The organism is Spirosoma jeollabukense, assembly GCF_054777855.1.
Window position 1 is genome coordinate 490,034 of record NZ_BAAHAD010000001.1, and the last position, 115,343, is coordinate 605,376.

General features: G+C 49.0%; 92 protein-coding genes (1 of these 92 cut by a window edge). 46 read left to right on the plus strand and 46 right to left on the minus strand.

Annotation, left to right across the window (positions count from 1 at the left end):
- On the plus strand, positions 1–2,168 hold a 2,168-nt coding region (locus tag ACYVEA_RS01970), incomplete at its 5' end, for an Ig-like domain-containing protein (RefSeq protein ID WP_461111633.1).
- Between the two features lie 26 nt (positions 2,169–2,194).
- Here ACYVEA_RS01970 and lpxB read toward each other — a convergent pair.
- Positions 2,195–3,319 carry a lipid-A-disaccharide synthase gene (gene lpxB / locus ACYVEA_RS01975; RefSeq protein ID WP_461111635.1) on the minus strand — a complete coding sequence of 375 codons (1,125 nt, stop codon included), beginning with the start codon at positions 3,317–3,319 and terminating at the stop codon, positions 2,195–2,197.
- Between the two features lie 82 nt (positions 3,320–3,401).
- Positions 3,402–3,818 (minus strand): 6-pyruvoyl trahydropterin synthase family protein, encoded by a 417-nt coding sequence (locus tag ACYVEA_RS01980; protein WP_461111636.1) that lies wholly within the window; start codon positions 3,816–3,818, stop codon positions 3,402–3,404.
- Positions 3,819–4,086: 268 nt separating this feature from the next.
- Between ACYVEA_RS01980 and rfaD the strand changes: the two genes are divergently transcribed.
- Entirely contained in the window at positions 4,087–5,052 is a 966-nt protein-coding gene (gene rfaD, locus ACYVEA_RS01985; RefSeq protein ID WP_461111637.1) for an ADP-glyceromanno-heptose 6-epimerase, read from the plus strand.
- A 6-nt stretch (positions 5,053–5,058) separates the two neighbouring features.
- On the opposite strand, the gene ACYVEA_RS01990 is transcribed toward rfaD, so the two are convergent.
- The 6 genes from ACYVEA_RS01990 to ACYVEA_RS02015 all read right to left on the minus strand — a co-directional run bounded on the left by ACYVEA_RS01990 (position 5,059) and on the right by ACYVEA_RS02015 (position 11,335).
- Positions 5,059–6,297, minus strand: a complete 1,239-nt coding sequence (locus ACYVEA_RS01990; protein WP_461111638.1) for an MFS transporter — start codon at positions 6,295–6,297, stop codon at positions 5,059–5,061.
- Positions 6,291–6,662 carry a DMT family protein gene (locus ACYVEA_RS01995; protein ID WP_461111639.1) on the minus strand — a complete coding sequence of 124 codons (372 nt, stop codon included), beginning with the start codon at positions 6,660–6,662 and terminating at the stop codon, positions 6,291–6,293. Before ACYVEA_RS01995 ends, ACYVEA_RS01990 begins: the two co-directional genes overlap by 7 nt.
- A 25-nt stretch (positions 6,663–6,687) precedes the next feature.
- Positions 6,688–8,004, minus strand: coding sequence for a sensor histidine kinase (locus ACYVEA_RS02000; protein ID WP_461111640.1), 1,317 nt, complete (start codon positions 8,002–8,004; stop codon positions 6,688–6,690).
- Complete coding sequence (locus tag ACYVEA_RS02005) at positions 8,001–8,672, minus strand: response regulator transcription factor (protein WP_461111641.1); 672 nt, start codon at positions 8,670–8,672, stop codon at positions 8,001–8,003. The genes ACYVEA_RS02000 and ACYVEA_RS02005 overlap by 4 nt, the downstream gene beginning before the upstream one ends.
- A 95-nt stretch (positions 8,673–8,767) precedes the next feature.
- The gene (locus ACYVEA_RS02010; protein ID WP_461111642.1) at positions 8,768–9,577 is read right to left on the minus strand and encodes a hypothetical protein; all 810 of its coding nucleotides are present in this window, start codon (positions 9,575–9,577) and stop codon (positions 8,768–8,770) included.
- A 174-nt stretch (positions 9,578–9,751) separates the two neighbouring features.
- Positions 9,752–11,335, minus strand: a complete 1,584-nt coding sequence (locus tag ACYVEA_RS02015) for a S8 family serine peptidase (protein ID WP_461111643.1) — start codon at positions 11,333–11,335, stop codon at positions 9,752–9,754.
- 141 nt (positions 11,336–11,476) lie between these two features.
- Between ACYVEA_RS02015 and ACYVEA_RS02020 the strand changes: the two genes are divergently transcribed.
- Complete coding sequence (locus tag ACYVEA_RS02020; RefSeq protein ID WP_461111644.1) at positions 11,477–12,772, plus strand: aminopeptidase P family protein; 1,296 nt, start codon at positions 11,477–11,479, stop codon at positions 12,770–12,772.
- A gap of 170 nt (positions 12,773–12,942) precedes the next feature.
- On the opposite strand, the gene ACYVEA_RS02025 is transcribed toward ACYVEA_RS02020, so the two are convergent.
- On the minus strand, positions 12,943–13,563 hold the full coding sequence (locus ACYVEA_RS02025) for a TetR/AcrR family transcriptional regulator (protein WP_461112935.1): 621 nt from the start codon (positions 13,561–13,563) through the stop codon (positions 12,943–12,945).
- A gap of 554 nt (positions 13,564–14,117) precedes the next feature.
- On the opposite strand from ACYVEA_RS02025, the gene purQ reads away from it, so the two are divergent.
- Positions 14,118–14,804 carry a phosphoribosylformylglycinamidine synthase subunit PurQ gene (gene purQ, locus ACYVEA_RS02030; RefSeq protein WP_461111645.1) on the plus strand — a complete coding sequence of 229 codons (687 nt, stop codon included), beginning with the start codon at positions 14,118–14,120 and terminating at the stop codon, positions 14,802–14,804.
- Between the two features lie 103 nt (positions 14,805–14,907).
- Here purQ and ACYVEA_RS02035 read toward each other — a convergent pair whose 3' ends face one another.
- From ACYVEA_RS02035 to ACYVEA_RS02055, 5 genes are all read right to left on the minus strand, one after another.
- Positions 14,908–16,095 (minus strand): phosphoglycerate kinase, encoded by a 1,188-nt coding sequence (locus tag ACYVEA_RS02035; protein ID WP_461111646.1) that lies wholly within the window; start codon positions 16,093–16,095, stop codon positions 14,908–14,910.
- Positions 16,096–16,162: 67 nt separating this feature from the next.
- A complete protein-coding gene (vapC, locus tag ACYVEA_RS02040) occupies positions 16,163–16,570 on the minus strand; it encodes a type II toxin-antitoxin system VapC family toxin (protein WP_461111647.1) in 408 nt (135 codons plus the stop codon).
- Positions 16,558–16,773, minus strand: a complete 216-nt coding sequence (locus tag ACYVEA_RS02045; RefSeq protein WP_461111648.1) for a type II toxin-antitoxin system VapB family antitoxin — start codon at positions 16,771–16,773, stop codon at positions 16,558–16,560. Before ACYVEA_RS02045 ends, vapC begins: the two co-directional genes overlap by 13 nt.
- Positions 16,774–16,815: 42 nt before the next feature.
- Positions 16,816–18,021, minus strand: a complete 1,206-nt coding sequence (locus tag ACYVEA_RS02050) for a hypothetical protein (protein ID WP_461111649.1) — start codon at positions 18,019–18,021, stop codon at positions 16,816–16,818.
- On the minus strand, positions 18,008–19,009 hold the full coding sequence (locus ACYVEA_RS02055; RefSeq protein WP_461111650.1) for a DUF2157 domain-containing protein: 1,002 nt from the start codon (positions 19,007–19,009) through the stop codon (positions 18,008–18,010). The genes ACYVEA_RS02050 and ACYVEA_RS02055 overlap by 14 nt, the downstream gene beginning before the upstream one ends.
- An 84-nt stretch (positions 19,010–19,093) precedes the next feature.
- Between ACYVEA_RS02055 and ACYVEA_RS02060 the strand changes: the two genes are divergently transcribed.
- Positions 19,094–20,782: a VRR-NUC domain-containing protein gene (locus tag ACYVEA_RS02060; RefSeq protein WP_461111651.1), complete on the plus strand. Its 1,689-nt coding sequence runs from the start codon at positions 19,094–19,096 to the stop codon at positions 20,780–20,782.
- 10 nt (positions 20,783–20,792) lie between these two features.
- Here ACYVEA_RS02060 and ACYVEA_RS02065 read toward each other — a convergent pair whose 3' ends face one another.
- Complete coding sequence (locus ACYVEA_RS02065; RefSeq protein WP_461112936.1) at positions 20,793–21,530, minus strand: class I SAM-dependent methyltransferase; 738 nt, start codon at positions 21,528–21,530, stop codon at positions 20,793–20,795.
- A gap of 172 nt (positions 21,531–21,702) precedes the next feature.
- Here ACYVEA_RS02065 and ACYVEA_RS02070 point away from each other — a divergent pair, with 172 nt between their 5' ends.
- The gene (locus ACYVEA_RS02070) at positions 21,703–22,104 is read left to right on the plus strand and encodes a c-type cytochrome (protein ID WP_093823941.1); all 402 of its coding nucleotides are present in this window, start codon (positions 21,703–21,705) and stop codon (positions 22,102–22,104) included.
- A gap of 82 nt (positions 22,105–22,186) precedes the next feature.
- Here ACYVEA_RS02070 and ACYVEA_RS02075 read toward each other — a convergent pair whose 3' ends face one another.
- Positions 22,187–22,651 carry a hypothetical protein gene (locus ACYVEA_RS02075; RefSeq protein WP_461111652.1) on the minus strand — a complete coding sequence of 155 codons (465 nt, stop codon included), beginning with the start codon at positions 22,649–22,651 and terminating at the stop codon, positions 22,187–22,189.
- 582 nt (positions 22,652–23,233) lie between these two features.
- On the opposite strand from ACYVEA_RS02075, the gene ACYVEA_RS02080 reads away from it, so the two are divergent.
- From ACYVEA_RS02080 to ACYVEA_RS02130, 11 genes are all read left to right on the plus strand, one after another.
- Positions 23,234–26,527 (plus strand): SusC/RagA family TonB-linked outer membrane protein, encoded by a 3,294-nt coding sequence (locus ACYVEA_RS02080; RefSeq protein ID WP_461111653.1) that lies wholly within the window; start codon positions 23,234–23,236, stop codon positions 26,525–26,527.
- 84 nt (positions 26,528–26,611) lie between these two features.
- Entirely contained in the window at positions 26,612–28,348 is a 1,737-nt protein-coding gene (locus ACYVEA_RS02085; protein WP_461111654.1) for a RagB/SusD family nutrient uptake outer membrane protein, read from the plus strand.
- Positions 28,349–28,433: 85 nt separating this feature from the next.
- Positions 28,434–29,753 (plus strand): Gfo/Idh/MocA family protein, encoded by a 1,320-nt coding sequence (locus ACYVEA_RS02090; RefSeq protein ID WP_461111655.1) that lies wholly within the window; start codon positions 28,434–28,436, stop codon positions 29,751–29,753.
- A 38-nt stretch (positions 29,754–29,791) separates the two neighbouring features.
- On the plus strand, positions 29,792–30,214 hold the full coding sequence (gene tsaE / locus ACYVEA_RS02095; RefSeq protein ID WP_461111656.1) for a tRNA (adenosine(37)-N6)-threonylcarbamoyltransferase complex ATPase subunit type 1 TsaE: 423 nt from the start codon (positions 29,792–29,794) through the stop codon (positions 30,212–30,214).
- 105 nt (positions 30,215–30,319) lie between these two features.
- On the plus strand, positions 30,320–31,531 hold the full coding sequence (locus ACYVEA_RS02100) for an alanine dehydrogenase (protein ID WP_461111657.1): 1,212 nt from the start codon (positions 30,320–30,322) through the stop codon (positions 31,529–31,531).
- Positions 31,532–31,590: 59 nt separating this feature from the next.
- Positions 31,591–31,995, plus strand: a complete 405-nt coding sequence (locus ACYVEA_RS02105; protein WP_461111658.1) for a hypothetical protein — start codon at positions 31,591–31,593, stop codon at positions 31,993–31,995.
- A gap of 469 nt (positions 31,996–32,464) precedes the next feature.
- Complete coding sequence (gene gyrB / locus ACYVEA_RS02110) at positions 32,465–34,465, plus strand: DNA topoisomerase (ATP-hydrolyzing) subunit B (RefSeq protein ID WP_461111659.1); 2,001 nt, start codon at positions 32,465–32,467, stop codon at positions 34,463–34,465.
- A gap of 67 nt (positions 34,466–34,532) precedes the next feature.
- Entirely contained in the window at positions 34,533–36,869 is a 2,337-nt protein-coding gene (gene ppk1, locus ACYVEA_RS02115) for a polyphosphate kinase 1 (protein WP_461111660.1), read from the plus strand.
- A 212-nt stretch (positions 36,870–37,081) separates the two neighbouring features.
- Entirely contained in the window at positions 37,082–38,323 is a 1,242-nt protein-coding gene (locus ACYVEA_RS02120; protein WP_461111661.1) for a NupC/NupG family nucleoside CNT transporter, read from the plus strand.
- 243 nt (positions 38,324–38,566) lie between these two features.
- Positions 38,567–40,267, plus strand: coding sequence for a fatty acid--CoA ligase (locus tag ACYVEA_RS02125; protein WP_461111662.1), 1,701 nt, complete (start codon positions 38,567–38,569; stop codon positions 40,265–40,267).
- Between the two features lie 36 nt (positions 40,268–40,303).
- Positions 40,304–40,795: a metallophosphoesterase family protein gene (locus ACYVEA_RS02130; protein ID WP_461111663.1), complete on the plus strand. Its 492-nt coding sequence runs from the start codon at positions 40,304–40,306 to the stop codon at positions 40,793–40,795.
- 60 nt (positions 40,796–40,855) lie between these two features.
- Here the strand turns inward: ACYVEA_RS02130 and ftsH are convergent, their stop codons facing one another.
- Positions 40,856–42,892: an ATP-dependent zinc metalloprotease FtsH gene (ftsH, locus tag ACYVEA_RS02135; protein ID WP_461111664.1), complete on the minus strand. Its 2,037-nt coding sequence runs from the start codon at positions 42,890–42,892 to the stop codon at positions 40,856–40,858.
- Positions 42,893–43,045: 153 nt separating this feature from the next.
- Entirely contained in the window at positions 43,046–43,441 is a 396-nt protein-coding gene (gene rsfS, locus ACYVEA_RS02140; RefSeq protein ID WP_461111665.1) for a ribosome silencing factor, read from the minus strand.
- 108 nt (positions 43,442–43,549) lie between these two features.
- Between rsfS and ACYVEA_RS02145 the strand changes: the two genes are divergently transcribed.
- A complete protein-coding gene (locus ACYVEA_RS02145; RefSeq protein ID WP_461111666.1) occupies positions 43,550–44,332 on the plus strand; it encodes a biotin--[acetyl-CoA-carboxylase] ligase in 783 nt (260 codons plus the stop codon).
- A 48-nt stretch (positions 44,333–44,380) separates the two neighbouring features.
- Here the strand turns inward: ACYVEA_RS02145 and pafA are convergent, their stop codons facing one another.
- On the minus strand, positions 44,381–46,051 hold the full coding sequence (gene pafA, locus ACYVEA_RS02150) for an alkaline phosphatase PafA (RefSeq protein ID WP_461111667.1): 1,671 nt from the start codon (positions 46,049–46,051) through the stop codon (positions 44,381–44,383).
- A gap of 94 nt (positions 46,052–46,145) precedes the next feature.
- Complete coding sequence (locus ACYVEA_RS02155) at positions 46,146–47,120, minus strand: polyprenyl synthetase family protein (RefSeq protein WP_461111668.1); 975 nt, start codon at positions 47,118–47,120, stop codon at positions 46,146–46,148.
- Between the two features lie 270 nt (positions 47,121–47,390).
- Between ACYVEA_RS02155 and ACYVEA_RS02160 the strand changes: the two genes are divergently transcribed.
- Entirely contained in the window at positions 47,391–48,380 is a 990-nt protein-coding gene (locus ACYVEA_RS02160; protein WP_461111670.1) for a patatin-like phospholipase family protein, read from the plus strand.
- A gap of 22 nt (positions 48,381–48,402) precedes the next feature.
- Here ACYVEA_RS02160 and ACYVEA_RS02165 read toward each other — a convergent pair whose 3' ends face one another.
- From ACYVEA_RS02165 to ACYVEA_RS02175, 3 genes are all read right to left on the minus strand, one after another.
- Positions 48,403–49,653, minus strand: coding sequence for a ComEC/Rec2 family competence protein (locus ACYVEA_RS02165; protein WP_461111671.1), 1,251 nt, complete (start codon positions 49,651–49,653; stop codon positions 48,403–48,405).
- Between the two features lie 16 nt (positions 49,654–49,669).
- Positions 49,670–50,536, minus strand: a complete 867-nt coding sequence (locus ACYVEA_RS02170) for a glycerophosphodiester phosphodiesterase family protein (protein WP_461111672.1) — start codon at positions 50,534–50,536, stop codon at positions 49,670–49,672.
- Positions 50,537–50,611: 75 nt separating this feature from the next.
- Positions 50,612–54,001: an outer membrane beta-barrel protein gene (locus ACYVEA_RS02175; RefSeq protein WP_461111673.1), complete on the minus strand. Its 3,390-nt coding sequence runs from the start codon at positions 53,999–54,001 to the stop codon at positions 50,612–50,614.
- Between the two features lie 328 nt (positions 54,002–54,329).
- Between ACYVEA_RS02175 and selD the strand changes: the two genes are divergently transcribed.
- From selD to ACYVEA_RS02210, 7 genes are all read left to right on the plus strand, one after another.
- Positions 54,330–55,382, plus strand: coding sequence for a selenide, water dikinase SelD (gene selD, locus ACYVEA_RS02180; RefSeq protein WP_461111674.1), 1,053 nt, complete (start codon positions 54,330–54,332; stop codon positions 55,380–55,382).
- A gap of 96 nt (positions 55,383–55,478) precedes the next feature.
- Positions 55,479–56,249: an alpha/beta fold hydrolase gene (locus ACYVEA_RS02185; protein WP_461111675.1), complete on the plus strand. Its 771-nt coding sequence runs from the start codon at positions 55,479–55,481 to the stop codon at positions 56,247–56,249.
- Positions 56,250–56,354: 105 nt separating this feature from the next.
- On the plus strand, positions 56,355–57,056 hold the full coding sequence (locus ACYVEA_RS02190; protein ID WP_461111676.1) for an SAM-dependent methyltransferase: 702 nt from the start codon (positions 56,355–56,357) through the stop codon (positions 57,054–57,056).
- A 62-nt stretch (positions 57,057–57,118) separates the two neighbouring features.
- Positions 57,119–57,772, plus strand: coding sequence for an MBL fold metallo-hydrolase (locus ACYVEA_RS02195; protein ID WP_461111677.1), 654 nt, complete (start codon positions 57,119–57,121; stop codon positions 57,770–57,772).
- A gap of 51 nt (positions 57,773–57,823) precedes the next feature.
- The gene (gene pssA / locus ACYVEA_RS02200) at positions 57,824–58,516 is read left to right on the plus strand and encodes a CDP-diacylglycerol--serine O-phosphatidyltransferase (RefSeq protein WP_461111678.1); all 693 of its coding nucleotides are present in this window, start codon (positions 57,824–57,826) and stop codon (positions 58,514–58,516) included.
- Between the two features lie 54 nt (positions 58,517–58,570).
- On the plus strand, positions 58,571–58,822 hold the full coding sequence (gene purS / locus ACYVEA_RS02205) for a phosphoribosylformylglycinamidine synthase subunit PurS (RefSeq protein WP_461111679.1): 252 nt from the start codon (positions 58,571–58,573) through the stop codon (positions 58,820–58,822).
- Between the two features lie 103 nt (positions 58,823–58,925).
- The gene (locus ACYVEA_RS02210) at positions 58,926–59,933 is read left to right on the plus strand and encodes a 3-oxoacyl-ACP synthase III family protein (RefSeq protein ID WP_461111680.1); all 1,008 of its coding nucleotides are present in this window, start codon (positions 58,926–58,928) and stop codon (positions 59,931–59,933) included.
- A gap of 95 nt (positions 59,934–60,028) precedes the next feature.
- Here ACYVEA_RS02210 and ACYVEA_RS02215 read toward each other — a convergent pair whose 3' ends face one another.
- Positions 60,029–60,400, minus strand: coding sequence for a CoA-binding protein (locus ACYVEA_RS02215; RefSeq protein ID WP_461111681.1), 372 nt, complete (start codon positions 60,398–60,400; stop codon positions 60,029–60,031).
- A gap of 349 nt (positions 60,401–60,749) precedes the next feature.
- On the opposite strand from ACYVEA_RS02215, the gene ACYVEA_RS02220 reads away from it, so the two are divergent.
- Positions 60,750–61,343: an HNH endonuclease gene (locus tag ACYVEA_RS02220; protein ID WP_461111682.1), complete on the plus strand. Its 594-nt coding sequence runs from the start codon at positions 60,750–60,752 to the stop codon at positions 61,341–61,343.
- A gap of 87 nt (positions 61,344–61,430) precedes the next feature.
- On the opposite strand, the gene ACYVEA_RS02225 is transcribed toward ACYVEA_RS02220, so the two are convergent.
- On the minus strand, positions 61,431–62,204 hold the full coding sequence (locus ACYVEA_RS02225) for an SDR family oxidoreductase (RefSeq protein ID WP_461111683.1): 774 nt from the start codon (positions 62,202–62,204) through the stop codon (positions 61,431–61,433).
- Between the two features lie 57 nt (positions 62,205–62,261).
- Entirely contained in the window at positions 62,262–63,146 is an 885-nt protein-coding gene (kduI, locus tag ACYVEA_RS02230; protein ID WP_461111684.1) for a 5-dehydro-4-deoxy-D-glucuronate isomerase, read from the minus strand.
- Between the two features lie 741 nt (positions 63,147–63,887).
- Here kduI and ACYVEA_RS02235 point away from each other — a divergent pair.
- On the plus strand, positions 63,888–65,255 hold the full coding sequence (locus ACYVEA_RS02235; RefSeq protein WP_461111685.1) for a DUF418 domain-containing protein: 1,368 nt from the start codon (positions 63,888–63,890) through the stop codon (positions 65,253–65,255).
- Positions 65,256–65,480: 225 nt separating this feature from the next.
- Positions 65,481–66,638, plus strand: coding sequence for a hypothetical protein (locus ACYVEA_RS02240; protein ID WP_461111686.1), 1,158 nt, complete (start codon positions 65,481–65,483; stop codon positions 66,636–66,638).
- Between the two features lie 111 nt (positions 66,639–66,749).
- Here the strand turns inward: ACYVEA_RS02240 and fucP are convergent, their stop codons facing one another.
- Positions 66,750–67,997, minus strand: coding sequence for an L-fucose:H+ symporter permease (fucP, locus tag ACYVEA_RS02245; RefSeq protein WP_461111687.1), 1,248 nt, complete (start codon positions 67,995–67,997; stop codon positions 66,750–66,752).
- A gap of 341 nt (positions 67,998–68,338) precedes the next feature.
- Between fucP and ACYVEA_RS02250 the strand changes: the two genes are divergently transcribed.
- Positions 68,339–69,301, plus strand: a complete 963-nt coding sequence (locus tag ACYVEA_RS02250) for an extracellular catalytic domain type 1 short-chain-length polyhydroxyalkanoate depolymerase (protein ID WP_461111688.1) — start codon at positions 68,339–68,341, stop codon at positions 69,299–69,301.
- Positions 69,302–69,376: 75 nt separating this feature from the next.
- On the opposite strand, the gene ACYVEA_RS02255 is transcribed toward ACYVEA_RS02250, so the two are convergent.
- Complete coding sequence (locus ACYVEA_RS02255; protein ID WP_461111689.1) at positions 69,377–70,903, minus strand: RtcB family protein; 1,527 nt, start codon at positions 70,901–70,903, stop codon at positions 69,377–69,379.
- A 59-nt stretch (positions 70,904–70,962) separates the two neighbouring features.
- Complete coding sequence (locus tag ACYVEA_RS02260) at positions 70,963–72,084, minus strand: slipin family protein (RefSeq protein WP_461111690.1); 1,122 nt, start codon at positions 72,082–72,084, stop codon at positions 70,963–70,965.
- Positions 72,085–72,867: 783 nt separating this feature from the next.
- On the opposite strand from ACYVEA_RS02260, the gene ACYVEA_RS02265 reads away from it, so the two are divergent.
- The 9 genes from ACYVEA_RS02265 (at position 72,868) to ACYVEA_RS02305 (ending at position 79,315) form a co-directional block, all read left to right on the plus strand.
- Positions 72,868–73,470, plus strand: coding sequence for a TetR/AcrR family transcriptional regulator (locus ACYVEA_RS02265; protein WP_461111691.1), 603 nt, complete (start codon positions 72,868–72,870; stop codon positions 73,468–73,470).
- 130 nt (positions 73,471–73,600) lie between these two features.
- Complete coding sequence (locus ACYVEA_RS02270; RefSeq protein ID WP_093823866.1) at positions 73,601–74,134, plus strand: YceI family protein; 534 nt, start codon at positions 73,601–73,603, stop codon at positions 74,132–74,134.
- 12 nt (positions 74,135–74,146) lie between these two features.
- Positions 74,147–74,851 (plus strand): DsbA family oxidoreductase, encoded by a 705-nt coding sequence (locus ACYVEA_RS02275; RefSeq protein ID WP_461111692.1) that lies wholly within the window; start codon positions 74,147–74,149, stop codon positions 74,849–74,851.
- 30 nt (positions 74,852–74,881) lie between these two features.
- Positions 74,882–75,514: an NAD(P)H-dependent oxidoreductase gene (locus tag ACYVEA_RS02280; protein WP_461111693.1), complete on the plus strand. Its 633-nt coding sequence runs from the start codon at positions 74,882–74,884 to the stop codon at positions 75,512–75,514.
- Positions 75,515–75,811: 297 nt separating this feature from the next.
- On the plus strand, positions 75,812–76,012 hold the full coding sequence (locus tag ACYVEA_RS02285) for a hypothetical protein (protein ID WP_461111694.1): 201 nt from the start codon (positions 75,812–75,814) through the stop codon (positions 76,010–76,012).
- A 33-nt stretch (positions 76,013–76,045) separates the two neighbouring features.
- On the plus strand, positions 76,046–76,237 hold the full coding sequence (locus tag ACYVEA_RS02290) for a hypothetical protein (RefSeq protein WP_461111695.1): 192 nt from the start codon (positions 76,046–76,048) through the stop codon (positions 76,235–76,237).
- Between the two features lie 113 nt (positions 76,238–76,350).
- A complete protein-coding gene (locus ACYVEA_RS02295) occupies positions 76,351–77,295 on the plus strand; it encodes an SGNH/GDSL hydrolase family protein (protein ID WP_461111696.1) in 945 nt (314 codons plus the stop codon).
- Between the two features lie 258 nt (positions 77,296–77,553).
- Positions 77,554–78,156 carry a TetR/AcrR family transcriptional regulator gene (locus ACYVEA_RS02300; RefSeq protein ID WP_461111697.1) on the plus strand — a complete coding sequence of 201 codons (603 nt, stop codon included), beginning with the start codon at positions 77,554–77,556 and terminating at the stop codon, positions 78,154–78,156.
- 16 nt (positions 78,157–78,172) lie between these two features.
- Positions 78,173–79,315 (plus strand): FAD-dependent oxidoreductase, encoded by a 1,143-nt coding sequence (locus tag ACYVEA_RS02305; RefSeq protein ID WP_461111698.1) that lies wholly within the window; start codon positions 78,173–78,175, stop codon positions 79,313–79,315.
- Between the two features lie 99 nt (positions 79,316–79,414).
- Here the strand turns inward: ACYVEA_RS02305 and ACYVEA_RS02310 are convergent, their stop codons facing one another.
- The 12 genes from ACYVEA_RS02310 to ACYVEA_RS02365 all read right to left on the minus strand — a co-directional run bounded on the left by ACYVEA_RS02310 (position 79,415) and on the right by ACYVEA_RS02365 (position 103,100).
- Positions 79,415–80,194, minus strand: a complete 780-nt coding sequence (locus ACYVEA_RS02310) for a hypothetical protein (protein WP_461111699.1) — start codon at positions 80,192–80,194, stop codon at positions 79,415–79,417.
- A 510-nt stretch (positions 80,195–80,704) separates the two neighbouring features.
- Positions 80,705–81,493 (minus strand): SGNH/GDSL hydrolase family protein, encoded by a 789-nt coding sequence (locus ACYVEA_RS02315; protein WP_461111700.1) that lies wholly within the window; start codon positions 81,491–81,493, stop codon positions 80,705–80,707.
- A gap of 66 nt (positions 81,494–81,559) precedes the next feature.
- Positions 81,560–84,007, minus strand: coding sequence for a glycoside hydrolase family 95 protein (locus ACYVEA_RS02320; RefSeq protein WP_461111701.1), 2,448 nt, complete (start codon positions 84,005–84,007; stop codon positions 81,560–81,562).
- A 74-nt stretch (positions 84,008–84,081) separates the two neighbouring features.
- Positions 84,082–85,266, minus strand: a complete 1,185-nt coding sequence (locus ACYVEA_RS02325) for a glycoside hydrolase family 88 protein (protein ID WP_461111702.1) — start codon at positions 85,264–85,266, stop codon at positions 84,082–84,084.
- Between the two features lie 75 nt (positions 85,267–85,341).
- On the minus strand, positions 85,342–87,246 hold the full coding sequence (locus ACYVEA_RS02330; RefSeq protein WP_461111703.1) for a glycoside hydrolase family 97 protein: 1,905 nt from the start codon (positions 87,244–87,246) through the stop codon (positions 85,342–85,344).
- 41 nt (positions 87,247–87,287) lie between these two features.
- A complete protein-coding gene (locus ACYVEA_RS02335) occupies positions 87,288–89,672 on the minus strand; it encodes a heparinase II/III domain-containing protein (protein ID WP_461111704.1) in 2,385 nt (794 codons plus the stop codon).
- 150 nt (positions 89,673–89,822) lie between these two features.
- Positions 89,823–91,487, minus strand: a complete 1,665-nt coding sequence (locus tag ACYVEA_RS02340; RefSeq protein WP_461111705.1) for a hypothetical protein — start codon at positions 91,485–91,487, stop codon at positions 89,823–89,825.
- 193 nt (positions 91,488–91,680) lie between these two features.
- A complete protein-coding gene (locus ACYVEA_RS02345; RefSeq protein ID WP_461111706.1) occupies positions 91,681–95,259 on the minus strand; it encodes an alginate lyase family protein in 3,579 nt (1,192 codons plus the stop codon).
- A 292-nt stretch (positions 95,260–95,551) separates the two neighbouring features.
- Positions 95,552–97,300, minus strand: coding sequence for a RagB/SusD family nutrient uptake outer membrane protein (locus ACYVEA_RS02350; RefSeq protein ID WP_461111707.1), 1,749 nt, complete (start codon positions 97,298–97,300; stop codon positions 95,552–95,554).
- A 138-nt stretch (positions 97,301–97,438) separates the two neighbouring features.
- Positions 97,439–101,029, minus strand: a complete 3,591-nt coding sequence (locus ACYVEA_RS02355; RefSeq protein WP_461111708.1) for a TonB-dependent receptor — start codon at positions 101,027–101,029, stop codon at positions 97,439–97,441.
- 224 nt (positions 101,030–101,253) lie between these two features.
- Complete coding sequence (locus ACYVEA_RS02360) at positions 101,254–102,366, minus strand: FecR family protein (protein WP_461111709.1); 1,113 nt, start codon at positions 102,364–102,366, stop codon at positions 101,254–101,256.
- A gap of 140 nt (positions 102,367–102,506) precedes the next feature.
- Complete coding sequence (locus tag ACYVEA_RS02365) at positions 102,507–103,100, minus strand: RNA polymerase sigma factor (protein WP_461111710.1); 594 nt, start codon at positions 103,098–103,100, stop codon at positions 102,507–102,509.
- 443 nt (positions 103,101–103,543) lie between these two features.
- Between ACYVEA_RS02365 and ACYVEA_RS02370 the strand changes: the two genes are divergently transcribed.
- Positions 103,544–104,572, plus strand: a complete 1,029-nt coding sequence (locus ACYVEA_RS02370; RefSeq protein ID WP_461111711.1) for a LacI family DNA-binding transcriptional regulator — start codon at positions 103,544–103,546, stop codon at positions 104,570–104,572.
- 8 nt (positions 104,573–104,580) lie between these two features.
- On the opposite strand, the gene ACYVEA_RS02375 is transcribed toward ACYVEA_RS02370, so the two are convergent.
- Complete coding sequence (locus ACYVEA_RS02375) at positions 104,581–104,877, minus strand: iron-sulfur cluster assembly accessory protein (RefSeq protein WP_093823827.1); 297 nt, start codon at positions 104,875–104,877, stop codon at positions 104,581–104,583.
- 61 nt (positions 104,878–104,938) lie between these two features.
- On the opposite strand from ACYVEA_RS02375, the gene ACYVEA_RS02380 reads away from it, so the two are divergent.
- The gene (locus tag ACYVEA_RS02380) at positions 104,939–105,463 is read left to right on the plus strand and encodes a DUF7935 family protein (RefSeq protein ID WP_093823825.1); all 525 of its coding nucleotides are present in this window, start codon (positions 104,939–104,941) and stop codon (positions 105,461–105,463) included.
- Between the two features lie 65 nt (positions 105,464–105,528).
- Here ACYVEA_RS02380 and ACYVEA_RS02385 read toward each other — a convergent pair whose 3' ends face one another.
- From ACYVEA_RS02385 to ACYVEA_RS02395, 3 genes are all read right to left on the minus strand, one after another.
- Positions 105,529–106,371, minus strand: coding sequence for a hydroxymethylglutaryl-CoA lyase (locus ACYVEA_RS02385; protein WP_461111712.1), 843 nt, complete (start codon positions 106,369–106,371; stop codon positions 105,529–105,531).
- Entirely contained in the window at positions 106,368–106,718 is a 351-nt protein-coding gene (locus ACYVEA_RS02390; RefSeq protein WP_461111713.1) for a transmembrane 220 family protein, read from the minus strand. The genes ACYVEA_RS02385 and ACYVEA_RS02390 overlap by 4 nt, the downstream gene beginning before the upstream one ends.
- Before the next feature lie 67 nt (positions 106,719–106,785).
- Complete coding sequence (locus ACYVEA_RS02395) at positions 106,786–107,472, minus strand: tetratricopeptide repeat protein (RefSeq protein ID WP_461111714.1); 687 nt, start codon at positions 107,470–107,472, stop codon at positions 106,786–106,788.
- Between the two features lie 294 nt (positions 107,473–107,766).
- Here ACYVEA_RS02395 and galK point away from each other — a divergent pair, with 294 nt between their 5' ends.
- The 4 genes from galK to ACYVEA_RS02415 all read left to right on the plus strand — a co-directional run bounded on the left by galK (position 107,767) and on the right by ACYVEA_RS02415 (position 112,249).
- The gene (gene galK, locus ACYVEA_RS02400; RefSeq protein WP_461111715.1) at positions 107,767–108,921 is read left to right on the plus strand and encodes a galactokinase; all 1,155 of its coding nucleotides are present in this window, start codon (positions 107,767–107,769) and stop codon (positions 108,919–108,921) included.
- A gap of 113 nt (positions 108,922–109,034) precedes the next feature.
- Positions 109,035–109,703 (plus strand): fructose-6-phosphate aldolase, encoded by a 669-nt coding sequence (fsa, locus tag ACYVEA_RS02405; RefSeq protein WP_461111716.1) that lies wholly within the window; start codon positions 109,035–109,037, stop codon positions 109,701–109,703.
- 106 nt (positions 109,704–109,809) lie between these two features.
- The gene (locus ACYVEA_RS02410; RefSeq protein ID WP_461111717.1) at positions 109,810–110,490 is read left to right on the plus strand and encodes a cell division ATP-binding protein FtsE; all 681 of its coding nucleotides are present in this window, start codon (positions 109,810–109,812) and stop codon (positions 110,488–110,490) included.
- Positions 110,491–111,016: 526 nt separating this feature from the next.
- On the plus strand, positions 111,017–112,249 hold the full coding sequence (locus ACYVEA_RS02415) for an ROK family transcriptional regulator (protein WP_461111718.1): 1,233 nt from the start codon (positions 111,017–111,019) through the stop codon (positions 112,247–112,249).
- Positions 112,250–112,346: 97 nt separating this feature from the next.
- On the opposite strand, the gene porX is transcribed toward ACYVEA_RS02415, so the two are convergent.
- The gene (gene porX / locus ACYVEA_RS02420; RefSeq protein ID WP_461111719.1) at positions 112,347–113,906 is read right to left on the minus strand and encodes a T9SS response regulator signal transducer PorX; all 1,560 of its coding nucleotides are present in this window, start codon (positions 113,904–113,906) and stop codon (positions 112,347–112,349) included.
- A 320-nt stretch (positions 113,907–114,226) separates the two neighbouring features.
- Between porX and ACYVEA_RS02425 the strand changes: the two genes are divergently transcribed.
- Positions 114,227–115,343: the 5' portion of a LysM peptidoglycan-binding domain-containing protein gene (locus ACYVEA_RS02425; protein WP_461111720.1), read on the plus strand. Its footprint extends 125 nt past the window's final position; the window shows 1,117 of its 1,242 coding nt (coding positions 1–1,117); the start codon lies at positions 114,227–114,229; the stop codon falls past the right edge of the window.

Consider the following 115,343-nt stretch of genomic DNA (forward strand, 5'->3'; position numbering starts at 1 on the left):
ACAATGGCAGTGGCGGTTTTGCCAGCACCGTCCAGGCCACCGCCCCAACCGCCAGCACCATCGCTACCTTCAGCAGTGGGCCCCTCAGCGGGGTGGGTTTCTCCCAGATTTCCACCACCACTCTGTTTGCCCTCGACTATGACAATGACGGCGATCAGGATTTGTTCGAGCCTGCCAACAACACCACGACTACCGGCACGGCCGTAGGACGGATTATCCGCAACAACGGCAATGGCAGCTTCACCGATCTGAATACCAGTCCCTTCACAGCCCTTCAGTTTGGGGCTCGGCGCATCTTCTTCGATGCGGATGGAGATGGGGATCTGGATATGCTCTTCCAGAACGGCAACGTAGCCGGGGCCGGGATCGCCTTCAGCACCAACAATGGCAGTGGCGGTTTTGCCAGCACCATCCAGGCTACCGCCCCAACCGCCAGCACCATCGCTAGCTTCAGCAGTGGGCCCCTCAGCGGGGTGGGCTTCTCCCAGATTTCCACCACCACTCTGTTTGCCCTCGACTATGACAATGACGGCGATCAGGATTTGTTCGAGCCTGCCAACAATACCACGACTACCGGCACGGCCGTAGGACGGATTATCCGGCAAAATGGGGCTCCTCCTAAACTTACATCGACAAGCCCGGCGGACAATGCAACGAACATAAATCCTGTTAGCAGCTTAACGCTGACATTTAACACCAATGTTGTAAAAGGCACCGGAAACCTATTCCTGGTACGCATTTCTGACAACACGGTTATTGAGACTATAGCCGTAACCAGTGGACAAGTCACGGGGTCTGGCACAACCTGGGTTATTGATCCTAATAGTACACTGGCCGATAATACTGGTTATGCCATACGAATGGCAAAAGCCGTGTTCAGAGATTCGGATAATCGCGCCTTTGCCGGTATCTCTCAAAATACTACGTTCAATTTTACGACTGGAGTCGCCAATAAAGTACCAACCAATATTACGCTGAGTGTTAATACAGTGGCCGAAAATGCATCCCCGAATACGGTAGTCGGTACGTTCAGCACCACCGATGCCGATGTTGGTCAAACCTTCAGTTATTCGCTGGTGGCGGGGGCTGGCTCAACCGATAATGCGTCCTTCAAACTTGTCGGCAATCAACTGCAAACCAACGCGACCTTCGATTATGAAACTAAAAACAGCTATTCGATACGTGTCAGCACAACCGACAATGGAGCCCCTGCTCTTTCGTTCGAGAAGTCATTTACGATCAGCATAACGAACGTAAACGAATTTCTAAGTTTCAATCCATCGACCTCCTTAACTGTTTGTGCGGGAGCGCCCGTGAGCCTGACCGTTACGCCAACCGGATTCACACCGACAAATTATGCATGGAGTAGTAGCCCGGCCGGTTTTTCGGGTTCGGGCGCCAGTTTGACCCAATTCAGTCAGAACGCACCATCCGTCAGTTCCAATACCAGCTTCACAATTCTTGTTACGGCCAGCAATGGACCTTCCAGCGTAACGGCCAGCACAACCGTTGTCGTCAATGCACGACCGATAGCTAGTCTGACCAATAATGGCCCCTTAATCAGTCTCCAGTCCAGTGTTACGCTCACCGCGGGTGGCGGTGGTACGTATGCCTTCGGCGATGGAGCCAGCCAGGTTGGCGGAGGCAATACGGCAACCGTTACCACGACCGGACTCTTCTCGGTGACCGTCACGGGCGTTACTGGATGCCAGGCTACAGCCACGACCAATGTTACAGCGGTTCCTGACCTAATACCTATTCTACACGTTCAGCCATCCACTCAATATGGTACAACTAATTTCATTGTGGTAGTCGACGTATTTGAACTCACTCCCGTAGCCACTTCTGGGCAGATTGTCGTCAATATTAGCAAAGATCCTATGGTTGTCCTGAGCTTCAACGGATCGGCGAGCAGTGTAGGCGGGCTAACAGTGCAGAATAGCAGTTGGAGTTTTGATGCTACCAGCAATCCTGATGCCTATATACTCACCACGAATACGGCAATTGGCGCCAGCAGCAAACTAGCTTTTGGCCTGAATGGTGTATCTACACCTGGTGCGACAAAAGGGACACTTACCGTAAGTTCTGTTGTTACGGGTAGTGGGGTGGGCGAGATAAGGATCAATAACAATTCGGATAGCGACAAAATCAACTATTTCAGCAAGTAGTTAACCAGGGAATTCTCCAGATAAACCTACTTATTTTTTATTGAAAGAAGGTCATCGACCAGTAAGCGTCCTGCCCGTTCTGAAGCACCGGGCTCGCCCATTTTTTGCTGCACCTCAGCGTAGTCCGCTAGCTGGACATCCCGGCGCGGACTACCTGGCAAAATAGCCTTCAGTTCAGTAGTTATATTGTCGGTCGTGAGGTCATTTTGAATCAACTCCCTGACTACCTCCCGCCCCGCAATCAGGTTTACAAGCGAGATAAACGGCACAGCAATAAGTCGTTTGGCAATGAAATAGGAAACTCCGGTGGTTTTGTAGCATACCACCTGCGGTACGTTCAGCAGGGCGGTTTCGAGTGTGGCCGTACCCGACGTAACAAGCGCAGCTGTAGAAACATGCAACAGGTCGTAGGCGGCATCACTGACACGTAACACATCGGGATAGTCAGCTAACAAACTGTTGTATAAAGCATCAGGCAGATTGCTAACCGTTCCAACAACAAACCGATAATGGGGAAACTTGTGGATAATACGCAGCATACTGGGCAGTATGGATATGATCTCCTGACGGCGGCTCCCTGGCAATAAAGCAATAATCGCTTGCTCACCCAGCCCCAGCTTTGACCGAAAAGCTGGATCTGGGCGAAAATCGGCGAGGGCATCGAGGAGGGGATTGCCGACGTAGTCGACTTCATAGTCGTACCTGGCAAAAAACTCCGTCTCGAAGGGTAGAATCGTAAACAGCCGATCTACGGTTGCTTTGATCTTCAACGCCCGGCGCTGGTTCCAGGCCCACACTTTGGGCGAGATGTAATAGACTACCCGAATGCCCTGTTGTTTGGCAAAACGCGCCATACGTAAGTTAAACCCCGCATAGTCGATCAGAATAAGCGCATCCGGGCGATGAGCCAGCAAATCGGCCTGACATTCGCGCATAATCCGGCGAATGGTGACAAGATTTTTCGCCACTTCCAGAAACCCCATGAATGCCATCTCCCGATAGTGACGTACTAGCGTAGCACCGGCCGCTTCCATCTGCTCCCCACCATAGGCCCGGCACTTTGCATCAGAATCATACTGACGGATCGCCCGAATCAGGTTAGCGCCATGAAGGTCGCCGGAACGTTCACCGGCAATGAGATAGTAAGTCATATATAGGATGTGTGATATAGGATGTATGATATAAGACTGTCAATTCTACATCATACATCCTATATCATACATAGTAAAACCCCTATTCCCCAAAAAAATCAACAAAATTCTTCGGGGTTTCGTACAGCCGGAGTCGGTGTAGATGGGCTTCGGTAATGGGTTCAAGTGCCCGTTCAAGAATCTTCCAGATTTCCATGATGAAGATTTCGCAACTGGCCATTTTGCCCTGCATGAAATCCACATCGAGATTCAGGTTTTTGTGATCTACTTTCTCGATCACTTCATTTTTTATGATATCACCCAGCACTTTGAGGTCAATCACGAATCCGGTGTCAGGATCGGGCTCTCCCTTGACCGTTACGATCAATTCGAAATTATGACCATGCCAGTTCGCATTGGCGCAGGGGCCAAAAACTTCCTTATTACGCTCCTCCGACCAGGCTGGATTATAGAGTCGGTGCGCTGCGTTAAAGTGTTCAATTCTGTTAATATAGACCATTTTTCTGGTTTAGATGGGGCGGTTGCCAGAAACGCCGATTGTTAAAAATTGGGTGCAAAGGTACGCACTCTTCAGACGGGATAAAAACAAGTATTACTGGCTAACTACCTGAAGCGGAGAAAAATATATATTGGAAAAACACAATTTAATCACCAAAAACGCTATTCATTTCTCCAATTTAAAACCTGTATCTTTACAGCTTATTTCGCTTCATTTACACTCCTTATTACTTGATTTATCCTATAAACACGTTTACCACCGCCATTTTATGATTATCGTTACGGGAGCTGCCGGTTTTATTGGAAGTTGTTTGATCAGTAAGCTGAATCAGGAAAATTTCAATTTTATCATTGCTGTAGATGATTTTTCATATCCTGAAAAAGAAGCCAATTTAGTCGGCAAGCGGATTCAGGAGCGGGTAGATCGCGAAGTGTTTTTTGAGTGGCTCGACCAGAATTATCAGGAAGTTGAGTTTATTTTTCATATTGGTGCCCGCACGGACACGACCGAGTTTGATCGGCAGATTTTTGAGCACTTGAACGTCGAGTATTCCAAGCAAATCTGGAAACGCTGTATCGAGTATCAAATACCACTCGTCTATGCCTCATCGGCTGCTACGTATGGATTAGGTGAGCTAGGCTACGACGATAACGAATCGCTGATTCCGAAATTGAAGCCCTTGAATCCGTACGGAGAATCCAAAAACGAGTTCGATATCTGGGCGCTGGAGCAGGAACACAAACCGTTTTTCTGGGCTGGGCTGAAATTTTTCAACGTCTATGGCCCTAATGAATACCACAAAGGCCGGATGGCATCGGTTGTTTTTCATACCTTTCAGCAGATTCGGAAGTCGGGCAAAATGAAACTGTTCCGGTCACATAACCCCGACTTTGCCGATGGTGAACAGATGCGTGATTTTATCTATGTAAAAGACGTAGTAGAGGTTTGTTCATTCCTGATGCACCACCGGCGTAATTCCGGTATTTATAACCTCGGCAGCGGCAAGGCCCGCACCTTCCGCGATCTGGCCACCAACACGTTTCATGCGCTTGGCCTTGAACCCGATATCGACTTCATCGACACGCCTGCCGATATCCGCGATAATTACCAGTATTTCACACAGGCGAATATGGCCAAACTTCGGTCTATTGGCTACGACCGGCCATTCTCATCCCTTGAAGATGGCATCGCTGATTATGTGAAGAATTACATGAACGAAAACAAGTATTTGTAAAGACGGCTACGCTACTTTCGTTTCTGGCACCATAAACCATAACACAGCCAGCGCACCCAAAGCAATACCCGATAAGGTCAGGAAAGCCGTATTATAACCAGCCCACTGAACAATACTTCCGGCAAAGGCATTGCTGAGAGAAGCACCCAGTCCAATCGCAGTAGCAATAGCCCCCTGCGTCGTATTGAAGAGGCCACTTCCTTTGGTCAGGTCAGATACGATTAGAATTGAGAGCACCCCGAACGTACCGGCCCCCACACCATCCAGAACCTGAATAGCCACCAATAATATAGGATCGTCGGTCATCGTGTAGAGCAGTCCCCGGATGGGCAATACGGCAAAGCCGATGAGCAATAAGTTCTTACGACCTTTGGGTGCCAGCCGCCCCGTAATGTTACTAACCGGAATCATGACCATCTGCGCTACGATGATACAAGCCGACATGTAAGCTGCCGATGCACCCGCGTTGATTCCTTTAGCTAATCGCTGCCCCAGCAAAGGCAGCATGGCCGCATTAGCAAAATGGAAGAGCACGCACGCTAACGCAAAGAATACAATAGCCCGGTTGCTCAAAATAGCCCGCCAGCCCGATGGCCGCTCATCTAACGCATTTTCGTCTTCCTGCTGGCCATCACCCCGCGCCAGATCGTGATCGATGTCGGCTTCGCGAATGCGCCAGACGGCCACGCTGCTAATGAGCGACATAATCGCGAGTAACACAAAAATGCCTTCATTATTAACGTAGTAGCCAATCAATCCGGCCATCAGAGCAGCAAACACATTACCGGCATGGTTGAAGGTTTCATTTCGGCCGATCCGTCCGTCGAGCACTTTATGACCGACCAGACCGAGCGTAATGGCGGCAATTGCGGGCGTAAACCAGGCCGCTGCCACGCCCATAATGGCCTGGCCACCCATCACAACGTTGTAAGTTGGCAACAGAATGGTCAACAGGGCCGCCGTTGCGATAAGCAGCGACGCGACGACGGAAAGCAGCCGTTTTTTACGCGTTCGGTCAACCAGTATACCAACGGGCGTTTGGGCAATTACAGTTGCAACACCCATCACCGACATAGCAAACCCGATGGTCTGTGCCGTCCAGTGTAGCGACGTGAGCAGATAGATAGCCAGATACGGCCCGAGGCCATCGCGAACATCTGCCAGAAAAAAGTTGGCCCAGTCGAGTGCTTTCAGGCTGGCACCCGACGGCTGGCGGGTAGCGGCCCTCTCTAGGGAGCCTACCATTTTTTGAAGATGAAGAACACAGCGATGACGATAAACACAAAGCCGACGAGGTGATTCCAGGCGAGTTTATCGGTCTTGAAAACGTATACCGTTATGAGCGTGAAAACCGTGAGGGAAACGGCTTCCTGAATGGTTTTAAGTTGAAAAAGGGAGAAGGGCCCACCCGTTTCATCTGAACCGATCCGGTTGGCAGGTACCTGAAAAATGTATTCAAAAAAAGCTAGTCCCCAACTCAGCATAATGACACCAAAGAGCGACAATTTAGCCAGCATAGGATACTGTTTTATCTGGAGATGGCCATACCAGGCCAGTGTCATAAAAATGTTGGATAGCGTCAGCAGCAGGACACAATAAAGTGCTTTCATTTGATAGGTATAGAGATTGAAAAAATTAATACACAGACGTTGTTGGGAACCGTAACGTACTGGTGAAGGTGAAATTCTGCCAGTTGAGACCTAACTCCCCACCAAGTAGCATTGTTAACCGGTGACTAATCCACAAGCCGAGGCCATGCCCCTCGTTGAGCGGGTCAGCCTGGAAATAGGGTTGCATCAAATCGAGCGTTGGGCCTGTTTCGCGAACCGTCTGATTTTGCACACGTACTGTCCAGCTGTCAAAATAGTGTAACTGCACGCTAACAACGCTCCCCGCAACAGCGTATTTGATCGCATTTTCGATCAGGTTCAGTACAATATGCTCCAGTTTGACGGCATCCGTCTGGAGTAGCTGACAGGGTGAAACAGCATCATCAAACACGGTCGTCACCTCATACTCGGCAGCTACTGTTACTAACTGATTTAAGCATTTTTTAATGAGTTCGGACGCATCAACGGCTGTTCTTTTGAGCGGTTGCGACGAATTTTCAGGGCGACTTAATGTTAAAAACTCATCGAGCAGGCGCGTCAGGCGGCTTACTTCATCGAGTTGTCCAATCAGAAAGGGCGTTGTTCGCTCATCCACCAGCCCACTACCCAGGGTTACCTCCAATCCCGTTTTCATGACGGCCAGGGGCGTTCGAAGTTCATGGGCGGCCGCCCCGAAAAAGTTACGTTGCTGGGCAGCACTTTCCCGAATACGAGTCAGCATCCGGTTCAGCGTATCGGTCAATTGATAGAGTTCATCGCGTGAGTCAGGCAGCGAAATTGGCTCGATTACGGATGCGCTATCAATTCGATTAGCCTGATTGACAATCCGTTGGATAGGCCTTAGTAGTAAACCAGCTACTACGTATCCACCCGCAAATGCCATCGCTAAACTTAGTAACCAGCCTAGTCCAAAGACCCAGCGTAACTGGCTGGCATCCTGCCGTAAGCTCCAGTCAGGCACGGCCAGTGTAAGGCTAACCTGCCCATTGGCCAGTTGGTCCCGCGTGGTCTGCACGGTAATAAACCGATACGAACGCTGGTGTTTATCGCTGGACTGTTCACTGTTGATCTTGTCGGGGAAACCAGGACTGCGGAATAGTTCGCGAATGCGTCCATAGCTGTTATAGGTTACCTGCATGCGCTCCGTTTCTGTAGGCAGGGGCAGTATCACAGGATCCATACTCACCAGCGATAACAACCATTCGGCCCGCGTCTGAACAGCCCGGTCGAAGGCAGTTTGCAGACTTTTTTCGGCACGGCCCAGCATTAGCCAGCCCGCCAGCAAACTGACCGTTGCAAACACAGCCGTAACGGCCAGCACAATCCGACTCCGCAGACTCATACCGTTTTGAGCCGGTAGCCCCGCCCGATAAGGGTTTCGATCAATCCCGCTGTCCCGACAGCGTCAATTTTTTTACGGATCTGGTAGATGTGGACTTCGATGACATTGCTACCCATATCGTAGTCAACTTCCCAGATTTTCTCCGCGATCTCGTTTTTGGTCACTACGTTCCCGGCTCGACGCATGAGCAATTCAAGCAACGCGAACTCCCGATTGGTCAGCTCCAGCGTAGTACCCGCTTTTACTACGTCATGGGAGACAAGCCGCATTTCCAGATCGGCGACACGCAAAACGATGTTATCGCTGGAATCAGTACGCCGTTGCAACACGCGAATCCGGGCCAGCAACTCACTGAAGTCAAACGGCTTGCGCAGATAATCGACCGCACCAAGATCCAGCCCCTGCACTACTTTTTCGGGATCACTAAGCGCCGACAGGATCATAACAGGCACCGACAGACCAAAGGCCCGAAGATTCTGAAGCACCTCAAAGCCCGTTTGTCCGGGCAGCATCAAATCGAGTAGCACAAGGTCGTAAAGCCCTCCGGCAACATGGTCGAGACCTTCTGATCCGGAGTGAGTCAGATCGGCAACGTGGCCATGCTGCTCCAGCCCCTGCTTGATAAACCGGGCCAGTTTACGCTCATCTTCAATAATCAGGATTTTCACGAGGATAAAAGAGTGAAAGGGCGAATGAGTGAATGAGCGAAAGAATGAAAATCTAAGTCAAACACTCATTCACTCTTTCATCATTCGCGCTTTGTTTATCGTACCAAATATTGCTGGCCGTTGATGGTCAACACCGACGCATTGAGGATGTTTGTTTTTTCCAGTTGTACCTGCCCATCGCGAAGATGTTTCGCATAGCCCTGCACCGTAATGGCACTTCCTTTAGTAGCCAGGTTGGTAAGCTGATACGCTACGTGCGGAGGAATACGCACGATCGTTTTGTCGTCCAGAACCAGTCCACTGACCCGACCGTCGCGGCCCAGCCGATAATCGCTGATCTTACCCGATACGGTTGTGAGTGTGGGAGTGGGTGGAGTGGTCGTAGGGGGCGCCGGGGGCGTATCGGCAATAACGGTTTTGCCAGCGGTTAAACTAACCATCCGAAATGTAGATTCACCGCGCGGGTTTGTGTCAGTGAAGCCCGTTACGCTAATGCTGCTCCCCGGTTTGATCGCTTTCTGAACCTGCTGGCCCAGATGCGGTGGAAATTTTACAGTTGTGGGTGCATTGGCCGTTCCGCTAAACGTGAAGCCGTCTAGAATCGCATCATCGTTACCAATCCACTGCCCTACCGTTCCGGAAACCGTCGTTAAGGAGGTTAGCCCATGGCCGGGACGACCTTCGTTTGGGCGATCTGGTCGACCCGGTTGATGTCTCTCTCTCTGACGTCCCCCTCGCCCGGGACCATCCGCATGGGGGCCACGAGGGCCATCCGGGCCAGGGGGCGTCAGGGCTACAGCGGGAGCGGATGCGTCAGCCGCAGGTTGATTCTGAGCCTTGACGAGGGGGGCGGCCAGAAGAGTCGCGACTAAAACGGCGGTGATTAATTTTGCTTGAAGTTCCATAGTCAATTGTTGTTTACTGTTGATTACGGAAGCAAACCTACAGCCGCCAGGTAAAGCCGGTATGAGGTCGACATTAATTTTTCTTCATCTCCAGGCCTTTGGCTTAGGGCCGTGCCACGGTTACCAGGAGTCTAAAAGATAACCGTGGCACGGCCCTAAGCCAAAGGCCAATTCCTACTCCCAAACGACCTCAATCACTTCTTTTTTCAGATCTACCGTTGTCTGTTTTTCATCGGTGGCCCGATGCAGGGTTAACTTGCCCCCTGTAACTTTGGTGGCTTCCTGCTGTAATACGTGTGTCGCGTCTTTTTTGTGAAAAACTGATACAGCTGGCTCGCTCGTCTCGACGACCAGCGTAAAGGTTTTGCCCGATGCTTTCACCAACCGGTTTGTCGCGGGTAGTTCCTGATTTCGAAGCAACGCAATGGCCCGCGACGCCTGCGGAACCCCGTAACCAATAAAATTATTGCCATACGGATACAGATGCGAGGATTTTTCGATAATCTGCATCACCTGTTTGTTGGTCAACTTCGGATTTGCCTGCATCACGCAGGCCGCAAAACCCGTAATGACCGGTGCCGACAACGATGTCCCATACAGCGAAAAGCATGATACGTTGGGTTTCAAATAGGGCAGACTTTCGGGGCCAATACTGCTGTACCCAATGCGGTTCCAGAGTTTGGCGTTCGTGGCACCAATAGCCAGTACTCCTTCTGCATCAGCGGGGGTACTGATGATGCGCCATGAACGGTCGTCGCCCTCGTTGCCTGCCGACACGATGATCAGAATACCTTTTTTATCAGCCGCAATCTGCGCGGCCCGGCTAATGAGACTCGTGTGCCCATCCATCTGGCTAGGCTCATAATTATCTTTGGGATTGCTCATGCCCCGGGCATATCCCAGCGACGTATTGATAAGCCGAACGCCCAGGCTGTCCATCCATTCCATAGCTGCCACCCAGTTATCTTCTTCGCCCCGGTATTCGCGGTTTCCCTGGTCAGATCGAGCGAGATAGAAACTCGCATCGGTAGCCAGGCCATATTGAATATGATCGGTAGGGTCATTACCGGCAATGGCCGCCAATACTTCTGTACCATGAAAATCCGACATGGTTTCCAGGGTCCGGAGCAGGTTATTGTGCGTCTTTTTTTCATTCACATAATCACGTATCTGCTTCACGCCATCGCGGGCAAATATATGTTTAAGCGCGTTGGCTGAGTCGGCCCCGAAAAATCCGGCATCGATCACACCGATGTTCACAAATCGACCCGTCAGACCCGCCTGCGCAAAATCGGACGCCTGAATCTGGGTCATCACCGGAGCTAACTGAGGGTTTACCGGCAAGTTGAGCGACGTGATGACAATAGCCGGATCAATGGGCCGAATCTCTTTCACAAAGGGCATGGCGGCAACCTGCGCATACTGCTGAGTTGTCAGTTTTGCCGATACCGCATTGAGCCAGCGCGACTGGCAAACGGGTTTAACACCAGCTTCATTTAGTCGCTTCAGGTACGTAGCAGAAACCGGCTGATCGGTATCATCCAGTGGAAGATTCTGCATTTTCCGCTGATTGATCGATTGCTGGGATAAAGCGGGCGACGACGCCTGATCTTTATCACGGAGTAAAACCCAATATTTAGTGCCCGACTGCGTGGGCCGGACTCCATTCGATACGTTCGGTTCAGGACGTACTACGTTGGGCTGGGCCTGGATGGATAGCGCCAGCAGGCAAAAAAATAGGGTCAGTCGAAACGTCATAATTCGTTCAGGAAGAAAACGGGTTGGGCCTTTGGCTGAAAGACCCCGTAGTGTATTAAACACAAAAACGCCCGGAAACTATTATAGCTTTTGGTTTTCTTTGCAAAATTAATTAGAAACTTAGCCCCAACGGCCCGTTATATGCGTTATTTACCGATAGAGAATCAGCTTTTTGTTAAAAACCGCCAGCGGCTCGTTAGTCTGCTGAAACCTAAGTCATTAGTTGTTCTGAACGCGAACGACATTATGCCTACCAATGCCGATGGAACGATGGGATTCCGGCAAAATAGCGACCTTTTCTACCTCACGGGCGTTGACCAGGAAGAAACACAACTGGTACTTTTTCCCGAGCATCCGGACCCTAAATTTCGCGAACTTCTTTTCTTACGCGAAACCAGTGAGCTTATCGAAATCTGGGAAGGTCATAAACTGACAAAAGCTGAAGCCGAGCAGGTAACGGGCATTCCCCAAAAGCAGATTTACTGGAACAGCCAGTTCGAGCAGATTTTTACGCAGGTGGTCTTCGAGGCTGAGCACGTGTATCTGAATACCAACGAGCATACGCGTGCTGGGATCGAGGTACAAACCCGCGATGCCCGCTATATCAATGAGTTCCGGCAGAAATATCCGCTGCACCGCCTGGAGCGGCTTGCCCCGCTGATGCACTACCTCCGGGCCATTAAACAACCGCAGGAGATTCCGCTTATCCAGACTGCTATTGACATCACCGACAAGATGTTCCGGCGGCTGCTTGGCTTCATCAAACCCGGCGTTTGGGAGTATGAAATTGAGGCCGAGATGATGCATGAATACCTCAGGAATCGGTCACGGGGAGCGGCTTATAGCCCAATCATCGCGTCGGGGGCCAATGCCTGCGTGCTCCACTACGTCGACAATAGCCAACAGTGTCAGGATGGCGACGTAATTCTGCTGGATATTGGGGCCGAGTATGCTAACTACAATGCCGATATGACTCGGTCGGTGCCGGTCAATGGTCGATTTACGGAACGTCAGCGGGCGGTGTACGAGGCTGTTCTACGGGTCATGAAGGAAGCCAAACAAATGCTACGTCCGGGCAATCTCTGGGATGATTACCACCGCGAAGTAGGCAAGGTCATGGAATCAGAACTGATTGGCTTAGGTCTGCTGGATAAAAACGACGTGGAAAAACAGGATCCGGATGCCCCTTTATACAAGAAATATTTCATGCATGGCACGTCGCACTTTTTAGGTCTCGACGTCCACGATGTGGGCAACAAATACCGTAAAATGGAGCCGGGTATGGTCTTTACCGTTGAGCCAGGAATTTATATACGGGAGGAGAAACTCGGTATCCGGCTGGAAAACAACGTACTGATTACTGAAGCGGGCAATGTAGACCTGATGGCGAACATTCCGCTCGAAGCCGCTGAAATCGAAGACTTAATGAATAACTAATCAGCCCCGATCCGGGGACTGGACAGTGAGTTAGTCAGCTTAGACAACAGTCTTGATTTTAGCTGACTAACTCACTCTTTTTAAGAAGTAAGTGATAAGCTCACTAACTAGTAAGTTGCTAGCTACCAGTGAGGTAAATACCCTTTCTACTTGATTACTTATGACTTATACTAAGCGACTTCAGCTTGCTTAGTCTGTTCGGTTTCAAGTGCCATATTCAGACTGGAGTATATCCGACGGATAGCCTTCTCCAGGCGCTCCCAGCCGGCATCGGAGCGAAGATCAATATCGCCAATGTGATCCCGTTGGGTACTGGTCAACACCAGATTTGTAACGGCAGCCGTCATTAGGCTGTTAATAGCGATTGGATCAAAATCAGTATTAGGTGCGAGTTTAGACACCATATTTTTGTAGGACTGGTCACGGAAATCGGCCAGCCGACGGGCCAACTCGGTTTCCCCGTTCGACATCTCCCAGCGAATCAATTCCTGCGAAGCTTTTCTGGCACGAAACTCATTCATGAATTGAATCGTGTAATCTGACAATGCTTTACTCCGGCCTTCGGGCGTCAAATTATCCGGTACAGAATCCAGATACTTTTCATTAAACATTGACAGGAAAAAACCACGTTGCACGTAAGCTTCGAGCAATCCGTTCCATCCACCAAAATAGCGATAAATAAGCACCTTGTTTACGCCAGCACGTTCGGCAACGGCATTGATACCTGCCTTTTCAGTACCTCGCTCGGCCATTACGTCGCCCATAGCACGCAAGATGCGTTCCATGGTCATCTGGCGGTTTCTCCGCTTAACAATTTTCATACATCTGGATCGTTTTTGTGTATTTAAAGAGGAATTAGTAAACTTCTGCCCTGGTCTTACTTACTTAAGAAGTAGCCTATACTTTTGCTGTAGATACAAATATGATTATAACAACTGATGTAATCAAGCAATAGATTCAATAAAAAAAATCATACTAATAGCGAAAGGAATGCATTTATCGCCTGTTAACACTAACCGTCATCTGCTCTCCCAGTACAGAAGGCCGTCAAAATCACTGCGTTATCAATTATATACGCAAAATAGTAAATGATGGATTCTAAGAGGTATAGTTTGGGAGGAGAATTGTTTACTATAATCAACCTGTACTCGACAACATCCTCTCTGAGCAAATGTCAGGTAGATTCTACCGAATTCTACTGGCAGGACTGTCATCAGACTGCTTCGCTACGGTAATTTCGGCTTATTAACGTCCATTTGTATCAGCAGAAGAAGGGAATAGACGCGTAGAAGTGCGTTCGAAATGTTACCTTTGTGCATCAATCTGATTTAGCTCTTCACTCGCTATGAAATTTGGCGTTGTTGTTTTCCCCGGCTCTAACTGCGATCAGGACGCAGTTGATACGCTGGAATTGATGGACCAGAAAGTCGTAAAACTCTGGCATAAAGACCACGACCTTCAAGGGTGTGACTTCATTATTTTACCCGGTGGCTTTTCCTACGGCGACTACCTCCGCACGGGGGCTGTCGCCCGATTCTCGCCCATCATGAATGAAGTTATCGCCCATGCGAATCGGGGTGGTTATCTGATGGGTATCTGCAATGGGTTCCAGGTGCTGGCCGAAGCACGGCTTGTACCGGGCGTGTTGCTACGTAATTCCAATCAGCAGTATATCTGCAAAAATATTTACCTGACTCCCCAATCGACCGACGCTCTGCTGACCGCCGGATTGGATCGCCCGGCCTATAAAATTCCGATGGCTCACGGCGAGGGTCGCTACTTCGCGGATAGCGATACGCTCAACGAAATGAACGATAACGGCCAGGTACTCTTCCGTTACTGCGACGAAACGGGTGCGATTACGGATGCCTCAAATCCGAATGGCAGCCTGGAGAACATTGCGGGCGTAACCAATTTAAGCAAAAATGTTTTTGGGATGATGCCACATCCTGAGCGCGCGGCTGATCCGGCTCTTGGCAATACCGACGGTCGCCTGATTCTGGATCAGATCCTGAAAGCCGTTTTGGTCTAAGTAAGCATAGTGAAAAAGTCAAGGGTTATGCGAGTGTGTCAGGCTGTTTATTACACTTGACACGCTCGCATAACCCTTGACTTTTTCCGGGCGTTTTCGGTCTTTATTCCAATGCCGCTACGCCTGGCAGCACTTTGCCTTCCATGTATTCCAGCAAAGCACCACCGCCTGTTGATACGTAGCTGACGCGGTCGCCGTAGCCAGCCTGGTTGATGGCCGAGGCCGAATCGCCCCCGCCAATGAGTGAGAACGCGCCATTTTCTTCGGTTGCTTTCACGACCGCTTCGGCAATGGCGTTGGTACCGTGGGCGAAATTTTCAAACTCGAAAACGCCCATTGGACCATTCCAGAGAATGGTTTTAGACTTGGCAACGACTTCGCTGAATAATTTGATGGTTTCAGGCCCAATGTCCAGCCCCTGCCAGCCATCCGGAATTTGACCGGTAGGCACAACCTTACGGTTCGCATCGTTGGAGAAATCGTCGGCACAGAGGTTATCAAGCGGCATATAGATTTTAACCCCTTTCTCTTCCGCTTTTTTCAGCAGTTCAAGCGCCAGTTCCTGCTTATCGGCTTCAAGCAGCGAATTACCGATTTGGCCACCCTTTGCTTTGGTAAACGTATAGGTCATCCCGCCCCCAATAATCAGGTTATCGACATTATCGAGGAGTTTTTCGATGATCAGAATTTTGTCCGAGATTTTGGCCCCGCCCATAATAGCCGTAAAAGGCCGCTGCGCTTCTTCCAGAATCTTTTTGGCGTTGTCTAACTCTGCCTGCATCACGTAGCCAGCCACCCGATCGGTCAGGAACTGCCCCATAACAGCCGTGCTGGCGTGAGCGCGGTGAGCAGTTCCGAAGGCATCGTTTACCCACACATCACCGAGTTTCGCTAATTTCTCGGCGAATGCTACGTCCCCTTTTTCTTCTTCTTTGTAGAAACGCAGGTTTTCGAGCAACAGAATTTCGCCCGGTTGCAGGCTGGCCGCCAGATCGGTCGCCGACTGACCAATAGAGTCGTCGGCAAATTTTACCTCACGACCAAACGCTTTTTCCAGCGCGGGCAAGAGGTGTTTGAGTGAATATTTCTCTTCGGGACCACCCTTCGGCCGGCCGAGGTGTGACATCAGAATAGCCGATCCACCGTCGTTCACGATTTTTAGGACGGTTGGAATAGTGGCTTTAATACGAGTGTCGTCAGTGATGTTGTACTCTTTGTCGAGCGGTACGTTGAAATCTACCCGAACGAGGGCTTTCTTACCAGCAAAATTGTATGAATCCAGGGTTTTCATGCGACTGCGTATGGTCGTTGGTTTGCGGGGCCAAACTTAGGGCTTTTTTGGCAGATCGACCATAGAACTAGTCATCAGTAATTAATTGTAGGGGTGTATGCTGAGCTATGTGTATAAAGTCTATATCATTTTGCAATACTGGAATGTTATGAAAAATAGCATAATAAGCGATCAGACAATCGTTAGGTTTACGAATGGTCACGCCTATTTTACGTAGAGTACGGTATAAATCAGCGGCTCCAATGGCTGCCTCAACAGGGTCGACTGTTAGTAGTATACAAGCCAGCAGGCTGGTACGTATGCGTGCGAACTGCGCGTTGTCTCTAATTCCCTGTAACACTTCCTGCAAGATGGTCGGCGTAATCGTGATTCGCTTCGTGTGTACTAATAAGTCAGCTACTTTTCTTGTCTGATCATTTTGAAGCCCCCGAAAACAATCTACCCAAACAGATGTGTCGACAATTATTGGTCCCATTCAGTTGGGGTTGTATTCGTGCGCATTTCACTCAAATTTCCATCCCATTCTACTTGGCCAAACATCGACAACAAATCTTTTCGACGCATCATGCTAATATATTCCTGCAACGCCAGTTCAATAGTCGCTTTCTTGGTTTTTGTATGACCTATTTCCATCGCAGCCTGTAATAGTTCATCATTAATATCAATGTTCGTTCTCATGATCAATATCTTTATACACAAATATATCAATTTCCATACACACTAATACTTGCCTTCGCTCCCGGCACCGCCAAACTCACCTCCGCCAAATCGAACATCGTCCCGTGGTGCAGGCGACGTAGCACCTGCTGCCTGAATCGCCACAACAGATGCCGCATTCGTAAAAAACTCATTGGGCGAATCGTCGTCAGGATCATCGGTAAAGCCGCCGAGTGAACGATCTGCCGTTGCCGTCCGCAAATACTGAATGCCTAGAATAGCAAGGCCAATCAGCACAAATCCGCCAATCGTTAGTGCTACGTTGAGCGGCACCAGCGCATGATATTTGTGTACCGTCATAAAAGCGGCAATCAACGCCAGCATACCGAGAATAATCAGCATCCGATTTCTCTTCACTACGCCTTGCCACAAATAGATAACTGGTATCAGGAAGGTGAGCAACCAAAACAACCCCGCCAGGGCAATTTCCGGTGCGACCGCAGCGGGGCTTCGAAGTAGGGATGTTTTCAGTAAGATGCCATTTAACTCCCTCACTACGTAGTAATTACCACTGGCAGCCAGAACGATCAGCGATATCCACTGCGCTAAGTTCAACGGATCAGCGTAGTAGAGCTGTTTCGGATTCCGATTAATGATTTGTTTCGTCGCGGTATAAATCAGCAGCGAAACGCCCATCATCACAAATGGAAGCATATTTTTACCTCCGCTCACCTTCAATACGCTGTCAAAAACATAAGTATACAGCGTAGCCAGTGTAAAGAAAGCAATCAACGTATCGCCATAATACCAGAGCACCAGTAGTAATAAGGGCAGTGTAATTAAACAATGCGTAGCCAGAGAAAGCCCATTCGGAAATAGCTGGTTCAATCCAAACGCCAGAAATCCGGTCAACGTAACGACAAAGGCATTATCGATACCATTCCGATACAATAAACGCCGGTTGATCAGGACATACCCTACAATGCCTACGCCAATACCAAACACTATGTTGAACAGGCCATAGGTGGTTTGGTCGTTCAGCAAGGCCGAAAAAATACTGGCTGGAAGCAGATAACAGGCCAGAATGGCAACCGCCGTAAACAGGAACAAGCCAATCTCAATAAAGCCGTTTGTTTGCCGGAACTCCACCGGATAGGCTTTCTGAATCGTAGCCAGTTGTTCATCCGTCAACAACCGTTGACGATGCCAGCGCGCAGCCTGCCCCAGAATTTCGCGGTTATAAATCCACTGCTCGTTATAGGCTTTCATTCGTTCTGTTTCCTTTAGGTAACTGACTCATCAGGTAATAAACCAGGGCGATACCGGTCAAAATGAAATACCAGTAATACGCATCGTCGCCTTTGGGACGTAGGTAATGGAAAAACAGGTACGTAACACCAATGTATCCATAGACCACACTCATCAGCAGAAACAGGAATGAACCATCAGCCGTCGACGGGTCTTTGCGCACACGGCGAGCGTATTGGTCGAACGTAAGGCATGCTCCTGCCAGTCCAAGTGCAAACCCGATTCGAAGTTCGTCGAAGTTGAACAGGCCGCCCAGCAGCGCAATCATCAGCAGATTTCCGGCAATGGTAAGGTAGGTGTAAGTGAAATGCGCTTTGATACGTTGCCGCTCCAGCACGAACGCCAGACCAATCAGCATCAATGCCAGAATAACGGCAGAAAAGACAGTTTCGCGCTCAAAAAAGTTAGTCTTAAAATACAGCTCAAGTGGCCGGACCGTTACGCCCACCCACGAAATAAGCGCGGTCAACGCCATACCCAACACGCCCCTATGGTCAAAACGATACGCCAATGGCAAAAACAGCACCGCTGGTAGCAGAGTTACCAACCCATAGCGATTTCCAAAAATGGTATACGCATATTGCGCATAGCCTTCCAGCGTCAGAAACAACAGACACGCCAGAATCAGGGCATAGTCGCCAAAGGTCGAGCGGCTTTTAGCCTGCCCCATGGTCCACTCCGGCCGGTAGCGCCAGGCAAACACAAAGCACCCTGCACAACCTGCAGCAATAGCCGCCAGTAGCGCTCCGTGGCCAATTCGATCGAAATTATCATAGACCAACAGACCTAGCCCGGCACTCAACAGCAAAATGCCAATATAAAGCATCGACCGAAGTTCCCAATGCAATGAAAAAGGCCTTTTTTGCTCAATTTCAGCGATTTTTGCGCGCTGATCAGTGAGCAAAACACCTTGTTTACCTAGTTCATTCAGTATGTCGTTTGGGGACATAAATGGCTATTTTTATGTTATAATTGTATCCACGGTCTTCAGGCCGTGAACAGCATAACACGGCCTGAAGACCGTGTGTAAACTATGGTTGGACGACAGAAAATTATCCTTACCCCCCGCTATTACCTCGACAATTTCCGCTACGTACTGGACTTTGTTAAACGGCTTTACGGTCAACTTCTGAATGAGGCCGAATGGGATTTCGTGCGTCGATTCGATGCTTTATCGCTCGATGCGCAGTGTCTGTATGTCCGCTTCAGTAACCGCAAAGGACTCTTTTTTCGTATCAACAAACTACAGTATGCCGAAATAAGTGACGTAACGGCTGCGGCCGATGAATTGATTACAGCGGGATTTATTGAGCGACTCTCAGCCCAACATGCTATAGTTGGTGAAGCCGCACTGAGCGTTTTTACCAAACCCGAACTACTCGACCTACTGCCCCTGGAACCCGAAGAAATCCGACCATTAAACAAAGAAAAAAAAGAGGGAGTAGTACGCTACGCATTAAATGAACTCGATTTCGGCGAGATAGTTACTAGCCTGACCACCCGTGAGACGGTCACTAAAATGAACTTCGAAGCCGAAGGTATGATGGTTAAATACCTGTTTTTCGGTAACCGGGGGGGTAGCATGACCGAGTTTGTGGTGCGCGATCTGGGCATGGTTAACTTTGAACGCTACGACGAGAGTAAGTTAACGGCCCGCTTCCGCACCCGGAAAGAAGTAGAGGATAAACTGCTGATTTCGCTCACGAGCGAAGAATTTTACGACCTCAAGGAATCTGAAACGCCCGCCGAAGACATATATAACTGGTTTTTAAACTGGAACGAAACCCGGCCCGAACTAACCGAGATTGCGATTCCAGCCTATCAGAAATTAGTGGTTCGGGTGGGCGCTTATCTGGAACGGCAGAAATTGCCCGAGCAGGCGCTGTCAGTTTATGAACTTTCTGATCGCGTGCCCGCCCGCGAACGGCGTGTTCGGTTACTGTTCAAAAACGGTTCTGTAGAGGAAGCCCTAGCTCTGTGCGATGAAATTGCGGTAAATCCCCTAAATGCGGAGGAGCGTTATTTCGCCACCGATTTCCGGGAGAAAATTCTGAGTGTAGGTGAAAAGAAACGGCCCCGAAAAGCAACCACGCGCTTTTTGCTGGATGCCGACAGTGTCAACATTCCGGCGGCATATCGGCATCACGTCGAAGCGGGGGTCATGAATTATTACCTGGAGAATGATTACGACGCAGCGTTTACGGAGAACTACCCGTGGCGCGGTCTGTTTGGGCTGGTGTTCTGGGATATAATCTACGACGCCAACGTATCAGCCATTCACCATCCGCTGCAACGTGCTCCGTCGGATTTTTACCTGCCCGATTTTTACGTCAAGCGCGAAGACCTGCTCAAAAAGAGATTGGCCGAACTCACCACGAAAGATGAGTGGCGACGGCATACGGGCCGGATGTTCAACGCTAAATACGGTATCACGAACGTACTGGTCGATTGGTCGGATGAACTATTGACACTTGTTCAGCGAATGATCGAACTACTGGATGTTGAACAGTTGCGGCTAATTCTGCTCGAAATGGCGCGTAACCTCCGCGAACACACGCGCGGTTTCCCTGACTTGCTGATCTGGAATGAACAAGGCCAGTACGATTTTGTCGAAGTTAAATCCCCCACCGATCACCTCGGCCCTCAGCAACTACATTGGCTGGAATTTTTCCAGACGATCGGCGTCCATGGCAAAGTGATACGTGTCATTTGGGAACTGTAGAGACAAGTCTTTACACGAATCCCACGCGTAAAAAAATCGGGAAACGTACGTCGCGCTCTCCATCTCCCCAGATTGGCACCAGCTCCTCCCCCAGCCCAACTACGGGGTCTTCTTCGTTTTCGTGGATGTATTGCCGAACGGCTGACCAGGTTCGGAGGTAATTCAGAAATCGCTCCAGCGACCATGTTCGGCGGGCGGTAAATTCAGCTCGTTGCGGATCGGCGAAAGGGAAAGGCAACGTAGCATAGGCGTCATCAATATAGGCACGCTGCGGGTCCCAGTACGGTCCGATCCGGTTGCGGTAGAAATCCAGCATAATCGGGTCAAGGTCTGGACCAAGCTGCACCAAACCGTAGCCCCATTCGGCAAGCACGGCGCCGGGTCTGGCAACGCGCCGAACCTCCTGGTGAAAGGCGGCCACATCAAACCAGTGCAATGCCTGCGCCACAGTGATAAGATCGAACGTATTATCAGCAAAGGGCGATTGCTCGGCGGGGCTAATCTGGTAGTTGATATTCGGCTTTTTTATGGCCAGAATGAGCTGAGTTTCGCTGATGTCGGTGGCCTCGACCTGGGCGAAGAAATCGGCCAACGCACCCGCCACCTGCCCGTTTCCCGTAGCACAATCCCAGGCTGCCTGTCGATTTTCAGTGAAAGACAAGACAAAATCATATAACTCTGCCGGGTAGTCAATTCGGTATTGAGCGTAGAGATTGGCGTGGCCGGAGAAGCGATCGAGCGGTTGCATATTATTTTGTTTTGCCAATTTTAAACGTTTTTAAGGAACAACTGTCTAATGTTTTGTTTAATAGGAAAAACTGAAGCCAAAATTGGGTTATCGTCCGAAACCATCTATTTTTGCGAGGTAGCCTATTAACCAATTATTAATCAGTCAGTCCATTTTTCCGCTTACCTAGCTCATGAAAAAAACTTTTGGCATTCTCATCGCTTCGGCTGCGCTGGCCGTAGCCTCCATTGATGCTAACGCTCAGGCACCAGCCGATATTCCAGAGGAAATGAATACGCTGATGACGAAATATACCTGTATTGCCTGCCACCGTCCGAATCAGCGATTAGTGGGCCCAGCTTATGCAGACGTAGCCAAGAAAAAGTACTCCACCGAAGAAATTGTAAATCTGATTTATAATCCTATTCCGGCGCACTGGCCTGGCTACCCCCCAATGGCTCCTATGAAACAGGTACCGAAGGAAGATGCTACCAAGTTAGCCGTGTGGATTAACTCATTGGATGGCGGTGGAGCAAAAAAGAGCTCTACCAAAAAGACCACGAAATCAGCTAAGACCACGAAAAAAAGCGCCTAGATTTTCCTCGACGTTTTCGATCATAAAAAAAGCACCAGATTTAGGTCTGGTGCTTTTTTTATACCACTTTCACTACGTTCTGCTATTGGCTGACAATCAGCTTTTTCTCCACGGTTGTTTCGGGGGTTTTGCGGACTGGCTGGCTGGTCATCGTAATATGGCTCGTTGTTGGTGGCTCGATCGAAAACGTTTGAGTGAAGAGATCGTTCTTTTTACTGAGTTCGATCGTGTAGGTTCCAGCAGGCATTAAAGCAAAATCGAACCGTCGGCGGTAAAGAGCTATCGACTCGAATTCTTCATACACAGGTTTCCCATTCTCACCCCGAATAACTACCCGAACAGCACCCTTCGTTCGGTTATTGAAGTTGATTCGGATCGTCGTAGGGCTGCTAATAACCGGATAAGCTACAGCCTCGAAGCTGGTGGGCGAGGCAGATAGATCTGCTTGGCCCGTAAACGTCTGCGCCTGAATGGATGAGGCCGATAAAAGGCAGGCTGTTGCTACAAAAAGCGTTTTGTAGTGGTCAAAAATGTGATTGATTTTCATTGTGTTTACTGGTTAAATGGATGTGGATAGACTCATCCGACTTCGTGCCGAATGAAGGACAATTGGTTGAACCGTGGAAGTACTGCCAATTTCAGGCGGGTGTAGTTGCCTCTTGATCATTACCTCTACAAACAGTTAGTCGTGCGAACGATACGAGCGGGAAACATTCTGTTTTAGATCAGTACGTCCTATCAGGCTCCAGGCGTCTGTAACCCAGCGATCAATACCTTATATTCATAGAAAAGGCACCGAACTATAGTTCGGTGCCTTTTCTATGAATATTCTACCTAACCCCAGCTTTCACTTTATACTTTGTCTCCCTCCTATTACTCATTGACGATACAAGACAGATTACTAGGGAAAATACGCATATAATACTGATTATCAACTACTAAAAAAAATAAGTTTAAATAAATTGAATCATTAAATTATCATATAAAATTTTTGACGAGCCTGGAGACACTTACTATTTTATCAATTTATTCATAATGTAAGTAAAAATACAGTTAGAACTCTTAAGGACTTTGCTTTAGGCATTAATACCTAGAAGTATACTTTTACTTAATTCTCCCCCCATCCATGATGAACAAAGCTTTACAACAAGCCTACCGTCGATTACCACTTCTCCTATTAAGCTGGCTGTTGTGTACGGTAGCATTCGCTCAGGACCGAAAAATAACCGGTCGAATTACAGACGGAAATGATAACAATGCCCTTCCCGGAGCCAATGTCGTGGTGAAGGGTACACAAACCGGTGTTGTTACCGATGCTAACGGCCAATTTTCGCTGAACGTCGCTGCCGGTCGTGACGTACTGACCATTTCGGCAATTGGCTACGCATCGCAGGAGATCACTATTGGGAATCGTACAACCCTTACCATTACGCTCGCTCCAGACATTAAGACGCTGAGCGAAGTAGTGGTGACGGGGTATGGTTCTCAGGCCAAGCGCGACATTACTGGAGCCGTCGCTACGGTAGACACCAAGCAACTGCTGTCGGTTCCGGCCACGAACGTCGGCCAAGCCCTACAGGGTCGTGTGGCAGGCGTAACGGTCGGCAATGAAAACGCACCGGGTGGTGGCGTTATGGTACGTATCCGTGGTTTCGGTACGATCAATGACAACTCCCCGCTTTATGTCATCGACGGTGTGCCAACCAAAGGCAACCTGAACACCCTTAACCTGGGCGACATCGAGAACCTGCAAGTATTAAAGGATGCGTCGTCAGCATCAATTTACGGCTCACGGGCGGGTAACGGCGTTGTCATCATCACGACAAAAAAAGGCAAAGCGGGCAAGCCCAAATTTACGTATGATACGTATTATGGCTCCCAGCGGCACGGCAAGTTACTGGACATGCTCAACACGCAGGAATACGCTAATCTCATCTGGGAATCCCGCAAAAACTCGGGTGTTGTAGGAGCCAACGGCAATCCGGTGCATTCGCAGTTTGGCAATGGCCCAACACCTGTAATTCCTGATTACGTTTTACCCAGTGGTGTATTAATCAGCAATCCAATCACTGGTGCACCTGTCAACGATCCACGCGTTGCCCAAAACCCGGACGGTACGTATGTCAACTACAACAATGACATTAACTCCCCAAACTTCCTTCTGATCACGAAAGCCAATAAAACAGGCACGGATTGGATGGAAGAAATTTTCCGGACGGCCCCGATTCAGAACCACCAGTTGGGGGTTTCGGGCGGCAGCGAAAACGGACGCTATGCCATGTCACTCAACTACTTCAACCAGGATGGTATTATGAAGTATACGGGCTACAAACGGTATTCGTTACGTGCCAACACAGAATTTAACGTCAATAAGCGCATTCGCGTGGGTCAGAATTTCCAGGTGGCTTATGGCGAACGGATCGGTCAGCCCAATGGAAACAATGCCGAGAGCAACCCAATTTCATTTGCGTACCGGATTCAGCCGATTATTCCGGTTTACGACGTAGCGGGAAACTTTGCCGGCACACGCGGTGGCGACCTCGACAACGCGTTCAACCCAATGGCCGATTTGTACCGCAACAAGGATAACAAAGAGATTGAGGTTCGCTTGTTTGGTAATGCTTTTGCCGAAGTAGACATTCTCCCCAATCTGACGGCCCGCACCAGCTTTGGGATTGACTACAACATCTATAACTACCGCAACTACTCGATTCGGAATATCGAAGCATCGGAAGCCCGTGGTTCTAACAGCCTGGCAACCACTAACAACTATGGCTGGACATGGACGTGGTATAACACCCTGACGTATAATCTGGCCCTCGGCGACCGGCACCGCTTTAATGTGATTGCGGGTACGGAGTCTATCAAAAACTACTTCGAGTTCTTTGATGCCTCGCGTACTAACTTCGCCGTAGATGATATTGAAAACCGTTACCTGAGCGCAGGTACGGGTGTTCAAACCAACAATGGTGGGGCATCGAACTGGCGACTGGCTTCTGAGTTTGCAAAACTTAATTATGGGCTGGACGACAAATACCTGCTTGATCTGACGGTCCGTCGGGACCGTTCATCACGCTTTGCACCTGAGTTCCGGTCAGCGGTATTTCCGGCAGCGAGCGCAGGCTGGCGTATCTCGAAAGAGAATTTCTTCAAACCCCTGACGATTGTCGACGATCTGAAGTTCCGGGTGGGTTACGGGCAAACCGGTAACCAGGAAATTGGTAACTATAACTCGTTTACCCAGTTCAGCACTAACCCCATTACGTCGTTCTACGACATCAATGGCACGCGCACATCCGCCGTACCGGGTTATGAACTGACTCAGTTTGGTAATGCCAAAGCGAAATGGGAAACAACAACCAGCCTCAACATCGGCTTCGATGCCAGCCTGCTCAAAAATCGCCTGACGGTTGGGTTCGACTGGTACACCCGTACTACGTCCGACATGCTCTTTCCTGTCCAACCAGCTCTGACGCAGGGCGTTGCAACGGCTCCCTTCCAGAATATCGGCTCGATGCGCAACCGGGGTGTTGACCTGATGATTAACTATGGCGATAAAATTGGTGGCGGTGGCCTGACCTATAATGTTGGCGTCAATTTCAGTACATACCGGAACGTAGTGACCAAAACAACCGGCGATCCCAGCACGCAGTATTTCGGTATCAATGATGAGCGGATTCAGAACTTCGTTGTCACGCAGCAGAATTATCCGCTGGCTTCGTTCTTCGGTTACACCATCGACGGAATTTTCCAGTCGAATGAAGAAGCTAAAGCATATGTCCCGCAGTTTGGCGATAAAGCCGCTGGTACGGCGAACAACCCGGAAAACGTAGCGGGCCGGTTTAAATTCCACGACACCAATGGCGACGGGGTTATCAACTCCCAGGACCTGAGTATCATTGGCAGCCCGCACCCAAAATTCAATTATGGCATAAACCTGAGTCTGAATTATAAAAACTTCGGGCTAACGCTATTTGGGCAAGGTGTTCAGGGAAACCAGATTTTCAACTATACCAAATACTGGACCGACTTCCCAACATTCGGTGGCAACCGCAGCACGCGTATGTTGTATCAGTCGTGGCGTCCCGGTGCAACCGATGCTATTCTTCCCCAGCTTCGGTCGGCCGATCAGGTTAGCATTCAGCCGTCAACCTATTACCTCGAAAGTGGTTCGTATTTCCGCATGAAGAACATTCAGTTGACATACCAATTGCCACAGGTCTTGCTATCGAAATTGAAGATGGGCGCTACGTCGGTTTACATTCAGGCCCAAAACCTGTTCACGATTACGAAGTATTCGGGTATGGACCCTGAAGTTAATCTACGGGCCTATTCGGCTGGTAACGACCGTCAGATCGGCGTAGATGGTGGCTCGTATCCAGTAGCTAAAACCATACTGGTAGGTCTGAATTTAAGCTTCTAATGTAAGATATATGGTGTATGATATTGGATGTATTCTTTCGTGAACATACATCATATATCCTACACCATACATAAAAACATCATCATGAAAAAAACAACCATTTTCATAACAACAGTTTGTCTGGCAGTGGCCACCTCCTGCTCCGACAAGTTCCTGGATGTGCAGCCTAAAGCCGCATTGGCCGTTACGGTATTGCAAAACAAAGCGGGCGTTAACTCGCTGCTCATTGGCGCTTATTCGCTGCTGGATGGCTGGGCAACCCCCGAAGGCGCTTACCGCTCCTATAATGTCGGTGCCGATAACTGGGTATATGGCAGCGTAGCCTCCGACGATGCCTACAAAGGCACGATTGCTGGCGACCAGCCGAATATCTCCCTAATCGAGCAAAACAATATTCAGTCCGACAATATCTATTTTCGGGGCAAATGGCGGGGTATGTACGATGGAATCGCTCGGTCTAACGACGTATTACAGGCAATGGCTGCCGCCAAAGACATGACTGATGCGGAGAAGGCACAGGTCAATGCCGAAGCGCGGTTTCTGCGGGGTCATTATCATTTTGAACTCAAGAAAATGTTCAATATGGTCCCCTATATCGACGAAAAAATATATAATCCGAACGATCTGGAAAGCACGAAATTGCCGAACAATGTCGACATCTGGCCTAATATTATGGCCGATCTGAAGGCGGCTTATGATGTTCTGCCAGCCAAACAGTCGCAGGTTGGCCGGCCTACCAAATGGGCGGCAGCCGCCGAAATGGGGAAAGCGTATCTTTTCCAGAAAAAATACGCCGAAGCCAAACCCCTGCTCGAAGCCGTCGTAGCCAGTGGTCAGTACAGACTGGTAGACAGGTATCACGACAACTTCAAGGCGGTAACCAATAACAATGCTGAATCCATTTTTGAGGTACAGTATTCGGTCAACGATGGGGCATCGGGTGGCGAAAACGGCAATATCGGCTCTACGCTAAACTATCCGTATGGTGGTGGTGGCGTTACGACTTGCTGCGGCTTTTTCCAGCCATCGCAGAACCTGGTGAACTCATTCAGAACAGACGCAACTGGTCTGCCATTAATGGATACGTTTAATGCCACGGACGTTACCAGCGATCAGGGCATTGAATCGACAGCGGCTTTTACCCCCTATGCCGGACCAGTCGATCCGCGTTTAGACTGGACGGTTGGCCGTCGCGGGATTCCGTATTTAGACTGGGGCGTTCACCCTGGCAAAAACTACGTTCGCGATCAGTCGTATGGCGGCCCATTTTCGCCGAAAAAGCACGTCATGTACAAGTCTGACGTTGGCACGAACACCTTCGCAGGCAACCCCCGCCTGAACGCTAACAACTACCGCATGATTCGGTATAGCCACGTATTGCTGTGGTTAGCTGAAATCGAAGTAGAAATTGGTGACCTGAATAAAGCCCGTGGGTATGTAAACCAGATTCGCAAACGGGCTGCGAATCCTGATGGTTTTGTCAAAACGGCGGATGGCAAAGCAGCTGCGAATTACGTTATCAGTGAGTATACAGCTTCCTGGACGGATAAAGATCTGGCACGCAAAGCAGTGCAGTTTGAAGAACGCCTGGAGTTTGGCATGGAAGGCCATCGCCGGTTCGACCTTGTCCGCTGGGGCATTGCAGATCAAGTACTTAATGCTTATTATGTAGGAGAATCCGTACCTACAAAACGGACTTATCTGAAAGGCGTTACGTTCACAAAAGGTAAACATGAGTATTTCCCGATTCCAATTCAGGAAATCTTTAATAGCAAAAAAGGAAGCACGGCAACACTAACCCAGAATCCGGGTTACAATTAACGGGTTTCGGTATTTGGTTTATGGTGGGCAATAGACAAGTAAAGCTTGTCTGTTGCCCACTTTTGTTCTTTAAATTACTACGCTCATGTCCGATCCATTTGCTCAGCCAAATCGCCGAACGTTCTTAAAACAGGCCGCCAGCCTATCCGCCTTTTACATTGTTCCGCGCCATGTATTGGGGCGTGGTTATCTGGCCCCCAGCGATCAGATTTCCATAGGCTTCATTGGTCTTGGCAAACAAAGTGGCGGCTTACGTAATCAGTTTCTAAAAAACGATGCCCGTATTGTGGCCGTCTGCGATGTGGACCAACCCAAAGTAACGGCGTTCTCCGAAGCGGTGAATAAATTTTATGCCGAAAAAGCCGAAAAGACGTCTTACAACGGTTGTTTGCTCTATGATGATTATCGAAAACTGCTCAACAATAAAGGGGTCGATGCCGTCGTGATTGCTACCCCCGACCATTGGCACAGCGCTATTGCCATCGCTGCGGCTAAAGCAGGAAAAGACATTTACTGCGAAAAACCGCTGTCACTCACCATTCAGGAGGGCCGCGATATGGTGAACGCTACCCGAACATATAAGCGCGTGTTTCAAACAGGCAGTATGCAACGCTCATGGAAAGAGTTTCGGCAGGCAGTCGAATTGGTACGTAACGGGTATATCGGACAGATAAAAACGGTGAATGTAAACGTGGGCGGTCCTCCGCACGACTTCGATCTGGCAGCCGAACCTATTCCTGCTGGCCTGAACTGGGACGCCTGGCTCGGCCCCAATGTAGTTGAACGACCCTATAATAATGTACTTGACCCTGTTCTTGGCGCTTCGTTCTGGGGAAAATGGCGCGACATCCGCGATTTTGGCGGAGGTGGTATGACCGACTGGGGCGCCCATATGTTCGATATTGCTCAATGGGGACTGGATATGGACAATTCCGGCCCGACAGAACTGACTCCGGGAAAAGATGGAGCAGGCTTAGTCTATCGCTATGCCAATGGGGTTGACATGCACCATACGCCTGTAGATGGGCCACAATTCTGCCAATTCATTGGTACCGAAGGAGAAGTAAAAGTAAGCCGTGGCAACCTGACGACCACACCTGATACGTTAAAAGACAAGGTCATCGGCGAAGGCGAAAAACATAGCAACCGGTCCGCCAGTGCGGACAAACGGGTCTATTTCAGTGACAATCACTACAAAGATTTTCTGGATGCTATCAAAAGCCGCAAGAATCCCATTTGCGATGTGGAAGTAGGGCACCGCACGGCGTCGGTCTGTTCGCTCGGCAATATTGCCTATCAACTGGGTCGCCCGCTCCGATGGAATCCAGTCGCAGAAAAATTTGATAACGACGCCGAAGCGAACCGATTACTCAGCCGCCCCATGCGAACGAAGTGGACCTCCTAAAAATATGTATCTTTGCGGGCTGTTAACGTAACACGCCCATGAAGCTGGTTATTCACGAACTCAATGACCTCGATTCCGTAGCGCACCGACTGCTGGCCGAAGGTCGTAATCAATCGGTATGGCTATTTGAGGGCGACATGGGAGCGGGCAAAACCACACTTATTAAAGCGCTCTGTAGAGCGTTGGGCGTGGTTAGTACGGTACAAAGCCCAACGTTTTCGATTGTCAACGAGTATACCACCCACGAAGGTCATTCGGTTTATCACTTCGACTGCTACCGGCTTCGGAATGAAATCGAAGCGCTGGATATTGGTATTGAAGAATACTTCGATTCAGGCGATTACTGTTTCATTGAATGGCCGGAGCGCATCACGTCGCTATGGCCAGCTACGTACTATCAGGTTCACCTATCCGCAGATTCAGCGGGTAGCCGGATCGTGGAAAGTAGATTGATTGACTAGTTTACGATATTCGGTATACGGTTTTTGGTATACGGTAGGCTGATACATACTTGTTCGCGTTCGCCAACTACATACCAAGAACCGTAAACCATAAACGTCAAAGCATTGACTGGATTTGAGGAATTGGCCAAACAAACGGCCCTGTACCCAAAAGAAGCTCCGCTGGCGGTGAAAACCAGCCGAAACAGCCTGTTAATCGGTTTACCCAAAGAAGTGTCACTTCAGGAAAACCGGATTGCACTCACGCCCGAAGCCGTATCGATTCTGGTACGTAATGGCCACAACGTAATCGTTGAGAAAGGCGCGGGCGAGAAAGCCAAATTTCCTGATAATGAATATAGCGAAGCTGGCGCTCAGATTGCCCCGTCGCCCCAGGAAGTGTATGACGCCAATCTTATTCTTAAAGTAGAGCCGCTGGTGGACGGGGAGTTCGAACACGTAAAATCGGGGAGTACAGTTATTTCGGCCCTGAATTTGCCCTCCCACGATCGGGCTTATTTCGAGAAAATCAACGAAAAGAACCTCACCTGTTTCGGGTATGAATACATTGAGGATCAGAGTGGTGGCCTGCCCATTATCCGATCGATGAGCGAGATTGCGGGCAGTACGGTCATGCTGATCGCTGGCGAATACCTGAGCAATGCCGATAACGGCCGGGGTATTATTCTGGGTGGTATCACGGGTGTTCCTCCCACAAAAGTGGTGATGCTCGGTGCGGGAACCGTAACCGAATACGCCATTCGTACCGCTCTTGGCATGGGGTCTGATGTCAAAGTATTTGACAGACATCTGTATAAACTTCAGCGGCTTAAATACGCGGTTGGTCAGCACGTTTACACGTCCATTATCGACTCCGATACGATGGCCGAAGCGATTCAGCGAGCCGACGTAGTGATTGGTGCCATGCGGGCCGATGATGGCCTAAGCCCGATTGTAGTAACGGAAGAAATGGTTGGCCGGATGAAACCCGATTCCGTAATCATCGACGTATCGATTGACCAGGGTGGCAACTTTGAAACGTCGCGCATGACAACCCACAAAGACCCTGCTTACAAGCATCTGGGCGTCATCCATTACTGCGTTCCCAATATAGCTGCTCGAGTAGCCTACACAGCCAGTATGGCCCTGAGTAATATATTTCTGCCCTTTCTGCTTGAAACGGGCACGACCGGTGGCATTGAACAGATGATGTATGCGAACCGTTGGTTTATGAAAGGTGTTTATAGTCATAAGGGAACGCTCACTAACGCCTATATCGCCCGGAAGTTCAACATGCGTTTCAAGGATTTAGACCTGCTGCTGGCCGCCCGCTTCTAAAACAAGTCGTAAGGGTAACACCCTTTTTACTTACGACTTATTGACTTACGACTGATTTTATGATTAACCATAGCAACGAAAATACGCTCCTCGACGACGCGAACTCATACGATGTCAACCGGGAATTGATGGGTGCGATTTCGTCGGATTTCATCAAAGTTGCCGATCAACTGAAAGAAGCCTCGTACCAAATTCGGAAACGTGGTTTTTCGGACTATCCGGTCTTTGTGGCGTCACGCCGTGAAATACCCGTCGGTCAGCTTCTGATTGCCGCCGATGAAATCGAGAACAAATGGAATTATAAGGCCTCATTCGTCGATGAATTTATCCAGCGCGAACTGATTGGAGCCAATTCCATCGACTTGTGGAAAGAGAATTACAAAGCGCCGGATGAATACTGCTGTTTGTTTGTGGTACATGGCGATTTCGCGGGCTTTGTCTACATTCCCTATCCCGAAGATTAACGACTTTTTACTACGTCTTACTAAGGCCGAATCCATGCGATTCGGCCTTATTTTTATGCCCATTCTTCGCTTACTACAGACTAAAATCTGGCAATTCCAGCCGAGATAAGTTCAATTTACAACGTAGCAAGTTAGGCTTGTCGGCAGGTAGTCCTGGATTTCGTCCAATGATACTTTTTCGAGAAACAGCTATCTGGCAAATAGGGGTTAAAGAATCCCTTTTTTCGGTTATTTACCCTTTAGTCAGGCAGCCATAAATTATACTAAAAGGGATAACAAAGCGTCCAAAAGCTATAATTTATCCAATGGTTTGGGGATCAAAACATTTTTTTGTATATTAAAGCAATCTTGCTAAATACGATAGGAAAAGACGATATTTTTTTGTATTTTTACAATCTATTAAATGTCCCTTGAAAGGGACGTTTACTGAGCCCTGAACAACAAATTTCCGACATTTCTCTATTTTGATATGACCAACGAATTGATTGAAGCAGACGCCCCCGTTGAAACTGCGTTAGGTAACTATGGTGCCGATAACATTCAGGTGTTAGAAGGTCTGGAAGCCGTACGCAAACGTCCATCCATGTACATAGGAGACGTAGGTACCCGCGGGCTGCACCACCTGATTTGGGAGGTCGTTGATAACTCTATTGACGAAGCCTTAGCCGGGTACTGCGACAAGATTACCGTAACGATTAACGCTGATAACTCCGTTACAGTGCAGGATAATGGCCGGGGTATTCCAACCGGTATCAACACCAAGATGGGCGTTTCGGCCCTTCAGATGGCGATGACTATGCTGCACGCTGGGGGAAAATTCGATAAAGATACCTATAAAGTTTCTGGCGGTCTGCACGGCGTCGGCGTATCCTGCGTAAACGCGCTCTCGACCGACCTACGTGTTGAAGTTCACCGCGAAGGCAAAATTTTCGAACAGGAGTACAAAATCGGTATTCCTCAATATGACGTCCGCATCATTGGTGATGCGAACGATACCGGTACAAGAACGCACTTCAAACCCGATGGCAGTATTTTCACAGATACCGTTTATAAATACGATACCGTAGCGGGTCGTTTGCGCGAACTGGCTTATTTGAACAAAGGCATCCATATTTTCCTGAACGACCTGCGTGAGCTGGACGAAAACGGGGAACCTGTTCGCCATGATGATTTCTTTTCGGAAGGTGGTTTGGTTGAGTTCGTCCAGTTTCTGGACGAAACGCGCCCTGCCCTCGATGGCATGAAACCGATCTACATGGAAAGCACTAAGGGATCGACGCCTGTTCAGGTTGCGCTAGTATACAACTACGAAGCTGGAGAGAACGTATTGTCCTACGTCAACAATATCAATACCCACGAGGGCGGTACACACGTGCAAGGCTTCCGTTCGGCATTGACACGCGTTCTGAAAAACTACGCCGATAAAAATCCGGGGGTATTGCCCAAGAACTCGGGCAAGGTGCCGTTCAGTGGTGAGGATTTCCGGAAAGGACTGACCGCCGTCATTTCGGTGAAAGTTCAGGAGCCTCAGTTTGAAGGCCAGACCAAAACCAAACTGGGTAACCAGGACGTAGTGAGTGCCGTAAGTCAGGCAATGGCCGACCTGCTCGAAACATGGCTCGAAGAAAACCCAAAAACAGCCGCGGGTATTGTTAAAAAAGTGCTGGTGTCAGCCCAGGCGCGGATTGCTGCCGATCTGGCCTACAAGCGCATTATGACCGATCGGAAGGATTTCATGGGCGGTATGGGTTTGCCTGGTAAACTGGCTGACTGCTCTGACACCGATCCGGAGAAGTGCGAACTATACCTTGTTGAGGGTGACTCTGCGGGTGGTACTGCCAAGCAAGGCCGCAACCGGGCGTTTCAGGCCATTCTGCCACTGCGTGGTAAGATCCTGAACGTAGAGAAGGCAATGGAGCACAAAATCTACGAAAACGAAGAGATCAAAAATATATGGACGGCCCTGGGCGTGCGGCTCGAAAAGAAAGATGATGAAACAGTGATGAACCTGGAGAAATTACGGTATCACAAAATCATCATCATGACCGATGCCGACGTTGATGGTAGCCACATCCGAACGCTGATCCTGACACTGTTCTACCGCAATATGAAAGCCCTGATCGACAACGGGTACATCTATATTGCTCAACCACCACTCTATCTGGTCAAGAAGGGGAAGGAAGAACGGTATTGCTGGACAGAAGCTCAACGCGAAGCAGCGGTGAAAGAACTGGCCGCTGGTGGTCGCGAAGAAAACGTGGGCGTACAACGCTATAAAGGGCTGGGCGAAATGAACGCCGAGCAACTCTGGAGTACGACGATGAATCCTGATTCCCGTACCCTGAAAATTGTTACGGTTGAATCCGCTGCTGACGCCGACCACGTCTTTTCAACCCTGATGGGTGATGAAGTGGCACCAAGACGAGAGTTCATCGAACGAAATGCCAAATATGCCCGAGTGGATGTTTAACTGAATGATAACATGAAGCGGGCTGAAATGCCCGCTTTTTTGTTTTACTTCAACCCTTTAAACGAGTATGCGTTATTCCTTCAACCCCAACCGTACTATCCTGGGCAACCTGGTTTCTCGATTTACGAATCGGCAGGCCAATGCGCCCGTCCCGGTTACCGATAAAATGGCAAAAGTTAGTGAGAAAGTAAGTAGTGTAATTGATCAAAGCGATTACCTCAGTCGTGATTTAAGCTGGTTAAAGTTCAATGAACGTGTTTTGGATCAGGCCCGTAGCACGAACCGGACACTCATGGAACGCTTGAAGTTTCTGGCTATTTCAGCCTCAAACCTCGACGAGTTTTTTATGATTCGTGTTGGGAGTCTATACAACTATCTCGACTACCACAAGCAACGTATTGATTACTCCGGTTTGCGCGAAGTGCCTTTTCGCAAAGCGCTCTACACAGCCTCTCACCAGTTTTTTCAGGATCAGCAGACTGTTTTTTCAGAACAGTTGTTGCCTTTGTTCGCGGAGAATGGCCTTGAGCTGGTTGGTTACGAAAATTTGACTAAAGCCGAACAGGCTGAAGCAACGGACTATTTCGATCGAGCGATCTACCCAACGCTGACACCCATGCTCTATGATTATACGCACACCTTCCCGGTGCTGCTGGCTAAAGTGTTAATTTTTGGGGTCGTCACACAAAATCCCGACGGATCGGAGATAAAAAGTTTACGCTCTGAAGATGAAGACGACAGGCAACGGCTTTCGTTTGTGCAAATTCCGGCTAATTTACCCCGGTTTGTGTCGTTCGAACGGGAGGACTCGATTGCCTTTGTACCCATTGAAGAAGTAGTCCGGCAAAATATTAAGAAACTATACCGTAACGTCGAGACAATTTCGGTTAATTTATTCCGCATTACCCGAAATGGAGACTTCACACTTGATGAAAACGACGACGATGAAGTAGATTTCATTGACGAGGTTCGCCAAAAAATTAAAAACCGTCGGCTTGGACGCGTAACGCGCCTTGAGATCGAAACGAACGGCAACGGCGAAATCCCTTCGCCCTGGATGCTGAACCTGCTGAAAAAACGCTGGGAAATTGATGACCTGAACATCTTCGAGTCAGACACGTTACTCGATTTTTCGGCCTTCTGGCAGATCATTGGTAACCCAGAGTTCAAGGATGACATGCCTCTCCCCCACGCGCCAGTACCGCCACTGGGTTTAGGACGCGATAAAAACGACGACATTTTCGAAATTATCAAGCAGCGTGATTTGCTGCTACATCATCCCTACAACAACTTCGAACCTGTACTCCAATTGCTTGAGCAGGCAGCTGAAGATCCGAACGTACTGGCTATCAAAATTACGGTCTATCGACTAGCGAAACGGTCACGTATTACTGAAGCCCTGCTGAAAGCGGCCGAGAACGGCAAGCACGTATCAGTTCTATTCGAAGTGAAAGCTCGTTTTGATGAAGAAAATAACATTCGCGAAGCACAACGATTGCAAAAAGCAGGATGCTTTGTTATTTACGGAATCAGCCGGTTCAAAACGCATACGAAACTACTGCTGGTAGTACGTAACGAAGGAAGTCGCGTGGTGCGTTACGCGCACATGGCCACCGGCAATTACAACGAAGATACCTCAAAGCTGTACACAGATATTGGCCTTCTAACGACCAACGAAACGTATACACACGATATTTCGGAGTTTTTCAACGTGATCACGGGTCACTCCGTCCCGAACGAGTATCAGTACCTTATTACAGCCCCGCGAGACATGCGCGAACAATTGTTGCGATTAATCCGGATAGAGGCCGACAATGCGCAGCGCGGTTTGGCAAGCGGCATTTGTATCAAAGTCAATTCCCTGGAGGATAAGCAGGTAATTGACGAACTGTATAAAGCATCGCAGGCGGGTGTGCCCATCCGGCTAATTGTACGTAGCATTTGCTGCCTGCGTCCGCAGCGGGCAGGGTTGAGCGACAACATTACCGTACGATCCATTGTGGGTGATTTCCTGGAGCACACCCGAATATACTATTTCCACAATAATGGCGATCCAAAAGTATATGGTGGTAGCGCCGACGTGATGGTACGCAGTTTCGACCGGCGTATCGAATCATTATTTTATTTGGCAGACCCTCGTGTAACAAAACAGGCCATCCTGATCCTGCATTACAACCTGCTCGATAATGTTAATGCGTATGAGTTGAAAGAAGATGGCGATTTTAAAAGATGCGACGTACCTGAGGGTGGTGAACCATTTAATATGCACCAGCGATTCTTTGAGGTGACAGATAAAGAAGCTCAGGCAGCTAAGTTATTCGAGCTGGAAATCAAGCTACCTGAAATAGCGAAGATTGAGGAAGAGTACCAGGAAGGTGCCGAGCGAGCCATTGCCAATATTTAATCGCGCAAGCTTCCTTAGCTCATCGTATTGCCTGCTTTTTCACTCGCCCTGTCAGCACTAATCTAGACAGGCTGTCCAATAAGCTAACAGGCTTAATCAACGAATATTATTCGTTGATTAAGCCTGTTTTCGTTTAGCGCCCTTTCCAGAGGGTACGTTCCTAGCCTTCTTTTTGTATCTTAGCCGACCTAACTGTAATTGTATCATCCTGAATGGAGCGTTTTACCGGACTAATTGGCATTGTTTTAATTCTGGGCGTCGCCTATGCTCTCTCCAATAATCGTAAAGCAATAAATTATCGTACAGTTGGTGTAGGACTTGCTCTTCAGTTTAGCCTGGCAATATTCGTCCTAAAAACCGACTTTGGCCGGAATCTCTTCCAGGGGCTCGGCTACTACGTTGACCGGCTACTCCAAAAAGCGAACCAGGGAGCGGAGTTCGTCTTTTCATCACTGGTCAGACCAGATGTCCTTCAGAAGGCTTTTGGACCAGGGAATGATTTCATTTTCTTCTTTAAAGTTATTCCGACGATTATTTTCGTGGCCGTGCTGGTCAATATATTCTACCATCTGGGTATAATGCAACGTGTGGTAGCCGTGATGGCGAAGGCTATGAAGTGGCTGATGGGTGTAAGTGGTGCCGAAGCGCTCTCAAACGTGGCCAGTACGTTCGTAGGGCAGGTAGAAGCGCAGATCATGATCAAACCGTATCTCAACGGCATGACCAACTCCGAATTGCTGGCCAGCATGACGGGCTCGTTTGCCTGTATTGCCGGTGGTGTTCTGGCCGTGTATATTTCGCTTGGCGTACCGGCTCCTTACTTGCTGGCGGCCAGCATTATGGCCGCACCAGGCGCGTTGGTCATCAGTAAGATCGTAATGCCTGAAACTCAAATCTCAGAAACCCAGGGAACGGTGAAGGTAGAAATCAAGAAAGCCCATGCTAATCTGCTGGATGCTATTGCCTCCGGAGCCAGCGAAGGCCTAAAGGTAGGTTTCAATGTTATCGCCATGCTTATTGGTTTCATCGCCCTTATTGCACTGATTGATAGCTTATTATTTAAGCTGGGATTTTACGTCCTGGGAATGGGTAACCTAAGTCTGAATTTCTTACTCGGTAAGTTCTTTTCCATCTTCGCCTGGGCAATGGGCGTACCGGGTAAAGACATCGAAACGGCCGGTGCACTAATGGGTACTAAAATGGTGGTTAATGAGTTCGTAGCTTACTTAGACCTGGTAAAACTTAAATCAACACTCGAACCAAAAACAATCGCCATTGTTAGCTTTGCCCTTTGCGGTTTTGCCAATTTTAGCTCGATTGCCATTCAGGTGGGCGGCATTGGCGAGCTAGCCCCACATCGTCGAAGTGATCTGGCTAAACTGGGTTTTAAAGCCCTTATCTGTGGTACGTTAGCCAGCTATATGTCGGCCACTATTGCCGGATTACTACTGTAACACCTTGTTAACACGGGTAATTATAAAAGAAGCAGGCAGCTTACTCATTTGGGTGACTGCCTGTTTCTTTATGCGATACAGTAGTCTATAATCGATCGCATTATCTAAATCTTAAAGTGTAGGTGTAAAAGCAAATGCCCGCCCTGGTTTAGGGCAATCATTTCTACGGATTACTATTTTTTCTTTACATTATTCAATTCTACCTTTAGCTCATGCGTTTTACAGGTAAATACATCTTTAAGCATGATTCAGACACGATTGATTCCCCGCACCGCCGAAGCCCACGAGCCGCCAATGCTCATAAAAACATTGTTAGCTCAGTCACTTAGGTACGAACCACAGCGCGAGATTGTTTACCGTAATTTATTCCGCATGAACTACGTGGACTTCAATCGGCGGACTCGACAGTTGGCCAACGTATTAACAGATCTGGGCGTTAAGGCGGGCGATACAGTGGCGGTGCTGGACTGGGATAGTCATCGGTATCTTGAGTGCTTCTTTGGCGTGACAAGCATTGGTGCCATCCTGCATACTGTCAATGTTCGCCTGTCGCCAGCGCAGATTCTATACACAATGAATCATGCAAACGATAAAGTTGTGCTGATCCACGAGGATTTCCTGCCGATTTTGACGGCTATTAAAAGCCAGCTCACCACCGTTGAAAACTACATTATTCTCAGCGACAAAGTATACACGGGATCGACCACTATAAATCGTCTAAGCGATATACCAAATGACTTTTTCGGAGAATACGAATCGTTACTTAGTGAGGCTTCTGTAGATTACGACTTCCCTGATTTTGACGAAAATACCTGGGCGACAAGTTTTTATACGACAGGTACGACAGGAAATCCAAAAGGTGTTTACTTCTCCCACCGACAGTTATTCATGCATACGATGGGCCTCCTAACCTACATTATCGGTTACGAAGCCATGCCGTTCAAAGGGTCTTCAGACGTGTATATGCCTATTACACCCATGTTCCATGTGCATGCCTGGGGATTTCCCTTTTTAGCTACTATGATGTCGGCAAAACAGGTTTATCCCGGTCGCTACGAACCCGAACTGCTGCTTAAGCTGCTCATCACCGAAGGGGTAACATTATCGCATTGTGTACCCACGATCCTGAATATGCTTGTCAGCAGCCCAGCGGCTCAAAAATACCAAGAGAATCTAAGCCGCTGGAAAGTTCTCATTGGTGGTTCAGCCCTAACAAAAGGGTTAGCAAAAGCGGCTACAGAATTGGGCATAACCGTAATGTCAGGTTATGGTATGTCGGAAACGGCGCCTGTTATGGCCGTTGGATATTTGAACGAGCAGGAAAAGGCACTCCCCTTAGCGGACCAATTAGAGTTACGCACGAGAGCGGGACGAATTTCGCCTTTTATAGATATGCGACTGATGGACGACGACGGAAACTTCGTTCCGCACAATGGTCACTCACTTGGTGAAATTGTGGCCCGTGGGCCGTGGCTTACGCAAGGGTATTACGAAGATCCCGAACGAGGGGCAGATCTGTGGAAAGGCGGTTGGCTACATACGGGCGACGTAGCCAGTATTACCCCCGACAACTGGGTTATCATTGCGGATCGAACCAAAGATGTAATCAAAACCGGGGGTGAGTGGGTATCGTCGCTCGATATGGAAGATGTATTGTCCCAGGTTAAGGGCGTAGCCGAATCTGCCGTTGTTGGTCTACCCGACGACCGTTGGGGCGAACGCCCTCATGCGCTTATCGTTCAAAAACCTGGGCATACACTAACCGTCGACGGAGTCAAAGCAGATCTACAGGCGAAGGTGGAAAATGGCGAATTGCATAAATGGTACGTGCCCGATCGAATCCTGTTCGTACTGGAAATTCCTAAAACGAGCGTAGGGAAAATTGACAAAAAGCGAATCCGGAGCGAGATGAAAGACTTAATTTTGGGCGTTCAGTCTACGTAGAGACCGGTCCGACGGTTCCTACATATATCTCGCTCTATGACACGTATTGGCTTACTTTCAGATACACACAGTTATCTCGATCCGAAAATTTTCACTCATTTTGATGCGTGTGATGAGCTGTGGCACGCGGGTGACGTAGGCGATCTGGCTATTGTCGAACAACTAAAAGCGTTTCGCCCGTTGCGCATCGTAAGCGGAAATATTGATAATGAAACCACTGACTTACCCCTGAATCAACGCTTTTTGCTCGAAGGGCTGGATATCTGGATAACACATATTGGGGGTTCTCCTCCTAAATACAATCCCCATATCCGACCACAATTACAAGTGAATCCACCTGATATTTTTGTTTGTGGCCATTCCCATATTTTAAAGGTAACGCGCGATTCAACCATGCGCAATCTGCTTTATCTTAACCCGGGTGCCGCGGGAAAAACGGGTTTCCATAGCATGAGAACCGCTATTCGATTTACACTTCAAGATCGGCAGATCACCGATATGCAGGTAATTGAGCTAGGGAAGAAGTAAATAATATTACAAACAAAAAGGGCTACACTTTGCAGTATAGCCCTTTTTGTTTGTAATAACTTAAAGTATATCGGCAATGGATTCAGGCTCCGTCTCGGCAGGTTTAGCTTCCTTTCCGATTTCTTCCTTAATCTCTTCTGCGACACCCTTGTTTTTATAAGCCTGATAGACAGTCTCACGCTCAAACGGACGCTTACCAATCAATCGGACGAGATCGTTCTGATAAAGAATCTCTTTCTCAAGTAATTCTTTGGCCAGAATTTCCAAAGCATCACGGTGCTCTGTCAACATCTCCTTCGTGCGAGTATAGGCCATAGCGACTATGTCCCTAACTTCCTGGTCGATATACTTGGCGGTTTCCTCAGAATACGGCTTGTTGAAGTTGTAGTCTGACTGCTTCGAATCGTAGAATGATATATTTCCAATTTTATCATTCATACCGTACATCGTCACCATGCTATAGGCCAGTTTGGTAATTCGCTCCAGATCACTTAGTGCACCCGTCGAAACTTTACCAAAAATTAGGTCTTCTGCTGCCCGACCGCCCAGCGCCATGCACATTTCGTCCATGAGCTGCTCGGTACGATACAGGTACTGTTCACGCGGCAAATACTGTGCATAACCAAGCGCAGATACACCACGCGGCACAATAGTTACCTTTACGAGGGGATCAGCATGCTCCAGGAACCAACCAGCCACTGCGTGACCTGCTTCATGGTAGGCAACGATTTCTTTCTCGTCTGGAGAGATGATTTTATTCTTTTTCTCCAGGCCACCAATCACGCGATCCATAGCGTCCTGAAAATCCTTCATGTCAACAGACTCCTTGTCGCTACGTGCGGCAATTAGGGCTGCTTCATTACAGACATTTGCAATTTCTGCTCCTGCAAAACCGGGTGTTTGCGCAGCCAGTTCTCTTGGATCAACATCATTCGACAATTTGATTGGTTTCAAATGCACCCGAAAAATTGCTTCCCGACCAATAATATCTGGCTTGTCAATGCTAATCTGGCGGTCAAAACGACCAGGACGCTGCAGAGCCGAATCAAGAACGTCGGGACGGTTGGTAGCTGCGAGGATAATAATCCCCGAATCGGTAGCGAAACCATCCATTTCCACCAGCAACGAGTTCAGCGTATTCTCACGCTCGTCATTAGCACCTGGCATTGAACCGCGTCCCCGCGAACGGCCTACGGCATCAATCTCATCGATAAAGATGATACAGGGGGCTTTCTCTTTCGCTTGCTTGAACAAGTCACGGACACGCGCAGCTCCCACCCCAACGAACATTTCCACGAAATCGGATCCCGATAACGAGAAGAACGGTACTGCCGCTTCACCCGCTACAGCCTTCGCCAGCAAGGTTTTACCCGTACCCGGAGGACCGATAAGCAACGCCCCTTTGGGGATTTTTGCGCCCAGCTTGGTGAACTTGGTCGGGTTTTTCAGGTAGTCAACGATTTCTTTAATTTCCTCCTTGGCTTCATCCAGACCTGCTACGTCGTTAAAGGTGATTTTCACCTTATTATCAGCGTCGAACAGGGCGGCTTTTGATTTCCCAATGTTGAAAATCTGGCCACCCGGCCCACCCGCGCCCGACATCCGGCCAAGTAGAAAATACATGGCCAGAATCATTACGATCAGGAAACCCCAGGTGCTAATGATACTGCCAAAGTCGCTACGCTGTTCGAATCGGTATTCAACCTTTTCGTTAGCAGGCGTGTCTTTCTCCATAGCATCCAGGTCCTTTTTAAAGGTTTCGCCAGATGCAATCTGGATTTGAAAATGCGGCCCATGATTACTACCAAAATAGGGTTTTTCGGCAAATAAACTTTTGTATTTAGGGCTTTGAGCAGCTTGTTGGGTAAGCGTAATTTCAGCAATCTTGTCATTGACGATGACAACATCAGCCACCTCATGCTCTTTCACCATTTGCTCAAACCGCTTCTGCGGTATTTCACGGGTGGCTGAACTGCGGTTAAAGAATGTAATGCCAAGAATGGCAGCAATCAGCAACGCAACAATCCACCCTTGAAAGTTAGGCTTACGGGGCCCACTACGTGGTGATAACGGATTTCTATTATTATTCTCTGCCATTTCCTCAGGTTGTACAAACGGATTACATGGGTAACACCGTTTTGCGAATGAATGTTTCTATTGCTAAACGCTTGGGACAGACGGTCGATCGACCCCATAGACGGACCAAAACGGACCTGCTTGCCGACTATGTTGTCAAACTAATTCAATCTCTCAGGACGCGGCCGTAAATTCATTATCTTGAATCAAATAAATCTCAGCATCGCCCCAAAGTTGTTCGAGATCGTAGAAAGCCCGGCGATCTTTTTTAAAGACATGAGCTACTACATCGACATAATCCAGCAGAATCCATTCCCGGTTCAATTTCCCTTCTTTGTGCCAGGGATCTTGTTTGCTGGCTTTATATACTTCTTCTTCAACGGAAGTAGAGATGGAATCAATCTGCGTATCAGAATTACCCGAACAAAGAACGAAGTAATCACAGATGGCGTTTTTAACGTTGCGCAGGTCCATTACAACAATGTCCTGTGCTTTTTTTTCCTGCATACCCTGAACAACGAAGTCACGGATTTGCTCGGCGGTATACTCATGGTTTTTGTTACTTCTCATGCTTTCGGTTTAACATGGCACGATAAGCCAATCAGCGGGTACATTGGTTAAGATCACTCGACTTGCGCAGTACCATTCATCAGCTTTACTACTAAACTACATATTATTTTGTACAAAATCTATCCCAAAACACTTTTTCTTGGGCAAAAAATCCAATACCTGCCAAGCTGTCAGTCTACTAACGACGAAGCGTCTGCTTTGATTGTCCAAACAGACCCCGCCGAAGGTACCCTTGTCATAACGGATAACCAAACGGCCGGCCGTGGACAACGTGGCAATCAGTGGGAAGCTCAGTCCGGGCAAAATCTAACATTTTCGCTCATCCTCAAACCCTCGTTTCTCACGGCCACCGAGCAGTTCTGGCTTAACATGGCTATTTCGTTGGGTATATACGATACGCTTCAACCGCTTGTTGGCAATTCACTACGTATCAAATGGCCTAATGACATTTATGTTGGTGATCAGAAATTAGGCGGAATTTTAATCGAGAATACCCTGCATGGCTACGGCATTGCCTGGTCGATAGTCGGCATCGGTCTAAATGTAAATCAGACCGAATTTGGTTATCCAACCGCTACGTCCCTCCAACTACAATCTCTACTCCCTAATATGTATGATTTGCCAGGCCTGCTTGGCCGACTCTGTGAAACGCTGGAACAACGTTACCTTCAGTTGCGATCCGGTAATCGGGATACGCTAAAAATCAATTATTTACAGATACTATATCGCTTTCAGGAAGAACATGGGTTCGAAAGCGAAGGACGCTTTTTTCGAGGTATCATTATCGGTGTAGATGACACCGGTCGGTTAGCCATCGCCAACGACGGGAAAGTGCGGTATTTTGGGTTTAAGGAAGTAAGTTTTTTAATGAGTGAAAGAGCGAATGAGTGAAAGCGTGCCTGTGCTAATTGGCGCTCTTTCACTCATTCGCTCTTTCACTCATTTAGAAATCGCTTCCTCAACCGGATTGCCGATGCAGCCACTAGGTTCGAGAAGACTCAGCAGGGCCGTAATCGTTGGGGCAATATCGTGAACGTGCGTCCGGCGCAGGGTCTGACCGGGTTTTATACCCCAGCCATAGAGCAGAAACGGTACGTGTGTATCGTAGGCATAGACAGTACCATGCGTAGTCCCTTTGCTACGCCCTTCAATCCAGCCCGGAGGCTGCATCACGTAGAAATCGCCACTACGATTCGGGTGGTTCACGTTTCGAAACAGATTAGCCTGCAATTCTGGCAACGCTTCGGCCCCGAGATTGTGTAGATTTATTACGTTGACAATCGCCTTTTGCTTTAACAAAACAGTACGTAACAACTCATAGACGTCCTGCATGGCAATCTTCTTCTCTGTCAGCAATGTATGATTCAGATAAATCTGCTGGTTGATGTAAGACAGCATCCATTGTCCAGGTCCGTACGCTTTTTCGAGCGTAGTTTTCACAAGGTCGCCAATGTCTCCGTAGCCTCTTGTTCCGGCCGGAATACGGTTCATCTGCAGGAATCCCGGTGCATCAACCACACCATGATCGGCGGACAGAAACGCCAGCCACTGCCCCTTGCCGACGGTTGCATCCAGCTGCGCAAAAATATCGGCCAACTGCCGGTCAAGCCGAATATAATTATCTTCTGTTTCAACAGCATGCGTGCCAAAAGCATGACCAATGTAGTCGGGCGACGAGAAGCTGAGGCACAGCATATCCGTTACGTCATGCTGCCCGAGTTGTTCACCTTTGATGGCGGCCAATGCAAACTCTTTGGTAATCTGATCGCCATATGGGCTGGTACGTAGCGGCTCGTATTTAAGCCCACCTGCCTGAACGGCGAAGCTATGAGGAAAAACAGGTTTGTCTTCGCCCGCCATGGAAGCCTCATACGGTTCGTCGTCGGGGGTACTTTCTGTATATTGACCAGCCGCTAACGTTGGCTCCCACTTCTGGGTTAAGAATTGCTCGGGTAATTTGCGGGCATTGAACGTCTGGACCCATTGAGGCAATTCCTTTTGATAGAATGTACTGCTAATAAAATTACCGTCTTTCGAATCGAACCAGTAGGCTGCGTTCGCCGTATGACCCGCAGGCAGGATAGCGCCCCGGTCCTTGAGGGCAATCCCCACCACTTTAGCACGACCGTCCGTAGCCAGCTTAAGTTGATCACCAATGGTGGTCACGAGCAGGTTTCGTGGCGACATTTTGCCGGCCGTTCCGGTATTGCCAACTGTGCTGACCGATGTATCTTCAGCGCAATACATCAGCCGACCAAGGTTTCTTTCGTAAAAATCGTTGCCAACAATACCATTGAGCGCTGGAGCCGAACCCGTATACACAGCCGCATGGCCGGGACCTGTATACGTAGCAGCGTAGTGATAATGGTTGTTACGGGCGTTGAAGCCGCCATCCATCATCCGCCGAAAACCACCGGTACTGAATTTATCGTAGTAGCGATATAGGTAATCATACCGCATCTGGTCAACAACAATACCGACAACAAGTTTCGGCCGCGCCAGGCGTTGTCCATTTCCGGATGCGGGAGCAGGTACAGTACTTTTTTTAGGTTGAGCAATGACCGACGTGGCAAGCAGTGCGATCAGAATTAAAGGAGAAAAAATACGCATATAGCCGTTTTAGGAGGATTGGGTCTACAAATGTACAAACAAATTACGGGGTCGATGTCGTTTGCTGTTCAGCAGCCAGAGAAGCGTATTGTTCTTATTTGCTCCGGTCAATGGTGTATTGGACTAGCTTATATAACGATTGCCGATATGAGGAATCGGGGAACGAGTCCAGCAGCGTCTGAGCCTCGGCAACGTAGTGATTCATGGCCTGGGTAGCATAGTCAATCCCCCCCGAGTTTTTAACGAAATCAATTACTTCATTTACTTTCTTTGGCTTTTCACTTTCGTTCTTAATGATATTGATTATCCGCCGTCTTTCCAGATAACCCGCTTTATTAAGGGCATAGATGAGGGGCAATGTCATTTTTTTCTCTTTGATATCAATCCCCAGCGGCTTACCTACTTCGGCCGTGCCATAATCGAACAAATCGTCTTTGATCTGGAAGGCAATACCAACTTTCTCGCCAAAGGTGCGCGCCTTCTCAATAATTGCCTGTTCAACACCAGCCGACCTGGCCCCTACGGCACAGCAGGCAGCAATGAGGGAGGCCGTTTTCTGACGGATAATATCATAATAAACCGTCTCGGTAATATCCAGGCGCCGGGCCTTATAAAGTTGAAGCAATTCGCCTTCACTGATCTCACGCACGGCCGTCGAAACCAGCCGCAGTAAGTCAAAATCCCCGTTATCTACCGAAAGCAGCAATCCCCGCGACAGCAGATAATCGCCCACGAGTACGGCTATTTTGTTTTTCCAGAGCGCATTGATGGAGAAGAATCCCCGCCGGTAGTTGGAGTCATCTACTACGTCGTCATGAACAAGTGTAGCGGTATGCAGTAATTCAATAAGGGACGCCCCCCGGTACGTTGCCTCCGTAATCTGACCACAGACACCCGCCATCAGAAATACGAACATGGGACGGAGTTGCTTACCCTTCCGTTTCACGATATACTTCATGATCTGGTCGAGTAGCATGACATCGCTTTTCATCTGCCCTCTAAATTTCTGCTCGAACAACTCCATTTCGGCAACAATCGGGGCTTGTATCTCAGCGACGGTAATAGGCATTATTTTCAGTTATCAGTGAGCGGTTATCAGTCAACAGCAGTCAGTACGTGGTGCATACCGGTCAACAGACTAACACCTATTGACTGGTAACTGCTCACTGATAACTGTTTTTACAACAATTATAGCAAGGAAAGCGCAGACGCCGAAAAGCCATTTAGAAAACCAGACTACGTTCGCACAACTATCAGGCAACAGATTCGTTTTGTTTATTGTCCAAAAAGACTCAATTTTCCACCAATGTTTTATTCCTGACACGTATCAAGGCTTTGTATGGTTGACAATCCAATCCCGCCAGTTCCGCAGCTCGACGCCATTTCGCCAAAAACGCACCTTCCTTCCAAAGCACTTGTACTAGGGGGCGGTTCCCTCAAAGGGGCCTTTCAGGTGGGGGCCGTTATGGCACTTTTTGAATCGGGTTTTGCGCCGGACAGCCTCTATGGCATTTCGGTTGGGAGTCTGAATGCAACCTTCATGGCGAATGAAGCAGCCCGTCAACACGCCGAGAATGGTCAGGTTGACTGGGTGAAAGTAGGGAAGTATTTAATTGAATTCTGGATCAGAAATATCACCAAACCCAGCGACGTAGCCGTTATTCGATCCCGGTTTCGTATGGGTTATAATACGATCATGAGCCGTTTTGATGGCCTACTGGACAACTCACCCATCAAAAATCTTATCCGCAATCATGTTGATCTGGAAGCCATTAAAAACGGTCCGGTAAAACTGAAGGTTGGTGCCGTCGATATTATCGAAGGGGATATGTGCTACGCGGATGTTCATGACCCTAATTTTCTGGACTACGTATACGCCAGTAGCTCCCTGCCCTTTCTAATGCCTGCCGTGCAAATCGGGGGCGATCATCGGCGGGCATTTTTGGACGGTGGTATGCGGGAAGTCGCTCCACTACGTGTCGCAATCGAAGACGGAGCCACGGAAATTGCCTGCGTCGCCTGCCATGCCAAAAAGATTTATAACGAGAAATTCAACTACCGAAACCTGCTGAATTTAATGGATCGGGTCAAAGACATTACAGTCAATCAATTGGTGAACAACGACATAGCCTGGGCCGAGCGGTTTGCCGAACGGGAGCATAGTCGGGGACATTCCCTTCACCTGACCGTCATCCGGCCTACAGAACCGCTCTTTCTTAATCTGATGCGCTTCACGTCAGAAGATATTGGCCGAATGATAGTGCAGGGCTATCAGGCAGGCACCGACATGCTGAAAACAAACCGGTTAGCGAGTCATGCGTCTGTTTAACACTGATGTACCAAACTCATTTTTACTGCGCCTGATACGGCCCATATATAGCCTTCACGCGCATTGACTCGTCGGTATCGTCTATGACCAGCACACTATAGATGTTGCCAGCCGGTTCAACGCGTATCACAACGTGCCCTGTTGTGCTTTTTAGTCGCGGCACTAAGTCGCCAATCGTCGCTTTCGCTTCGTCGAGAAGGTTGGTGGCAAACACATCCCGTCCACCCGTATAAAATTCGTCGGAGTAGATTCGCTCAAGAACTTTTCGGCCCGGATGAGACGAGGCCCAGGCGGGAATGACCAGCACCCGCGGCCGTAAACTTGCTAACAATGACCCATTCTGCGAATCCTCATACCCATGATGATCGAGCAGTTGTACGTCAACAGGTCCCACAATCCTGGCTAGCGGGGTTTCAACATCATGCCAGGCCGGTTCGCCAAATTGCAACACGCCGGGCAGGTCACCCCCAGACATATACTCGAAATTTCCGTATCGGATACGTAACGCAATGCTACACATATTCTCATTGGGGTATTGAGCAACAGGTATTGACAACAAGTCCGGAAAGTGCGGCTGAACTGCCTGTCCCGTACCCGTCCAGAGGTCACCATTAACGGCCAGATTTCTGATTTCAAACAAGTTTTTATAGGCCTTTGGATGATTCAACAGCTTGATCTGATCGTTGAGTCCAGCCTGAAACCGCTCGACAGCCAAACCTTTGTGCTGAATTTGCCATGCAAGAAATCGCAGATAATTGACGACCATTGAATCACTTTGAAACGGACGTGGGTAGGTATAATCCGGCCAGCCGCGATCCAATATTTTCCGTACCGGAATAAATTCGGCAACTTCCGTAATTCCCGCTGATACGTATCCACCCGCTGATTTCCTGGCCACATTTAATGGCGACCCCATATGGTCATCATGAAAATGGGTGATAACCGCATAGTCGATTGCAGGCTTATTTTGGAAACGTAGTGTTTGGCGAATATACCGGGCGATCCACTCCCCTGCTTGTCTGTCATTAGTGGGCTCAACGGGTAAATTACGGGGCTTTCCGGTGCGCCAGTCAAGTGTATTAATGGCTCCGGCATCAATCAATAACGTAGTGCCATCGGGCAGCACCGCGAACGTAGCGTTTCCCTGTCCTGTATTAATGTGGTGAATATCGAGTTGTCCTTCCCGCCAAATAGCGAGCGGTTGACCAACTGGCTGAGCCAGACTTTTCCCAACAGCCACCAGCAATAGGACAAACAATCGGAGAAACAGCATACGTATCAGATCCAAGTTAAAATAAATCAGCCACTTCAAGCGGACGATCTGTAGTGAGGATATCTCCGCCTTGTCGAACGATCTCTTTGTAGCCAGCAGCCGCTTCCTGAATTGGTTTTTCATCGAGCTGGCCCGTTCCATACGTTCCCACAGACGACAGAATGCCAAGCTTATGGAGACGATCATAGAATGAAACTGGTTGTAACTTCTGCGGAGTCAGCGCAATTAATCGCGCTTTGGGCAACGCGCTACGTTCAAAATGATCCATATCCTCCAGGCTATTCACCCCTACAGCCAGCCAGAGCTTCGGATACGTAGTGCGCACGCGCTGCGCATCGGCCAGTGAATAACAGATGACAAAAACGGCATTTTCCGCCTTGTATTTTTTCACCAGTTCCATCACCCGAATTGGATCGGTGCCGGGTTTCACGTCCAGGGCGAGAAGATATCGATTCTGATTCCAGGCTAATACATCCGCGAAGGTGGGCATGTGTTGATTGGTCAGCTCACCAGCCAATGTTTTGAGCTGAGTCGATTTTAACTCCGCCAGCGATCGTTCCGCCACAGGCCCTTTGGCATTCGACTCCCGGTCCAGGGTAGCGTCATGTAACAAAACATAGCCACTGTCGCGGGTCATGCGCACATCCATTTCCAGAATAGCGTCAGGAAGTGCGCTTGCCGTTTTACTAAAAGTTATAATTGAATTTTCGGTATCTACCGGTCCGGGGCCACCCCGATGCGCCAGAATAAGCGGGCGTTTCCGTGCGGGAGTGTACCGAAAAAACGCATCGATCGTCTGGCTATCCCGAAAACGATTTATTGATTGTGCCATTCCCTCGCTGGTGAGCAGCACACTGATTAAAAAGAGAAGTTTTACTTTCATACGCAAATTTACATCAACAAAAATCCCCCGTCACAGTAGCTGTGCGGGGGATTTTCAGTTCTTCAATCAATCGTATTAGAACGAGTAACGAACGCCAAGCTGAGCCTGCCAAACGTTATCGATCGTTACACTTTTAACCCATGAATCTCTAAGTAAAATAACACTACCATCAGGCAAGGTTTGTGTAGCAAGCCTGTACGTTGGCAAACCTGCAGTACTAACACCAGCCAGAGTCAGTGGGTTGGCAGTGGTGGATTGCCAACCTACACCCCATTTATTATTAAGGAGGTTACCAACGTTGAGAATATCGGCCCGGAACTGGATACTGTGCCGTGTTCCTTTAGCACCCGTTTTGACGTAGAACTCCTGCATTACCGTGAAGTCGAAACGAGTCAACCAAGGCGCATAGCCACCATTCCGTTCGGCATACTGACCACGGCGCGTTTTCAGGTAATCATTACCCTGGATATAAGACTCCAAAGCAGCCTGCTGCTGCTCAGGAGAGTATACTGGCGCGGATGCACCTGAGCCAACTGTTAATGAAGCAAACGTTAGATCAGTAGCTTTCGCGGGTACGAACAACAGGTCATTATTGTTTTGTCCATCACCGTTCAGATCACTACCGTAAACATACGATTGCTTATAACCGCTAGTCGATTGCATACCCAATGTAAAGGTTGTTGCACCGCCGAATTTACCGCCGTAATTCAGCCGATAATTCACATAACCAATAATCCGATGACGCAAATCATTATCCCCGAACGATACGGTCAGGTAATTTTGTCCGCCAACCGTGGGTGCATTACCCACAACCGTACTACCGACCGATTGTAAATCTCTAGCTAGCCCATACGTATAGGCTAACATCCCGCCAAAACCATTAACCGTAGGCTTTTCGAGTTTTGCCGTGAACGTATACGCACTCCCCTCAGTTGTATTTTTCAATACGAATGCGTTTGTATTATAAGGGTAGTTAATAAAGCGGGTATTACCATTTGGATAACGGCTCCGCGTATCGGGACCAGTAAGCTGCTGATCTGGTCCTTTCAAGTTGGCATCAATATACCGTAGCCCTTGAATCGTCTTATTATAAATCACTTCCAACGTACCAATCAAGCCCCAGGGTAACCGTTGGTCGATAGCGATATTCGTTTTCCACACCACGGGATATTTTAGGTTAGGGTCTGTTGCATTAACAGCGTAACCTGTCAAACTCTTAACATCGGTGATTTTGGGATCAGGTAATACACCGGCTGGTAATTTGCTGGGATCGGTTACAAACGGAAATCGTTTAGTATCATCAGGTCTGGTAGCATCATAGTTAACTGTTAAGACACCTGTATTAACCCCATTGTTACCTAACTGATTAGATACCAGTACTTCGGGAATACGTGATACAAAAAGACCACTCCCTCCGCGAATCTGCGTCGACTTATTCCCTTTTACGTCCCAGTTGAATCCAACACGGGGAGAGATCAGCAAGCGCGGTTTCGGAAAAGCACCCGTATTGAGCTTATAGTTGGCTCCGTTTTCATCTCTATATGTAAGTTCAGCAACACGTGGGTTATTGAAGGCTTCGGCAGTCGAATTATCATAAGCAAAAATATCAGCCCGTATACCAGCCGTTAGTTTGAACGTTGGATTAATCTGGAATTCATCCTGTACATAGGCGCTGTAGGTACTTCTGTGCAACGTTTGCAAAGGTTCAGCACCACCCGGCACTAACGAGTAACGCAGGTTGTAACGAGCTAATGGAACCGGCGAAGTCGTAGCTGTTGGGTTATTTATTGAAGCTAAGGCAGCCTGTTTAAATTCGTCGATTGATCTATAGACATATACACCATTCGACGCTGGGAAGAATACGTTGTTCGACGTATATTTTTCATACGACAGGCCAAACGTAAGCGTGTGTTTACCCGCAAAATAGCTGAAGTTATCCGTAATATTCAGCGTCGAATAGTTCAGTTTGTTGTTTGGCGTAAATGGATCAAAACCAATAGAGGTATACGTAGTACCATCTTTCAGAATATCGATGGTTGGGAAAACACCCGTCAGGTACGTGCGGTCTTCAATCTGTTTGTTATACGTAGCAACCAGTTTGTTAGCAAATTTTCCACCAAACGTAGAGTTCAATTCGGCAGCGAACGACCGGGTATTATCGGCGATTTTGTAGCCCGTGTTTTGTGGCGAAAGTGCCAGACCACCGTTATAACCAGTTGACGAATAACCTGTACGGTTACCAAAACCTGCCGTACTACTACTATTACTGTTACTAATCGCCTGATCAGAATCAGAATCATGGTGCGAATAACGTACTGACAGTTTATGGTTGTCATTGATGTTATAATCGAGCCTGATCAATCCTTTCAAACTGTTAACCTGGTTGTTAAAGTTATCAATGGCACCCAGATCCCGATTAAAGTTCGTTTTCATAAATGCACTAAGGTCTTCCAGGTCAGCCGCTGTTGTACGGGATACGTTACCAGAAGTTACCCCAGGTCGTGAAGCCACGTAGTCCAGAGCGGGTGCGCTGCTCTTGTATTGTTCGACGTTGACAAAGAAGAACAACTTGTTTTTAATGATCGGTCCACCCAAGCGGAAACCAGTTGTCTTTTTATCGAGAGTTACTGGAGGCAGATTTCTGCCATCCGCTTTTTTACCAGCCAAATCGCTGTTCTGAAAGAGATAATAAACAGAACCCGAAAAATCGTTCGTTCCTGAGCGCGTTACGGCGTTAATACCAGCCCCCGAAAAACCAGTCTGACGAACGTCATAAGGTGCTACGTTCAACTGGATCTCATCAAGTGCATCCAACGACACAGCCGTTGTACCCGTCCGTCCACCCGCCTGAGCCGATGAACCTAAACCGAAGCCATTATTGAACACCGCACCATCAATCGTAATGTTGTTGAAACGAGGGTCCTGACCACCAAATGATTGGCCATTACCATACGCATTGTATTTAGTGATGTCATTAATGGTACGCCCAATCGTTGGAATCGTATTGATCGTTCCCCGGCCATAGGAGGTAGCGGCTCCAGTTCGGTTAGAACTGATAACGCCATTTTGATTTCCCGAAACAACTACCTCCGATAATACAGTACTATTATCAGCCATTTTGAAACTCACATCAGCAGAGGTACCCAGGTTTGTGAAGACGCCCTCGACAACCTGATCTTTAAAGCCAACGAATGTAGCCGTTACTTTGAATGGGCCACCTACGCGAACGCCCGGAAGCGTATAACGGCCTGAGCTGTTTGTAGTTGTCCCATACCGGCTTCCCGATGGTTCGTGAATGGCCACCACCGTGGCACCGGGTAAAGCCCCCCCTTTATCGTCGGTCACCTGACCATCAATAACCGAGGTTGTTACCTGCGCCATGGCTCCGCTCCCACCGAGCACGGCCAATAGCATACTGCCGACCAGCACTAAAGTCGCTCGCATTTGCAGTAGTTTTTTAGACATAGAAGTGTTTGATTTGGTTAGTACTATCTGAGGCACTTATTCATTTGAACTGTTTCTCAAATAAGAAGCAAATATGCTATTTTTTTCGAAGTCTTAATGGGGGGTATCTTAAAAAAGTACCACTATATAAAATCTTATAGACCTTATTCTAAGAATAACCCTATTTCAAGACGATTACGTTCTATAAACTATATTATCAAATTGTTATTCACACGTAATCATATAGATAGCTCACTGACCGAAATAGAACCTTTCAACCCCGATGAGTCTTAGTACTGTATGATTACATGCATAGGTTACCACATTTCCCTCTTAGTTTTGTCCCTTTATGACACCAACCGAAACGACATCCGTTAAACTTACGCAATACAGCCACGGGGCCGGTTGCGGCTGCAAGATTTCGCCCAAAATACTGGACCAGATTCTGCATACGAACCAGACGTCGGTTCAGCCGTATTATCAAAATCTACTCGTCGGCAACGATTCCCGGGACGATGCGGCCGTGCTCGACCTTGGAAATGGGGAAGCTATCATCAGCACCACCGATTTTTTTATGCCTATTGTAGACGACGCTTTCGACTTCGGACGTATCGCGTCGGCTAATGCCATCAGTGACGTGTATGCTATGGGGGGCGAACCCATTATGGCTATTGCTATTCTGGGCTGGCCCATAAATACGCTGCCGCCGGACGTAGCAGCACACGTACTGGAAGGTTCCCGGGCTGTATGTAGAGAAGCGGGAATTCCGCTCGCCGGGGGACACAGCATCGACTCTCCCGAACCAATTTTTGGATTGGCCGTAACGGGAAAAGTCCGGCTCGATCACCTCAAGCAAAACAATACCGCCACCAAAGGCTGCCGCCTTTATCTGACAAAACCGCTGGGTGTTGGCATTCTGACGACTGCTCAGAAAAAAGGGATTCTTAAACCAGAACATGCAGACATCGCTCCGCAGCAAATGGCACAGCTTAATAAGTTCGGGGCTGTTCTGGGTAAATTACCGTATGTGAAAGCATTAACCGATGTAACGGGCTTTGGACTGCTGGGACACCTTACTGAAATGGCCGAAGGTTCGGGCCTTAGTGCTGTCATCACCTTCGATGATGTACCGAAGTTGTCAATTATAGCTGACTATCTGGCGCAGAAAAGCTTTCCCGGTGGCACAGTCCGTAACTGGGACAGCTACGGCCACAAGATCAGTGACTTGACCGAAACCCAGCGATACACATTGGCCGACCCACAAACATCAGGGGGGCTACTCATTGCGGTTATGCCAGAAAGTACGATTGAATTTGAGCAGGTAGCTGCTGAGAACGGCTTTTCGCTCCACTCATTCGGTGAGCTGGTAGAGCAACGCGAAAAAGTTATTTATGTAAACTAAATGCCAAACGCAGCGAGTACGGAGTTCGATATAAGGGTTACAAAGCTTTTCCGTGGCCTCCGTGTTCAACTCAGTGGTCTCTGTGTTTAAATCAATATGAAATTATTCTTCCGTCAAACGGGCGAGACCGGACCGGCTATTGTCATCTTACACGGTATTTTTGGCTCGTCGGATAACTGGCTGACAACCAGCAAAACTATTGCGGCACAGGGGTACCGGGTTTTTGCCCTCGATCAGCGGAATCATGGTCAGTCGCCCCGTGCCAATGAGCAGGATTACCAAAGTATGGCCGCAGACCTGCGCGAGTTTCTCATCGATCAAAAACTTGACGAGCCTATTCTGGTAGGTCATTCGATGGGCGGCAAAACGGTCATGCAATACGTAATGACTTACCCTAAAACGTTTAAAAAACTGGTGGTTGTTGACATTGCTCCCAAGTTTTACCCAATACACCACGCTGAACTTATTCGTGGGCTAAACGCAATTGACCTGGCTGGCATCAGGAGTCGCACTGAAGCCGACGCGGTATTGAGTCGGTACGAACCCGTATTGGCCGTACGGCAGTTTTTGCTTAAAAATCTGTTCCGGAATGAGCAGGGTTTATTCGACTGGCGGCTGAATTTACCCGTCATTGAGCGGGAATTGCACACGGTTGGGGAAGAGTTGACCAATCCACGCATTGTAACCGAACCAACGTTATTTATGCGGGGAAGTGAATCACCCTACATTTTGGATGAAGACCTTCCAGCCATCAGACGCATATTCCCGAACGCACAGATCGAAACAATTCAGGGCGCGGGCCACTGGGTACAAGCCGAAAAACCAGTGGAGTTTGTTGAAACGTTAATGAAGTTTGTAAATAGTTAGATTTGTCATGCTGACGAAGGAAGCATCTCCGTTAACAGCAGTCATACCATTTACTACCGCTTCGGCGGTTTGGCGAAGATGCTTCTTTCGTCAGCATGACAAATAATGCCAACCTTATACCTTATTCCTACTCTGCTGGCCGACGACACCGCTCAGCAAGTGCTGCCTCCCCACATTTCGATGATCATTGAAAAAACGGACGCCTATTTTGTCGAGAATGTTCGTTCAGCCCGGCGGTTTATCACGGGCCTGAAAACCAGCCGTGTCATTGACGAAACAACGTTTTTCGAACTTGATAAAGACACACCACCCGCCGATACGCGCAAACAGATCCAGGAGTTGATGGAGCGCAAACGTAGTGCAGGCGTTTTATCGGAAGCGGGATGCCCTGGCGTTGCCGATCCGGGATCGGTGGTAGTCGGTATGGCGCATACGCTGGGTTGGAAGGTAGAGCCATTAGTCGGCCCATCGTCTATTTTGCTAGCGCTGATGGCGTCGGGTATGAGTGGGCAATCATTTGTCTTTCACGGCTATCTCCCCATTGATCGGCAGGATCGTTCCCGGGCTATACGATTTCTCGAAAAAGAAGCGCAGGGACGACTCCAGACGCAGATTTTCATGGAGACGCCCTATCGCAATGACGCACTCTTTGCCGATGTACTGGCCAATTGCCAGCCCAACACACGCCTGTGTGTGGCCTGTAACTTAACAGCGCCCGATGCCTTCGTCCGTACGTTGAGCATTCGTGAATGGAAATCCCAGGTGCCTGACTTGCGCAAAAAACCAACAGTGTTTCTACTTTTGTAACGTAGTGTGGGTGAAAACCTGCTTTAAAGCTACCGAATACGGGTTTCCACCCGCGCTACCTAATGATTCAAGCGTTCGAATTCTCTCCGTTTCACGAAAACACCTACGTCATTGCTGATGATGCGACCGGTGAAGCCGTACTTATTGATCCCGGCTGCTACGAGCAGGTTGAAAAAGAAGCGCTGGGACGATTTGTTGAGCAGCATAAACTCAAGGTCAAGTACCTCCTGCTCACTCATTCGCACCTCGATCATGTGTTTGGTGTAGCCTACGTAAAGCGCAAGTTTGGCGTTAAAGCCTATCTGCATGAGCTGGATATGGTAATCTATAACGACGTGCCTACGCGCTGTGCGCTCTACGGGCTTCGCGGCTATGAACCCTCCGAAATTGATGAATTTCTGAAAGAAGGGGATCAGTTCCGATTTGGCAATACCGCGCTGGACGTCATCTTTGTACCCGGTCATGCACCCGGACACGTAGCGTTTGTCAATCACGCTGAGCGATACATAGTTGGGGGCGATGTGTTGTTTAATGGGAGTGTTGGTCGGACGGATTTCCCCTACTGTAACCATGCCGATCTGATCAACAGCATCCGAACCCAGTTTTTCACCCTGCCCGACGACTACACGGTTTATGCCGGGCATATGGAACCAACCACCATAGGTAAGGAAAAACGTACGAATCCATTTGTTAACGGAATGATGAATGATGAATGATAAATTATTCTATTCATCGATCATTCATCATTTATCATTCATCATTTATCATTGAAATCCCTACTCAAACACCTTCCCAACGCCATGACCTGCGGCAATTTGCTCTGTGGTTGTGTTGGCGTGGTCATGGCACTACGTGGCCATCTGGACACGGCGGCCTGGTTAATTGGTCTGGCAGCCGTGCTCGACTTTGGCGATGGGTTTGTAGCCCGACTGGTTAACGTATCAGGGCCGTTTGGCAAGGAACTGGACTCGCTGGCCGATGTCGTTACGTTTGGCGTGTTGCCCGCCACCATCGTATTTCAACTGTGCTGGTTCCAGGACTTAGGGGCTATTTCGTATGGAGCGTTTCTAATTGCCGTTTTATCAGCCCTGCGCTTGGCGAACTTTAACATCGACACGCGTCAATCGGAGTCATTTATTGGTCTACCCGTTCCGGCTAATGCCATGCTGCTTGGCGCCTTTCCGCTGATGGAGCGCTATCAACCCCAGTTTGATGGGATCTGGAAGAATGACATTGCAATGGGTATGATGATTGCCTTTTCGTTCATGCTCGTATCCGAAGTACCCCTTTTCGCCCTTAAATTTAAGACCTTCGGCTGGGCTGAAAACCGGATTAAATTCAGTTTTCTGATGGCGTCCGCGTTACTCCTGCTATTTTTGCAGTTCGCAGCCATCCCGCTGATCATTTTATTGTACATTATCGTTTCACTTTTTTCCAAAGAGCGAAAGATCAAACTGTAATCTACGTACGCGCATTTCGCACATTCACTCTTTCGTTCTTTCACTCATTAAGTAATGAAATACATCGCCGAAATTAACATCATGACCCGCTCGGAAATTCTGGACCCACAGGGCAAAGCCGTTAAGCTGGGACTTCATAACCTCCAGATGGACAGTATAGATAACGTCCGTATCGGTAAGCATATCCGGCTTGAAGTTGATGCTGCTACCGAAGACCAGGCCCGTACGACGGTGGACGCGGCCTGCCGCCAGTTACTGGCAAACCTAATCATGGAAGAATACTCATTCGAGTTGCACGCGGCCTGAAAACAGGGGTCGCCTTTTGTCGGTATTGATAGCAAAGCCTGGTAAGCAAGATACTTGTTACCACAAATAGTTCTATTTTTATCGACTATTATTCTACTATCGAATGAATACGGTTTACTCAAGTATTAAGGGTCTAGGTTTCTACGTGCCGGATACCGTTGTTACGAATGACGACCTGACTCAATATATGGATACCTCCGATGCCTGGATTCAGGAACGGACCGGCATTAAGCAACGTCGGTATTTTACCTACGGGAAAGATACCAACGCCAGCATGGCTGCGGCTGCTTCGCGCATGGCTCTCGACCGCGCCGGGCTGGAACCTTCAACCGTTGATCTGATCGTCTATGCCACCATCACGCCCGATTATTACTTTCCCGGCTCTGCTTTTCTGATGCAGCGGGAATTGGGGCTAGAAGGCATTGGTGTTATCGATATCCGAAACCAATGTTCAGGCTTTGTGTATGCCCTCTCCATTGCCGATCAATTTATAAAAACCGGCATGTACAAGAACATTCTGGTAGTAGGCTCGGAAATTCAGTCGTCCTTTCTGAATAAAAGTAACGAAGGGCGGGGAGTTGCCGTCATTTTTGGTGATGGCGCGGGCGCGGCTGTTCTACAGGCCACTACCGACCCGGAGCACCGTATTCTGTCAACGCACCTTCATGCCGATGGGCGCTATGCTGAAGAGCTGTATGTGCGTGATCCAGGTAGTAGCCGGGAAGGCCAATGGATTTCGGAGGCTACGCTCGCCGACAAACAATATAACGTAACGATGAATGGCAACACGGTTTTCAAACATGCCGTGGTGCGGTTTATGGAAGTAATCAACGAGAGTCTGGCAGCCAATGGTCTCCAGCCAGACGACCTGGCTTTGCTGGTTCCTCATCAGGCGAATATTCGCATTTCCGGTTATGTTCAGCAGCAAATGAACCTGCCCGATGACAAGGTATTTAACAACATTCAAAAGTACGGAAACACCACAGCTGCTTCCATCCCCATTGCCCTGACCGAGGCTTTCGAACAAGGTCGAATCAAGCCCGGTGACCTGGTTTGTCTGGCCGCATTTGGCAGCGGTTTTACGTGGGCATCCGCATTGATCAAATGGTAAAGCAGTAAGTCATGAAGTGGTAAGTGGCTGACGCAAGCGTATTAATTTCGATCTTCACTACTTTATAACTTACAACTTCACCACTTACCACTTTTTCAGTACGTCCCGATTGACAGCATGACCAGCGTGCAGGCTTCAATAGGCTCAATGCCTTCTGCCTGAAGCTGCTTCTGAAATTCTGGATTTTCGGCACCCGGATTAAAGATCACCCGCCGGGGATGCAGGCTTTTGATGTATTCATACAAATCGGGCTGATTACGTGGGCCAACGTACATCGTTACTGTATCGACATTTTCCAGCGCAGGTTGCCCCGTCTGGATGGCATGGCCGTCGATTTCTCCACTCTTCAGTCCAAGCAGTTCAATAGTATGACCATGACGAAGTAAACTGTGGGCAGCCAGATTGGCGTATCGGCCCGGCTTCTCCGTGGCGCCAATTACTAATGTTTTCTTTTCGGAATTGTCCATGATCTTTGTGAACAAATTAGGTAAATACACCACACACTATATCGGGCGTACATACAACAACGTTCCTTACTAACGCATTCGATCAGCAAGCGGTTTCCATGGTTGACAAACGCATCAGGAAACAGTCCACTTTCGGCCATACAATAATAACACGCCTGGAATAGACTTTTTTTATACTGGAAAGACGAACATAGTATGAAGAATAGACAACCATTTCGTTGTATCGTTGTTAAAGACTCATCAACGAGTTTTGCTTTGTTTAGCAGTAAGTCGGATAAGCAGGAAAAGTAGGGCAGGCAATTGCAAAACGGATCGCCCGGATGCGTATTAAACTAAATTAGCTTCGGTCATGGACGCCAAAGGAAACCAAAGTTTCTGGAATGAGAAGTGGGTACCAATTATGTTTGAGGGCCTTGAGAAGCCACCTCACTATGAGGTTTCAAACTACGGGCGGTTGCGCAGTTTTCAGTCATCTACATCAGCACCGACGGATAATCCGCACGCCAAACCCATGAGCAAAGCTATAAAAGGGTCGGTTATTCAGGGTTATCGGTCGCTAAACATTCGGTCGGAAGGTAAAACGCTAAATCGCTACGTCCACAAATTAGTAGCTGAGCACTTTGTTACCCGGGCTCAGCCCGAGCAGACGTTCGTTATTCATATCGACTACGATAAACTGAATAATTATTATAAGAACCTGCGCTGGGTGACCAAAGATGAAATGATTGCACACAATCGGGAAAATCCAAGCCTCAAAAACCGCCAGCTACCCCGCCAAACGCGCAATTACAAACTAACGGAAAGCAAAGTCAGAATCATTAAGAAGTTGTTGCTCAACGATAAAAATCGGCTGAAGATGATCGCGAAACAATTCGGGATCACACACACACAGCTTAACCGAATTCGGTCGGGAGAGAATTGGAAACACGTTACGCTCGACTGATAGTAAACAACATGGGGTTAAAATCCGGCGCAGCACATCTTGATGTTTTGCGCCGGATTTTAACCCCATGCTATTGTAGTTCGTTTCCTACCGGCCCATCCAACCGCCGTCGACGGTCAAAATAGTGCCATGAACGTAGCTGGCAGCATCGGATGCCAGAAAAACAACTGGTCCTTTAAAATCCTCAGGTTCACCCCACCGAGCGGCTGGAATTCGACTTAGAATGGACTGACTACGGGCCTGATCGGCCCGTAATGCTTCGGTGTTATCCGTGGCGATGTAACCGGGTGCAATGGCGTTGACGTTAACGCCTAACCCGGCCCACTCATTGGCAAATGCCTTGACCAGACTCCCAATAGCGCCTTTGCTGGCAGCATAACCCGGTACGTTGATACCCCCCTGGAACGTGAGCAGCGAAGCCGTAAAAATGACTTTGCCGCTTCCAACAGCGATCATGTCTTTACCGATTTCCCGCGTGAGTATAAACTGAGCCGTTTGATTGATGGCAATTACCTCATCCCAATAGTCGTCGGGGTGCTCGGCGGCTGGTTTACGCATAATCGTCCCAGCGTTATTGACCAGAATGTCAATAACTGGATGATCTTTTTTAACCTGATTGACAAAGGCATACAACGCTTCCCGGTTTCCAAAATCAGCCCGGTAGGCATAGAATTTCTGGCCGCGGGATTCAATGGCTTTTGCTACGTCGCTGCCTTCGGGTTCGAGGTTGGCCGATACGCCAATGATGTCGGCACCAGCTTCGGCCAGGGCTTCGGCCATTGCTTTACCGATACCGCGTTTGCAGCCAGTCACCAAGGCAATTTTACCGGTTAATGAAAATGTATTTAGTACAGAACTCATTTATTTTCCAGACTAGTAGTGGGTTGACGTTTTAAGAGTTTCTCACCGAAAACTCTTTTATTTCAAATCAGTGATCGCACAGAAGTCCATGTCGCTGTAATCGAGGTTTTCACCAGCCATGCCCCAGATAAAAGTATAGTTCGACGTACCGGCTCCAGCGTGAATCGACCAGTTTGGCGAGATCACGGCCTGTTCGTTCTGCATCCAGATATGGCGGGTCTCCTGCGGCTGCCCCATAAAATGACAAACGCTCTGCCCTTCCGGAACTTCGAAATAAAAGTAAACCTCCATCCGCCGATCATGCGTATGAGCAGGCATAGTGTTCCAGACGCTGCCGGTTTTCAATTCGGTCATGCCCATTTGCAATTGGCAGGTCGGCAAGACGCTACTGACAAGTAACTTATTGATTGTCCGATGGTTGGCTGTCCCCATACTACCTAATTCTACTACGTCGGCATCAGTTCTGGACACCTTACGGGTTGGGTAATTTTTGGTAGCGGGTGTAGAGTTCAGGTAAAACTTAGCCGGTGATGAAGCCTCGTTGGAGATAAACTGAATGTCGCGGGTTCCCTGACCGATGTACAACGCTTCTTTGTAGGCCAGATCATAGGACACCCCATCGGCTATGACCCGACCTGCACCCCCAACGTTGATCATGCCCAGTTCACGCCGTTCCAGAAAATACTCCGCTTTCAATTGGTCAGGCGTCGGCAACGTAACAGGGCCGTCTACCGGCATGACCCCACCCGTTAGGTAGCGATCGAAGAAGGACAATACCCAATGAAATTGATCGGCGACAAACAGCGTCTCAATGAGAAAATTTTGCCGGAGTTGCGCGGTATCCATCCCTTTCACCTCGTTGGGTGAATTGGCATAGCGGCTTTCAAAAAAAGTTTGCTGTTCTGCTTGGTTTTCCGCGAGCGTAGTCTGTTCGGTTTGCATATATGGATTAATTGTCGGCTAATATCAGGGAGTTGTTGTGCGCCTAAAGATATGGGTTAACGGGCTGGTTATGATTCTTTATACAATTAATTCGATTAACCAGTTGGAAATGTTTCATCAAGAAATAGTCACCTGGAAGCCCGTAATACCCTTTGGTAGTCGAATTATTGCGTATTCTACCGGTACGTAAAAGCGGTGGATTTCATTAGCCTCGTAACCTCCCAGCATCCAACAAATTTACGACCAACGCAAGTGATTTCGAAAAAATAAGGCCTCCGGCAATGCTGGAGACCTTAAAAAATCCTAACCTATGATAAACTATGAAACCGTACTTATTGGGTCATTAGCGCGACCATTCCACAACGGATCAGAAGCAAAAAAGCATCGCCGAAGTCTGCAATGCCCCTTTACACAGAAAGAGACAGTGCTATTGATTTTGTACTCTTTCCTGCTTCATTTTTTTGCAATTTTCCACATAATAATCAGTCATGCAGGACTGGTGTAGAAGGCTGTAGTCCTTCGAATTGGCCATTAACATACATCAACAAAGGCGATGATGGTCAGATTAATTTCGGCTAGGTGACCAGCGCAGCCCCGGGAGCTGCATAATTCTATTCCGGGAAACTGCTACGTTTAATCAAAAGATGGCGCGAGAGATGCCGAAAATTCTGTACTTACACGAAGCCCGATTTTTGGCATCGGTTCTGATTATGCTTTAAACCCTTATCTATCAACACCATTATGCAAGCTGAATCGTACTCAAACCCATTTGTAGCCTCACCAGCTGCTACCTTCCGACCCGTTGCCCAGGCGGAGCGTATTGAAACCGTCGACATCCTTCGGGGCGTAGCCTTGCTAGGCATTCTGATGATGAACATTCCGGTTTTTGCTATGCCGGAGTACTTCTCAAAAAGCTTCCGAAGTGATACTGGCAATATTAACTTTTGGGTAGATGCCGTCGTAACCGTCTTGTTCGAAGGGAAGATACGTGCTTTGTTTTCCATGATTTTTGGCGTAGGCATTCTGCTTTTCACGACTAAAAAGGAACGGGCGGGACAATCGGTTGCCGGCCTGTATTACCGCCGGATGGGCTGGCTGATTTTGTTCGGCCTCATTGATGCGCACGTATTGCTCTGGTCCGGTGACATTTTGTATCTATATGGCGTCTGCGGGTTGCTGGCCTTTCTATTTCGCAAAGTCAAACCTGCTTATCTGGCCATTGGCGTACCGCTGATTGCGCTTATCGACTTCACGTCTGGCACGCTGTTCTACCAAAACATGCGGGAAAAATTATTGGGTTATAAAGAAGCCAAAGCTGTACAGGAACACCATCAGACATTGACCGACCAACAAAAGAAAGCCATGACGGACTGGCGGGCCATTCAGAAAGAGTTCATTCCCAACAAGGCTGAAGTAGCGGAACATACACGTTCGATGAAGTCAAACTACACAACGGTAGCCCACTACCTCCGCCCCTTATCCTGGGATTTTCAAACCAAATACCTGGCCTACGCCATCTGGGACCCGCTGGCGTTGATGTTACTTGGGATGGCTTTATTCAAATGGGGCTATTTTGCGGGCAAATGGCCGCACAGACGCTACGTTCAAATTATCCTGGTGGGGTACGGAATTGGCCTGCCTTTAGTCATCTTTAATTACTACAATTCCTATACTCACTTCCCCAACGTAGCGTCCCGACTGGCGTACATGGAAACACATGCCATTAATTGGATGGCGTTGATTTATCCATTCCAGCGTATTTTGCTGGTAATGGCCCATGCCAGTCTACTTATTCTGCTGATTCAGTCGGGAGTAGCGCAGCGTTTCCTGAAACGGCTGGCGGCTGTTGGGCAGATGGCGTTCACCAACTACGTCATGCACACGGTTATCTGCACGTTTATTTTCTTCGGCTATGGGCTGAATTACTTTGCCGAATTGCAGTACTATCAACTCTTTTTTATCGTGGTGGGCATCTGGGTGTTGCAACTAATCGTCAGCCCAATCTGGTTGAAGCATTTCCAGTTTGGCCCGCTCGAATGGTGCTGGCGCAGCCTTACGTACTGGCAACGACAACCCCTACACCATCAGGAAACAGCCCTGACGACCTAATACGGGACTCCTTTCAGCAATCAGTTGAGGTCGTCACGAGCGATTAAATGACCGCAACCAATGGGTAAATTGCAGGCACAATGGGTTTATTTTATCCTCTTTTGGGGAGCTTTATGCAGGGCTCAGGCACAAACGTCAGAGCGGTTAATTGCTGATTTTCAGGCCATCCATAAAGCGATTAGACGTTCTTCCTGTACGAATCAGCAGGTTATCTCTAACCGGGCAATGAATCTTTTTCTTGCGGATAAAATTGGCTATTCACTCACCGATTATAAAAGCCAATCGTTCTATAAAAATTATATTACACTCAATACGGGAGATGGTATTTTTTCGCTTAATCACAACTTTTTCCAACCCACCGGAACCGATGAGCCGGTCAGGACTTTTTATGTCGTTGGCGTAAAAGCGAACGTAGCCAATGCACTGGTTTCTACGTTTACCGAAAAACCATTCTCCAACGAATTAGGCATTACCCTTAAAAAGTCATGGATCGGCAAACCAAAAACGATCGTGAATACCTGTTTTGAGAAACAGGTAATGGATGCCAAACGCGAATCAATTCTGGTATTATTAGCGCAGGAAATAAAAACAAGAGAAGATGAATTTATCAATTCGTTATCAGCAATTAAACAGGACGAAATGCCGGATTCGGTTTTTACGAAAGCAAAAGCCGAATTGCGCCAGACTTTCTACGCAAATTTGACGGATGAGTTTTCCAGGAGATTTGCTGAGTCGCAATACCAGGAATTAGCGGCAACTACTCGTTATAAGCGCATTACAACGCACTGGACGAATCTTTCCATCTATCTACCTGTTGTGGCGCAGCGATTTACAGTGGCTAAATCATTAACACTTTTTTCAGAAACCAGAAAAGCCTATCCTTTTGAGGTATCAATTAATCACACTCGGTTCTGGGAAATAAAAAAAGCAGGACGATTCTTTTTGACTATGGAGGCAAGCGTTTATTTGAATAACGCGGCACTAAGTCAATCAGTAGAAAGTAGTACGTACAGCCAGTATAAAAACGCAGGTGGTATCGATACGCTGGTACTACGTCAAAAAAGGATCAATTCTATTTTTATCGGAGACTATCAAACCTTTCTCACCCCATCTGCTAGACTTATTGTTGTCTATTATCCACCCGATTCCCACATTGGCCTGAGCACTTCGCTTAGTCAACATATAGGAACGTATCGAGCGCTAAACTGGTCAGTAGGAATCCCTATTGTTCTGATAAATAAAATGGGAGCACCGTCAGCCAATTTCGAATTTCGATTGACCTATGCTGACCTTACGCATGTCGTTTATGCCAACCGAACATTTAGTGATAACATGTCGATAAGCCTGACAGTCGGTGTGCCATTCAGCAAAATAATTTATTGAAGTATTTAAAAAAAATATTGTCCCCAGCGGCACAAAGATAGAGGTGTACGTCTCCGTATTCTTTGTGCCGCTGGGAGCAATATCAGTAGGCCCCAACTAGCAGGATTGACTCTATCTCACCTTATAAAACTTAGCGCCGAACAGGCAAATAACAACGTAGCAGATAATTGGCAGGTAGTAGGCATTGGCTACGTCTTTCTCGGCAGCCATGCCCATCAAAAATGGAAAAACAGCACCACCAACCACACCCATTGAAATAAACGAAGAGGCCTGCTGTGTGTGCGAGCCGAGATTTTTCAACCCCAAACTAAAAATGGTTGGGAACATGATGCTGAAAAAGAAGTTAAGCATCAGCAACGCAATGAAGGAAGGCCATCCCAAGCTCTGGGTAATAATCAGACACATAACAATATTACAGGCAGCGAAAATAGCCAGTAAAGAATGGGGTGCAATGACCCGCATCAGGAAAGTGCCCACAAAGCGTCCGGCCAGCATGAGACCCATAAACAGTACCATATAGTTACCCGCAACGGCGTCTGAAAAGCCCATTTTTTCGTGGCCGTAATTGATAAAAAAGGCCCAGGTTCCTCCCTGAGCGGCTACGTTGAAAAACTGGGCAATGACAGCCCACACGAAGTGTTTATGCTGGAAAAGGGTTTTACCGGGCTCAACGTCAACATTCGCGGCATCAGGATCGGCAACCACGGTGTGCGGGTCCGTAAGCGCAGGCACTTTCACGAAGGAGAAAAGGATGGCAATCGTCGCGATGACACTACCGATGACAATGTATAATGTCTTAACGGACGTCAGATCGGTACTTCCCACGGTATTGTTCCGCAACAGAAAATAAGAGCCAATGGCTGGTCCGATGATGGCCCCCAGGGCGTTGAAAGCCTGGGCAAAATTGATACGTTGATCGCTGGTACGCTGGTCGCCAAGGGCGGCTACGAAGGGATGGGCAACCGTTTCAAGCGTTGAAATACCGCACCCCAGAATAAACAGGGCAATACCAAAAAAGGTGAAGGAGGCAGCCGCAGCGGCAGGAACAAACAAAAACGAACCCACGGCAAAAAGCGAAAGCCCCAACAGTACCCCGTTTTTATACCCAAACCGCTTCATGAACAAACCAGCCGGAATACCCATGACGAAATAGGCCCCAAAAATGGCAAACTGAACAAAGGCTGATTGTGTCTTGGTGAGGCTCAAAACATGCTGAAAGTGTTTGTTCAATACATCGCCCATCGTGATCGCAACACCCCAAAACATGAAAAGGGAGGTAACAAAGACAAGCGTGATCAGGTATTTATTTTCAGTAAAAGTGGCTGGCGTCGATTTGCCAGCTACGGGTGTTGCCTGCATGATTGAGTTGTGTTTAGGCTGATTAGACAGTCGGGCGATCTAATCCTGCTCTGGTTAAGACGCTCGTCCAGGGTTATAAAGTACTTTTCGGCGCCAAAATACCCCTTTCGGCTTTAAGTTACTCGTTTCGGGCAGCTATTTTCTGAATATGAGCAATGCATAAGCTACTAGGTAGAAGTAAAGCCCTAATTTTATTCTTTGACCAATAACGGTACATTGATTGTCATCGAAACAAAACACGACAACCGAGATAATCCAGATAGTGCCGCCAAAAATTCAATGGATCAGAAATGGGCTGATCAAGCCGGGCTTTCCAGCGTTAGTCAAAACTTCATTTTCTCATGGGTAAGTTGCTCTTTTTGATACTAAGTAGTGGCGCTAGTATGCTGACCAATACAGCTTTCGCATATGGTTTCATAACTCAGAAATTTGGGTTCACTACGTCCGTAGAGCCTAGCGTTCGTGATACGATCCGGCATAACGGGCAGACCAGAATCTATTGGATACACCTACCGCCTGCTTATAAAAAGAATGGGAGTTCACTGCCGCTGGTCATTGCGTTACACGGCGGTGGCGGCAGTGGGCAACAGTTTGAATCTCAGTCAAAATTGAGCGAAAAAGCGGATCAGGAAGGGTTTGTTGTCGTCTATCCCGATGGCATGCAAAATCCCGGCGTGTTGCATCTACGGACCTGGAATGCGGGCGCCTGCTGTGGCCAGGTGGCGTCAACCCAGGAAGCTGACGACGTTGGGTTCATCAGCAAATTGATCGATAAACTGACCACTACGTATCAAATCGACGAGAAACGCGTGTATGCCACAGGTCATTCCAACGGAGCGATGCTTTGTTATCGGCTGGCCTGCGAACTATCGGATAAAGTGGCGGCTATCGCAGCGAACTCGGGAACCATGCAGCTAAAAACACCTTGCCAGCCTAAGCGCGTCATGCCAATTCTGCACGTTCACTCCCAACTGGATCGCAACGTACCATACACGGGCGGTGTTGGCACAAAAAGTATTAATAAACAATGGAATGCTCCCGTAGACAGCACACTGGCTGTTTTTGCCCAATTCGCGCAGTGCAAGACCCAGAAACAGGTCATTCGGACAACCGATAAGTACACGTTTTATAAATGGTCAGACTGCCAGGGCGGTGCGGAATTTCAGTACTATCTGACAACAGACGGAGGACACGCCTGGCCGGGCGGGCAGAAAGGCGCTAGGTTCATCGGCGACGCCCCATCGGACGCGTTCGTCAATAACGACATTATCTGGAGTTTTTTTACGGGTTACTCACTTCCATAACGTAGACTGGAAGTGAGTAACCCGTAAAAAACAACGTAGTGAAACGCACGAAGCGCTACGATCGTCAGCCAGGTATCAATCTTCCCGTCCTTCTTTTCGGTTGGCGTCGGCCATTCGAACAATTTTGGGCGTGAACTTCGCCAGTACCGATACCAGATCGCGCTGGGCGTCGATAACGGTGTCGATGTTTTTATAGACCATCGGCGCTTCATCCAGATCACCACCAACGAGTTGAACATCCGCTTCAGTAAGGGCTTTGTTCCATTGCGAGCGCGTCAACGTATTGAACGCCTGCGTCCGCGACATCAACCGACCAGCCCCGTGCGAGGCCGAGTTGATGGAGTCAGCATTACCTCGCCCACGCACGACAAAACCCGGTTGCGTCATTGATCCCGGAATAATACCCAACACATTGGCTCCGGCAGGGGTGGCTCCTTTTCGGTGAACCATCACCTCGCGACCATCGGCCAGTTGCTCTTTCCACGCAAAATTGTGGTGATTCTCGACCATCGCCAGCGGCTTCTCCCCTATCGCTTTAGCCAGTTTATTGTGAATTTCGTGGTGATTAGCGGAAGCATAGTCGCCCGCCAGGTTCATCGCAATCCAGTACTCCTGCCCTTCTTCGGTGTTTAGATCGAGCCAGGCCAGATGCGCTGCCTGTTTGGGCAGTTTGGTTTTCTGCATCGCCAGTTTCGAATAGTAATTGGCTACGTTCCCGCCAAATCCACGCGACCCGGAGTGCGATAATAAAGCCAGATACTCGCCCGGTGGCAACGTCAATTGGTCGTCGTGTTCGTATACGTCAAGAAGTCCCCATTCAACGAAATGGTTACCCGTACCGGAGCTTCCCAACTGACGGTAAGCTTTGTCTTTCAGGTCGCGAATCACTTTCGTAGCCCGCCATTCGGGTAAGTCCATTACGCTCTCGTCAAACTTTTCGCGGGTTTCGCCACCAAGCCCAAATTTGGTTTGCTCCATCAGCGACTTCTTCAGCAAATGCGGTTCCCGTTTCAAAAATGCAGGTGGCAAATCGAATACTGATAAACACATTCGGCAGGCAATATCGACCCCAACGGCAAAGGGAATGATTGTATTCGCTTCCGTAGCCAGGACGCCCCCGATGGGAAGTCCGTAGCCCTGATGGGCATCGGGCATGAGCGCACCCGCCACCGAAACCGGCAGACTAGCCGCTGTTTCCATTTGCCGCAAGGCTCCTTCCTCAATCTGCTCACGTCCAAAAACGGCATACGGCAACGGCCCGCTACGTAGATCGAAAGCATTTTCCGACTGTTTTTCAGCCGAATTTAACACATACGGAGCTGGCTCGGGGGGTAAGTATCCAACACCCGTTTCGCTAAGCGGAACAGCAATCCCTTGCTTGTTCAGGTCATAAATCGACCGTGCCAGATTGGTGACCTTATTTTTAGGATAAGCAAATTTTTTGGGGTTCTGAAGCATCTGCGCTATCAATCCCATTGCCTTTTCTTTAGAGTAGTCAGCACGTTGCACGAGGCCATTTGCTACCCGCAGAAACGTAGTATGTAAGTGCTCCGGGATTGGCCCCAGGGATAGAATATCGTCTACTGAAATAGGTGTTTCCATTTTGGTTCTTGTTTTTCTCTTCTGTCATGCTGACGTCAGGATGGCAAAAATTCATTCATTTATTTTCGTCCCCGAACGAAGAGCTGTTTCAATTGGTCGACCATGGAATCGTTGTTTGATACAGAGATCGAGCTGATTTTGTCCGAGATTTTCTCTACGTATTCCATCTCTTTCAGTTTCCACAGCATTTCGTTGTCTTCCATCAGCTTGGCAGTGTTTAGCAAGCTACGGGTCGAAGCCGTTTCTTCCCGACGCATAATGATGTTGGCCTGCGCCTTCTTTTCAGCCATCAATACCTGATTCATGATGTCGCGCATGTCACCTGGCAGGATGATGTCACGTACGCCACCGTTGCGAAGTTTGACACCTAGTTCAGCGGCTTTAGCCAACGTAGCGTTTACCACGAACGGCGCCAGTTCGCCTTTTTTGTCAAGGAGTTCATCCAGCGTTAAGCCACCAACGTACTCACGCAAAGCCAGTTGAATTGACACGTATAACTGCTTGTCGTAGTCCTTGTTGTCGACCAACGCTTTTATCACGTCCTGCACATGATATTGGACATAGAAACTCAGGCGCAATGACGCTTTGTCTTTGGTCAGAATTTCCTGTCCCGAAACTTCCATCTGCTGCTGGCGTGTATCGACTTTCAGTACATGAACAGGCGTATTGTTTTTCCACCAGTGATACGTACCGGGCGTCAAAATGCGGTCAAATTTCCAGTAGATGAACAGAACACCCTGCTCATGCGCTTCAACGGTATATGTCCGCACAAAGGCCGATAGCGGTTGTGGCATCAGTGAAATCAAGTCAATAGTAGCCGGAATGTCGAGTTGACTCAAATCGGCTTTTACGTACTGATACTGCGTTATCCCACTTCGGCGCTCCAACTTCCAGTAGGCATGACGGCCTTTTTGGAGGACTGTCTGAAAAAGCCCATTCTTGTACTGAAGGGCGATCTCGTTGTCTTTCACCTCAATCACATCGAGTTCAGCGGCCACCTCCGGGTACTCCAGCAACACGGTCAGATCGCAGGGCGGATTCTGTAGCAGCTCTCCCCGGTTATAGACATACACGGTTTCGCTCGACCAGACCCAATGGTTACCCGTCGAAAGCATTTTTTGGTAGCCGCCATGTTTGAACAATAACCCGATTTTCAGGGTCTGAATGCGTACAGTTTTCATCATTGTATTGGTTAAATAGTCAAAAAATAACCGGTTCGAAACTATCCATTTAGCAGGGCGGAAGCTGGTTTGCCCCTGTTTTGGTACGTTGCTTCGGAGAAAGGTTTCGGATTGGCAGATTGCCTGAGCAGTTGCAACACTTCTATCCAACCAACTTACCCGAGTACTTTCCAAAAACAGCATACGCCCGACAAACGCGGAACCTGCCTGCTGGCTCTTACTAAACTGTTACGTCTTTGGCAAGCCAACTACGTCACCAGATAGCTTCTGACCGATTTTATTTAGCTGAGTGACCTTTTTAGAAGTGGTCATCTTCTTCCAACCCATGGATCAACTTTTTCAGAGTTGACAGCAGGATTCGAACCTGCCTTTAGTGACAGAACCAATCCACAACCAACAGCATATCGGGGTCAGCCAGGGGCTCCGATACTATGGGGCTATACAGAAACCCGCATCCGGTTTGGCTATTAATTCGAACTATCACAACAAAGGTTGGGGACTACTACGCAGTGTTTCTGCGCAGTCCAGAAAAATTTTCATCTTTTTTAGGGGCTGTCTAAAAATTAGTTTTAAGCTGTTTCACCCCTAAATCCCCTAAAGGGGACTTGGTTTAACGATGAGTAAAGTCCCCTTTGGGGGATTTAGGGGTGAAACAGCCTGATGAAAAGGATATTTACAGACCTAAAGGAATATTTTTAGACACTCTCTTAGCTATTTTCAGTACTAGGAAACTTTATCTCCGATAGTATAGTTAACACTGTTATAAAACAGAACACACCCAAAATGGGAATCCTTGAGCGTCGATTACGGCAAAAAGTAGAAGTTAAAACCAGCATCTTACAGGCAGCGTGGCAGTTGGTTCTGGAAGAAGGCTGGCAGGCGCTTTCTATCCGTAAGATTGCCGATGCCATCGAGTATAGTGTACCTGTGATTTATAGTCACTTTGACAACAAAGACGCTATTTTGGCGGAATTCACCCGGGAAGGATTCCACTTGCTAACGGAAGAAGTCATTCGGCAGCGCGACAGCCAACCCGAAGCTAGTCAGCAGTTGGAGGCCATTGCGCAGGGTTACTGGAACTTTGCTTTCGATCATAAGGAGTTTTACCAGCTTATGTTCGGGCTGGGGATTCCGCGCTGTGAAGAAGTGAATCAGGTTACCGAGATGAAGAAGTTTTCGAACGTACTCATCGGCGTTATTCAGGAAGCCATTAGCACAAGCAAAAATCCACAGGTCGATGCTTTTCTAAAGTTTCATACGTACTGGTCCATTTTACATGGCCTAGTTTCAATCCAGTTGATTGACGGGAAAGTAACGACTAACCCGTGGAGTCAATTGGTGCTGAAAGACGCTATTGATGGCTTTATAAAATCCTTGAAAGAATAATTTTTTTGCGCTTACACTAACGGTGTTAGTATTTATATCGGCGTACGTAATCAATTACTACTGAGCCGTTACACGCGATAAATAGTAACAAAAACAACTAGTAAAACAAGTCAAATCACGTAAACTAATCATGGCAACAACTAAATGGGTCGTAGACCCAATGCACTCCGAAGTACAATTCAAAGTAAAACACCTGGTCATCTCAACGGTAACCGGTACGTTCCGGAATTTCGATGGTGGAGCAACCACTGAGCACGACGATTTCGACGGCGCCGAGGTTCACTTTTCGCTGGATGTAAACAGCGTTGATACCAATCAGGAAATGCGGGACACCCACCTGAAATCAGCTGATTTTTTCGAGGCTGAGACCTACCCAAAAATCGCCTTCAAATCGACCTCCTTCAAGAAAGTAGACGACGACGAATACGTGCTGACAGGTGATCTGACCATGAAAGGCGTTACTAAACCTGTGACTCTGAAAGCTGAATATGGCGGAACGGCCAAGGATAATTACGGCAATAAAAAACTTGGGTTTGAAGTTACCGGAAAGATCAATCGTAAAGAATTTGGCCTGACCTACAATGCCTTAACAGAAACGGGTGGACTTGCCCTCGGCGAAGACATCAAACTCATTGCCAACATTCAGTTGGCTCAGGCGGCTTAATCACGAAACGAAATGGACGTTGAAATCTGGAGCGATGTGATGTGCCCCTTTTGCTACATTGGCAAACGGAAGTTTGAGCAGGCACTCAATGAATTTGCGCATAAAGACCAGGTAAATGTTGTCTGGAAAAGCTTTCAGCTGAATCCGGACATGAAAACGGAACCCGGTAAAAACATTAACCAATATTTGGCCGACGTGAAAGGATGGAGTCTGGACGAAGCCAAGCGCATGAACGACCGGGTTACGGCGATGGCCCGCGAAGTAGGGTTATCGTATGATTTCGACAAAGCGGTTGTGGCCAATTCATGGGATGCGCACCGTCTTATTCAACTGGCGAAAAAACATAACCTGGGAGATGCCGCCGAAGAACGGTTGTTCCGGGCTTATTTTACCGAAGGACGCGATACGTCCGACCACACTACGCTACTTGAACTGGGCACTGAGATTGGCCTCAATGCCGCTGAGGTTCAGCAAATGCTGGACAGCAACCAATTTGCCGAGGCCGTTAGCCGGGATGTGTATGAAGCGCAGCAGGTGGGCGCAAGGGGCGTACCGTTCTTTGTACTAGATCGCCGGTATGCGGTTTCGGGTGCTCAACAGCCCGAGACATTCCTGGGTGCCCTCGATACCGCCTGGTCAGCCTGGGAAAAAGCAAATCCTTTAGTTGTCCAGGGCTCAACCGATGGCCCAGCTTGCTCACCCGGCGAAGTCTGTTAATAGCTTACCCAAAGAATACAACCTACTCTTATGGAATTACTGGAAGCAATGAACTGGCGGTACGCTGCCAAAAAGATGAACGGCCAGAAAATCCCGGTCGAAAAAATAGACATTATTCTGGAAGCCATTCGCCTGTCGGCATCGTCGGCAGGTTTGCAACCGTATACTGTTATTGTGATCGACAATCTTGAACTGAAAGGTAAAATTCATGAACTGGCTTGTCCGCAGCCGCAAATCGTTGAGGGATCACACTTGCTGGTTTTTGCCCACTGGGCGAACGTCGAAGCGGCACAGGTCGATGCGTATATGCAGTTGATTGCCGATACACGAAACGTTCCTGTCGAATCGCTGCGTCCGTTTGCCGACTCCATTAAAGGCAATATTTTGTCTAAAACTCCCGAAGAGCAGGCCATCTGGGCCTCTCGTCAGGCATACATTGGTTTAGGATCAGCCCTGATTGCAGCAGCCACCGAACAGGTCGATGCTACACCCATGGAAGGTTTCAATGCTGCAGCCCTCGACAAAATCCTGGACTTACCCGCCAAAGGATTACGTAGTGTAGCGTTGGTCGCACTCGGTTATCGGGATGCCGAAAAAGACTTCTTGGCAAAAGCAACCAAAGTGCGTCGTTCCAGAAAAGATCTGTTTATTGAATTAGCATAGACTTCGTTCCCTTATTGATATGTCAAAACCCTTGGTGAGTTCACTGAGGGTTTTCTATTTGGGCAGTCAGCAAAGTAGGCGAGTTGAAAATCAGCAGAAGGGCTATAAATCGAGGCAAAAAATTTGTTTCCTGAAGCGGAAAGGTGTTACGTCGAAAAACTTAGCCCGCTTCATGACGTAACGTAGCGCTGAATACCCAATTGGTTGTTAACTGGGCAACAAATTCCACATAAGTAGCTAGCCTTGAACATTTTACATAATAAATAGTTAGATTATTGAACGACAAAAAACTAGATCATGAACATCATTGGAAACTTTTTACTATCCGATACGCTTGCCCGACATTTGCAGGTGCGTCTTAACAATTTACCCAATACCGCTATTCAGGCCAGGGACGTTTTGCCAAATAATCCCAGCTTACGGCGGGTTGTCATTAAAACCGATATGACCGGCTGGCAGCAATTTGGTCAGATCATTACGGAGTATGGCCTAGCCTAGTAAGTAACAACATGTAGCATTAACTTTGGCAACATGGACGTTACACCTGATACACATGCTGTAGATGATCAGCAACCGGTGCCCGCGCAACAACAGGTCGACGCAGCCAACGACTTTCTGGACATCTGCGACCGTATATCCACGGGTTATGAAAGTGGTTTTTATTGGGAAGATGTCCAGCGAGCCCTGCGCATTGCTGCCGGTCTGGAGAAGTGGCCCGGCTAATGCGGGCGTCTATTAGCAGATTGGCAGAGTCATTCTATTTCGTTTTTTCACAAGCTACGTAGCACTATGTGAGAAGTAGTTATTGTAGCCAGCCTGGCTTTTCATAGACGACTATGAAGAACCAACACTTGCTATTTGCCTTTGTGTTTAGCGTTTCTTGCGCGCTCACCAGTTCGGCACAACCCGTGGCCACTACCGTACACAAAGTGCTTTTTCTGGGCAACAGCATTACGTACGCGGGCAGCTACATTACCGACATCGAAGCTTATTTCATTACCCGTTACCCAAAGCGGCAGGTTGAATTTATCAATGTAGGCTTACCCAGCGAAACAGTTTCAGGGCTTTCCGAAGATGGTCATGCAGGCGGTCGATTCCCCCGGCCTGACTTGCACGAGCGTCTGCAACGCGTGCTGGAGCAGACAAAGCCCGATCTTATTTTCGCTTGCTATGGTATGAATGATGGTATTTATTTACCCCTTGACGAACAGCGTTTTCGAGCATTCAAAGACGGAATTCAGTGGCTACATGATCAACTGGCGAAAACCGGTGCCCGAATCATTCATTTGACTCCCCCCATTTACGACGAGTCAAGAGGGCCCGATAAAGGCTATGCAAGCGTCCTCGATACGTATTCCGATTGGTTACTAGGTCAGAAAGCAGCTGCCAACTGGGAGGTGGCCGATCTGCATTATCCCATGAAAAAATACCTGGATGCCCATCGTATGGTGGATGCTCAATTTGCCATTGACGGGTTTGCGCTGGCTAATGATGGCGTACATCCCGGCGAAGTGGGCCATTGGATCATGGCCAAATCTATCCTGCTTTATTTGGGCGAAAAACGTGTTGCTCCTTTTCCTACGATAAAAGCTGCGGTATCGACAGTGCCCAACGGAGAGCAGATTTTAAAGCTGGTTGGCGAACGACAAACGATCATGAAAGACGCCTGGCTCACCACCACAGGCCACAAACGCCCCGAAATGAAAACAGGCTTGCCCCTCAAAGAAGCGCAGGTCAAAGCCAAGCAATTAGACGAACAGATACGGGCGCTGATCAAGTAGGAGAATTTATGTATGACTTGTTTAGTCTTTGCCAATCAAGTCACTATTGTCCTTCCGAGGAATCTTTGGTAGGTGGATAAATTAGCCCCACCCGAAGATTCCTCGGGATGACAAACTCAGTACCGCAACAGTAATTTGACCACCGCCAACGGCTAAGCCAGCGATAGATCATCCGAAAAAAGTTAGACAAATATTTTATTAGTAAATAAACATTTACTTACTTTGTCAAACCTTTTAGAAAACAGAGAAAAGCGCCTTATGCGACCCAAGAATTTAGAAAAAGAGGAAGCCATTCGTACCATAGCCCTGCAACTCATTGCGGAAGAAGGACTGGAAAATCTGAGCATGCAGAAGTTAGCGAAAGCAGCTAACGTATCGCCCCGTACGATCTACATCAAATATGAGAACAAGGAGGATTTTCTGATCAAGCTGTTCATCGACGATGTATTGGGCCCTTATGAAAAAGCAGTTCTGGATAACTTTAGTCCCGACATGGATTTTGCCGACGGGGTCAAAAAAATCTGGCTGAACACGTTCCGGTATCTGACAGGCAACAAACACCATTTTGCCCTCATTCAACATGGCAAAGCTTCCCCCCTACTGAATAAAGCCTACCAGAAAGCAAACATTCAACAAGGTCACTTTTTTGCGCCTGTTCACCGCTTTTGGGAACGTAATGTGGACGCCGGCCTCATTCAAAAACTCCCTTTCGATGTGTACCGGGCTTTGTTGTTTTCTCCACTTCTTGACCTGGTAAACGAGTACTTTGACTATCAGGAACGACCCCGGCAAATCATCACGGAAGACCTGATTTTAGCCTGCTGCGACGTGCTAATAAAAGGAATGCGATCAGAACAATAACTAACGAACAACGACGATGAACACGATTAAACACAAGAAAATAGCGATTGTGGGCGGAGGCCCGGGCGGATTAACGCTGGCCAGACTTTTGCAAATGAAAGGTGCAGATGTAAAGGTCTATGAACGAGATTTGAATAAAGATGCCCGGCCCAAAGGCGCTACGCTGGATTTGCATGAAGAGTCGGGGCTGGCGGCCTTACGCGAAGCGGAGCTGATGGATGCGTTTATAGCGAACTACCGGCCGGGGGCCGACAAACTACGTATCGTCGATAAAAGCGCCACTATTTTATTTGACGATGATGCGAATGGCAGAACAGAAACAGACCGGCCAGAGATTGACCGCGGCCCGTTGCAGCAACTTTTGCTGGATTCTCTACAATCAGGTACCGTTGTGTGGGACAGTCATTTTGTGTCGCTGACACCGCAACATGATTCCTGGAGAATAGACTTTAAAAACGGGCGGTCTGTCCTTGCCGACGTAGTGATTGCCGCCGACGGCGCCAACTCGAAACTTCGGCCTTACATCACACCGATCAAGCCATTTTATTCGGGCGTTACGGCCGTAGAAGGTGCCGTCTACCACGCCGAAACAGCCAGCCCGACAATGCACAAACTCCTGAACGGCGGGAAAATATTTGCTATGGGCGACGAAAAATCTTTAATCGTAAGCTCAAAAGGCGATGGTAGTCTGGTATTTTACACCGGCGTCAAAACGGATGAGTTTTGGAGCCGGAACAGTGGAATCGGCTTCTCGGATAAAGCGCAGGTCCTCGCCTGGTTCAAAGCCGAATTTTCGGGCTGGGATGACGTATGGCTGGAATTACTCGAAAACGCTACGTCTCCTTTTGTGCCTCGCCCGCTCTATTGCATGCCTTTCGACCAGACGTGGGAAGCGGTACCAAACCTGACGATGCTGGGTGATGCGGCTCATCTTATGCCCCCCTATGCCGGTGAAGGCGTCAATATGGCGATGCTGGATGCGCTGGAATTAAGCCAATGCCTCACCAGCGAGCATTTCTCTGATGTGCACGCAGCCATTGCAGCTTACGAAAAACAGATGCGGGCAAGAGCCAGCGACATTGCCATGATTACAATGGAATCAACAGCGGCCCTGCATTCTCCCGATGCAATTTCCTTTCTTATGGGTGTAATCAGTTAAGCTCAAGCGACGGGTAAGCCTGAGGTAGAGGCCTCAAACATGGCAGGGGAACATTGGCTAAAAGAAGGCCCTCTGATGGTTCACAGAGGGCCTTCTTTTTTAGATTGGGCAAACAGTAAAGTTTATCTGATCTGTTGAAGTGCTTAGCGCATGCAGGCGATGCGTGGCAGGAAGAGCTGCCAGTTGAGCGTCCACCAGCGCTTTCAATCTGGTTTGCAATACCGGTCGAATTCCTTTTTCGATTCGATTGGCAACAATCTCTTCTACGATCTGCGAAACCCCTAATGTAACGACCGTCACCCACCAGGGCCAGCTAACATCGGTATTGAAACTGGCAATCGTCACAACAGCCTGTCCCGACGCCACACCCAGCGTAAACCGGAAATCAACATTAATGTCCGGATCAGCGAAATTATTAATGGCTGCCTGAAAGCGCAGTTTTACGGTAATACCATTCGTCGCCACCTCGACCGTTGCCGGACTTCGTTGACTGAGCTGGTCATTGGATGGTAACTGAGTGGCAATCGTATCCCGAACGGTTTGCTGAATTGTCGATTCCGGAATTGAACTCGAAAGGCAGGCGCTCGTATCAACGTTAACGGTTACCGAACCCAGAATCCGCTGGAGGGTAAATGCTTTGGCCACAATTCGGTAAACGGTTGTCTGGTCCGGGCTGACACTACGTGTGCCCGTCGTACTGATGGTTGCTCCCTGAAGGAAAAGGCGAACGATTGATCCGGTAGGGCGCTGAATTTTCCACTTTAGTTGTGAACCTGGACCAAAGGGCCGGATGCTGGCGGGCGTGGCGGTAAATGACTGAAGAGAAACCTCAGCTAACGCTTCGGCAGCTCGTTCGAGCATGTCTGTTGTTGGAGGCATAGCATTGGTAATTTTTAGGGTTTAGGAATAGTCCCTCGTTTGAGGACGTATTCAAAAGTAAAAACGCCTGTAAAAGCCAGCTCTTCTTACTTATTAATCGGTCATAATCAGTAGTTTATGGTAACTATTCCACACAGTTGATGGGCAAAACTCTACAGGCATTAGTGTTCGTCAATGACGATAGCCTGCCCACCTTTGGCTTTTAGTTTGATTGGGAACGTATCGCCCTGCTTCAGGGCAACCGTTCGCTTATGGATGCCCCCGCTTCATCGTCTTCGTAGATGGTGGCGGTACAGAACTTTTCTTTTGACAAATAGAATTTAGTTAACGTGAATCACGGAGTACATATAGTAAATCCCTAATTTTTAGATAGTTGGTTTTGTCATCCCGACATAAGGAGGGACCTTCGGTAAGTTGAAGTAGCTTCGTCTTGTCCGAAGGTCCCTCCTTATGTCGGGATGACAAATTCCTCTATGGTTTATTATGCCAATCATCCGTAATTCACGTTTTTCAGAAACTGTGCCTGTATTTTTTCAGGAATCTCAGCCGGGAACTTACCTGCTTAATCCATTCACGAGCCATTAATTCGTGGGAAAATACGGTCGGATGAATGCCGTCCCAAACCCAGTATTCGGCTTTTTTTTGTTTAATGGCTTTGTCTAGCACGGCTGGATAATCGACGGTAACCGCGTTGAACTCAGTGGCCAATTTCCGTACAATCGTCTGCCGATTAGTGGTATCATCCCGCCAGCGCTCCCAGTTTTCGGTACGCTGGCCCACTGGATACACAAACGGAATACCGAGCACAAACAGAACCTCTGGCTTGCTGCGTCGGCTTTCTTCCATCAGGCCCCGATATATCGTTTCGAACTGCTCAAGAGTGGTCGCTTCGGCGGGTTTATTGATGGTGGCTGCGGTGTCGTTGATACCAATCAGGATGCTGAGTACGTCCGGCTTAAGATCCAGCGTATCGGTTTGCCAGCGTTTTTGCAGATCAGTTATTTTGTTGCCGCTGATGCCCCGATTATAAAACAGGAAATCACGCTCCGGAAAATCGGCGCCTATTCGACTTGCCACCGAAAACGCATACCCATGTCCCATAATGTGGTTAGGGTCCGCATTTCGCCCTCGGTTACCATCCGTGATGGAATCGCCCTGAAACAGGAAAACAAGACCCGTTTCGTTGACGGCTCCAGCCAATGATGGATTGGAGAAAGACGTATCTGGCACAACACCGGGAACCAATCCAATCAAAGCGGACGATTTCAGGAAGATTCGCCTTGAGGGTTTACGAAGCATAATAGGTCATGGTGGTAAGTGTAGCCGTTCTAATGATTGATTTTGGCGCGTTTAACGGACCGATCCCTACAAGGCCAACGTATAACTTTTCCCTGTTTGCGTCATGAAATCATACACCTGGCCAATTCTTGGTTTTGCCATGATCAGTTGAGCATCGGGCGATACGATGGGATCTTTGATGGCGAGTGCCTGAAAAAATGGATTCGGATTGGTAGCCGCATTGAGTACCGTTTTGAATCCTTTTGCCTTCAATTCATTCGGAACGCGAATCCGGCAGTTGCCCCCCAGCGTCGACTTGATCGTCACACTTGCCACTTTACCATCTTTCCAGAGTAAGGAAACAATTTCGAATCCACCCCGCGCCCGAAGGCCACTAACGCTGCCCGATGGCCAGCGGTCGGGCAGCGCGGGGAGCAGGTGAATAGCCTCATCATGACTTTGCATGAGCATTTCGGCGATGCCCGCCGTGCAACCAAAATTACCGTCGATCTGGAACGGCGGATGGGCGTCGAACAGGTTCGTATACGTACCTCCACCCTGCTGAGTACCTACCGGCGAAAGTTGGTTTGTGATCAATTTGTAAGCCCGGTTGCCGTCCAGCAGCCGCGCCCACCAGTTCACTTTCCACCCCATCGACCAGCCTGTCGATACGTCGCCCCGCTGTTCGAGGGTGTTACGGGCCGCCCTGAATAGTTGTGGCGTTCGATAGGCCGATAGCTGGGCCGACGGATACAGGCCGTAGAGGTGAGAAATATGCCGGTGTTTGTCGTTTGGATCGTCGAGGTCTTCGAGCCACTCCTGTAGTTGCCCGTGTTTGCCGATCTGCATGGGCGGCAGTTTACTCAGAATGGTTTTCAGCGAATCGGCAAAGGGAGCATCCTGTTTCAGCAATTCGGCCGCTCGAATCGCGTTGGTCAGTACGTCGAAAACCAGCTGATTATCCATCGTGACACCAGCCGCAATGGAGGCTTTGGGACGTCCGGCGGGCGAGTTTTCGGGCGAAATACTCGGCGACACCACCAGCCACTGATGCGTTGGTTCAGGAATCAGAAAATCTTTATAGAACGTAGCAACACCTTTCAGAACCGGGTAGTTGGCTTTCAGAAAGTCCTGATTCCCAGTGTATAGATAATGCTGCCACAGGTGCTGACTCAGCCACGCGCCACCCATCGGCCAGACGCCCCAGAAAGCGCCATCGACGCCCCCCGTACTCCGCCAGATGTCAGTATTGTGGTGCGCCATCCAGCCACGCGCGCCGTACATTATTCGGGCCGTTTCGACACCGGTTTTCGACAAATCCTGCGTCATATGCAATAACGGTTCGTGCAGTTCCGAGAGGTTGGTTACCTCGGCGGGCCAGTAGTTCATCTCGGCGTTGATGTTGATCGTGTATTTGCTGTCCCAGGCGGGTTTGACATCGGCATTCCAGATGCCCTGGAGATTGGCGGCCTGGCCCGCCGGTTGCGAGGCCGAAATCAGTAAATAGCGGCCAAACTGAAAATACAGACTTGCCAGCGCGGGGTCGTTGCCGGTGGCAAACCCCTTGATACGTTCGTCGGTAGGAAGTTTGGCGGCTGGTGTTTCGCCTAGATTCAACCTTACCCGATTGAACAGCGATTGATACGTTTTCAGGTGGTTGGCCATCAGTTGCGTATAAGGTATTTTCTCGGCCCGGTTCAGGTAATCCGTGCACCGTTTCACTTCATCGGCCGAAATGTCCTGGTAGTTATTAACATTTGTGGCAATTGACACCAGTACCAACACCGACGACGCATGCTGCACCGAAACTGTACTGTCAGTACGTGACAACTGGCCGTCGGTCGGGAGTAATTTCACCAGTGTATGACTCCGAACCTTACCCTCAACGCCCTCATGACTGACACCCAGCCCCGACATCGCCAGTTGATTCGTCGTCGTTTTCAGGCCTGTTTTATACGGGCTCATCAGGTGCGTCGTGAACGAGACACTGTTTTTTTTGTCAGCGCTGATACGTAGCACGATGACCTGATTCGGGATAGAAACGAAGGCTTCACGTTTGTAATGAACCCCATTGACATCGTAGGTGGTAGTTGTAATGGCCCGTTCCAGATCAAGGTCGCGGTAGTAATGCTGCGGATTCTGGTGCGCTGGAAAATCGAGACGGACATCACCCACGGGCAAATACATCTGTCCGAAGTCTTTTTTGGCAATGATCGCTTTACCCGCCAATGCCTGCGCTTCTGTACTTTTTCCCTCAAAAATCAGTTTCCGGATTTCGGGCAAAGCCGCCAGTGCCTCGGGATTATCGTTGCGCGACGGACTCCCCGACCAGAACGTCGATTCATTAAGCTTAATAAGTTCCTGGTCAGGATTTCCGTAGACCATTGCGCCCAACCGACCATTGCCAATGGGAAGCGCATCGGTCCAGGATTTACCGGCGGGTTGTTTATACCAGAGTTTCAGGACAGTGGGTTGCTGAGCCTGAGCGATCAGTGCAGCCAGGAAAAGAGCGGACGTAAAAACCAGTTTTTTCATCAACATGATACGTAGTACGGGATAAAGTAGTGGAGCGGAAACCAACGCTACTTTATCCTAAAGACCATTTACGGTTATTTCTCCGCTTCCTGCAGTTTTTTCAATCGCAATAGCGCTTCAATGTAGTAGTAATCAGCGTAGTTGATCGATACGTCGATCTCGGAATTGTTGGGTTTGTGGCCGGTCGAGTGCAGCAAAAACGCATTGTTTACGTCATGGCTCTGGTACGTGTCGGACGAGAGCGACGCCAGCATCGCTTCAGCTTCGGTCCGGTATTTCGCCTGCAAGGTTTTATCCTTGGTCAATGTTGAGAGTTCGAGTAGCGCCGACGAAACGACAGCCGCAGCCGACGCATCCCGTGGTGCATCTGGGATATCCGGCGCGTTGAAATCCCAATAGGGAACGTGGTCGGCGGGGAGATTTTTAATAAATACGTCAGCGGTTTTCTGGGCGGTTTCCAGAAATTCTTTTCGCCCCGATTCGCGGTACGACATCGTGAAGCCGTAAATAGCCCAGGCTTGCCCACGCCCCCACATGGAGTTGTCCGCATAGCCCTGATGGGTCACGCCTTTGATTTTCCGGCCGGTCTGTTTGTCATAAACCACTACGTGGTAAGACGTCCAGTCGGGCCGGAAATGGTTTTTCATAGTCGTTGTCGCATGACTCACGGCCATGTCGTACAGTTTTTTGCTTCCTCCATTTTTCGACGCCCAGAACAGCAGCTCGAGGTTGATCATGTTGTCCATGATAGTGTTGTGCTGCGGCCATTCCATGTTGGGCACGGGCCGGGGCCACGACAGAATTGTACCGACTTTCGGGTTGAACAACGTAGCGAGCGAATCGGCGGCCTGGAGCAGGATTTTCCGGTAGGCAGGATTTCTGGTCAACCGATATCCATTGCCGTAGCTGCAAAAGAACTGAAAGCCCAGATCGTGGTCAACGACAGGCTTATCCAGCACCGTTGCCAGCGATTCGGTAAAGCTTTCGGCTTTAGTTTTGAGCATTGGGTCCTGTGCATACTCGTAGGCGTACCAGAGGGTTCCGGGCCAGAATCCGCTCGTCCAGTCGGTCACGGACACCGTATTCCAGTTTTTCTGCCCGGCCAGAATCCGACGGGGTTCCCTGGTAAAGTCGGTCTGTTCGGGCAGCGCTTTCTTCAACTGAGCCACACAGTAATCCAGTTGTTGGCTCGTGTTGACAGTTGGTTTCTGCGCCAACGTCTGAAGCGATACCAGGAGCAGCAAAAGGTGCTTGTACATAAAAAGGGAAGTTAATAAACCGCGAATTAAACCTGACTCAAGGCGTATTACGCAGTCTCACTCGCGGGTCAAGAATCATTTATCCAGCGAAATCCACACCGCCTGCCCACCTCTCGGCAGCAGTTTCATAGCCAGCGATTGACCGGCTTTAACCTTTTGGGTGGTTATCCGAACCTGCGTTTTGGTTGGCACAGTCGCATCATCGGAATAAATGTGAGCGGTATAGCTTTTTCCCTTCGGCAAAAAATCCAGCGGGAGTTTCAGCGTGCGGCCGTCGTTGTTGCTGATGGTCCCGACAAACCAGTCATCACCACTACGTCGGGCGATGGTCACATACTCACCGATGGCGTCGTGAATCACTTTCGTTTCATCCCAGACGGTCGGCACTTTCTCGAAGAACTCAATTTCGGGCTCACCACCATACAGCGCGGGTTTGTCGTACCAGAACACCGATTGCAGCGGGCTGTATGAAATTACGTTCATCGCCAATTGATGGGCGTGCGTGTTTTTCAGGCGCTTGTCGTAGTAGCAAACAGTGTAATCGCCGGCTCCGGCGAGGTAGCGCGTAAATGGCAGCACGGTGTCGTGAGTCGCATCCGGAAACTCCTCGTTGCCTCGAATCCCTTCCTGCGTCATCACGTTCGGATAGGTGCGACTGGTGCCCGTTGGCCGGTATTCGTCGTGGATGTTCACCATCAGCCCGTTCTCCATTGCCTTGCGTTTGGCTTCCGTGAGCCAGGTCATCCAGCGGTGCGACCCAACCTGAACAAAGCCAAACTTCACCCCTTTGACACCCCATTTCTTATACAGAGGAAATAGCTCGTCCATCTGTTTGTAGAGCGCCTGCAGATTGACATACAGAATCACCCCTACCGCTTTAGACTTACCATATTCGATGATTTTCTGAAGATCCATTTTAGCAACTACCTTGGTTGCATCCGAATTAAAACTAAAGGCCGGACCGTACCATTTCCAATCGAAAAGAATGTATTGCAGGTGATGGGCAGCGGCAAAATCAATACAGGCGTTGGCTCCCTCGTCGGTGAGCGTTACCTCGCGCATCACTTTTCCCGGCTTGATCCAGTCGGTATCGACCAACGTAGTAGGCGGGTTCAGGTTCAGCAGCAGGTCGTTGTTTTCGAGGAGTTGGCCGGGCCGCTCGGCTATCATAATGACGCGCCAGGGCGTACCCACATCCGACATCAGATCAACGCTTTCGTACATGGACGTAACGATGGTATTCTGCTTATCAGGGGCTAGTTTGTACTTCGTCAGGGCGTAATCGGTCAGGGCCGCTTCCGCCAGACTGATATAAGGTCCATTGGGCAATTGAAGCGTCAAGGGTCGCTCAGCCATATCGGGCCAAGCTTGCAGGGGACGTAGTGAATAGGCTCCCTGCGCCCAACCCGTGAACCAGGCTTTAGTATCGGCGGGCAGGGTAAACTCCGTATTTTCCGCCATCACGCGATGATACAAGCCCTGCGGATGCTCGGGAAAAAAGTAGCGAATAGCCACTCCTTCGTTGTAGGCCCGGATAAAAACGCTCAGTTTGTAATTGGGATTATCGTCTTTCTGAAGCTGAATTTCGATCTGGTTGTAGTGATCCCGAATCTGACTTCGTTCGCCATAGACGGGTTTCCAGACCGTGTCACGTTGTGTCCTGACGATGTTTCTGATCGACAGATTAGCACACCAGCCCGCCCCCGCCGATCCCACCGGACTCGATACTTTCTGAGCCATCGCCTGCTCGAAAATATGGTTGTCGATCTGAATATCCAGCCCCGATTCGAGAATAACGGGCTTTTTCTGAAAATCGACCCGATACGTCATCCGGCGTTTTCCAGGGCTAACTTCTTTCTGCGAAAACACGACGTCCAATGTGCCATCCGGCGATTGCAGCCGGGTTTCGGACGGGGCCGTTTGGCAGAAGGAAAGCTGGGGTAATAAAAAGCCAAAAATCAGCAGACTAAAACGTATCATGGATTTAAAATAGGAAACGCAGATTCTTATGATAAGTAGAATTACTTGGTACCATCAATATCAATCAGCAACATTTTATCGGTGTCATATTGGGGGGTTACGGCTTTGTTGTTGACGGTCAGTTTGCTGACTTTATCGACTCCTAAAGCCACCTGTATCAGCGGTTGGCCCTGCAGTTGCACGTTTACCTGATTCCCCGGCTCCTTCGCAGCATACATAAACACTTTGGACAGGGAACTGAACAAAGGCTTGCCGTTCTTGCGGAGGTAACTGCCATTGCTGATAAAGAAAGCGGATAGCTGGGACGGATCTTTCGGGTCGGCCCCTTCGGGAAACGTAACTGCCGAGATATAGGCATCAGTCTCCCAACTACGGTCCGTCGCACGGTTTATCGTGGCATTTGCGTTGCGGTGCATAAGCCGACCATCGGCCAACAGGTTGATATACACCTCGGTTACCTGACCATTTTGGGTAATACGGACGCCGATGTAATTAGTCCCTTCAAACTTTTCGATTACCGGCAGATTGCTACGTCCGGTACCGCCACTGGCACCCGACGAACCCGTAAAAGTGTTGACTGACTTATTGGTTTCATCCAGCAGGAGGATGGCATTCACGAATTTGGTACGGTCGCTTTTTTCCGGGGGCGATAGAACGTAGTACGGAATCTGCACATTGGTCGTCCGGTCTTTCAGCCCAAACTCAGTGCGGTACTTCAGTTTTTCGGGGAAATCGTGCGGGTATCCCAAGGGCAACGTTTCGGGATACAAAGGCCGAAAAAGGATGGCCGCGCTGTCTTTCGTTATGTCAAAATCGGGCCCTCGTTTTACTGCGTTATCGGCAAAATGGAGGAGGTAATCAAACGTACCTATCTCGTAGGTTCTGACATCATCGATCACCAGAATCACATTCCCGATCCACAGGAAATTGCGGTAATTGCGCAGGAAATTTTTAGCAGTTGGGCCTGTAGCATCGGCCAGCAGATACTTCACATAGCCCCCATCCAGCATGTTGTATAAATGGCCTGGATTTTTCACCGCGCCATACTGGTCGCGTGAATCCTGAGCTTCACCATTGAACATCAGTACGTTATGCGCCCGACTGGTAACGAAATACCGGCTATATTCCGGGTTGCCGTAACCTACATCTCCGCCATCAATCAACAAATTTTCGCCGTTGTGATACAGCACAAACGAGCCCGCATCGGCATGGGCATGGTTCCAGGTAAAGCCGCATTTTACGCCCAGCAACGTAGCATCCGGTTTCCATGATGACCGTAGCATGCCCCAGCCCATTGACGAATAAAGTGACGAAGTTGGCAAGGCAGGAGCCGCTGGAGCAGGTTTATTTTCAGGCTGATAGAGCAACCCCATCGGCGTAGCCACATTCAGATCTTCGCCAAATTTGTGCTGAGCTGTCTGTTTCAAATACCAGTAATAGTCGTCTTTGCCCAACCCTAAGGCCATCAGCAACTTGGCGGGCCGGTCGCCATTGGCAAAGTCATTGCTATCGCCAAAATTCAGCGACAGCAAGGGTCTTTCCGTGCGGGGATACGAAACATTGATAAACCAGTCGACGGTTTTCTGCAGCAGCTCATCGTAGGGCATTTTTATCGCGCCCGTCGCATTTGTGTACGCCAGCCGGAACAACAGGTATTCCGATACGCCATAATTTGCATAGCTGACACTCTCGTAAAAACCACCCGAGGGATCAAAGTTGGACGGCTTATTTTCCAGAATACTCCCCGCAAAGGCAAACCATTGTTTGCTATCCTGCATGATAGCGCCCGCCCATTTTCTGGCTTCCGGCACGTCGCTCATGACCGCGAGCGAGGCAATGCCCGCTTCAAAGACCACAGCCGCCCACCAGTTGTGGCCCATGTTGTTCAGCGACTGGATACGTTTGTCTTTCGACACCCAGTCGGCGATGGACGGCTCGATGCCCAGCTTCACGATCTTATCGGCGATGTCTTTCCGCTCTGCTTTGGATAAGGCTGTGTAGATGGCGTCGTAGGTGACGGAAGCGGCCCAGTTGTTGTGGCTGGTACCGAGTCCGGCGTTCCATCGGGGCGTCCGATCGTCCATGCCATCCCAGGCTTGCCTGCCCACCAGGTCCGACAGCAACACTTTGGCCCGTTCGGCGTAGCGTTTGTCATTGGTCATGGTGTAAGCCAGCGCCAGTTGCTCCATATTGCCTCCTTTGGGCTCACCAACCCATGTATCACAGCGTTGCCGTAGGGCATTCCAGCGATTGGCCAGCAGCGTATCTGTTTTGATTCGTTCTTTCAGCCGCTCGGTACGTTGTGGTGTATAAAAAAGGTACGGATGTGCCTTGGCCGTTTGCGCTTGTACAGTTACGGTTAGACAAAGCGCGAATAGCAGGAGACAGATTGAAAAGAACAGGTGGGGTTTGAGAAGGTATTTCACAGATATTGGGTCAATTGATTAAGGTTAAGCAAATTATCTTGGGGCGGTTTCACCCCCAACCCCCTGAAGGGGGCTTAGCTTGACTATTCTCAACGAAAGCCCCCTTCAGGGGGTTGGGGGTGAAACCGCACCTGATTATGCGGATTCTCATCACTGGCTCTTACCCGTTATAAAAAACGTATGCTCAACCGGCATGGCCGATTGCACTTTAGCACCGACACTTGTGCCATATTGCCAGGCGACTACGGTAACTTTCATGGGCAGTTTACTACGTGGTGGGATTTTTGTCAAGACCAGTTCATCCCCCTGAACGAAGGCAGATCCCTCCTTCACGTAATACTGCACAGGCAGTTGCGCGTCCGACGTAGCGTTGAGCGGCAGCGAGTTTGTCCCGATCGTTTGATCTGATATAGGTGGAAAGCTAATTGTCTGTGGCTTGCCTTCTTTGTTCGTCAGGGGAAACCGCAAGTCGGCCTGTTGCACCATGCTTTTGTAGGCCTGATCGCCCTTGGTAGACGCCAGGAGCCAGATGTCGTTAGACCGTTTCGGATTACTGAATCCCATTCGGTAAAAGCTTAGCTGGAACGTAGTGTCGTTGAGCTTTTTGACGGGACCGCAAATCTTATCCACTGAAATTCCCGTGCTGGCATGATTCGCAGTAAGCTGCACACGCGAGCTATCGGTGAACACGCTTTTCAGGTGGAAAGTAATACCATCGGCTTCGGGCAAAAACTGTAGCTGATAATTGGCGTGCGTTTTGGTTGGGTTCAGGAGTTTACCGGCCTGCTGAAAGCCGAGGTATTGCTGTTTTTTGCCCCGCGCTTTCTGATAAATCGCTTCGGCAGCGTCGGCCATTTCTTTATCGAAACACCAGACGGCCACGTCTTTGCTGCCTTTGTAGGAAATATATGGCGCCGGACTGGCGGTCGGTAAACTGTCTTTTCGCCAGCGGTCCATCAACCAGCCATTTTTAGGATTGATGGGCTTTAAAACGACGCTGTCTTGGGAGCCTGACTTGTCGGGCAACCGATACGTAGCCGCTTTTTCGATGTACAACGCCAGAAAGTCGACCAACTCATCGGAATAGTCGAAATGGCCGCGTCCGGCATCAGCGAGTAAGCTAAACGGTGTTTCAGGGTGTTTCGCTACGTAGGCAAACGCCGGAGCGAGCCGATCTTCCCACCACTCATATTCGCCCATGACCATCAAACCGGGAACGCCTTCGATGGTGCGACTCCCCCAGTCAGGATTAGGGCGTCCGCTGCCGGTAAGTCTGGTAAGTGGGGCATCGCCGTGAATGGAAATGGCTGCGAGGGTACGTCCGGGATTCCAGGCTGCAAAATTCCAGGGATAGCTGGCTAAAGCCGAATGACCGATGGGTACGACGGGAACAATTTTCAATTCGTCGTAGCCGGAAACTTCCGCCAGCCGGGTCATCATGTCGTTAAATTCAACCCCGGCTCCTTTCGTCAAGCGGGATGCCGTCCAATCGAATGGCACGTTGATTGCCGGTGTCACCCAGACTTCGGCAAATCCCAGTTGCGCTAGTTTCTTGCGAAAATTGGCATGCTCCAGAATGCCTTCTTCCAACATGTTGTGCTGCCCAACAACGACGCCCCTTACGTACGTACAATCATCGGGGATCCACAGAAAAGCCTGCGGATGATCGTTGGTTTCGGGTGAAATAACCGATTGAACAGCGGTTGACCATTGCCAGACCTGCGCCTGAGATGGACAAACAAATCCCAGACACATCCACAAGCACCCTAAGAAGAATTTATTGAGCCACATGTATTCGTAATCAAACGGTATCATTCAAAAGCAGAAGGCTTACAGCCAGCAGAAACGATACGAGCTGCTCACTGCCTGTAAGTAGTCATTAGTACGGCCGCCATACCCGCCAGCCCTGATTAGTTTTCCCTGAATGCTGTTCCTTTACTTATACCCCCCTGAAGGACGGTCGGCAGCGGCCGACTATCCTTCAGGGGGTGGGGGTAACATGCAGTACCTAGTGCTGGAAATAATTGATCTGTTCGGCGTCGGCATTATTGATGTTTATCACTTCGCCTATATTATCACCCTGCACCGCGACACTAATCGACAGCACACCTTTCGTATTACCCGGCGTTATTTGTCCCGTTAAGCCGACAGAAAGTTTGCTGCCTGCTGGGATCGCTGAACTGGTTGTCAGGATGTAGACATTCGGATCCGAATTATCCAGTGTCCAGGCACTATTCTGCACATTTCGGCCGATCAACGTAGTGAGTTCAGCGTTGAGAAACAGGCTGACCAGCGGGTCTTTCGTGAGCCGGATCATAATTGGGCCGCTGGTGGTCACTGAATTAAGCTCTACGACATCGACCACGACAGTAATCGGCGTAGTTCCGTATAAAGTGGAGGGCAGCATATTCATGAGGGGGACCAGGTCAGGCATAAGGACGTTCGCCACACGAAGTGCCACATCATTTCCAGTTCCGCCTACATAGGTGATTTGAAATCGGTTTACGCCTATAGTGAGCAAACTTCCCTCGGCTAATCCGTTGAACGTGCCGGTTATGGGCGAGCTACTCGTGTTATCGACAATAACATAACTGGTCCCCGTCGGCAACGTACCGCCCGTTCCTGCATCCGTGATCGCCAGCACAGCGTTATTGATCGTGACCCCATTGGCAACGAGCTTATCGAACGATGCCTGATTGCTGTTAAATTCCAGTTGATACGTAGCGTCAGCATTTAATAAGAGTCCTCCTGACGTCGTGAACGTACCCACTGAATTACCGGGTGCAATGGCGGCCCCAGCGCCTGCCCCTGTTCCGACGGTTATCGAAGCGGTGCTGGTGCCTGTGCCTGCCAGCAAACCACCATTAACCACAATGGGGCTAGCCAGCGAACCATTTACCACAAGCGAGCCACTCGTTACGGTCGTAGTGCCCTGGTATTCATTTGCGCCGTTCAGAATCAATTTCCCATTCGTTACCGTTACGGTCGAGTAGAACGGTGTTCCTCCAATAGTTGTCGTCCCGTTCTTGATGGCTCCGGTGACGGTTTGGGTACCCGTCCCTATTTTTTCGAGGTTTACCCGGCCTTTGTCGACGGCATCGGCCGTAGGTCCCAATCCAATGGTTCCTTCGAACGTACCATCCTGATTATCGGCGCCAATTACCAGCGTGGATATGCCATTCGTTAACGTACTTCGTGAAATAATATAAGCCGCATCCGTTCCATCCAGTGCGCCAATAGTTTGTTTACTCGTGTACAAATTCGCCCCGTTGAACACCAGAACGGCGGTGGCATCGGTGCCCATCGTAAAACGTCGAGGTGGCAACAATACGTCGTTGGCATCGGATGTGCTATTGGTGGTGTTGTGCAATTCAATGGTGCCTTGTGCCAGATTGATGCCACCCACCAAGTCACTCCAGTCCATCGCAGCCTGAATGCGCAGACCGGCATAGGAGCCACTACTGCCGTAGATGGGCGTCATAATTTTTAATCCCTGCGTGCCGGCAATTTTCAACGGCACCCTCGAATTGTTGTTGGCATTTCCCATAAAAAGCTTGCGGGCACCGCTGTTGATCATATTCAGTAACGGTGTTCCCGATAGCGTCTGGAAGGTTAAGGTGCCGCCGTTCAGGCCGCTGGCCAAATGCAACTCCCCCGTTCCATTGGCGGCATAGGTCAGTGTGCCGACGGTGATATTGCCGTCCAGCGTCACGCCCCCAATAGTACCAAAACTCGTTGGCCCGAACGTAGCATTTGATTGAACACCACCCGGAATAATCGACCCACTCCAGTTGGTTGCCGTCGACCATTTCAGGAAACGCAAACCGGTTCCATTGGCGATGGCAGACGTAGCCACAACAGCGGTTCCACCCGGTCGTTGGGATAACTGAATCTTGTTGCCATTGACAGCCACTACGGTATAAGCCGTATTGGCGATAAAACCACCCGGAACCGTTCCCGTCAAACGCACGAGATCGCCCACTACGAAGGTCTGCCCCGGCCAGGTGAGATCGGCACTGCCCGCGGTTGATGACAACGTAGCGGTTGTGATGCCTGCGGTGTTGGTCCAGGTACCGTCCGTCACACCGGGGATTTGGTTTACGGTCAGTGCCTGGTAAACAACCGGTGCCAGATTGTACTGGGAATCCCCCATCTGCTGGGCAATGATGGTCGTGGTTCCCGGCTTCGATACGTGAATCGTTCCATCGGCATTCACCGACGCGACGACCGGATTCGAGCTGGAATAAACGACCGGCAACCCCGAGCTGGCTGTAGCACCCGGATTGAAATCGGCAGCCCCAAACTCCTTATTGGTGATGGCGGGAAACGTAATGGTCTGGTTGTTCGGCTTGACTGGTTCATCCAGCGAAAACGCCAGCGTTCCGTAGCCCAATTGGTCGTAACCTCCGCTGTTGGGGCCATAATTCCCGCCCCCACCCTCGGGCCGCACGATCTGCGCAAAGCGAGTTACATAAGGGGCCGGTAATCCTTTCCGGTTGACGTAGTGATTATACACCAGTTCCCAAACCGGGCGGATATTCCCCCGCCCATCTTCCGACACGATTGGCTGAACAACCCCAATGCAATTGCTGTAAGTGGTGTAGGGCACCTCATACCCCAGGTTGTATTTGGCGATGTATTCAAAGCCTTTCAGCAGCCGGTTGTCGTCGTATCCATACAAATCATCTCCCTGATTCCAGGCCATTTCACAGAACGTACCGGCCAGCGCGACGCCCAGTACCGTATGTCCCTGATCGCGCCCGCTTTCCTGCCATTGACCCAAATCACCATACACATACGGCACTACGTTCTTGATCGAACCCATACCGGCCCCGTTTTTAAAGTACTCAACGGCTTCGTTGTAGATGTCCCGTCGGTCGCAGAGGACGCCGATGCTGAGCATGGACGCCATGTTGCACAAATCCCAGTTTGCCCAGTAATTGCTGATGCAGGCCCCGTTGTGATTGACCAGAAAGTCGTGGTTCATCGAATAAAAGACGGTCAGCATCCAGTTCTGGTAACGGGCCAGATCAGCCGGAGCCCAGCCGCTGTAGGTACGCATAATTTCGGCCGCATTCGCCAGTTGATACCCCTGAATACCCGCCAGCAGAAACTTATCCGACGTACCGCTAATGGTTGTTAACGACGCCGACCAGGCGTTCATAATCGCGATCGACTTCTCGGCGTAGGCATTGTCGCCCGTTATCTTCCACCGCAGGGCCGTGGCATAGGCCGATGCCGCATCCCGGAAAAGAGACGCGTAGTTCTCGGCATTTGTCCCATCAAAACCCCGGTAAATTGTAGCGGGCACAGGGTTGGTGAACGCCCGGGTCAGCGACGAATGCGAGTTGGCTACCAAAATGTCCCAGCTCGCTTTCCAGGGTTGCGCGTTGGCATCGATTTTAGCTTTCATCCGATCCAGATCGGCCTGTTTATGCAGCAGGCCCGGATGCACAAATGACTGCGCAAAAGATGCCTGCGAAACGACAAAGACGAATGCCAGAACCGTGATAATTCGGATCAAAAGGTATGGCTTTCTGGAAGGCCTTGAATTGACAAGATCGGACGTAATGGTGACGAAATTCATACGCGAGTTTTTAGGAAAAAGGAATAGGAGAAAGATGATTTTCAGGTCAATTGAATATGGCAAACCCCGTCGCCGTAGGTCAGGCGCCTGGCGGTAAAGGTTTGAGCGAGCAGAGTTTTTAGGTTATTTATTCTAAAAGCCCTGCCTGCGTCACCTGGAAAGATGAACTACACTGTTTTGATGTAGCTTTTGCGTTTTACCCCCAACCCCCTAAAGGGGGCTCTGCTTGATTATTCTCGACCTAAGCCCCCTTTAGGGGGTTGGGGGTAAAACGCAGTATCGAATTGACGTATTACCAGCCCGGATTCTGGGTCAGTTGGGGGTTCAACTGAATCTGCTGGGAAGGAATTGGCAACAGGTAATTTTTCTCGCTGAACGACCGGCTGCCGTCCACAATGAGGTTTCCTTCGGCATCCTTCGCCGTAGCGGCTTGCGACGGCCAGAGCGTCTGAAATTCAGTGCCCGTCCACTTGATGCCTACTAACGGTTTGGTCAATACGTCGACGGCTGTTTTCCAGCGCTTCAGATCATCGAGCCGAAAACCTTCCATATATAACTCGATAGTACGTTCCCGCCGAATTTCGGTTTGCATGTTGAGGCCATTCGCCGTGACGAACTGATTACTTAGTTTCGGCATGGTCTTATTCACCCGATTACGGACCAGATTCAGGGATTTATCCAGATCGGCGTCGCTGATGGTTCCGTTACGTTCATAAACGGCCTCAGCGTAGTTCAATAGCACTTCAGCGTACCGGATTACTGGATAGTCGAATCCTTCCTGATTGTCAGGCACCTGCCGTTCCCCAATAAATTTCTGACTGGAATAGCCCGACAAACCATTGGCATACGGCTTAAAAGGCGATCCATCGGCATTGGCCCGATCAGCCGGACCATTCGTCCAGTCGATCCGCCAGTTGGCGTTTGACGACCAGTAATAGCCACCTGCAATACGCATGTTGTACCGCATTCGGTTATCACGATTCTCGAACTCAGACGTCATGGTAGCATACCCTTTAAAAAGGGGTGACTTCTCGATTGGCAGGCCATCTTTACTCAGGTACATGTTCACAAAACCTTTCGTCAGCCCCACGCCCGCCGACCGGGTAACGTTGTTGTTGATCATCCGTACTGTTTGGTCGTAGCGGTTTGCCAGGATGTATTCGTTGTTGGCCGACTTCTGAATACTGGCTGGATTCGACTTCTGGTTTTCCAGGATGAACATGTATTTCTGCGCCGAATCACCCAGGGCCGCCGGAGCAAACAGGCTGTACTGGCCACCCGTGATCACGGCACCGCTCGCACTGATCGCTACGTCCAGCAGCGCATTGGCCCGCGCGCCCGACCGAAATTTCTGCCACGTTCCTTCATACAACGCGACCCGCCCCAGAAACGACTGCGCCACTTCTTTGTTGATACGTCCCAGTTCGGCCGCCGTCTGACCCGTTTTATTCGGCAGATCGGCAATGGCTTCGTTGAGATCTTTGAGAATAAAATCGACCACTTCATCGCGGGTATTGCGGGGTGCCTGTAGCTCGGGCGAATTGGGTGCCAGCAACTTGCTGATAATGGGAACACCGCCGTAAATCTGGAGCAGATCAAAATAAATGTACGCTCGAAAAAACTTCGCTTCCGCCACGTATTTGCTGATCTCGGCCGGTGTCGGATAGGCTGGCGCCTTGCTCAGCAGGTAGTTAATATTCCGAATACGGGTGTAGCCGTTGCTATAGGGATTATCCGTCGTGGGTACGGTATTCAGGCCACGGCTGAAAATGTTCTGCGAGGCTACGATATCCGACTTGTAATCCGAATGGTAATTCTGAGTCGTGGCATTAGGAACAACGTCATACACTACGTCCGCAAACGTGCGCATGTACGGATAGAACCCGTTGGCAGCCAGCAAAAAATCGTTTGGCGATGTCCAGTAGGCAGCATCCGAAAGCTGATCCAGGGGGTCCAGTTCCAGTACTTTATTGCAACTGGTCTGTGTCAGGGAGAGCGCGCCCACTAACAAGAGCGTATAGGATAATCGAAATGGTTTCATGTCTTTGCTATTATTAACAAGCTTAAGAATACCCCACCCCCTAAAGGACGGTCGGCCGCTGCCGGGCTTGGCTTGAGAGTGAGTGAAGCCCGGCAGCGGCCGACCGTCCTTCAGGGGTGGGGGTAGTTAAGGTTCTGATTAAAAAGTGACGTTTACGCCGACCGTATGCAGACGGTAGAAGGGATAGCGATCAACGGCGGTATTCCGGTTTGGATCAGCCGTACGACCCGCCGTTCTTGGTGCTTCGGGGTCCCAGCCATCTTTGATTTTGCTAATTTCCCACAGGTCGCTGCCCGAATAGTAGATACGAAACCGGTCGATTTTCACCCGTTGCGTGAGGGCCACCGGAAGCGTGTAGCCAATCACCAGGTTCTTCAACCGGACGTATGCGCCGTTTTGTACCGACCAATCTGATGCCTGGTAATTGTATGTATTGTAGGTTGTTGCGTTCTGGCCAGCCGACAAATTCGGGTAATAGGCATCGGTGTTTGTTGGTGTCCAAGTTTTGCCAACCCAGAAATCGGTTTGTCCCTGGAAGATGGAGCCAAACGGCACACGCCAGTTCCCATCGCGGAAAATGGTACGTTGTCCAACCCCCTGAAACACAGCCGAAAAGTCGAACCCTTTCCAATCGGCACCCAGATTCAGTGCGAAGCTATAGCGTGGATCGTCCCGGCCCAGGTATTTCAGATCGCCCGGCGTCGTTAGTTTGCCATCGCCGTTCAGGTCTTTAAACATGTTGTCGCCCAATCGAACACCCGGTACCGTGGCCGTCGTTACAGGCATGCTGATGTTATTACCAGCCGCCAGCGGGCGGTAAGCGGCCAGTTGCTCAGCCGTTTGGATACGTCCGTCATATTCCAGCCCGAAATAGGAGTTCAGGGCGTAGCCTTCCACGTTCGCATTGATGCCAGGATTAATCAAATTGGCTCCGCCGTAGCTCAGCAACTTGTTCTGATTGTCGGTCAGCGAGCCACCGATGCGGTAGTTTACGCTACCGATCTTGTCTCTCCACTGAATCGATGTTTCCCAGCCCCAGGCTTTCAGGTGACCGATGTTACCGGCGGGCGCTGTAGCCCCAATGACTGCGGGGTACGTTTGATTCAGCAGCATATTCCGGTTGTGCTTCACGAAGTAATCGAAGCTACCCGACAGGCGCCGTTGCAGCACCGAATAATCGACGCCAACGTTGGTCGTTTCGATCTTCTCCCAGGTACGGTTCAAACTCACTAAACTGGGCGTTGGACCCACATAAACGACCGGAGCCGTACCGATAATTGGGTAACCGCTGCTGCTTGGACCAGACGTAGCACTTACGTTCAAAAGCTGAATGTAGTCATACAGGCCGATGCCGTTCTGGTTACCAACTGTGCCATACGATCCCCTTATTTTCAGTTCATCCAGCCAGGTGAGTCCTTTCATGAACTCTTCCTGCGAGACGCGCCAGCCAGCCGATACACCATAAAAGGGTTTCCAGCGATTGGCCGCGCTAAACTTCGACGAACCATCATATCGAGCATTTACTTCGACCAGATATTTTTGCTTGAACGCGTAGTTGAAGCGACCAAAATAAGACCCGATAGCGTAGTGATTCTGGTTTTCGTTTACGGTCTTGGTGGTGTTATCACCGATACCCAGGTTCAAGGAGGGTACGTTGTCATTGGCGATGTAGTTCGTCCGGGCCAGATACCAGTTGGCTTCATCGCGCTCGTAGTTCGTGCCGACCGTAACGCCAATATCGTGCGTATTATTGACGGTTTTAAAATACTCCAGATAGGCGTTCAGGTTGGCATATGCATCTTTGTTCAACCTGCGGGAGTAATACGTAAGGGCCTGCGTAGGGTTACTGGCTGCCTGAATAGTGCCCAGATAGTTGTACCAGGGAACCGATTTCTGCTGCTCTTTGATGTCAGTCGAGGTCCAGTTGTAGCCCGCCGTACCCACCAGCCGCAGGTTTTTCGCCAGTTCATAGGTCAGCTTGAAATTGGTAAAAACCCGGTTATTGTATTCTTTATTTTCACCGCCGAGTTCGGCCTGCCAGTTCGGGCTGTATTGTGTTCCCCAGGCGTAGGGTTTGCCGTTCAAGGTCTCAATAGGGAAACCAGGTTGCTGATACTGACCCAGCACACTGCTCAGCATAGTCGGTTGAACGATGTCGTTTTTCTCCAGCGAAATATTCGACTCCAGCTTCAGTTTGCTCGTAAACTGGTAATCGTGCGTCAGCCGGATATTGTAGCGACTGTTGGAGTTTTGACCCCATTGCAGCATACTGCCATCACGCAAATAACCCAGCGATATCCTGTAGCCCGATTTTTCACTACGACCCGATACACTCAGATTGTGTTGCGTCGATGTGGCTTTACCCCACAAGACATCCACCCAGTTCGTGTTGAAAAAGGTCATGTCTTTCACGTCGCCAAAGCCTGGATTCAGGGGATGAGAAGCCGGGCTAACAGGCTGGCCATTATACGTAGTGAAGTCGATAAAACCCGATGCCGGAGGATTGACCTGCAGTTGCCCCAGCCGATACCAGAGAAACGAAGTGGGCGGAACGCCGTAAAAATCGTTCGTGGTGCCGTCGATCAGGCCCTGGCCAAACTGCTGCACATTAATCAGATGCGGTTGGAGGCCCAGTACTTTCTGAGAAACGGACCCATCGTACTGAATCTGTACTTTGCCCGATTTCGCCCGCTTGGTCGTAACCAGCACAACCCCACCAGCCGCCCGGGCACCGTAAATAGCCGCCGAGGCATCTTTCAGGACCGAAATATTGTCAATGTCGTTCGGATTGATGGAATTCAGGGCGCTTTGATTCACCAATGGTACACCATCCACGATAATCAGTGGTTCGGCTCCGTTGCTCGATGAGGCACCCCGAACCTGAAAGTTCCAGTTGGCCCGTCCGGGAGCCGATGACGTACGGGTAACAACCACACCCGGAATCTGCCCTTGCAACGCCGACAAGGGGTTATCGACAACCCCTCTATCCTGAAAAATTTTCGAATCAATAGTGGCTACAGAGCCCGTTAACGTAGCGCGTTTCTGCGTACCATACCCAACTACAACGACTTCATCCAACCCCCGCGATTCGGCTTTCAACTGAATGTTTAGTGTAGTTTGATTGCCCAAAACCACTTCCTGCCGTTCGTACCCGACAAAGGAGTAAACCAGCACGGCCCGGTCGGGTACGGTGAGCGAGTATTTTCCGTTGGCATCGGTCGTGGTGCCACGCGTGGTCCCTTTCACGGCGATGGTGACGCCCGGCAGTGGTGCATCTTTTTCGTCGGAAACCGTCCCACTCACGGTCTGATCAGTCGGCGCAACCGGTGCTTCTTTCATTGGCACCGTAGTCGAACGTTGGCTGGTACTGGCGCTACGCAGAATAATCTGAGAACCAACAACTTCATAAGTTACCTGAAGCGGAGTCAGCAACGTATTCAGCACCTCCGACAGCGGCTGGCTCTGCACGGACAGGTTCACTTTCCGATTCGAGCGAATCACCTGCGGGCTATAAATGAACTTTACGGAGGCCAGCTTGCCAATCTTTTTGATGGCCTGTTCAACCGGCTCATTTTCAATCGTGACCGAAACAGGGCGGTTTAGCAACTCCTGCCCCTTTCCATCAAAGGCCAGCACCAGGCTGGAACACCAGGCCAGGATGAAGACCTGATAAAACGCCGTTCGCATGATTTTTCCGAAAATCACCCGTGGTTTTGTAGTGGTTAGCATAAAATTAATAGAAAATACGTAGTAAAATTTGGCGCAAAGAATCCCCTTACCCAGTATTCACCTGGATTAAAAAAACCGTTTGAATTGGAAAGGAGGGGCAACGTAGTGGTTCCGCGCAGGCATTGACTACCCTGGCGACAGCGATAGGACTATGCCTGCATTCAGACGAGTGATTGGTACTGTTTTTTCATACGGGTGTTAGGTTAGTTCATATGGTACGTTGCTCAGTTGGCTGGGCGGCAGCCTTTGCTATAAATGACAATTTGGGCATCGATAACCTCATAGCGGGAGTCCGTTGCCCGGCAGATCAGGTCTAATTTTTCGTACATCGACTCCGTACCAAATTCGGCGGTTAGCTCGCAGTTGGCCAGCAGGTCGGCGTCGTAATTGATGACAATGCCATAGGTAGTTTCCAGTTTTTTGAATACTGATACGACCGGCGTATGGTCAAACACAGCGACTTGCGGCTGGGCCGACGTCACGACGACCGGCTCGGGCGCAGCGACCAGCGACCGTTTCATCTGTTTCTCCTCCCGGTCCAGTGTCACCTGCTGGTTGGGTGTCAGAATAAACGCCGTATTTTTATCATCGAACTCGCCTGGTTTCTTATCGGCTGGCGTCGTGAATACGGACACCTTACCCGTACGCACAATTACTTTAGCCTCCCTGTCATCAGCGTAGGCACGTACCGTAAAGCTTGTTCCTAATACTTTGGTCGTCAACTGATTCGTGTACACCAGAAAGGGCTGTTTTGGGCGACGTACGACGCTAAAAAACGCTTCGCCAACCAGAAATACGTCCCGTTGTTTTGCCGTAAACGCACGTGGGAAACTGATCCGGCTGCCTTTATGGAGCGTCACCTGGCTTCCGTCTGGCAACGTAACGAGTTGGCTCGACGACGTTTCGTTCGTAACCTCACGTAGTGGTCCGGTATCCTGCTCGGCCATCTGCTGATAGACCATCAGGGGCGTATCAGCCGACCGGTGATTAACATAAACCAACGTACCGATGCCCACAACGACCACAGCCGCAGCCATGAACAACCAGTTCATAAATCCCTGACGCCCCCCGGAGTGCCCCTCATCCGACACCTGTTGACGAGCTATTTTCAATCGATCTAATTCATTAGCCAGCTCATCGTCAGCCAGTTCATCCTGCGCCTGTTGCATCTGAACAACAAACTGCCGGGCCGCCAGTACCAGATCCAGTTTGTCGGGATTTGCCCGCAGCCAGTCATTCCAGAACGCCTGATCGGCCGGAGCATCGGCCAGCGCCCACCGCCTGAAATGGCTGTCCAGCACGAACTCGTCGAACGTATAGCGGGTATAATCAGGCATGCTCAGGTTGTATCGGTTTCCCCCTTTTATAGAGAAATAGACCGACATACCGGGGCAATACTCTTTCTGACAGAAATTTTTTGGGAATTAATTGCAGGATTTCAAACACAGAGCGGTCCGCCGGTGCGTGTTTGAAAAATTTAAGAAAAAATGCGGGCGGGGAGGTAATTCCGCAGTTGCGTCATGGCGCGATAAAGGAAATTAGCAACGGTCTGTTTTTCAATTTCCATTACTTGCGCGATGTCATCGTTTGAAAGACCTTCGTAAAATTTCAGAAACACGACCTCCTGTTGGCGTTGGGGCAATTGGCCCACAGCTTGCCGGAGACTTTGCTCCGTTTCGGTCAGGGCTTCGAAGGCAATCCATTCGGTTTCGGCTGTTAGTCCATCGGTAAGGCTGGTTTCTGGTTCGATTCCCTCATCGCTTGTTGCCCGCCAGCCCTGCTCCTTTCGTAGCTTACGCAACAAGTTGTTACGCAATGCCTTAATGAGGTAAATCGTTACGTAGGGCGTATCCACAATGGCCTTGCGTCGGTTCCATAATTCCAGAAACAGATCCTGGATACAGTCTTTAATCAACTCCCGGTTTTTGGTGAAGCGGGTGGCATAATTAAATAGCACCCGATACCGTGCCTGAGCCAGTTGGTCAAAAGCTTGCTCATCACCGGCTTTAAATCGAGTCCAGAGTTCGGCGAGTAGTAGTTCATCCGAGGGAACCAGTGTTGACGTAGCCATGTCTGCTTTCAGAGTAGAGGGTTTGAACGTAGCTGTTTACAAGTATCGCCTTACAGGTAGACATACTAGGATGCCAATCTGATCACTTATATTTTTCACTTTCCAGATATAATACAATTCCCAGATAGTTGAAAGCGAAGCTAGGTTAAGCCTACCTATACTCGCTGCTAGCCTATTTTCTGAGTATTCTCTACTAATATACTCGCTTAGTACAACTTGTCAAGGATATTCAAGTACAGCGATTGTATTTTTTCATGCAACCGTTACCGCAAACGTTTGCGGTAACGGTTGCATGACATCATTCCATCTTTAAAACATTAAATTTTTCTTCGTATAATTGCTAATTCTGCTCCATTACTTTTCGTTAGTTTTCACCGATTTGAAAAGCGCCATCTTGTAAAAGTTATAAATGCTGGATATTCATTTGCTTGGACAAATTCTTTATGAAAAATACACCGGTTACCATTAAAGATATTGCCCGCGCGCTGAACATTTCAATCTCAACGGTGTCAAGAGCGCTACGTGGTATGCCCGAAATTCACCCCGATACACGGAAGGCTGTCACGCAGTTGGCTGAAGAACTGGACTATCAGCCAAACCAGTTAGCCAAAAATCTAGCCAAAAGCCGTACCCGAACTATCGGTGTTATTGTACCGAATTTGAGCTACTATTATTTCTCGGCCATGCTCAACAGCATTGAGGAGGCCGCTTTACAGTCGGGTTATAGCGTGCTGGTTTGTCAGACGAACGAGTCCTATTTACGTGAAATCACCAATATTCAGAACCTGCTGCGTAGTCAGGTGGAAGGGTTTATTATTTCTCTCTCGCGGGACACGGACAACTATGAACACGTCGAACGACTGACCCGCAAGAATATTCCGCTGGTGCTCTTTGATCGCTATGCTGAGAGTATTAATGTGTCGAAGGTCATCGTAGACAATCACGCAGCTGCCTTCAAAGCGACAGAACACCTTATCGAAAATGGCTGCCGACGGATTGGTTTTCTAGCTGGTCCGGCTCAGTTGGTTTTGAGTAACCAGCGCATCAATGGCTATCGGGCGGCTCTGGCAAAACATGAATTATCGGTCGGCGATCAATACATATTCAACTGCGACTATACCCAAGAAAATACCATCATGCAGACATTAGCCATGATGAGTCTGCAACAACCACCCGACGGTGTCGTCATCATTAGTGATCGAATGGCGTATTCTGCGATGTACGCGATGCAGCAAAAGGGCATTCGTATTCCCGACGATGTGGCGATTGTGAGTTTTAATAATGAACCCATTTCGGCTTATTTTTCGCCAACACTCAGCAGCATTAGTCAACCGATTCAGGAAATGGGCACCGAAACTGTTCGGCTCTTATTGAGGGAAATGGAGGCTACCGATAATACGATTCCCAAAGAGACCAAAATAATGGAAACCCAGCTTATTGTGCGCGGCTCATCACTACGTCTGCGGAGTTAACTAAATTTTTACCGGCTCTCGGTCACTTTATCAACTGTAAATCCACCGGGCTCGTATCCAATTTCGGCCCCCAGTACGTAGAGTAAATGCTTGCGGTCGATAATGACGCGCACCTCATCAACGTTATACACTTCGTCGGCGGGGCCTGGTAAATCGAAGCCTAGTAGCCAGGATGAACCACAGCCTCCCCCCCGGACGCCGACACGTAATCCATATTCGCCGGGAATTTTATTGGCCTGCAACGTATCCAGAATCTGCTGACGCGCTTCGGGCCGAACAAAAACGGGATTATCAAGAGTGAGCATACAACGAGATCGAAAACCTTTAGTCAAATTTACCCATTTTTATTGAACAACGTTCCCCTCTATGGACCTATTGAGTGACTTCCTGAAACTGATCGTACCGGCAGGATTAGTATTATATGGCATGTATCTGACCGTCAAATTGTTGCTGGAGCGCGAAGCCGACCGTCACCGCTACGATGTTAAAACCCGCTATACCGAAACCGTTGTCCCTATCCGGTTGCAGGCGTATGAGCGGATGGTGTTATTTCTGGAACGTATCAGTCCCAATAATCTCTTACTACGGCTGGGCGGCAGTTCGACTACCGTACTGGAATTCCAGCAGCGACTTTTGCAGGAAATCCGGGAAGAGTACAACCACAATTTGTCGCAGCAGGTATACATGAGTCAGGGTGTTTGGGACCAGATTCAGGCCGCCATGAACGACGTAATGACACTCATCAATCAGGCCTCGGGCGATACGCGCCCCGACGCACCCGCGCTCGAACTTTCAAAACGAATTTTCGAACGTATCATTCAGAAAGACAGGCAACCAACGGCCGATGCTCTCCAGGCCGTAAAAGGAGAAATTCAGGCGATGTTTATGTAAAATGGCATGGGGCTTGGAGCGAGGAGCATGGACTATCACTTGCCCCTCGCTCCAAGCCCCACGCCCTAAAACACCCCCGCCGATAGGGTCATGGCTTTTTGCAGTGCTTCCTTATTGATGTTGAGGGCGACTCCTTCGGCGGCAAGCTCCTGGATAATTTCCTCAGTTGGCAGATTCCCCGTAAGTTCGTCAGCCGCCATTGGGCAGCCACCAAAACCACGTAGTGCCCCATCAATCCGGCTAGCCCCTGCGCGTAAAGCTGCCTGCACTTTAGCTGGTGTTTCGCCCGGACGGGCATGAAGGTGGGCCCCAAACTCCACTTGCGGAAACTGTCCAATTAAGTGTCGGAATAGCGTTTCAATAGCTTCTGGCGTTGACGTACCCACTGTGTCTGAAGGCGCGATAATACGAATACCCAGTTGCACTAATTTTTCTGTAAACTCAGCAACCAGGTCGAGGCTATAAGGGTCGCCATAGGGATTACCAAACCCCATCGACAGGTAAACAACCAATTCTTTCCCAGCTCCAACGCAAAGCTTTTGCATCTCCCCTACCTCGGCGAATGCCTGAGCGATCGATTTGTTTGTGTTACGCTGCTGAAACGTTTCCGAAACGGATAGCGGAAAACCAACGTACTGAATCTGTGAATAAGCAACCGCCTGTTGGGCTCCACGAACGTTGGCAACAATAGCCAGGAGTTTGGTTTTTGTTTTCGCCAGATAAAGCCCTGCCAGTACGTCGGCGGTGTCGCGCATCTGTGGGATTGCTTTAGGCGAGACAAAGCTGCCGAAATCAAGCGTATCGAAACCAACCTGCAATAAGGCGTTCAGGTAGCGAATTTTAAGGTCTGTCGGCACAAAATGGTCCAGACCCTGCATCGCATCGCGGGGACATTCAATAAGTTTCATCGGCGTATCGGTTGACGCATCAGGAAGGCCAGCAGCATCATAACCGCTGAGCATATGGCCAGGCCACCCGCTTCACGCGCCATTTCGATGTTCATGCTCCGCATACCTACCTCGCTAAACAAAAACCCTTCAAACCTGGGCGGCCACTGATAGAAAGCCGCCACGCTGTAGACGACGGCCATGGCTATATAAATCCACCATTGGCCTACGCCGGCAAAAACCATAAAGCAGGCCATGGCAGCTAATCCATAAATCGGAATCCAGACCTCCGGATCAGGGTCGTTGTACTGGAAGGCAGCAAACAAAACAAACAGCAGTCCGAAAAAAATAGAAATAGCTTTTCGCATAAAGAGTCAGTAGTCAGTAGTCAATAGTCGTTAGTAGCTGACAACTACTGACTAACGACTGATGACTTTATTTACAATATTCAGCCACAGCATTAGCGGCATCTTCGTAGCCCAGCGTCTGCGCTTGCTTTAAGCTTAAACAACCACTCTCGCGTTGATTGTTCAATAATTGCGCAATCCCCAGGGCATAAAAGGCTTTACCGAATTTCGGATCAGCCTGTACAGCCTGTTGAAAATCAGCCATAGCACCGGCAAGTTCTTTCTGTTGAAACCGAAGATTACCCCGGTTATATAAAGCCAACGCATTTTTGGCGTCTAACGTAATAGCCTGCGAAAAGTCGGTCAGTGCAGGTTGAAGCTGCCCCTGCGTCGCAAACAACTGACCCCTGTTTAGAAATAATTCGGAACTAATAGTCCGGCTCGTGTCGGGAGCCAGTCGAATAGCATCCGAATAATCCTTTAAGGCACCCGTCAGATCATTTTGGGCAACTTTGAGTAAGCCCCGGTTGTAATAAGGCCGATAAAAATCGGGTTTTAGCTTAATGGCCTGGTCGTAATCGAGGGCGGCATTGGCATATTCTTTCAGTTCAAAATAAGCGACACCTCGTGAGTTGAAAGCCTCAAAATTATGGTCATCAGCCTCTACGGCTTGATTCAGTGACTGTACAGCTTCCCTAAATTTGCCTTCTCTCAAATAAACCCGTCCCTGTTCAACATATTTATCCGATGAACTACACCCACTGATACTGAGCATAATGGAACAAAAAACAACCAACGAACGCTTCATAATTACTTAATTTGGCCGCAAAGGTACGGGTGAAATTTGGTCGTTTGATGAACTATTACTTAACTTTGCATCGGCAAATCGGTGCTACCAGCTCCTGCTGAATCCCCCAGGTCTTGACCGAAGCAAGGGTAGGTGGTCGTAGCGGTGAGACATTGGTTTGCCATTTTTTGTTTCCGTCCAGGCTGATCACTTCCGCAGGGGCGGTTATCTTGTTTAGCGGGTTATCCGTTTAGCTGTACCGCTAAATTTCCTAAACCCAACATGGATCTGCTTAGCCAACTTACCACAACGTTTCAGGAGACATTTCAGGCTGAGCCGTTGCTGATTTGCTCTCCCGGACGCGTCAATCTCATTGGCGAACATACCGATTACAACGAAGGGTTTGTGCTCCCTGCCGCCATCGACAAGGCCATTTATCTGGCTGTTGGCCCTCGTTCCGATAATGAACTTCATTTTGTGGCCCATGACCTGAACAAAACGTATCAGGGCTCGCTCAACCAATTAGAACCAACGCATAGCTGGGCCGATTATTTGTTAGGTATTGTGGCGCAGTTTCGACTGGCGGGCCATGAGCCCGGTGGCTTCAACTGTGTTTTTGGGGGTACAATTCCCATGGGTTCCGGTCTGTCGTCGTCGGCGGCCCTCGAAAACGGCGTTGGCTTTGCCCTTAACGAAGTGTTCAGTCTGGGGCTCGACCGAATTACGATGCTGAAACTGTCGCAACGGGCCGAAAATGAGTTTGTGGGGGCCAAGGTGGGCATTATGGATATGTTTGCCAGCATGATGGGTAAAGCCGATCACGTCATTAAACTCGACTGCCGCTCCCTCGACTACACCTATGCTCCTCTGCAAATGGAAGGCATTAGTATCGTCCTGTGCGACTCGCGGGTGAAACACTCCCTGGTAACGTCGGAGTACAATACACGTCGGGCAGAGTGCGAAGCGGGCGTCCGCTTTCTTCAAACGTTTTATCCCGACATTAAGAGTCTGCGCGACGTAACGATGCCGATGCTGGATCGTCATCTCCGCGATACGGACCCGTTGATCTACCGCCGGTGTGCCTACGTAGTGCAGGAAAATAAGCGCTTGCTGGATGGCGTAGCCGCCCTCGAAGTAGGTGATGTGGCGCAGTTTGGCCAATTGATGTACGGCTCCCACGAAGGCCTAAGCCATTGGTATGAAGTCAGTTGCCTTGAGTTAGATATCCTGGTGGATATTGCTCGCCAGCAAACGGGTGTGTTGGGTGCCCGCATGATGGGTGGTGGCTTCGGTGGCTGCACGATCAATCTGGTACGTGAAGATGTACTGAATGACTTTACTGACCTGATTACAAAACAATACAAAGCCCAAACGGGGAAAGATGCGTACCTTCACGTCTGCAAAATCCAGAACGGAACGCACTTAATAAACCAGTAAAATAGTCAAGGACCCAGTCAGTAGCAGAATCATCATTTCGACTTACTATCTGATTGACTCACCTATTAAATGATTGTTTTACGGATTGACCAATTTAATTAACACTATTTACCATGAAATTTTTCATTGATACGGCCAATCTGGCTGACATTCGTGAGGCCCAGGACATGGGAGTTCTCGACGGCGTTACCACCAACCCTTCGCTGATGGCAAAAGAAGGCATTACGGGCAAAGACAACGTAATGCGCCATTATAAACAAATATGCGACATCGTAGGAAGCGATGTGAGTGCAGAGGTTATCTCAATCAAGTACGAGGAGATGATCAAAGAAGGCGATGAACTGGCCGAACTCGACGAGAATATCGTTGTCAAGATCCCAATGACGGCTGATGGTGTTAAAGCCATTAAATATTTTTCTGAAAAAGGTATCCGTACGAACTGTACGCTTATTTTTTCGGCTGGCCAAGCGCTCCTGGCGGCTAAAGCCGGCGCTTCTTTCGTATCGCCATTTGTAGGTCGGTTAGATGATATCTCGACCGATGGGATGGACTTGATCGAGCAGATCGTGACAATTTTCACCAACTACGGCTATACAACCGAAGTCTTAGCCGCATCAGTACGTCACCCAATGCATGTCATCAAATGTGCGGAAATTGGCGCTGATGTGATGACGGCTCCGCTGAGCGTTATTAAAGCCCTCTTGAATCATCCGCTCACCGACAGCGGTCTGGCCAAATTTTTAGCCGATCATGAAAAGGCAAATCTGCCCGTGAAAAAGTAAAAAAAAGTCGTCAGTCGTAAATCAAGTGTCGTACGTACAAGCGCGACTTGTTATAGTATGACGCTTCATTTATGGCTGACGTCTTCATTGTATTACGACTTTTTTTATGCTTTCTCAGGAACCCGTTCTGACGCTTGACCACGCCGACATTTACCAGGGTAAAAAACTGGTTTTAGGAGATGTATCGTTTGTCATTAACAACGGTGAATTTGTTTACCTTATCGGCCGCACAGGCAGTGGTAAATCATCGTTACTTAAAACATTATACGCCGATCTATGGCTTCAGAGCGGGAAGGGACACGTAGCAGGCTATGCTTTGGACGCACTCAATCCGCGCGATGTACCCCAATTACGTCGGAAAATCGGCATTGTCTTTCAGGATTTTCAGTTGTTTTTTGATCGGTCTGTAGAGGAGAACCTGAAGTTTGTGCTAAAGGCAACCGGCTGGAAAAACAAAACGGATATGGACGCTCGCATCGCTGATGTGCTAACTCAGGTCGGCCTGGGAAATGCGCAGCAGAAAATGCCTCATCAGCTTTCGGGTGGTGAACAGCAGCGTGTTGTTGTCGCCCGTGCCATGTTGAATAAACCACAAGTGCTCATTGCCGATGAACCAACGGGTAATCTCGACCCAGCCGTTGCCGATCAAATCATGAAAGTGTTCCAGGCAATCAATAACGCCGGAACGGCCATCCTCATGGCTACCCACAATTACGATTTACTGCACAAATACCCAGCTCGTGTGCTACGTTGCCAGGATGGACAAGTAGTCGAACTACGCGGGTAAAGTGGTACAGAGATGTAAGCTCTATCACAAAAAGGCAATTAGAGATAGGACTCTCTAATTGCCTTTTTTTTATTTAGACCGTCTCGTTTATTGTTCACCGTAACATTCCTAATTGTTGTAACGGGTGCTGCGGTTTCTCGTAAATTGCTACTTATCTTTTACCCATAGAAAAGCCTGAGGAGCCTACATTTATTACTTTTCAGCTACCCTTCGTTTTGATCTGGATCGAATGATTCCATCAGGATAACTTTTCGATAGCCCTAAAACAACTTCGCGCAAGCCAATAAATAAGTACGCAACGATGAAGTAATTCAGGCTACATAGTTTCTTTGGATATTAAAATAAAATTAAAATTCTCTTTAGTAGCTAAATATTTTGAATGACTAAAGCTCTGTTTATAGTGTCTAATATTATTGGAAGGAGATGTAAGCCATCAACTCGCCACTTCCTTTTAATATATTAAAATACAACTTTAGACAGTTCTTCGTATTTTTTCTCGTTTTCAGTAATGCATTCATCTACACTAATGAATCCAGCTATAATCCTTGAAGATGAATCGCCAGCTCAACAGTCAGTTGTCGATTATAAAAAGAATCAAAAACAGCGCAAAGTGCTGGCTTATTTATATGCAGAGGGAACATGTACGCTGGCTTATTTAACAAAAATGCTGCATAGCAGTGTGCCCTCTGTTACAAATCTTGTTGAAGAATTAATTGATAATCAGTGGGTAAAAGCCATCGGTACAGCGACCGGCAGTAATGGTCGAAGACCCGTTTTATTTGGCCTTGACAGGAAACATCATTATGCAGCCGTGCTGGATGTCAGCACGCATGACACCAAAATATTGTTCATGGATGCGCAACGGAGAGTAATCTTCCGGAGCGATTATGACCTGCGTTTAAATGACAATCCAGCCTTTCTCACGTCACTGGTCAACCATTTTACCACCGCCTTAAACGATTCTGGCTTAACCGTAGATAATCTGATTGCTGTGGGTATTTCAATGCCTGGTTTAATTGATTCACTACGCGGTCAAAATATGACCTACAAGAATTTAAATCCAGATAATGAATCGCTGACAAAGTGGTTTTCCCATAAAATTGGCAAACCTGTTTATTTAATCAACGATACCAAAGCGACTGTTTTGGGCGAAAGTCGATTTGGTGGAGCCCGGGGAAAAAAGCAAGTGCTGGCTATAAATATAGACTGGGGCGTTGGTTTGGGAATTATTGTTAATGGCGAGGTTTTTCAGGGTGCCAGCGGGTTTGCCGGCGAATTAGGCCATATTCAGGTTGACCCGGAAGGGGAGCTGTGTTACTGTGGCAAAATTGGCTGCCTTAATACCATTACGTCGGCTTCGGCACTGGTTCGGCGTGCCCAGCGCGACATTCTGGCCGGGCAAGTGTCAAAACTAGCGGCTTTTCGTGATCGGGTCGAACAAATTGACATTGAGGAGCTTATCAATGCAGCCCATCAGGGCGATTCTTACGCCATTGACATTTTACACGAAACCGGGTTTCAATTGGGCAAAGGCCTGGCCATTGCCATTAGCTTGTTCAATCCGGAAATTATTATTGTCGACGGCGTACTAATTAAGGCAGCGGCTTTTATTCTGAGCACTATTGAGCAGGCGATCAGTAAATATTGCTTGAGCGACTTCCGGAACGATATGACCATTGAGCTTACCAAATTAAATGGAACAGCGAAATGGCTTGGTACGCATGCCTATGTGATGGAGGACATTTTTGCTACGTATTGATTCATAAACATGAAAAGGACGAGCGGGAGGAAAGGGAAAAAGGAGCTAAATGAATCCCTCTTCTCCCATTCCTTCCGCTCGTCCCTTTTCTACCCTCCTACTTTGCCTTCAGATAGGCAAATGGAATGATCATCTCTTCCAGCGATACGCCCCCGTGCTGGAAGGTATTGCGGTAGTGATTGACATAATAGTTATAGTTGTTGGGGTACGCAAAGAAGTAATCTTCCAGCGTAAATACGTAGGCTGTTGATACGTGTGGTTTCGGCAGGAAAAACCGCTCTGGCTTGCGCCCAACAAAGAGATGGTTATCGTCAAAACCAAGATTCTTGCCCTGCTTGTACCGAAGATTCGTGTTCGTTTCGCGGTAGCCAACAATTTTGGCGGGTTTCTGAACACGAATCATGCCGTGGTCGGTCGTGATGATGAGCCGTCCGCCTTTAGCCGCAATTTTCTGTATAAACTCCAGCAAAGGCGAATGCAGGAACCACGATCGGGTAATGGAGCGGTAGGCCGACTCATCGGGAGCCAGCTCTTTAATCATGGCCATGTCCGTACGCGCGTGCGACAACATATCCACGAAGTTGTAAACCACTACGTTCAACTGATTCTGCAACAGGTTATTGAAGTTATCAACAAGCGATTTTCCCTGATTGACGTTCAGAATCTTGTGGTACGACGACTTGATGTTCAGGCGGCTTTGGTCAAGTTGCCGACGTAGAAACTCGTCTTCGTGGTTGTTCAGCCCTTCATCTTCACTGTCATCATTGACCCACAAATCAGGGTGCTTTTTCTCCATTTCACTAGGCATCATCCCCGAAAAAATGGCGTTCCGGGCAAACCCTGTCGTGGTTGGCAAAATGGAATAGTATGATGACTCTTCCTCAACCGTAAAGTACTCGGACAGTAATGGCTCGATAACTTTCCACTGGTCATAGCGCAGGTTATCCACCAGAATGAAGAACAAGGGGGGAGCATTCGAGTCCAGCAGTGGAAACACCTTCTTGCGCATCAGTTGGTGCGACATGACCGGACTCTCCATTTTAGGCTCATTCAACCAGTCTTCGTAGTTGTCCATTACGTACTTGCAGAACTCCGAATTAGCTTCGCTCTTCTGCATGTTCATGACCTCGGACATACTCTTGTCCTGCGAACTATCAAGTTCCAGCTCCCAGTAAATTAGCTTTTTATATACGTCGGCCCATTCCTCAAAATCCATGCGGTCGTTATACTGCATCGAAATATTTCGGAAGTCCTGCTGATAGCCAATGTTAGTACGTTCCGTAACGAGCCGTTTGTTATCCAGAATCTTTTTAACCGACAATAATATCTGATTCGGATTGAGCGGCTTAATAAGGTAATCGGCGATTTTAGAGCCAATAGCCTCCTCCATGATATGCTCTTCCTCGCTCTTGGTAATCATGACGACAGGCAGGTTAGGCCGCATTTGCTTGATCTGCGCGAGCGTTTCCAACCCTGTCATACCAGGCATCATTTCGTCCAGAAACACGACATCGTAGTTGGTCTGTTCAACCTGATCGAGGGCATCGGCACCGCTATTGACAGGTGTGACATCATATCCTTTATTTTTCAGGAACAGAATGTGTGGTTTCAGAAGGTCAATCTCATCATCGGCCCAGAGTATCGAATAATTTTGCATGCGTTCGGGGGGATTTTATCATACAGATTTCGCAGCTCTGCCAGTTACAGTAGAAAGCGAAATCGTTCATTGTTTAACTTCAAACGCGGACTTCTGTTCCGAAAGATCACCGGAACTGTCTTTTTAAGAAGATTTAACAGATTTATAAGGAAGTCGCGTGTTAGTTACTTAATCAACGAACTCAACGGCAACAAAATACATTTCCGGCAAAATCAGGCGTATTTTTACGTTACTTTTACAACAGACGCCGTTTAACCAGTTGACAATTCGTGGCTCACAACGCCTGCCACGTATCAACTGCGCTCTGGCTGACGACACCTATGAAAAAATTCGCTATTCGTTATGCTTTGCTGGTCATGAGCGGCATTACGTCTATATATTCGGTTAAAGCCCATCCAACTTTTCCGGTTCGGGAAACAGTCATCGACTCCATCGGTGTCGAGAAAAAAAACGGAAAGCGTTTCGTGTTACACCGCGTCGACGAAGGCCAGACGCTCTACGCGATTGCCCGAAAGTATCATCGCTCGGTGGCGGATATTAAAGCCGCTAATCCCGATATCAAAGAGTCGGTTAAATACAGTCAGGTTATTCGAATTCCGGCGGCCGATGGCGCCCCCAAGCCCAAAGAAACCAAAGCCATTGACAAGGTCGTCTCAAAACAGGAAAAAGCAGGGAAGCCAGATACAACCCAGAAAGCGGTTTTAAAGCCAGCATCGGCAGAAACTCAGCCAGATGCCAAGCCTAAAAAAAGTGCTACCAAAGAGCAAAAGAAAGCGGAAGATCCGGCACGGGCGGGTATTCACGTTGTTGAAAACGGCCAAACACTCTACAGCTTGGCCAGCCGGTATGGCGTCTCGCAGGAAGACCTGCGCAAATGGAATAATTTACCGGGCAATAACGTACTCATTGGCCAGGCATTGATTGTTTCGGAAAAAGCCCATCAGGCGCGTATGCCGTCAAAATCAATGGCTAAGATCGCAGCTAAAACACCCGACAAAGTCTCCGAACCTGCGCCAAAGACCGTAGCAGTACACCCAGCCGAACCGCGTCCTGTTGAGCCGAAACCTAGTGAGCCTCGCTCGACAACGCCAGCTGCCGAACCGCACGCTACTGAACCCAAAGTCACGCCACCAGCCTCCGAACAAAAACCGGAACGACGTAGTGAGGTTGCTCATAATGACGTGGATCCAGCCAGTAAACCAACCTCTACGTCTACAACGACCAAACCCGCTGAAGTAGAAATTGAGTCGCCCCGGCCAGGGAATGATGCGCCCATGCCTACCCATGGACGGCGAATTTCGGACAGTGGGATCGCCGAAATGATTGAAGGTGCCGACGGGTCGGGAAAGTACCTCGCCCTGCACCGTACCGCCCCCATTGGTACGCTGGTACAGGTTCGTAATGCCTTCAACAACCAGAGCCTCTGGGTGAAAGTCA

Coding starts and splice junctions, on each gene's coding strand:
- purS (WP_461111679.1), top strand. CDS start 58,571: ATGAAATACATCGCCGAAATTAACATCATGACCCGCTCGGAAATTCTG.
- ACYVEA_RS02325 (WP_461111702.1), bottom strand. CDS start 85,266: ATGTACAAGCACCTTTTGCTGCTCCTGGTATCGCTTCAGACGTTGGCG.
- ACYVEA_RS02285 (WP_461111694.1), top strand. CDS start 75,812: ATGAACATCATTGGAAACTTTTTACTATCCGATACGCTTGCCCGACAT.
- ACYVEA_RS02415 (WP_461111718.1), top strand. CDS start 111,017: ATGAATCCAGCTATAATCCTTGAAGATGAATCGCCAGCTCAACAGTCA.
- ACYVEA_RS02295 (WP_461111696.1), top strand. CDS start 76,351: ATGAAGAACCAACACTTGCTATTTGCCTTTGTGTTTAGCGTTTCTTGC.
- ACYVEA_RS02215 (WP_461111681.1), bottom strand. CDS start 60,400: ATGGACAATTCCGAAAAGAAAACATTAGTAATTGGCGCCACGGAGAAG.
- ACYVEA_RS02305 (WP_461111698.1), top strand. CDS start 78,173: ATGAACACGATTAAACACAAGAAAATAGCGATTGTGGGCGGAGGCCCG.
- ACYVEA_RS02105 (WP_461111658.1), top strand. CDS start 31,591: ATGATTAACCATAGCAACGAAAATACGCTCCTCGACGACGCGAACTCA.
- ACYVEA_RS02240 (WP_461111686.1), top strand. CDS start 65,481: ATGAATCTTTTTCTTGCGGATAAAATTGGCTATTCACTCACCGATTAT.
- ACYVEA_RS02315 (WP_461111700.1), bottom strand. CDS start 81,493: ATGCTTCGTAAACCCTCAAGGCGAATCTTCCTGAAATCGTCCGCTTTG.
- ACYVEA_RS02360 (WP_461111709.1), bottom strand. CDS start 102,366: ATGCCTGATTATACCCGCTATACGTTCGACGAGTTCGTGCTGGACAGC.
- ACYVEA_RS02010 (WP_461111642.1), bottom strand. CDS start 9,577: ATGGAACTTCAAGCAAAATTAATCACCGCCGTTTTAGTCGCGACTCTT.
- ACYVEA_RS02290 (WP_461111695.1), top strand. CDS start 76,046: ATGGACGTTACACCTGATACACATGCTGTAGATGATCAGCAACCGGTG.
- ACYVEA_RS02035 (WP_461111646.1), bottom strand. CDS start 16,095: ATGAAAACCCTGGATTCATACAATTTTGCTGGTAAGAAAGCCCTCGTT.
- ACYVEA_RS02275 (WP_461111692.1), top strand. CDS start 74,147: ATGGACGTTGAAATCTGGAGCGATGTGATGTGCCCCTTTTGCTACATT.
- selD (WP_461111674.1), top strand. CDS start 54,330: ATGACACCAACCGAAACGACATCCGTTAAACTTACGCAATACAGCCAC.
- ACYVEA_RS02020 (WP_461111644.1), top strand. CDS start 11,477: ATGCGTTATTTACCGATAGAGAATCAGCTTTTTGTTAAAAACCGCCAG.
- ACYVEA_RS02225 (WP_461111683.1), bottom strand. CDS start 62,204: ATGAGTTCTGTACTAAATACATTTTCATTAACCGGTAAAATTGCCTTG.
- ACYVEA_RS02090 (WP_461111655.1), top strand. CDS start 28,434: ATGTCCGATCCATTTGCTCAGCCAAATCGCCGAACGTTCTTAAAACAG.
- pafA (WP_461111667.1), bottom strand. CDS start 46,051: ATGCGTATTTTTTCTCCTTTAATTCTGATCGCACTGCTTGCCACGTCG.
- fsa (WP_461111716.1), top strand. CDS start 109,035: ATGAAATTTTTCATTGATACGGCCAATCTGGCTGACATTCGTGAGGCC.
- ACYVEA_RS02370 (WP_461111711.1), top strand. CDS start 103,544: ATGAAAAATACACCGGTTACCATTAAAGATATTGCCCGCGCGCTGAAC.
- ACYVEA_RS02280 (WP_461111693.1), top strand. CDS start 74,882: ATGGAATTACTGGAAGCAATGAACTGGCGGTACGCTGCCAAAAAGATG.
- ACYVEA_RS02165 (WP_461111671.1), bottom strand. CDS start 49,653: ATGCTGTTTCTCCGATTGTTTGTCCTATTGCTGGTGGCTGTTGGGAAA.
- ACYVEA_RS01980 (WP_461111636.1), bottom strand. CDS start 3,818: ATGGTCTATATTAACAGAATTGAACACTTTAACGCAGCGCACCGACTC.
- ACYVEA_RS02320 (WP_461111701.1), bottom strand. CDS start 84,007: ATGAAAAAACTGGTTTTTACGTCCGCTCTTTTCCTGGCTGCACTGATC.
- ACYVEA_RS02380 (WP_093823825.1), top strand. CDS start 104,939: ATGGACCTATTGAGTGACTTCCTGAAACTGATCGTACCGGCAGGATTA.
- ACYVEA_RS02075 (WP_461111652.1), bottom strand. CDS start 22,651: ATGAAAATCAATCACATTTTTGACCACTACAAAACGCTTTTTGTAGCA.
- ACYVEA_RS02190 (WP_461111676.1), top strand. CDS start 56,355: ATGCCAACCTTATACCTTATTCCTACTCTGCTGGCCGACGACACCGCT.
- ACYVEA_RS02120 (WP_461111661.1), top strand. CDS start 37,082: ATGGAGCGTTTTACCGGACTAATTGGCATTGTTTTAATTCTGGGCGTC.
- porX (WP_461111719.1), bottom strand. CDS start 113,906: ATGCAAAATTATTCGATACTCTGGGCCGATGATGAGATTGACCTTCTG.
- ACYVEA_RS02050 (WP_461111649.1), bottom strand. CDS start 18,021: ATGAAAGCCTATAACGAGCAGTGGATTTATAACCGCGAAATTCTGGGG.
- purQ (WP_461111645.1), top strand. CDS start 14,118: ATGAAATTTGGCGTTGTTGTTTTCCCCGGCTCTAACTGCGATCAGGAC.
- ACYVEA_RS02220 (WP_461111682.1), top strand. CDS start 60,750: ATGGACGCCAAAGGAAACCAAAGTTTCTGGAATGAGAAGTGGGTACCA.
- ACYVEA_RS02080 (WP_461111653.1), top strand. CDS start 23,234: ATGAACAAAGCTTTACAACAAGCCTACCGTCGATTACCACTTCTCCTA.
- ACYVEA_RS02265 (WP_461111691.1), top strand. CDS start 72,868: ATGGGAATCCTTGAGCGTCGATTACGGCAAAAAGTAGAAGTTAAAACC.
- ACYVEA_RS02170 (WP_461111672.1), bottom strand. CDS start 50,536: ATGAAAGTAAAACTTCTCTTTTTAATCAGTGTGCTGCTCACCAGCGAG.
- ACYVEA_RS02340 (WP_461111705.1), bottom strand. CDS start 91,487: ATGATACCGTTTGATTACGAATACATGTGGCTCAATAAATTCTTCTTA.
- rsfS (WP_461111665.1), bottom strand. CDS start 43,441: ATGAGAAGTAACAAAAACCATGAGTATACCGCCGAGCAAATCCGTGAC.
- fucP (WP_461111687.1), bottom strand. CDS start 67,997: ATGCAGGCAACACCCGTAGCTGGCAAATCGACGCCAGCCACTTTTACT.
- ACYVEA_RS02085 (WP_461111654.1), top strand. CDS start 26,612: ATGAAAAAAACAACCATTTTCATAACAACAGTTTGTCTGGCAGTGGCC.
- ACYVEA_RS02070 (WP_093823941.1), top strand. CDS start 21,703: ATGAAAAAAACTTTTGGCATTCTCATCGCTTCGGCTGCGCTGGCCGTA.
- ACYVEA_RS02055 (WP_461111650.1), bottom strand. CDS start 19,009: ATGTCCCCAAACGACATACTGAATGAACTAGGTAAACAAGGTGTTTTG.
- ACYVEA_RS02000 (WP_461111640.1), bottom strand. CDS start 8,004: ATGAGTCTGCGGAGTCGGATTGTGCTGGCCGTTACGGCTGTGTTTGCA.
- ftsH (WP_461111664.1), bottom strand. CDS start 42,892: ATGGCAGAGAATAATAATAGAAATCCGTTATCACCACGTAGTGGGCCC.
- ACYVEA_RS02395 (WP_461111714.1), bottom strand. CDS start 107,472: ATGCTCAGTATCAGTGGGTGTAGTTCATCGGATAAATATGTTGAACAG.
- ACYVEA_RS02235 (WP_461111685.1), top strand. CDS start 63,888: ATGCAAGCTGAATCGTACTCAAACCCATTTGTAGCCTCACCAGCTGCT.
- ACYVEA_RS02300 (WP_461111697.1), top strand. CDS start 77,554: ATGCGACCCAAGAATTTAGAAAAAGAGGAAGCCATTCGTACCATAGCC.
- galK (WP_461111715.1), top strand. CDS start 107,767: ATGGATCTGCTTAGCCAACTTACCACAACGTTTCAGGAGACATTTCAG.
- ACYVEA_RS02310 (WP_461111699.1), bottom strand. CDS start 80,194: ATGCCTCCAACAACAGACATGCTCGAACGAGCTGCCGAAGCGTTAGCT.
- ppk1 (WP_461111660.1), top strand. CDS start 34,533: ATGCGTTATTCCTTCAACCCCAACCGTACTATCCTGGGCAACCTGGTT.
- ACYVEA_RS02355 (WP_461111708.1), bottom strand. CDS start 101,029: ATGCTAACCACTACAAAACCACGGGTGATTTTCGGAAAAATCATGCGA.
- ACYVEA_RS02155 (WP_461111668.1), bottom strand. CDS start 47,120: ATGCCTATTACCGTCGCTGAGATACAAGCCCCGATTGTTGCCGAAATG.
- ACYVEA_RS02130 (WP_461111663.1), top strand. CDS start 40,304: ATGACACGTATTGGCTTACTTTCAGATACACACAGTTATCTCGATCCG.
- gyrB (WP_461111659.1), top strand. CDS start 32,465: ATGACCAACGAATTGATTGAAGCAGACGCCCCCGTTGAAACTGCGTTA.
- kduI (WP_461111684.1), bottom strand. CDS start 63,146: ATGCAAACCGAACAGACTACGCTCGCGGAAAACCAAGCAGAACAGCAA.
- ACYVEA_RS02385 (WP_461111712.1), bottom strand. CDS start 106,371: ATGAAACTTATTGAATGTCCCCGCGATGCGATGCAGGGTCTGGACCAT.
- ACYVEA_RS02345 (WP_461111706.1), bottom strand. CDS start 95,259: ATGAATTTCGTCACCATTACGTCCGATCTTGTCAATTCAAGGCCTTCC.
- ACYVEA_RS02195 (WP_461111677.1), top strand. CDS start 57,119: ATGATTCAAGCGTTCGAATTCTCTCCGTTTCACGAAAACACCTACGTC.
- ACYVEA_RS02210 (WP_461111680.1), top strand. CDS start 58,926: ATGAATACGGTTTACTCAAGTATTAAGGGTCTAGGTTTCTACGTGCCG.
- ACYVEA_RS01990 (WP_461111638.1), bottom strand. CDS start 6,297: ATGGTAGGCTCCCTAGAGAGGGCCGCTACCCGCCAGCCGTCGGGTGCC.
- lpxB (WP_461111635.1), bottom strand. CDS start 3,319: ATGACTTACTATCTCATTGCCGGTGAACGTTCCGGCGACCTTCATGGC.
- ACYVEA_RS02365 (WP_461111710.1), bottom strand. CDS start 103,100: ATGGCTACGTCAACACTGGTTCCCTCGGATGAACTACTACTCGCCGAA.
- ACYVEA_RS02270 (WP_093823866.1), top strand. CDS start 73,601: ATGGCAACAACTAAATGGGTCGTAGACCCAATGCACTCCGAAGTACAA.
- ACYVEA_RS02060 (WP_461111651.1), top strand. CDS start 19,094: ATGGTTGGACGACAGAAAATTATCCTTACCCCCCGCTATTACCTCGAC.
- ACYVEA_RS02375 (WP_093823827.1), bottom strand. CDS start 104,877: ATGCTCACTCTTGATAATCCCGTTTTTGTTCGGCCCGAAGCGCGTCAG.
- ACYVEA_RS02125 (WP_461111662.1), top strand. CDS start 38,567: ATGATTCAGACACGATTGATTCCCCGCACCGCCGAAGCCCACGAGCCG.
- ACYVEA_RS02015 (WP_461111643.1), bottom strand. CDS start 11,335: ATGACGTTTCGACTGACCCTATTTTTTTGCCTGCTGGCGCTATCCATC.
- ACYVEA_RS02045 (WP_461111648.1), bottom strand. CDS start 16,773: ATGAGAACGAACATTGATATTAATGATGAACTATTACAGGCTGCGATG.
- vapC (WP_461111647.1), bottom strand. CDS start 16,570: ATGGGACCAATAATTGTCGACACATCTGTTTGGGTAGATTGTTTTCGG.
- ACYVEA_RS02250 (WP_461111688.1), top strand. CDS start 68,339: ATGGGTAAGTTGCTCTTTTTGATACTAAGTAGTGGCGCTAGTATGCTG.
- tsaE (WP_461111656.1), top strand. CDS start 29,792: ATGAAGCTGGTTATTCACGAACTCAATGACCTCGATTCCGTAGCGCAC.
- ACYVEA_RS02350 (WP_461111707.1), bottom strand. CDS start 97,300: ATGAAACCATTTCGATTATCCTATACGCTCTTGTTAGTGGGCGCGCTC.
- ACYVEA_RS02185 (WP_461111675.1), top strand. CDS start 55,479: ATGAAATTATTCTTCCGTCAAACGGGCGAGACCGGACCGGCTATTGTC.
- ACYVEA_RS02260 (WP_461111690.1), bottom strand. CDS start 72,084: ATGAAAACTGTACGCATTCAGACCCTGAAAATCGGGTTATTGTTCAAA.
- ACYVEA_RS02025 (WP_461112935.1), bottom strand. CDS start 13,563: ATGACCATGGAACGCATCTTGCGTGCTATGGGCGACGTAATGGCCGAG.
- ACYVEA_RS02410 (WP_461111717.1), top strand. CDS start 109,810: ATGCTTTCTCAGGAACCCGTTCTGACGCTTGACCACGCCGACATTTAC.
- ACYVEA_RS02390 (WP_461111713.1), bottom strand. CDS start 106,718: ATGCGAAAAGCTATTTCTATTTTTTTCGGACTGCTGTTTGTTTTGTTT.
- ACYVEA_RS02175 (WP_461111673.1), bottom strand. CDS start 54,001: ATGTCTAAAAAACTACTGCAAATGCGAGCGACTTTAGTGCTGGTCGGC.
- rfaD (WP_461111637.1), top strand. CDS start 4,087: ATGATTATCGTTACGGGAGCTGCCGGTTTTATTGGAAGTTGTTTGATC.
- ACYVEA_RS02065 (WP_461112936.1), bottom strand. CDS start 21,530: ATGCAACCGCTCGATCGCTTCTCCGGCCACGCCAATCTCTACGCTCAA.
- ACYVEA_RS02330 (WP_461111703.1), bottom strand. CDS start 87,246: ATGATACGTTTTAGTCTGCTGATTTTTGGCTTTTTATTACCCCAGCTT.
- ACYVEA_RS02255 (WP_461111689.1), bottom strand. CDS start 70,903: ATGGAAACACCTATTTCAGTAGACGATATTCTATCCCTGGGGCCAATC.
- ACYVEA_RS02160 (WP_461111670.1), top strand. CDS start 47,391: ATGGTTGACAATCCAATCCCGCCAGTTCCGCAGCTCGACGCCATTTCG.
- ACYVEA_RS01995 (WP_461111639.1), bottom strand. CDS start 6,662: ATGAAAGCACTTTATTGTGTCCTGCTGCTGACGCTATCCAACATTTTT.